Source organism: Citrobacter sp. wls706, from assembly GCF_005281305.1.
Classification (GTDB): Bacteria; Pseudomonadota; Gammaproteobacteria; order Enterobacterales; family Enterobacteriaceae; genus Citrobacter; species Citrobacter werkmanii.
This window is the reverse complement of sequence record NZ_SZXG01000006.1, coordinates 1-86,915: the sequence shown is the minus strand read 5'-3', so window position 1 is coordinate 86,915 and position 86,915 is coordinate 1. Positions and strand designations below refer to the sequence as shown.

Here is an 86,915-nt window from a genome sequence, read left to right as displayed (position 1 = left end):
CCGCAAATGCGGCCCGTTGGCTTTTGTAGGCCGGATAAGCGTAAGCGCCATCCGGTTACGAGATTAACGTTTGTAGATGAACTCAACGCCTTCTTCGTCGTCTTCGTCCCAATCGTCATCCCAGTCATCTTCCGCTTCGTCTTCGACTTCAGCGAGCTGCTGGCGGTGATAATCATCCCACATGAACTCAACTTTCTCTGGCTGTTTTGCTTCTTCAGCCTGAACAATCGGGTTCTCAATGATAAAGGTCATCACATCCCAGCACAGATCCTTCACGCCCAACTGGCTGGCGGCGGAGATCAGGTAATATTTACCTTCCCAGCCCAGCGCTTCAGCGATCGCTTTCGCTTTCTCTTCCGCTTCGGCCTTGTCCAGCAAATCAATTTTGTTGAACACTAACCAGCGAGGTTTAGACGCCAGATCCTGACTGTATTTTTCCAGTTCGCCAATAATGATACGGGCGTTTTCTACCGGATCGGAGCCATCAATTGGATCGATATCGATGAGGTGCAGCAGCACGCGGCAACGTTCCAGGTGTTTCAGGAAGCGAATACCGAGGCCCGCGCCTTCAGCCGCGCCTTCAATCAGCCCCGGAATGTCAGCCACGACGAAGCTCTTTTCGTTATCCATACGTACCACGCCCAGGCTTGGTACCAGGGTGGTGAACGGATAATCGGCAACTTTCGGCTTCGCCGCGGATACCGCACGGATAAACGTCGATTTACCGGCATTTGGCATACCCAGCATACCGACATCCGCCAGCAGCATCAGTTCCAGCAACAGATCGCGCTTATCACCCGGTGTCCCCATCGTTTTCTGACGCGGAGTACGGTTGACCGAGGATTTGAAACGGGTGTTACCCAGGCCGTGCCAGCCGCCTTTAGCGACCATCAGACGCTGACCATGTTTCGTCATGTCGCCCATGGTTTCGCCGGTGCCCTGATCGATAACGCGCGTACCGACAGGCACTTTAATCGTAACGTCTTTACCGCGTTTACCTGTGCAATCGCGGCTCGCGCCATTCTGACCACGTTCCGCACGGAAAGATTTTTCAAAACGGTAATCGATCAGCGTGTTCAGGTTTTCGTCGGCTTCCATCCATACGTCGCCGCCATCACCGCCATCACCGCCGTCCGGGCCGCCTTTTGGAATATATTTTTCACGGCGGAAGCTCACGCAACCATTACCGCCATCACCTGCAACGACCAGAATCGATGCTTCATCAACAAACTTCATTTTACTCTCCGTAAATCATTCGCCTGAGCGGGGTTGCGAAACCACCGTTTCATGCTTACGTAAACCGCCCCAAATTCGATGACCAATGGCGGAATACATCGCGCCCGCAACCACGATAAACGCACCGAGATAACCTAAAAGGTTTAGCATCGGTCTGGCGAAGAAATCGGGCCAGGCCAGTGATAATAAATCTGAAAATAACAACGTAAACAGCGGGGTAAGCGTAATAATGGCGCTTACCTGTGCAGCCTGCCAACGCGCCATCGCTTCCGCGAGAGCGCCGTATCCCACCAGCGTATTCAGGCCACAGAATACCAGGCAGGCCAGCTGCCAGTCGCTGAGCTGCGTGATGACGCCGGGCTTAGCCAGCGGCAACAACGCTATCGTACATAAAGTGTACAATAAAAACAGGATCTGCGGTGACGCCAGACGACGCAATAACACCTTTTGCGCGACCCCATAGCTCACCCAAACCATCGCCGCACCGACACCAAAGATAACGCCCCAGGTGTAATCGGTGAGTCGGGTAAAAATTTCGATCAGACTGGTATTAAAAAACAGAACCAGGCCGCTCAGAAGCATAATGGCGCCAATCACCTGCGTGCCGCGCATCTTTTCTTTCAGGATAAAGACGCTGGCGATCATCATACCAACCGGTGACAGTTGACCGATAACCTGCGAGGCCGTTGGGCTCAAGTATTGCAAAGATGAACTAAACAGAATGAAGTTACCGAACAGTCCACCGGTGGCTATTGCCAACAGCACCAACCAACGCGCTTTGCGAAAAATGCGCAAAGGGGGGAGCTTTTTTTTAACCGCAAGGATAGCGCCAAGGCCAATACTTGCCATTAAAAAACGGTAGAACACCACGGTAGGAGGCTCCATCACCTCCAGCACTTGCTTCATTGCTATTGGCAAAGCGCCCCAACATATTGCAGTCGTGAGTGCTAACAGAATACCAATGCCTGCCTGCTGCTTCATGCCGTATTCCCTGCAAGGGCTCGTTTCCGGTTTATCACGGCGCGACGAGCATATTTACCGGCCGTCGAATGTAAAAAGCCCCGCAACGTGTTGCGGGGCTTTTATCCGTTACCGGGACGCGAAAAACTTATTCAGCAACGATGCTGATGAATTTACGGTTTTTCGGGCCTTTCACTTCAAATTTCACTTTACCGTCTGCTTTAGCAAACAAAGTGTGGTCTTTGCCGCAACCAACGTTGGAGCCAGCGTGGAATTTAGTACCACGTTGACGAACGATGATGCTACCAGCCAGAACTGTTTCACCGCCGAAGCGTTTTACGCCCAGACGTTTAGCTTCTGAATCGCGACCGTTACGAGTCGAGCCGCCAGCCTTTTTATGTGCCATTTAATCTGCTCCCCTTAACTTAAGCGCTGATGCCAGTGATTTTCACATCAGTGAACCACTGACGATGGCCCTGCTGCTTACGGTAGTGTTTACGACGACGAAACTTAACGATTTTAACTTTCTCGCCACGACCGTGAGCAACAACTTCAGCTTTGATAACGCCGCCATCAACGAAAGGAACGCCGATTTTGACTTCTTCACCGTTTGCGATCATCAGAACTTCAGCGAATTCAACAGATTCGCCAGTTGCGATGTCCAGCTTTTCCAGGCGAACGGTCTGACCTTCGCTTACTCGGTGTTGTTTACCACCACTTTGGAAAACCGCGTACATAAAAAACTCCGCTTCCGCGCACACCTTTTTGATGATTCAGAGTGCGCTATAAATATTCACAATAGGGCGCGAATATTACGCAAAACGCGAGCCTTTGACAAGTGCTACCGTCAATACATGAAGAAAAAAAACACAACACGTACGGTAACGTTTATCTACGGCGTTTTTTCAGTACAATCAGCATATATTTATAACCCTGAACCCGACGTTACCTCGCCATACAGTGAGGTAATCGGGGCGAGAAGCCCGGCTTTTGCGATGAATTTAGAAAAAATCAATGAGTTAACCGCGCAAGATATGGCGGGGGTCAATGCGACAATCCTTGAACAGCTCAATTCCGACGTCCAGTTGATCAATCAGTTAGGGTACTACATCGTGAGCGGCGGCGGAAAACGCATTCGCCCAATGATCGCAGTACTTGCAGCACGTGCCGTTGGTTACCAGGAAAATGCGCACGTTACGATTGCGGCTCTCATCGAGTTTATCCACACCGCGACCCTGCTGCATGACGATGTTGTGGATGAGTCTGATATGCGACGCGGAAAAGCCACAGCAAATGCGGCGTTTGGTAATGCGGCCAGCGTGCTGGTCGGCGATTTTATCTATACCCGCGCATTTCAGATGATGACCAGCCTCGGCTCGCTGAAAGTACTGGAAGTTATGTCGAAAGCGGTCAACGTCATCGCAGAAGGTGAAGTTCTGCAGTTGATGAACGTCAACGACCCGGACATCACCGAAGAAAACTATATGCGCGTCATCTACAGCAAGACGGCGCGTTTGTTTGAAGCCGCAGCCCAATGCTCAGGTATTCTGGCTGGCTGCAGCGAAGAACAAGAGAAAGGGTTGCAGGATTATGGCCGTTATCTCGGGACTGCGTTTCAGTTAATTGACGATTTGCTGGATTACAGCGCAGATGGCGAGCAACTGGGTAAAAACGTCGGCGATGACCTTAACGAAGGTAAACCGACGCTACCGCTGCTGCATGCCATGCGCCACGGCACTCCAGAACAAGCGCAGATGATCCGCCAGGCCATTGAGCAAGGTAACGGTCGTCACCTTCTGGAGCCGGTTCTGGAAGCGATGAACGCCTGTGGCTCACTGGAGTGGACCCGACAGCGGGCGGAAGAAGAGGCCGATAAAGCCATCGCCGCGTTGCAGGTGTTGCCTGATACGCCATGGAGAGAAGCGCTGATTGGTCTGGCGCATATCGCCGTACAGCGCGACCGCTAATTCCCCTGCCCTCAATCCCCCATCATCCCGTGCCCCGCACGGGATGTTCTTATAAATTCTGATAAATCTTTTCCACTTCCCACTGTGTTACGCACAATCTTGGTATATTCCGAATATACACACACTTTACATGAACATTTTAGAACATTTGTTCTTTGGGAGTTATAGTGTCACCACAACCGATCGTGGAACCGTAAGTCATTAACCCAAGGAGAGATGAATTTATGGAAAGCAAGCTGATTGACTGGCATCCGGCCGACATCATCGCCGGGCTGCGCAAAAAAGGGACCTCAATGGCCGCTGAGTCACGTAAAAATGGATTGAGTTCATCAACGCTGGCAAATGCGTTAACACGACCATGGCCAAAAGGTGAGTTGATTATCGCCCAGGCACTGGGAACTGACCCTTGGGTGATTTGGCCGTCACGCTATCACGATGCGAAAACGCATGAATTCATCGACAGAACACGGATGATGAGGGGACCGAGAGGGAAAAAGAATCCTGAATGAACATTAAGCAGTAACCCCCGGCCCAAAGACCTGGGGGTTACAATAGGCGTTGATGATTACTCGCCTTTCACACGCTCAATGTTTGCGCCCAGCGCGCGCAGTTTATCTTCGATGCGCTCATAGCCGCGATCGATGTGATAAATACGGTCGACCACCGTCGTACCTTCAGCAATACAACCCGCCAACACCAGGCTTGCTGACGCACGCAGATCGGTCGCCATCACCTGTGCGCCAGAGAGCGTTTCCACGCCGTGGCAAATCACGGTGTTGCTTTCAATTTCCGCGTGAGCGCCCATACGGCTCAGCTCAGGCACGTGCATGAAGCGGTTCTCAAACACGGTTTCCGTGATGAAGCCCGTCCCTTCTGCCACCAGGTTCAGCAGCGTGAACTGGGCCTGCATATCGGTCGGGAACGCCGGGTGCGGCGCAGTGCGCACATTGACCGCCTTCGGACGCTTGCCGTGCATGTCGAGGCTTATCCAGTCGTCGCCGACTTCGATATCCGCACCCGCATCACGCAGCTTCGCCAGGACGGCATCCAGCGTGTCCGGCTGTGCATTGCGGCAGATAATTTTGCCGCGAGAAATCGCCGCCGCCACCAGGAAAGTACCGGTTTCAATACGGTCTGGCAGAACGCGATAAACACCACCGCCGAGACGTTCAACGCCTTCGATGGTAATACGATCGGTGCCCTGGCCAGTGATCTTCGCGCCCAGCGTAATCAGGAAGTTCGCGGTATCGACGATCTCTGGCTCGCGCGCAGCGTTTTCGATGATGGTGGTGCCTTCAGCAAGTGTTGCCGCACACATAATAGTGACCGTCGCACCGACGCTCACTTTATCCATGACGATGTGCGCGCCTTTCAGGCGACCATCAACGGACGCCTTCACATAGCCTTCTTCCAGCTTGATCGTCGCGCCTAACTGCTCCAGACCGGTAATGTGCAGGTCAACCGGACGCGCGCCAATGGTGCAACCACCCGGCAGTGAAACCTGACCCTGGCCAAAACGAGCAACCAACGGTCCGAGCGCCCAGATAGACGCACGCATGGTTTTTACCAGATCATACGGTGCACAGAAGACGTTAACGTCACGCGCATCAATGTGCACGGAACCATTACGCTCAACTTTCGCCCCCAACTGGCTCAGTAGCTTCATGGAGGTGTCAACGTCCTTCAGTTTCGGGACGTTTTGGATCTCTACAGGTTCTTCCGCCAGCAGCGCCGCAAAAAGGATCGGCAGTGCAGCGTTTTTAGCGCCTGAAATTGTGACTTCGCCCTGGAGCTTCGTTGGCCCCTGAACACGAAATTTATCCATTATTCTGTTCTCTGTTAAGAATTTATCTTCGCTACCGGCACATCACCCGTAGCTCAAAAACCGTTAAGTTTGCGATCACGCGCCCATTCCGCTGGGGTAAACGCTTTAATCGACAAAGCATGAATGCGATTGTCCGCAATGTATTCCATCAACGGGCCATAGACCGATTGCTGCTTCTTGACCCGGCTCATGCCTTCAAACATCTCACCCACGGCAATAACCTGAAAGTGACTGCCGTCGCCAGAAACGTGGACTTCCTGGAGGGAGAGTGCATTCATCAGCACGCTCTGAATTTCATTATTTTCCATGGGCTCTTCATTCGTCAGATAGTGAAAACAGCCCAACATCTTAGAGCAAAGTGGCGCTGTCATAAATAAGCAAAAAGCCTCGCTGATAAATCAGACAAGGCTTTGGTGGCAGATCCCCTGTGATGGGGGTGCTGAATGTAGGCACAAGGCCTTATCCAGCCTGAAAAAATTAACGCGGAAGGACGTCGTCGGGCAGATTGTAAAGCTGCGCCAGCGTGTAAACTTTATCGTTAACGCCAGCGAGCGAAACGCTGTTCCCCTGCTGCTTGCCCTGATCGATCAAGTGCAGCAGTAACGCCAGACCACCGGTATCCACCCGGGAAACCTGGTTCAGGTCGATGCAAGTTACCCCTTGCATCGCCTCAACTCGTGCATCCCATAATGGATTTAACACGTCCTGATCCAGCTCTCCCACCAGCACCAGCTTGTCAGCTTCACGCATCCAGGTGAGTGACTGCGTCATTATTTTTTCTCTTCCAGGGTAATTTTCTGCTGAGAAATAGATTTCAGCTGTGCCGTCAGGCCATCGATACCTTTGGTACGCAGCAGATCGCTCCACTCATTCTGTTTGGTGGTGATCATACTTACGCCTTCGGCGATCATGTCATACGCCTGCCAGTTACCGGTTTGCGAGTTTTTACGCCACTGGAAATCCAGACGAACCGGAGGACGGCCATTCGGATCGATAATAGTCACGCGGATAGGCACGATGGTCGCATCACCCAGCGGCTGCTCAGGGGCAATCTGGTAGGTCTGACCGTGGTACATTGCCAACGCCTGACCGTAAGCCTGCTTCAGGTATTCACGAAAGGCGGCGAAATAGGCGTCACGCTGTGCCGGGGTCGCTTCTTTGTAGTAGCGGCCCAGGACCAGCGCACCGGCGTATTTAACCTGTACGTATGGCAACAATTCCTGATCGACAACATCGCGCAGGTAATCCGGGTTTGCGCGGATTTTAGGTTGCTCGTTCTTCAGGCGGTCAAAGGTCTTCTGCGCCGCCTCATTCATCAACTTGTACGGGTTAGTCTGATCCGCCGCGGTTGCCGCGCTAAGGGGGGCAATGATCAGCATAGCCACCATCATCAATCGTTTAAACATACGTCGATTCTCCTGAGATTATTTCGTTGCGCCCGCAGGCGTAGTGGCTTCATTATTGCCTTCAGTTGCGGCTGGCGCATCGCCAGAATTCTTATTGTCATCACCTTTACTGTTGCTGTTGTAAAGGAACTGACCAATCATGTCTTCCAGCACCATCGCGGATTTCGTGTCCTGAATCGTACCGCCATCTTTGAGGATAGACGTTCCCAGCTCAGGATCTTCAAAACCGACGTTCAATGCCAGATACTGCTCTCCCAGCAGGCCGGAAGTACGGATGCTCAGGGAGCTGGTGTCAGGAATATGGTTAAAACGCGATTCGATTTCCAACGTCACGCGCGGCAGGTACGTTTTCGGATCCAGCGAGATATCCGATACGCGTCCAACTACCACCCCGCCAATCCGCACCGGAGAGCGTTCTTTCAGGCCGCCAATATTATCAAAGGTCGCATAAATCGTGTAAGTCGGCTCAGTACGCATTGAGGTAACATTCGCTGCTTTCAGGCAGACAAACAGCGCAGCCAGCAGCGCAATCAGCAGAAATAACCCGACCCAAATTTCATTTTTTTTCGTTTGCATGAACTCAATTCCCAAACATCAGTGCGGTGAGCACAAAATCCAGCCCCAGAACGGCGAGAGAGGCGTGCACAACGGTGCGTGTCGTTGCCCGGCTAATGCCGGCTGAGGTCGGGATCGCATCATAACCATTGAACAATGCAATCCAGGTGACCGTAATGGCGAACACCACGCTTTTAATCAGACAGTTGACCAGGTCCAGACGCCAGTCGACGGCATTTTGCATCGCCGACCAGAAAAAGCCTGCATCAATACCTTTCCAGCTTACGCCAACCAGCGAACCGCCCCAGATCCCTACCGCGACAAAAATAACTGTCAACAGCGGTAATGAAATGACACCAGCCCAAAAACGCGGAGAGATCACCCGACGCAGTGGATCGACGGCCATCATTTCCAGACTGGAGAGCTGTTCGGTTGCCCGCATCAGGCCAATCTCTGCGGTTAAGGCCGATCCGGCGCGCCCGGCAAACAGTAGCGCCGCAACAACCGGCCCCAGCTCACGTAACAATGACAGCGCCACCAGCATGCCAAGGCTGGTTTCCGCGCTGTAGGTTGTCAGAACCAGGTATCCCTGCAACCCCAGCACCATACCGATAAACACACCAGAAACAATAATGATCAGCATCGATAAGACACCGACATTATAGAGCTGGCGTATCAGCAACGGCGCATGTTTGCGAAACTCCGGCTTGCCGACAAGCGCATTGAACAACATTAATCCGGCTCGCCCGAACGTCCTGAGGGTTTTAATCCCTCGATGTCCGAGTGATGCCAGCGCATTTAACAACATGGGTGGCTTAACTCCCTGTTTTGAGTAAATCGATGTGGTAGTCGCCCGCCGGGTAACGGAACGGAACCGGCCCATCAGCAATACCGTCAAGGAACTGACGTACGCGCGGGTCGGCATTTTCTTGCAGAGCCTGAGCACTACCGTAGGCCACTATTTTTTTGTCCGCCATAATATAGGCGTAATCTGCAATACTCAGCACCTCAGGCACATCATGGGACACCACCACACAGGTGACGCCCAGCGCACTGTTCAGTTCCGAAATCAGTTTCACCAGCACGCCCATAGTAATGGGGTCCTGGCCGACGAACGGTTCGTCAAACATAATGAGGTCAGGTTCCAGCGCGATGGCGCGTGCTAACGCGGCGCGGCGTGCCATCCCACCGGATAATTCAGAAGGCATTAATTTTGCCGCGCCCCGCAGACCAACGGCCTCAAGCTTCATCATCACCGTGCTCTTCAGCAATGGCGCCGGCAACGTTGTATGCTCGCGTAGCGGATACGCGACGTTGTCAAACACGTTCATGTCGGTAAACAGCGCACCAGACTGAAACAGCATGCTCATGCGCTTACGTACGGTAAATAAACGCGAACGGGACATAGCCGGAACGTTTTCGCCGTCAAACAGGATCTCGCCCTTATCCGGAGGGATCTGTCCGCCAATCAGACGCAACAGCGTCGTTTTGCCGATGCCTGATGGCCCCATGATCGCCGTCACCTTACCGCGCGGTACCGTCAGGGAAATATTATCAAAGATGCAGCGGTCGCCTCGGGAAAAGCTGACATCGCGCATATCGACTAGATTCGCCACAGACTGCCCCATTGATTCATCCTTTACTATTGCCTCGTTGATCGAAGAGTTTGGCGCTCAATTTAGCCCTGAACCCAACATATTTACAGATTATTGCCTGTCCTGGTTAGCGAAAGCTGGCATTTGTTTTACTTTTTAGCCGCATAAAGTCAAAATTAAGACTTCGTTACGGCTTCCAGAAGATCCTTCAAGTGGACCGGCGAGTATACCTGAAGAAAGGACTTTAGATGCTTTTAGCGACGGCGCTGTTAATAATTGGTTTACTTCTGGTGGTCTACGGTGCCGACCGTCTGGTATTTGCCGCATCCATCTTATGTCGAAATTTCGGTATCCCCCCCATTATTATTGGGATGACCGTCGTCAGCGTAGGGACGTCGTTACCCGAGATCATTGTCTCTGTGGCTGCATCAATAAATGGGCAACTCGATCTGGCCGTGGGTACCGCTATCGGCTCTAACATTACCAACATTCTGCTTATTTTAGGTCTGTCGGCGCTGATTCATCCTTTTACCGTGCATTCTGATGTTCTGCGTCGTGAATTACCGCTAATGTTGCTGGTAAGTCTTTTAGCCGCATCCGTCCTGTATGACGGCCAGTTGAGTCGTAGTGACGGTTTCTTTCTCCTGCTTCTGGCCGTGCTATGGCTGCTATTCATTGTTAAAATCGCTCGTCTGGCTGAGCGACAAGGCAATGACACGCTGACCCGGGAGCAGATAGCGGAGCTTCCGCGCGAAGGCGGATTACCGGTCGCGTTTTTGTGGCTGGGCATTGCGCTGATTATTATGCCAATGGCAACACGGATGGTGGTGGACAATGCCACTGTACTGGCGAACTATTTCGCCATGAGCGAACTCACCATCGGGCTGACGGTAGTCGCTATTGGTACCAGCCTGCCAGAGCTGGCAACGGCCATTGCGGGTCTGCGTAAAGGCGAAAACGACATCGCCGTTGGCAACATCATCGGCGCGAACATTTTTAATATTGTTATCGTCCTCGGACTGCCGGCGCTGATTACGCCGGGTGAAGTCAACCCGATGGCCTTCATCCGTGACTATAGCGTCATGCTGCTGGTGAGCGTAATTTTTGCACTACTCTGCTGGCGACGTCCGCGCCAGATTGGTCGAGGCGCGGGTGCGCTGCTGACCGGCGGTTTTATCATATGGCTGGCGATGCTGTATTGGTTATCGCCACTTCTCGTTGGATAACTGGAAACGCATTATGTCGCACTTAGAGTTGCAACCGGGTTTTGACTTTCAGCAAGCAGGCAAGGAAGTCCTGGCAATTGAACGTGAAGGCCTGGCGGAGCTTGATCAGTACATTAATCAAAACTTTACCCTCGCTTGTGAAAAAATATTCAGCTGCCCGGGAAAAGTGGTGGTGATGGGGATGGGGAAATCCGGACATATCGGACGGAAGATGGCGGCCACATTTGCCAGCACCGGCACCCCCTCATTTTTCGTACACCCTGGCGAAGCCGCGCATGGCGATCTGGGTATGGTCTCGCCGCAGGATGTGGTTATTGCCATCTCTAACTCCGGTGAATCCAATGAGATAGCGGCGTTAATACCGGTATTAAAACGCCTTCATGTCCCGCTTATCTGCATGACCGGTCGTCCGGAAAGCAGCATGGCGCGTGCGGCAGATGTGCATCTGTGTGTTAAAGTGCCCAAGGAAGCTTGCCCATTAGGCCTGGCGCCGACCAGTAGCACCACTGCAACGCTGGTGATGGGTGATGCTCTTGCCGTGGCATTATTAAAAGCGCGTGGCTTCACCGCGGAAGATTTTGCGTTATCGCATCCGGGTGGCGCACTGGGCCGTAAGCTTTTGCTGCGCGTTAACGATATTATGCATACGGGTGATGAAATCCCGCATGTGAATAAAAGCGCCAGCCTGCGTGACGCCTTACTTGAGATCACACGTAAAAATCTCGGCATGACCGTCATTTGCGATGATGCAATGAAGATTGACGGTATTTTCACAGATGGCGATTTACGTCGCGTCTTTGATATGGGTGTAGATGTACGCCAGTTAGGCATTGCCGATGTGATGACCCCTGGAGGCATTCGCGTGCGTCCGGGCATTCTTGCCGTTGATGCTCTGAACTTAATGCAGTCCCGCCATATCACTTCGGTAATGGTTGCTGATGGCGACCAGTTACTCGGTGTGTTACATATGCATGATCTGCTGCGTGCAGGTGTAGTGTAAGAAACTCAAGGATAAAGAAAATGAGTAAAGCAGGTGCGTCGCTTGCGACCTGTTATGGACCCGTCAGCGCTGACGTTATCACCCGGGCAGAGAACATCCGTTTGCTGATCCTGGATGTGGATGGCGTACTGTCTGATGGTCTGATTTATATGGGCAACAACGGTGAAGAGCTGAAGGCTTTTAACGTCCGCGATGGCTACGGAATCCGCTGTGCGCTCACTTCCGGTATTGAGGTTGCTATTATTACCGGACGAAAGGCTAAACTTGTAGAAGATCGCTGTGCCACATTGGGGATCACGCATCTGTATCAGGGGCAGTCAGACAAACTGATCGCCTTTGACGATCTGCTTGGAAAACTGGCGATCGCGCCGGAAAATGTGGCCTATGTTGGCGATGACCTGATTGACTGGCCAGTGATGGCAAAAGTGGGATTAAGCGTAGCGGTGGCGGATGCCCATCCATTGCTGATTCCACGTGCCGACTACGTCACCCGTATCAACGGTGGACGCGGCGCTGTACGTGAAGTCTGCGATTTATTACTCCTGGCGCAGGGCAAACTGGACGAGGCCAAAGGGCAATCGATATGAGCAAAACCAGACGTTGGGTTATCATTCTACTGTCGCTGGCTGTCCTTGTGATGATTGGTATTAATCTGGCTGACAAAGACGACGCCACTCAGGTCGCCGTCAATAACAACGAGCCAACCTATAAAAGCGAACATACCGATACCGTCGTGTATAGTCCGGAAGGCGCGCTGAGCTATCACTTGATCGCCCAACACGTTGAATATTATTCAGAACAAGCGGTTTCGTGGTTTACTCAACCGGTATTAACCACGTTTGATAAGGATAAAGTACCGACCTGGTCAATCAAGGCCGATAAAGCCAAATTGACCAACGATCGGATGCTGTATCTGTACGGCCATGTTGAAGTTAACGCCCTGGTGCCTGACTCTCAACTACGCAGAATTACGACCGATAACGCACAGGTTAACCTGGTGACTCAAGACGTCACTTCTGATGATCTTGTCACGTTATATGGCACAACATTTAACTCCAGCGGACTGAAGATGCGCGGCAACTTACGCAACAAGAACGCCGAGCTGATTGAAAAGGTTAGAACCTCATATGAAATCCAAAACAAACAAACTCAGCCTTAATCTTGTGCTTGCCAGCTCACTTCTGGCCGCCAGCATTCCGGCATTTGCCGTCACCGGCGATACCGAGCAGCCGATTCACATTGAGTCGGACCAGCAGTCCCTGGATATGCAGGGCAACGTGGTGACGTTTACTGGCAACGTGATTGTGACCCAGGGCACCATCAAAATTAACGCCGATAAAGTCGTTGTGACCCGCCCGGGCGGTGAAGACGGTAAAGAAGTGATTGATGGTTACGGTGATCCGGCCACGTTTTACCAGATGCAGGACAACGGTAAGCCAGTGAAAGGCCGCGCCTCACACATGCACTATGAACTGGCGAAAGACTTCGTCGTTCTCACCGGTAAGGCTTACCTGGAACAGCTTGATAGCAACATCACAGGCGATAAGATCACCTATCTGGTAAAAGAGCAGAAAATGCAGGCCTTCAGCGATAAAGGCAAACGCGTCACCACCGTTCTGGTTCCATCGCAGTTGCAGGACAAAAACAAGGCTCCGGCAGAGAAAAAAGGTAACTGATTCGTTATGGCAACATTAACTGCAAAGAACCTTGCAAAGGCCTATAAGGGGCGCCGTGTGGTGGAAGATGTCAGTCTGACCGTCAACTCCGGGGAGATCGTCGGTCTGCTCGGTCCTAACGGTGCGGGTAAGACAACGACCTTTTACATGGTGGTCGGCATTGTCCCGCGCGATGCGGGCAACATTATCATTGATGACGAAGATATTAGTCTGCTGCCACTGCATGCGCGCGCGCGTCGCGGCATCGGCTACCTGCCGCAGGAAGCGTCGATTTTCCGTCGCCTGAGCGTGTTTGATAACCTGATGGCGGTACTGCAAATTCGTGACGATCTCACCAGTGAGCAGCGGGAAGATCGCGCCAATGAGCTGATGGAAGAATTCCATATCGAACATCTGCGTGACAGCATGGGCCAATCGCTCTCCGGTGGTGAACGACGCCGTGTGGAAATCGCCCGCGCGCTGGCCGCGAATCCGAAATTTATCCTGCTTGATGAACCGTTTGCCGGCGTTGACCCGATTTCCGTTATCGATATCAAACGGATCATCGAACACCTGCGCGACAGCGGGCTTGGGGTGTTGATTACCGACCATAACGTCCGCGAAACGCTGGCAGTGTGTGAGCGCGCCTATATCGTGAGCCAGGGACACCTGATCGCCCACGGCACGCCGACAGAAATACTGCAGGATGAGCACGTTAAGCGCGTATACCTTGGGGAAGACTTCAGACTCTGATAGGGTAGAAGACTTCACGTCACCGCAGGAGAAAACAACTCTGAACATGAAGCAAGGTTTGCAACTCAGGCTTAGCCAACAACTGGCGATGACGCCTCAGCTACAACAGGCGATCCGTCTGTTGCAGTTGTCCACGCTGGAACTTCAGCAAGAACTTCAGCAAGCGCTGGAAAGTAACCCACTGCTCGAGCAAACCGATCTTCACGACGAAATTGATACCCAGGAAAAACAGGACAGCGAATCCCTCGATACCGCAGATGCGCTCGAACAAAAAGAGATGCCAGAGGAATTGCCGCTTGACGCCAGTTGGGATGAAATTTACACCGCCGGTACGCCTTCAGGCACCAGCGGAGATTACATTGACGACGAACTGCCTGTTTATCAGGGTGAGACCACGCAATCGCTGCAGGATTACCTGATGTGGCAAGTGGAGCTGACCCCGTTCTCGGATACCGATCGCGCCATTGCGACATCGATTGTTGATGCGGTTGACGAAACCGGTTATCTCACCGTGACCCTGGACGATATTCTCGAAAGCATGGGCGATGATGACGTCGGTATGGATGAAATCGAAGCCGTGCTTAAACGCGTTCAGCGCTTTGATCCCGTTGGCGTGGCAGCCAAAGATCTGCGTGACTGCTTACTGATCCAACTTTCGCAATTTGATAAGTCCACGCCATGGCTGGAAGAAGCGCGTCTGATCATCAGCGATCACCTCGATTTGTTAGCCAACCATGACTTTCGCTCGCTGATGCGCGTAACCCGACTGAAAGAAGACGTGCTGAAAGAAGCCGTCAACCTCATCCAGTCGCTCGATCCCCGCCCAGGACAGTCGATCCAGACCGGCGAGCCGGAATACGTCATCCCGGATGTGCTGGTGCGTAAGCATAACGATCGCTGGGTGGTCGAACTCAACGGCGACAGCATTCCACGCCTGCAGATTAACCAGCACTACGCCGCGATGTGCAATAGCGCGCGCAACGATGCTGACAGCCAGTTTATTCGTAGTAATTTGCAGGATGCAAAGTGGCTGATTAAGAGTCTGGAAAGCCGCAATGATACGCTGCTGCGCGTCAGTCGCTGTATCGTTGAACAGCAGCAAGCCTTCTTTGAGCAAGGCGAAGAATTTATGAAACCGATGGTGCTGGCGGATATCGCCCAGGCCGTCGAGATGCACGAATCGACCATTTCCCGAGTGACCACGCAAAAGTATCTGCACAGTCCGCGCGGCATATTTGAACTGAAGTATTTCTTTTCCAGTCACGTTAACACTGAAGGCGGGGGCGAAGCCTCATCCACAGCTATCCGCGCACTGGTGAAGAAATTAATTGCTGCGGAGAACCCCGCGAAACCGCTGAGTGACAGCAAGTTAACCTCTATGCTGTCGGATCAGGGTATCATGGTGGCACGCCGCACCGTTGCGAAGTACCGAGAGTCTTTATCCATTCCGCCGTCTAACCAGCGCAAACAGCTGGTATGACCCAACCGATAAGGAAGACACTATGCAGCTCAACATCACTGGAAACAACGTCGAAATCACGGAAGCTCTGCGCGAGTTTGTTAATACCAAGTTCGCCAAGCTTGAACAATATTTCGATCGGATTAATCAGGTCTATATTGTGTTGAAAGTGGAGAAGGTTACACATATCTCGGATGCAACACTGCATGTAAACGGTGGCGAAATTCATGCCAGCGCGGAAGGTCAGGATATGTACGCCGCCATTGACGGTTTAATTGATAAACTGGCTCGGCAGTTAACAAAACATAAAGATAAACTGAAACAGCACTAACTTGTCCGGGCAGTTAGCGGGTGCAGGACGGCCTGTTGTGCAGCACAACGGGCCATTTGTACGGTTAGCGCTTAGGTGAAATTATGATAAATAACGATACGACTCTACAACTGAGCAATGTTCTTAACCAGGAATGTACGCGTGCGGCCGTTCACTGCCAAAGCAAGAAACGCGCACTGGAAATCATCAGTGAACTGGCGGCAAAACAGCTCAGCCTGCCCTCTCAGGTGGTATTTGAAGCCATTCTGACGCGTGAAAAAATGGGCAGTACCGGCATCGGTAACGGTATTGCCATCCCGCATGGCAAGCTGGAAGAAGACACGATGCGCGCGGTTGGTGTGTTTGTGCAACTCGAAACGCCCATCGCCTTCGACGCCATTGATAATCAACCCGTCGATCTGCTTTTCGCCCTGCTGGTCCCGGCAGACCAAACCAAGACACATTTGCATACATTGTCGCTGGTCGCCAAACGTCTGGCAGATAAAACCATCTGCCGTCGCCTGCGCGCCGCACAGAGTGACCAGGAGTTGTATCAAATCATCACGGACACCGAAGGTGGACAGGATGAAGCATAACAACCCAATGGCATCCTTTTTTGTCGTTGTGAGGAGAAACAGTACATGGTACTGATGATCGTCAGCGGTCGTTCAGGGTCAGGCAAATCCGTCGCCCTGCGTGCGCTGGAAGATATGGGTTTTTACTGCGTGGATAACCTTCCCGTAGTGCTGTTGCCCGATCTGGCTCGTACACTGGCCGATCGCCAGATTTCTGCGGCTGTCAGCATTGACGTGCGTAACATGCCGGAATCCCCGGAGATTTTTGAGCAGGCAATGAACAATCTGCCCGAAGGCTTCTCACCGCAGCTGCTATTCCTTGATGCTGACCGTAACACACTGATTCGCCGCTACAGCGACACACGTCGTTTGCACCCCCTCTCCAGCAAAAACTTATCGCTGGAAAGCGCTATCGATAAAGAAAGCGATTTGCTGGAGCCGCTGCGTTCCCGCGCAGACCTGATTGTTGATACCTCCGAAATGTCCGTACACGAACTGGCGGAAATGTTGCGTACCCGACTGCTGGGCAAACGCGAACGCGAATTGACGATGGTATTCGAATCCTTTGGTTTCAAACACGGTATCCCGATTGACGCGGACTACGTCTTTGACGTGCGCTTCCTGCCCAACCCACACTGGGATCCGAAGCTGCGCCCGATGACTGGTCTTGACCGTCCCGTCGCCGCCTTCCTCGACAGGCACACAGAAGTACACAATTTTATCTACCAGACCCGCAGCTATCTTGAGCTATGGTTACCCATGCTGGAGACCAACAACCGCAGCTACCTCACCGTAGCCATCGGCTGTACCGGCGGGAAACACCGTTCGGTGTATATTGCAGAGCAGCTGGCAGACTACTTCCGCTCACGCGGTAAAAACGTGCAGTCACGCCATCGTACGCTGGAAAAACGTAAATCATGACCGTGAAGCAAACCGTTGAAATCACCAATAAGCTGGGCATGCATGCCCGGCCAGCAATGAAACTTTTTGAATTGATGCAGGGTTTCGAAGCAGAAGTTTTGCTGCGTAATGATGAAGGAACGGAAGCCGAGGCGAACAGCGTTATCGCGCTGCTGATGCTGGATTCTGCGAAGGGGCGTCAGATAGAAGTTGAAGCTACAGGTCCACAGGAAGTTGAAGCCCTGGCAGCGGTGATCGCCCTGTTTAATTCAGGGTTCGATGAAGATTGATCGAGAGCATAGAACGTAGCCAGTAGGCCGGATAAGGCGTTTACGCCGCATCCGGCAATAACTCCGCTAATACAGCTTATTTTCCCGCATAAACGACTCACCGCCTAACTGGCGCATTTGCCGCATAATCCACGCTTGACGGCTGCGCACATAACCTGACGGCGCACTCGCCTTAAAGCGAATCGGGTTAGGCAGCACAGCCGCCAGCAAAGCCGCTTCAGACAGACTCAGGCGACTGGCAGGCTTATGAAAATACCGTTGCGCTGCCGCCTCCACACCGAAGACGCCATCGCCAAACTCCGCAACGTTCAGATAGACGGTCAGAATACGTTTCTTACTCCAGACCGTTTCCATCCCCAGCGTTAACCCGGCTTCAAGGCCCTTACGCACCCAGCTACGCCCATCCCACAGAAAGAGGTTTTTTGCCGTCTGTTGCGATAACGTTGACGCCCCACGAATACGGTTTTCATTACGTTCATTATGCGCCAGCGCTTTCTCGATGGCAGAGACATCGAATCCCCAATGGTCAGGGAACTTCTGGTCCTCGGCGGCAATCACCGCTAGTCCCATCCACGGTGAGATCTCATCCATACTCACCCAGTCCGAATGCGCCACATACCCGAAATCACCAGACAACCATGCGCCCAGTTGCCGTTCGACCATCACCGCCGAGAACGGTACCGGCATCACGCTGAAAAGGGCGATGCCCCCGCCCCAGAATACGGCGAGGACGATCACCGCCCGTAGAAAGATGCGCCGCAGAAAAGCGGTAACGCCTTTTCTCATTCCGCCAGCACCAGCACACGCGAGACCAGTTTATCGATGCCACTCGCGGCCTGAGCGATATCCTGCGCCAGCATATAGGCGGGCGTGGTGACGATTTTGTTGTCTTCATCAACGACAATGTCGTCAACCGGACAAGGCACATGTTCTGCGCCCATCTCTTCCAGTACCTCTGCCGTATCGATATCAGTGCCAATGGTCAGACGCAGCGGAAAATCAAAAATTTTGGGTAACATGGCGGGCGCAATGCACATAAATCCCAGCGGCTTACCCATCTGATGCATGGCAACTGCCAGCGCGGCTAAATCGCTGTCAACCCGGCATTCGCTGCCCTGGCTGGCAAAATTACTCAGGTTTTTGGCGGCGCCAAAACCACCCGGCACGATCAACGCATCCAGTTCCGTTGAGACCGCTTGAGCAAGCGGGCGAATCTCGCCGCGAGTGATGCGAGCGGCTTCAATCAGGACATTACGTGTTTCCGGCATCGGTTCGCCGGTCAGATGATTAATCACATCAGCTTGTTGTTTATCCGGTGCGAAGCAGACGGCCTGCGCGCCGTTGCGGGCAATGGCCAGCAGCGTGAGTACGGTTTCATGGATCTCTGCACCGTCATACACACCGCATCCGCTGAGCACGACTCCCACTTTTTTCATCGTGATACTCCTTTCTCAACTGGCTGAAACATATTAGTTATTATGATTTAAATGCTACGCTTCACACATTTAACTGATTCATGTAACAAATTATTTAAGATTTGCTATCTTAACTGCGTGCGGCCTGAAAAATAGGGCTGCGCCTTTGTACACAATGACAATAATTTACGGCGCAGCCACGATTTCCCTGGTGTTGGCGCAGTATTCGCGCACCCCGGTCAAGCCGGGGTCATTTTTTTTCCACGCTCGCCACCCAGGCTTTTAGTACCGCCACGTCGTGCTGCCACTCCTGCTTCATCTCTTCAATCCATTCAGCAACGTTATCTTCCCAGGCTGGAAGATCTGGCGACTGGATTTGCTGACCTAACTGTTGCAGATGACGCAGCCCCACCGAACCTGCCGCACCTTTAATTTTATGACCTTCCTCAACCACGCCTTTTTTATCACGTGCAGTCAGATTGGATTCCAGCACGCTCAAATATCCCGGCATCATTTTCTCAAACACCGCCAGCCCGTCGGTAATTAACTTCGGACCCACCAGCTCGAGGTATTGTTCCAACATAGGAATATCTAACAGCGCTTGCGATTTACTGCTCTCTTCAGATGTCACAGTGCTCTCCTCTTTGTTTCGGGTATCCCAGTATTTTTTGATCATGGCGGTTAAAGCCGGGACTGACAGAGGCTTACTCAGCACGTCGTCCATTCCCGCCTCCAGATACTCTTTTTTATCTTTCAGAACGTTGGCGGTAAGGGCCACCAGCGGCGGCAAGTCTTCACGCGAGTATTTTTGCGTCAACTCGCGGGAGATATCCAGCCCGGTCATATCCGGTAGCTGAATATCCAGTAATACCAGGTCATATTCACCCGGCGTGAACATTTCCAGCGCGGCTTTCCCGGTCATGGCGACATCCACGCTATTACCCAGTTTTTCCAGCACTGAGCGCGCGACAATGACATTCAGTTCAATGTCTTCCACCAGCAGTACATTCAGGGCGGGCAGCGGCATGTCATCATCTTCAAAAGCGTCTTCAATCTCTTCCGCTACCGCCGGCGCATGCACGGTCAGCGTAAAGACAGAGCCTTTACCAGCCTGGCTGGAGACCGTAATATCGCCACCCATATTTTTCGCCAGACGCTTTGATACGGCCAGGCCAATCCCGGTTCCCGTTGCCGGTTTGCCGCCGTTACTGTCCTTCACCTGATAATACATGGCGAAGATTTTATCCTGCTCATCCTGCGGAATACCGATCCCGGAATCTTCTACCTCGAAATGCAGCATATTCCCCTGGTCATAGCGCGCCCGCACGGTCACCTGCCCCTGCTGGGTGAACTTCACGGCGTTGCTGATCAGATTCCACAGAATCTGGCGCAAACGCGTGCCGTCGGTAATCACTTTATGCGGCAACGGTAGCGTTGGCTCAAGCACAAACCGCAACCCTTTTTGCTGTGCCTGCAGGCCAGAGAGGTTTTCCAGATCCGCCATAAAGCTGGTGAAATCGATCGGCTGGTTATCAAGTTGGACTTTACGCCGCTCCATCTTATCCATATCGATAATATCGTTGAAAATATTGCCCAACGTCACGGCAGAGACATGGATAGTTTTCAGGTATTTTTCCTGCTCGGCGGTCAAATCCGTATCCAGCAGGATCCGGCTTAAGCCAACAATGCCGTTCAGCGGGGTACGCAGCTCATGACTGATGGTGGAAATAAACGTGGTCTTATCGCGGCTGGCGCGTTCAAGCGCGTCCTGATAACGCTTACGTTCAGTAATATCGCGACCAAAGCCCATCAGACCATGTCGTTTACCGACGCGGTCGTAGTAAGGCACTTTACGAATTTCAAAGCAGGCTTTGCGTCCATCCGGGTAGTCCAGCCACTGTTCATAAGTGAGCGAGACGTTATGACGAAACACCTTCTCGTCGGTCTCAATAACTTTTTCCGCCGCCTCAGGGGAGTAAACGTCAGCCGGTTTTAAATTCACCAGTTGCTTTTCACTCTTGCCGGTCAGCAGCTCCATGGCGCGGTTACAGCCGGAAAATTCTTTATCTTCATTACGATAAAAGACCAGATCCGGCGAGGCATCAAGGAAAGAGCGTAAAAATGAAGACTGTTGCTCAAGCTGAATCTGCGCCTCTTCGCGCTCTTTGATTTCGACCTTCAGCTGTTCAAACGTTTCCTGGCGCTCCGCTTCGGCTTTTTCACGCTCAACAATTTCCTGATTGAGCTGGGCAATATTATCTTTCAACTGCACATTGAGCTTGAGATCGCGCTCGCGCATCTCTTCCAGCTTTTGCACCAGTCGTGACAGACGCTGCCGGGACTCCTCCAGTTGCTCCACCACCACTGACAAAAAATAGACGGCCCAGGGGGTAATTAACAGACCAAAAAAGATAGAGCGGATGACATCAATGCTTTCTACCTGGCCATGCAGCACCATGGTGACAGCCATTTGCACCACAATTGCCAACACCACCAAAGCCAGCGCTAATAGCAGCGAAAAGCGCACCAGACCCAACTTCATCATCAGGTCGACATAATATTGCGCCAGCATACGAATTTGCTTCATAGAGGGTTCCTTCACGACAACTTGGCACAATAATACTCAATTCTCAGCGTGACGTTGAAGATTGTGCAAGAAATGCGGAGGTTATCGGTGAAATGACTGGGTAGGCGGTAGGCCGGATAAGGCATAGCCGCCATCCGGCAATGTGCGCCGGGCCGCCTGATGGCGCGCAGCTTTCAGGCCTACATGACTACGGATGGTTAGCTCCCCGGCTGAATCCACGGCGTACCCAGCGCCGAGCCTTGCACGCCGTGCTCGTTAAGGTACTTATCCAGTTCGACCATCCCCGTCCAGCGATTTTCACACCATAGCGGCGCCAACAGCGTTGGGCGACGCGCGCTGGCGGAAATACGATGATAAATCACCTCCGGCGGCGTATGGCGGATCATCTCCCCTGCGGTAATCGTGTAGTCGTCCAGTTCAATCCCGTTCAGCCGCCCGGCTTCCCAGGCTTTCGCCATCGTACTGCCTTTCACAATATGCAGCGGATGCAGCTTAATACCGTCAACGCCCGTCTCCACCACACGTTCCAGGGTTTGCAGACATTCTGCCTGCCCTTCTCCCGGCAGACCGACGATCAGATGCGAGCACACTTTCAGCCCGCGCGTGCGCGCCAGCCGTGTGGTGTTTTGGTAGCAGGCGAAATCATGGCCGCGGTTAATTCGGTGTAGGGTTTTGTCATGCGCGGTTTGCAGGCCGAGCTCCAGCCACACTTCATAGCCCAGGTCTTTATACTCACAAAGCAGATCAAGCACCGCTTCCGGCACACAGTCGGGGCGCGTCCCAACGCATAACCCAACGATACTGGCCTGGCTGACCGCCTGTTGATACATCGAACGCAGCACCTGTACTTCAGCAAAGGTGCTGGTGTAAGCCTGGAAATAGGCCAGATAGCGTTTTGCGCGATTGACCAGGTGCGCCTGATGCTCAAGCTGCTCGGCAATGGAATGGTGCTGCTGCGCTTCATCGGCAAACGAGGCGACATTACAGAAAGTACATCCGCCGCGCCCGATGGTGCCATCGCGATTTGGACAGCTAAAACCGCCGTGCAGCGTGAGTTTATGAACCTTTTGTCCATAACGGCGAGAAAGATCCCCACCAAACATATTGACTAATTTCTGTAACTGCATAATCTGGTAGACCGCGCCTTGAAAAGAGGCCAAAGCCTGCCATTTTTTTCCCCAGTCGGCGATGACCTGGATCAATCGCCCTGGCGAGCCTTTATTCATTGCATAACAAATCAAAATAATCGAAATTTCATTCACTAAAAATGTAATTACTTTTCCTTATATTCGACTGTTTTTTTTATCTTCTTATACTCTTTGCATAAAAACAGTATCTTTAAGACGCCAAAACTTTAAAAACCAGCATAAAATGCCAGGCATCTCGATAAACAAAGGCAGGACGAGAGATATACAGCCGTTCTGACAGTGAGACAGATCACACTTCCCTGACCGTTCCCCCTACGTTAAACCGATGTAAAAAATCCTTTTATTTCAGCAATTTCATAAAGTTAATCGCCCTATAGCACATTTTTGCATAAATAAGATTGCCATTTGACCTGTGTGTGGATTCCCGATAACGTGGAAATCCGCTGGAAGCTTTCTGGATGAGCAGCCTGCTCATCATATTTATGCAGTAATTGAGATTCCCTCTGAAGCAAGTCCTCAAACTTGTTTGACCTGTGCGAAAAGGATAAAGAGGGCGAATGCGAGGTAAGCGTATGACACGCAAACCCCGTCGCCATGCTCTTGGTGTGCCCGTGCGCAACGGTTCAGATGGGAATCCCGCAGAGCCTGGGGAGGTTCACTCATATGTTGTACGATAAATCCCTTGAGAGGGATAACTGTGGTTTCGGCCTGATCGCCCACATAGAAGGCGAACCTAGCCACAAGGTAGTGCGTACCGCCATACACGCACTGGCCCGCATGCAGCACCGTGGCGCAATTCTTGCCGATGGAAAAACCGGCGATGGTTGCGGCCTGCTGTTACAAAAACCGGATCGCTTTTTCCGCATCGTGGCGCAAGAGCGCGGCTGGCGTTTAGCCAAAAACTACGCCGTCGGCATGATCTTTTTAAATAAAGACGCTGAACTGGCAGCAGCCTCTCGCCGCATAGTTGAAGAAGAATTACAGCAGGAGACCCTGTCAATTGTCGGCTGGCGCGACGTGCCGACCAACGAAGGTGTTCTCGGTGAAATCGCTCTATCCTCCCTGCCTCGTATTGAGCAAATTTTCGTTAACGCCCCTGCGGGTTGGCGTCCGCGTGATATGGAACGACGTCTGTTTATCGCCCGTCGTCGTATTGAAAAACGCCTTCTGCAAGATAAAGACTTCTACGTCTGTAGCCTGTCGAATCTGGTGAATATTTATAAAGGTCTGTGTATGCCGGCGGATCTGCCGCGCTTTTACCTGGACCTCGCGGACCTGCGTCTGGAGTCGGCCATCTGCCTGTTCCACCAACGCTTTTCCACCAACACCGTGCCGCGCTGGCCGCTGGCGCAGCCGTTCCGCTATCTGGCGCACAACGGCGAGATCAACACCATCACCGGCAACCGCCAGTGGGCGCGCGCCCGTACCTATAAATTCCAGACGCCGCTGATCCCTGACCTGCACGACGCCGCGCCGTTCGTGAACGAAACCGGATCCGACTCCAGCTCCATGGATAACATGCTTGAGCTGCTGCTGGCGGGCGGGATGGACATCATCCGCGCCATGCGTTTACTGGTGCCGCCAGCCTGGCAGAACAACCCGGATATGGATCCGGAGCTGCGCGCGTTCTTTGACTTCAACTCTATGCACATGGAACCGTGGGACGGCCCGGCGGGCATCGTCATGTCCGACGGTCGCTTTGCCGCCTGTAACCTCGATCGTAACGGCCTGCGCCCGGCGCGCTACGTCATCACCAAAGACAAGCTGATTACCTGCGCCTCTGAGGTCGGGATCTGGGATTACCAGCCGGATGAAGTGGTGGAAAAAGGCCGCGTCGGCCCTGGCGAGCTGATGGTTATCGACACCCGCAGCGGGCGCATTCTGCACTCAGCGGAAACCGACAATGACCTGAAAAGCCGCCACCCCTACAAAGAGTGGATGGAGAAAAACGTTCGTCGTCTGGTGCCGTTCGAAGAGCTGGCTGACGATCAGGTCGGCAGCCGCGAGCTGGACGATGATACCCTCGCCAGCTACCAGAAACAGTTTAACTACAGCGCCGAAGAGCTGGATTCCGTCATTCGCGTACTCGGTGAAAATGGTCAGGAAGCGGTTGGCTCAATGGGTGACGATACCCCGTTTGCCGTGCTGTCCAGCCAGCCGCGCATCATTTATGACTACTTCCGCCAGCAGTTCGCGCAGGTGACTAACCCGCCTATCGACCCGCTGCGTGAAGCGCACGTTATGTCGCTGGCCACCAGCATCGGTCGCGAGATGAATGTCTTCTGCGAAGCGGAAGGTCAGGCACACCGTCTGAGCTTTAAATCGCCGATCCTGCTGTACTCCGATTTCACCCAGCTCACCACCATGAAAGAGGAGCATTATCGCGCTGACCGTCTGGATATCACCTTCGACGTGACCGAAACCACGCTCGAAGAGACCGTCAAAGCCTTGTGCGATAAAGCGGAACAGATGGTACGTAACGGCACGGTACTGCTGGTGCTTTCTGACCGTAATATCGCAAAAAACCGTCTGCCGGTTCCGGCACCAATGGCCGTGGGCGCAGTGCAAACGCGTCTGGTAGAACAAAGCCTGCGTTGCGACGCCAACATCATCGTTGAAACGGCGAGCGCCCGTGACCCGCACCACTTCGCGGTACTGCTCGGCTTTGGCGCGACGGCCATTTATCCGTATCTGGCGTATGAAACGCTGGGGCGTCTGATCGACACTCAGGCGATTGCCAAAGATTACCGGACCGTGATGCTGAACTACCGTAACGGCATCAACAAAGGTCTGTACAAAATCATGTCCAAAATGGGCATCTCAACCATCGCCTCTTACCGCTGCTCGAAGCTGTTTGAAGCCGTTGGTCTGCATGATGATGTCGTGGCGCTGTGCTTCCAGGGCGTAGTCAGCCGCATCAGCGGCGCAGGGTTTGTCGACTTCCAGCAGGATCTGCTAAACCTCTCGAAACATGCCTGGCTGGCGCGGAAACCTATTAGCCAGGGCGGTTTGCTGAAGTACGTCCACGGCGGCGAATACCACGCTTACAACCCGGACGTGGTGCGCACACTGCAACAGGCAGTACAAAGCGGCGAATACAGCGACTATCAGGAATATGCCAAGCTGGTCAATGAGCGTCCGGCGGCCACGCTGCGCGATCTGCTGGCGATTACGCCCGGCGATGAAGCCGTGAGCATTGACGAGGTAGAACCCGCGAGCGAATTATTTAAACGCTTTGATACCGCAGCCATGTCTATCGGCGCATTAAGCCCGGAAGCACACGAGGCGTTGGCGGAAGCGATGAACAGCATCGGTGGTAACTCTAACTCTGGCGAAGGCGGCGAAGATCCTGCGCGTTATGGCACCAACAAGGTATCGCGTATTAAGCAGGTGGCTTCCGGTCGCTTTGGCGTAACCCCGGCGTACCTGGTCAACGCCGACGTCATTCAGATTAAAGTCGCTCAGGGCGCGAAACCGGGCGAAGGCGGTCAGTTGCCGGGTGATAAAGTTACCCCGTACATCGCTAAACTGCGCTATTCAGTGCCGGGCGTGACGCTGATCTCCCCGCCGCCGCACCACGATATCTACTCTATCGAGGACTTAGCGCAGCTGATTTTTGACCTCAAACAGGTCAACCCGAAAGCGATGATCTCGGTGAAGCTGGTTTCTGAACCAGGCGTCGGCACCATCGCCACCGGCGTGGCAAAAGCCTATGCAGACCTCATCACCATCGCTGGCTACGACGGCGGCACCGGCGCAAGCCCGCTCTCCTCGGTGAAATATGCGGGCTGCCCGTGGGAACTGGGTCTGGTGGAAACCCAGCAAGCGCTGGTGGCTAACGGCCTGCGTCACAAGATTCGTCTGCAGGTCGATGGCGGTCTGAAAACCGGCGTGGACATCATTAAAGCGGCGATTCTCGGCGCGGAAAGCTTCGGTTTCGGTACCGGGCCGATGGTCGCGCTGGGCTGTAAATATCTGCGTATTTGCCATCTGAACAACTGCGCAACCGGCGTGGCAACTCAGGACGACAAACTGCGTAAGAACCACTATCACGGTCTGCCGTTCAAAGTGACCAACTACTTTGAATTTATCGCCCGCGAAGTGCGCGAGCTGATGGCCGAGCTGGGCGTGAAACGTCTGGTGGATCTGATTGGTCGTACCGACCTGCTCAAAGAGCTGGAAGGGTTTACCGCCAAACAGCAGAAGCTGGAGCTGTCGCGTCTGCTGGAAACCGCCGAGCCGCATCCTGGTAAGGCGTTGTTCTGCACCGAGAACAACCCGCCGTTTGATAACGGCGTACTGAACGCACAGCTCCTGCAACAAGCAAAACCGTATGTCGACGAGCGCCAGAGCAAAACCTTCTGGTTCGATATCCGCAACACCGACCGTTCCGTGGGTGCGTCGCTGTCTGGCTATATTGCCCAGACCCACGGCGATCAGGGGCTGGCATCTGACCCGATTAAAGCGCACTTCAACGGTACTGCGGGCCAGAGCTTTGGCGTGTGGAACGCGGGCGGCGTGGAGCTGTATCTGACCGGCGATGCCAACGACTATGTCGGTAAAGGCATGGCGGGCGGCCTGCTGGCAGTGCGTCCTCCGGTTGGCTCGGCTTTCCGTAGCCATGAGGCGAGCATCATCGGTAACACCTGCCTGTACGGCGCCACCGGCGGTCGTCTGTTTGCAGCAGGCCGTGCGGGCGAGCGCTTTGCGGTGCGTAACTCCGGCGCTATCACCGTGGTGGAAGGTATCGGCGACAACGGCTGCGAGTATATGACCGGCGGCATCGTCTGTATTCTCGGTAAAACGGGCGTCAACTTCGGGGCGGGTATGACGGGCGGATTCGCCTACGTACTGGATGAAGACGGCGAGTTCCGCAAGCGCGTGAACCCGGAACTGGTGGAAGTGCTGGACGTTGATTCTCTGGCCATTCATGAGGAACACCTGCGCGGTCTGATTACCGAGCACGTGCAGCATACCGGCTCTTCACACGGCGAAGAGATCCTCGCTAACTGGCCAGCATTCTCAGCGAAATTCGCGCTGGTAAAACCAAAATCCAGTGATGTGAAAGCACTGTTGGGTCACCGTAGTCGTAGCGCAGCAGAGCTGCGTGTGCAGGCGCAGTAAGGGGTAGCAGCAATGAGTCAGAACGTATACCAATTTATCGACCTGCAGCGCGTTGATCCGCCGAAGAAACCGCTGAAGATCCGTAAGATCGAATTTATCGAGATCTACGAGCCGTTTTCCGAAGGTCAGGCCAAAGCGCAGGCAGATCGCTGCCTGTCCTGCGGCAACCCGTACTGCGAGTGGAAGTGCCCGGTGCATAACTACATCCCGAACTGGCTGAAGCTGGCCAACGAGGGGCGTATTTTTGAAGCGGCCGAGCTGTCACACCAGACTAACACCCTGCCGGAAGTTTGCGGGCGCGTCTGCCCGCAGGATCGTCTGTGTGAAGGATCCTGTACCCTGAACGACGAGTTCGGCGCGGTGACCATCGGTAACATCGAGCGCTATATCAACGATAAAGCGTTCGAAATGGGCTGGCGTCCGGATATGACCGGTGTACGCCAGACGGACAAACGCGTGGCGATTATCGGTGCGGGTCCGGCGGGCCTGGCCTGCGCTGATGTGCTAACCCGCAACGGCGTGAAGGCGGTGGTGTTTGATCGTCATCCGGAGATCGGTGGTCTGCTGACCTTCGGCATCCCGGCTTTCAAGCTGGAGAAAGAGGTCATGACCCGCCGCCGTGAAATCTTCACCGGCATGGGTATTGAGTTCAAACTCAATACCGAAGTGGGTCGCGACGTACAGCTCGACGACCTGCTGAAGGATTACGACGCGGTGTTCCTCGGCGTGGGTACTTACCAATCCATGCGCGGTGGGCTGGAAAACGAAGACGCTTCCGGCGTATTCGACGCCCTGCCGTTCCTAATCGCCAATACCAAACAGTTGATGGGCTTTGGCGAAAGCAGCGACGAGCCGTACATCAGCATGGAAGGCAAACGCGTCGTCGTTCTCGGTGGGGGCGATACCGCGATGGACTGTGTGCGCACCTCGGTTCGCCAGAACGCAGCGCACGTAATCTGCGCCTATCGCCGCGACGAAGAGAACATGCCGGGCTCCAAACGCGAGGTGAAAAACGCGCGTGAAGAAGGCGTGGAATTCCAGTTCAACGTACAGCCGTTAGGTGTGGAAGTGAATGCCAACGGTAAAGTATGCGGCGTGAAAATGGCGCGTACCGAAATGGGCGAACCGGATGCGAAAGGTCGTCGCCGCGCGGAGATCGTCGCCGGTTCCGAGCACGTTGTACCGGCGGATGCGGTGGTACTGGCGTTTGGTTTCCGTCCGCACAGTATGGAATGGTTGGCAAAACACAGCGTCGAACTGGATTCTCAGGGCCGGATTATCGCTCCGGAACGCAGTGACATCGCCTTCCAGACCAGCAACCCGAAAATCTTCGCCGGTGGCGACATCGTGCGCGGTTCGGATCTGGTGGTCACCGCGATTGCCGAAGGTCGTAAAGCGGCTGACGGGATTCTGAATTATCTGGAAGTGTAATTCAGCCTCTTCAGGCATCTCATCTGCCCTGGTAGATGAGATGCCAAACTCCTGCCGCAATACCGCCAAATCTGCCAATTAAGCCAGTCTGACAACACGTTTTGTAAACAGGGCAAAAAACCTTAACATCCGAAACACATCAGCACCATGAATAATAGCCATGTAAAAATCATACGGAAACGTTTGCTTTATTTTAAGAACTGTATATTATGCGGCGGATTTTTTGGGCAAAATTCATGGAGGCGTTGTGTCGCAGGACAACAATTATAGCCAGGGCCCCGTCCCTCTGGCGGCTCGGAAAGGCGTGATACCACTAACTTTTGTTATGTTGGGGCTCACATTTTTTTCCGCCAGTATGTGGACCGGTGGCACACTCGGTACTGGTCTTTCTTATAATGATTTCTTCCTGGCAGTTCTCTTCGGTAATCTTCTCCTCGGTATTTACACTGCATTTCTCGGTTTCATCGGCGCAAAAACAGGGCTCTCGACCCACCTTCTGGCGCGTTATTCATTTGGGGTGAAAGGCTCCTGGCTTCCTTCACTGCTATTAGGCGGTACCCAGGTGGGTTGGTTTGGCGTGGGTGTGGCCATGTTTGCCATTCCGGTTGGCAAAGCGACGGGAATTGACGTCAATATCCTGATTGCGGTTTCCGGTCTGCTGATGACGATGACCATCTTTTTTGGCATCTCGGCACTGACCATTTTATCTATCATCGCCGTACCCGCCATCGTCATTCTTGGCAGCTACTCCGTCTGGCTGGCGGTAAGCGATGTCGGCGGTTTAGACCATTTAAAAGCGATTGTGCCGCAAACGCCGCTTAATTTCTCCACCGCTCTGGCGCTGGTGGTAGGCTCGTTTGTCAGCGCCGGGACGTTAACCGCCGACTTCGTTCGCTTTGGCCGCAATGCCAAAGGCGCGGTGCTGATTGCCATGGTCGCTTTTTTCCTTGGCAACTCGCTGATGTTTATCTTCGGTGCGGCGGGTGCCGCTGCAGTCGGACAAGCGGATATTTCTGACGTGATGATAGCCCAGGGTCTGCTGCTGCCCGCAATTGTGGTACTCGGCTTGAATATCTGGACCACTAACGACAATGCGCTGTACGCATCGGGTCTGGGATTTGCCAATATTACCGGCCTTTCCAGCCGCACGCTGTCGGTGGCTAACGGCATTATTGGCACACTCTGCGCGCTGTGGCTTTACAATAACTTTGTTGGCTGGCTAACATTTCTGTCGGCAGCGATTCCGCCGATTGGCGGGGTGATTATCGCCGACTATCTGCTGAACCATCGCCGATATGCCGATTTCAGCAAAGCACGATTTATGACCGTCAACTGGATAGCTATTTTGTCCGTTGCACTGGGCATCGCCGCCGGTCACTATATTCCCGGTATTGTGCCAGTCAACGCCGTACTCGGCGGCGTATTCAGCTATATCCTGCTGAATCCACTTTTCAATCGCAGCCTTGCTAAATCACCAGAGGTCAGCCATGCAGAACAATAACATCATCATCCGTCAGGCGCGTTTACAGGGACGCGAAGGATTGTGGCAGCTCACGATTGAAAACGGGCGCTTCAGCCGGATTGAGCCTCAGGACGCAGCTGCATTGCCGCAAGGTGAAGTACTTGATGCCGAGGGCGGTCTGGCAATCCCACCGTTCGTTGAGCCACATATTCATCTGGATACCACGCAAACCGCGGGTGAGCCGAGCTGGAACCAGTCTGGTACGTTGTTTGAGGGTATTGAACGCTGGGCCGAGCGTAAGGCAATGCTGACTCACGAAGACGTCAAAGCGCGCGCGATGCAGACCCTGAAATGGCAGATGGCTAACGGTATCCAGTATGTCCGTACCCACGTTGACGTTTCCGATCCTACGCTAACGGCTTTGAAAGCCATGCTGGAAGTGAAGCAAGAGGCCGCGCCGTGGGTAGAGCTGCAAATTGTCGCATTCCCGCAAGAAGGTATTCTGTCTTATCCCAACGGTGAAGCGCTGTTAGAAGAGGCCGTGCGTTTGGGGGCCGATGTCATCGGCGCGATTCCCCACTTTGAATTTACGCGTGAATATGGCGTGGAGTCGCTGCACAAAATCTTCGCCCTGGCGCAAAAATACGACCGACTTATCGATGTGCACTGCGACGAAATTGACGATGAGCAATCACGCTTTGTTGAAACCGTCGCGGCGCTGGCGCATCGCTACAATATGGGCGAGCGCGTGACCGCCAGTCATACCACGGCAATGCACTCCTATAACGGCGCATATGCTTCCCGTCTTTTCCGCCTGTTAAAAATGTCCGGTATTAACTTCGTGGCGAATCCGCTGGTCAATATTCACCTGCAAGGACGCTTTGACACTTATCCTAAACGCCGCGGCGTCACGCGCGTCAAAGAGATGCTGGAAGCGGAGATCAACGTCTGCTTCGGTCATGATGACGTCTTCGATCCGTGGTATCCATTAGGTACGGCAAATATGTTACAAGTGCTGCATATGGGTTTACACGTGTGCCAACTAATGGGATACGGGCAGATAAATGATGGACTGAATCTGATCACTACCCACAGCGCGAAAACTTTGCACCTGCAGGACTATGGCCTGAGCGTGGGGAACTCTGCGAATCTGGTGATTTTACCGGCTGAAAATGGATTTGACGCGGTTCGTCGCCAGACGCCTGCACGATATTCTATTCGTCACGGGCGAGTCATTGCCGAGACGCTCCCCAGCCAAACCACGCTGCATTTGACGCAGCCGGAAGCAGTGACGTTTAAGCGCTAAATTTATATCCCGTGTCGGATGGCGCAAACCTTGTCATCCGACACCGTCTCTCTCATCGTCAGGCGTGTAATAAGCTGGCGCGCACCTTAATCACGACTTTTTTGATTTCCCCTGGCTCCTCCACCGCACAACCCGGTTTATGCGGCTCACCCGGCATAAAAATTGCGAATCTTCCCGGCTTTAAAGTGAGCGCCTGCTCATCGGTAATGTGATTGCACAGCTGATAATCGTCCTCAGCATGCATTTCTTCGCACTGGCGAGCAGAATCGGTCATCCCGAACAGAATGCGTTCTTCACCGGACAACAGCACCTGAATGTCAATGTACTGCTGATGCAGCTCCGCTTTCTTTTGCTCCGGGCTCTGCGTGGCGAACTGCATGACGTTCATAAAAATATTGTCGCCCTGCAGCTCATAGCGTCCTGGTGGTTTCTCCTGCGGTCTTGCCGCAACGGCCAGCGTTAGCGCTTCCTGTAATACCGGATGTAATCCGGATGAAGGCAGTGAACGCAATTCATCTGTGATCATCATTATTCTCCCCGGGCCAACAGCGCGGCCCCCAATAATCCAGCGTCATGACGGTAATGCGCCGCCAGTAACTCCACGTGATAGGCCGCAGGCTCTTGTGCCAGATAATGTTCCACCAGCGCCAGGTATCCTTCAGCCAACCCAACGCTGCCGCCAATGACCGCGCACTGGCAATCGGTCATGGCCTTCACATCGGCGACAAGCCTTGCCAATGTTCGCGCTGAGCGATGGATCAACCGGCTTGCCTGCTCATCCCCCTGCCCGGCACGGCTAAAAATAGTTTTGGCGTCGCATCCGGCAAGCGCGCCTTCGGCAGCCGCCGCGATCCCTCGACCGGATGCGATCGCCTCAACGCAGCCCACCCGCCCGCAGCCGCACACGGGGCCATGCGGATCGGCCAGCGTGTGTCCCAGATGCCCGGCCAGACCGCCGACTCCGGTCAGCAGTTTCCCTGCACTCACGACTCCGCCGCCCACGCCGGTGGAAACGGTAATAAACACCATATCGCGGTACTCGCCGCCAAGCGCATGATACTCAGCCCACGCCGCGGCCTGCGCGTCATTGACCGCCAGCGTCGGCAAACCAGTGAGATCTTTTAGCGTTTGCAGCAGCGGAAAATGCAGCAACCCGCCGAGGTTATGCGGATTCAGCGCCAGCAGAGAACCCTCACGGATAATCCCCGTCGAGGCGATCGCCACCCGCTTCACCTGCTCTTGTAGCGGCGCAATCAGTGCCTGTAACGCGGCGCGCAGCGCATCCGGCGTTTTGCTGGCAGGTGTTGGCAATTCGCGCCGTTCGCGGATTCGCAGGTTGCTGTCCACCAGCGCTGCAGCCAGTTTGGTGCCACCGATATCAATCGCCAGCGTAGTCATGACGCAGCCTTCTGCTTCGCGGTGATAATCTTTTTATCCCGTTGCTTAAATAACGACATCGTTCTTCCCTTTCGCTAGTTGCCCGGTTTAGCGCCGGGCAACCCGATTAACTTTTGGATTTCACCATGGTGCTTTTGTCACCGCCGAACGGCACGGCCCCGCTAAACGGTCGACCATCGATGGCGTCATGCGTACGTAACGCTTCAGGACGCAGCCAGCGCTGTACGCGGGACGGCATATCGAGACCAATCAGCAGGATCACCACAAATGTCAGGCCGAAGGAGAGCGATCCCAACGCGGTTCCCAGATCCAGACGTTGTGCAATCAGTGCGCCGATGATCGGTGCCAGTGCCCCGCCAAGCGCCCCAACGTTGTAGGTGAAGCCCAGACCCGCAGCTCGCTGGTCGGTATCGAAATAGCCACCAATTAATTTCGGTAAGATCCCGGAGATCCCCTGACCGAGCATTTGCTGGAAAAACAGCAGCAAACCCAGGACCCAGACGTTTGAACCACCGATCGCAAATACCGGAATAATCAGTAGCTGCGAGGCCAGGAGACTGCAGACATAGGCTTTACGGGTGCCCAGCCAGTCGCCAAGAAACCCACCGACGCAACAGCCGACCGCCGCGCCAAAGCCGCTGAAGAAGAGCACTCTGGCAACCGTTGAGGGGTCATACATGAGTTCGGTTTTCAGATATGTAGGCAGCAGCGCCTGAATCGGCCACGAGTAAAGGAAGGCGAACAGCACGACGACCATCAGCATGACGCCCGTGGGCCAACGCTTACCGCTGCTTTGCACCATAAAGCTAATGAAGATAAATGCGCATATCAGCCCGAGTATCGCCACGATAGCCGCATTTTGCAGATTGCCCGCAAAGCAGAACCACAGCGCGGTTGCAGCAGCGAGAGTCATCAGAATATTGATAACCCGATGTTCGCCCCGATAGAGAATGTCCACCATCGTACGCACCGGCGCTTTGCCTTCGTGTTTCTCTTTCCAGTCTTCCGCTTCCGGAATATTTTTACGCAGCCAGAGGGCGAAGATAATCGGCAGAATGCCGATGAAGAACAGCGCGCGCCATCCCCAGACCGGGACCACCAGGCTGTAAACCTGGGCGGCGACCACTGCGCCAACGGAGAAGCCGGAGATCAGGAAACCACTGGCTTTGTTACGCAGGTGTTTAGGCCAGCTTTCAATGACATAGGTGGCACTGGATCCGTACTCGCCAGCCATCCCCATCCCGATAACCAGGCGAGCGATAAACATGGTGGTGTAGCCTGGCGCGAAGCCGCAAGCCAGCGTCCCGACAGAGAACAGAATGATGCTGGTGACCATCGCCAGACGGCGTCCGTAACGGTCGCCCATGGCCCCCAACATTAACCCGCCAAACCAGCGGGAGATAAAGGCGGCTGAGATCAAACTGGCAGCCTGCACCGTCGTCAGACCGAATTCACCTTGAACTTCGGTCAGCACAAGGGCGATTAACACAAAATCAAAACCATCAAGTAAATATCCCAGCCAGGCGGCGGAAAATGCCCGCCATTGCGCCCGATTGAGATGGCGATACCACGGGATGCTCTGGGTAGAAGTACTCATTTTACTCTCCCGACGATTTTTGTTGTTGTGCCGGATAGCGGCTTTGCCTTATCCGGCCTACGGTCGAAAATCCAGGCCGGGCGAGCAAAGCTCCCCGGCGACCCGCGATTACGCCTTTTCCGCCAGCAGTTGGTTAGCCAGCGCTTTCAGTTCTGGCAGATAGCGTTCATCTACCGGGGCAAACGGCTTACGACACAGAGGAACAGAAACCACGTCCATATAGTGCAGTACCGTTTTCAGGCCGCGGAACACGCCAACCTTAATGAGCAGATCGATAACCTTATTGCACTCAGTTTGCAGCTTTTGTGCCGTCCGGATGTCGCCTTCTTTGAGTGCTTTCACAATTCCCTGATAACGCCATCCCATGATGTTGTAAGTGCTACCGATACCGCCATCTGCCCCCGCCAGCAAACCAGAAGCGAAGATCTCGTCATAACCGTTATAAAGCACCAGATCGGGATGAGCACGGCGGATCTGTTCCATCTGATAGAGATCGCCGGAAGTTTGCTTCAGCGCGCCAACGCCTGGTAGCGTCACCAGCGTGTTGATCTGATCCAGCGTCAGTTTTACGCCGCTCAGCGCCGGGATGTTATAGACCACCATCGGCAATCCATTCGCCGAATCAATGATTGCGCGGTAGTGATCGCAGTGCTCTTCAAAGCTGAAAGGATAGTAAAACGGCGTGACGGCTGAAACTGCATCAAAGCCGTAGCGATGCGCGGCGCTCGCCAGTTGCTGACTCTCTTCGGTACTCACTGTGCCAACATGGGCGATAAGCGTCACCTTGCCTTTCGCTTCTTCGGCAACAATTTCCAGCACCTGCTCTCTTTCAACGCGATTTTGGACAAAGGCCTCGCCCGTAGAGCCACCGACATAGAGCCCATCAATACCCTGGGCAATGTTGAAACGCACCAGCCGGCGCAGACTCTCAACATCCAGCCGCTGTTGGTTATCGAATGGGGTTAACAACGCTGGCATTACGCCTTTTAGATCTCTTGCCATAACTACCTCTGTCGATGATTAGTGTTATCTGATTGCATACCTTTATACCTGTTATACCAGATCAAATAAGCAGCAATACAATACAGAACGCTTATAGTGCGATCTGCTTCACTAAACGATCGTCAGGATCGCGATCACTTACGCAATTTTTTACTTTTGCTGAAGGCGTGCCAGGTCGCGGAAACGCTGTTGAGGTGTTCTTGCAGTGCGCGGTCAGCTTCCTCAGGATCGCGCTGACGAATAGCCTCTACAATGGCGATATGCTGCTGATAACTCACGTTGTTGTGCTCATACAACTCTTGATCGGCAACGGTCGGGCGGGCAGCAATCAGCCAGTCTAACAGCGCAACATGGATCGCCATAAAGATGGGATTGCCCGGGATCTCCGCCAGCACGCGGTGAAAATCAACGTCCGAGCGAATGAATAGCGTATTGTCATCCAGCGACTGGCTGTTGATTTCCAGTGCTTTCGCCAGTCTGGCGATTTGCTCGTCAGTAGCGTGTTCTGCGGCGTATCGTACCAGGCTGGATTCAAAGAACAGTCGCAACTGCTCGAAGTGGGCTATGCCGCCGGGATGCGCGAGGAAATCTTTGGCCATACCGGACAGCTCGCTGATAATGGTATCAGCCGAAGGACGCGAAACGCGGGCGCGCTCGCCGTTGTTGATTTGTACCAGGCCTTTGCGTTTTAACGCTGCCAGCGCTTCTCGTACAGAAGGACGACCCACGTTAAAGAAGGCCATCAGCTCCCGCTCAGACGGCAGTTGTTCTCCCTCGCCAAATTCCCGACGACGGATCATCTGCTCCAGTTCTTCTTCAACCATCTCAGACAGTTTTTTACGCGCCAGCGGGCGATTGCATAAGCTACGGCCAATGGTGGATGGAGAGTCTTCAGCTTGCGAATCAAATGCGTTCATAGGGCCTATTCAGCTAAGTCGTGGTGACAAACAACAGCGGGTTTATCCTAACACAGGATCGAAAGCAGGGTGAAATGATGGTCATCCAGACAGGCTGACTTATGAATAATATATTTATTATTCATATTATATTTAGCTTGAACATGCCGATTACCTTTAATTAAACAAGGCTATATCGGCTTCGTGAAATTTCCGAATATGAATGTGAGAATTTATCATAACCCACTATTTTATAACATAAAATAAATTAACCATTGCGTTAAAAATAAGATATCCACTCCATAAAAAGTGTCCAGAAAAATATAACATCCGTTTTGACAACAGCATTATTACCGGATTTATCATCTTCCCTGGCATGGAGTGAAACAATGTTCGGCATCATTATCTCTGTCATCGTTTTATTAACGATGGGTTACTTGATCCTCAAAAACTACAAACCCCAGGTCGTGCTGGCAGCAGCCGGGATCTTCCTGATGATCTGCGGCGTCTGGCTGGGTTACGGCGCGCTGGTCGCTGACGATAAAAGTAGCGGCTATCTACTGGTCGATATTTACAACGAAATTCTGCGTATGCTCTCAAATCGGGCGGCAGGGCTGGGTTTATCTATCATGGCGGTGGGTGGTTATGCCCGTTATATGGACAGGATGGGGGCCAGCAGAGCGATGGTTAGCCTGTTAAGCCGACCGCTTAAGCTGATCCGTTCCCCCTATGTCGTGCTGGCCGCCACCTATGTGATTGGTCAGATCATGGCGCAGTTCATTACCAGCGCTTCCGGGTTAGGCATGCTACTGATGGTGACGCTTTTCCCAACGCTGGTCAGTCTTGGCGTGAGTCGATTATCCGCGGTTGCGGTCATTGCCACCTCGATGTCGATTGAATGGGGCATTCTGGAAACCAACTCTATTTTTGCCGCGCAGGTCGCGGGCATGAAAATCGCCACCTACTTCTTCCATTACCAGCTCCCCGTCGCTTCATGCGTCATTATCGCTGTCGCCATTGCGCATTTTTTCGTACAGCGCCGATTTGATAAAAAAACGTTACCGGAAAACAACGGGTTCGCTGAACAAAAGACGCTGGAAGATGTACCCCCGCTGTATTACGCCATTTTACCGGTGATGCCGCTGATCCTGATGTTGGGTTCGCTGTTGCTGGCACATATGGGATTAATGCAGGCAGAACTGAATCTGGTAGTGGTGATGCTCATGAGCATGACGCTGACCATGTTTGTCGAATTCCTGCATAAACATAATCTGCGCGAAACAATGGATGATGTGCAGGCTTTTTTTGACGGCATGGGAACGCAGTTTGCCAACGTTGTCACGCTGGTGGTCGCCGGTGAGATCTTTGCCAAAGGGTTGACGACTATCGGGACAGTGGACGCAGTGATTAAAGGCGCGGAACACTCCGGCCTTGGCGGCATCGGCGTAATGATCATCATGGCCGTGGTCATTGCCGCCTGTGCGATCGTCATGGGCTCAGGCAACGCACCGTTTATGTCTTTTGCCAGCCTGATCCCGGATATTGCCGCCGGGCTGCATATTCCGGCAGTAGTGATGATTATGCCGATGCATTTTGCCACTACGCTGGCTCGCGCGGTATCACCTATTACCGCAGTGATCGTCGTGACTTCTGGGATTGCCGGCGTGTCGCCCTTTGAGGTGGTAAAGCGCACCGCTATTCCGATGGCAGTGGGGTTTGTGGTGAATATGATAGTCACCATCGCGCTGTTTTATTGATTGCAGAGCCAGAAAACAGAACAGGCCCGAAAGGGCCTGTTTTCTTATTTCACTCTTTATTTCACTACGCGCCGCGAGGCGGCGGAGGAGTGTCATCCGGATCGTTGTCGTCGCTGTTGTCAGGCTTATCGCCATCAATGACCGACATGACCGTTTCACTCTCAAAACCAGACGCTTCGTTGTCGTCATCATTTAAGCTGGCGACATCTTCGTCGTAGGCGGCTTCCGGTTCAAACATCGTACCGGCACCGTTTTCACGAGCATAAATAGCCAGAACTGCAGCCAGCGGGACGGAAACCTGACGCGGCACACCACCGAAGCGCGCGTTAAAGCGTACTTCGTCATTTGCCAGTTCCAGGTTCCCCACCGCGCGCGGTGCAATATTCAGAACTATTTGCCCGTCACGCGCATATTCCATCGGAACCTGCACGTCCTGGAGCGTCACATCCACCACCAGATGCGGCGTGAGCTGGTTGTCTAACAACCACTCATAGAATGCGCGCAGCAGATACGGACGGCGTGGTGTTAGCTGTGGCAAATCCATACAGGTTAACCCCGGCCCAGACGCATTTCACGTTCAGGCTCAGTCAGAGAAGCCAGGAAAGAATCACGTTCAAAGACGCGAGTCATATAACCTTTCAGTTCTTTCGAACCGGCACCGTTGAATTCAATACCCAACTGCGGTAAACGCCACAGCAGCGGCGCCAGGTAGCAGTCTACCAGGCTGAACTCATCGCTCAGGAAGTAAGGCTTCTGACCGAATACTGGCGCGATTGCCAGCAGCTCTTCGCGCAGACGCTTACGCGCGACCTCGGCTTCAGAAGCGGAACCGTTCACGATGACGTTCATCAGCGTGTACCAGTCTTTTTCGATACGCTGCATGTACAGGCGGCTTTCACCACGCGCAACCGGGTAAACCGGCATCAGCGGCGGATGCGGGAAGCGCTCATCCAGGTATTCCATAATGATGCGAGATTCCCACAGGGTCAGCTCACGATCCACCAGTGTCGGTACGCTCTGATTCGGGTTGAGGTCGATCAGATCCTGAGGTGGATTGTCCTTCTCCACGTGCTCAATCTCGAAACTAACACCTTTTTCAGCCAGCACGATGCGGACCTGATGGCTATAGATGTCAGTAGGACCAGAAAACAGCGTCATTACCGAACGTTTGTTGGCAGCGACAGCCATGAAAACCTCCAGGTATATTCAGAATTTTTACTGCTACCAGCCACTCAGTGGCCAGCCAGAAGTGATGTCACCCAGACTCAGGAAAGCCATTACTGTTCAAAATACAAACAAAAAATGAGCGATACCTGACATTTGGGCAGAAAATTGGATGATAGTTTACCAGATTTTGTGACCTTTGTGGTGAGTCGATTCTTGAAATGGGGAAAAAGAGGTGGCAATCAGCGGATTACCGTGCTTCCACGGGGAGCAATAGTGATAAAAAAACCCGCCGAAGCGGGTTTTTTCGCAAATTGTTGTCTGCCGAAGCAGAAAGCAATTAACGTTTGGAGAACTGCGGACGACGACGTGCTTTACGCAGACCGACTTTCTTACGTTCAACCTGACGAGCATCACGGGTAACGAAGCCAGCTTTACGCAGTTCGCCACGCAGGGATTCGTCGTACTCCATCAGAGCGCGGGTGATACCGTGACGGATCGCACCAGCCTGACCAGAGATACCACCACCTTTAACAGTGATGTACAGATCCAGTTTCTCAACCATGTCGACCAGTTCCAGCGGCTGACGAACTACCATGCGGGCAGTTTCACGACCGAAGTACTGTTCCAGAGAACGTTGGTTGATTACGATTTTACCACTACCCGGTTTGATGAAAACGCGAGCTGCGGAACTTTTGCGGCGACCAGTGCCGTAGTATTGATTTTCAGCCATTGCCTATAATCCCGATTAGATGTCAAGAACTTGCGGTTGCTGTGCCGCGTGGTTGTGCTCGTTGCCAGCGTAAACTTTCAGTTTACGGAACATAGCACGACCCAGCGGGCCTTTTGGCAGCATGCCTTTAACCGCGATTTCAAGCACACGCTCAGGACGGCGAGCAATCATCTCTTCAAAGGTCGCTTGTTTGATACCACCGATGTGACCGGTGTGGTGATAGTACACTTTGTCAGTACGCTTGTTGCCGGTTACAGCAACTTTGTCAGCGTTCAGAACGATGATGTAATCACCAGTATCTACGTGCGGAGTATATTCCGCTTTGTGCTTACCGCGCAGGCGCAGAGCCAGTTCGGAAGCCAGACGGCCCAGAGTTTTACCGGTCGCGTCAACAACATACCAGTCGCGTTTTACGGTTTCTGGTTTAGCTGTAAAAGTTTTCATTAAAAGCTTACCCAAATAAATAAGTTACACGTTGGTGAACACCCAAACGTTTTGTCAGTTGAGGTTCACACGACATTGTCCAGCAAACCTACCCCTTCGAATAGCCTATGCCGGCGCATAGAAAGTTTTGGGAAAAAAACTCTCTCGTAACGTGGGGTCGCAAGATTATAGAGAAGTCAGGGTCAAAGATCGACCCCTTTATGTGATTTGCGGCAGGTTTAACCGGCTAAATGTTCCCGCTTCAAATACTCCTCGCTTTGCATCTCCTGCAGACGCGACAAACAACGCTGGAATTCAAACTTCAGACGCTCGCCCTGGTAGATCTCATATAAGGGAGAGGCCGCACTCACCACCAACTTGACGTGGCGTTCGTAGAATTCATCCACCAGCGCGATAAAGCGTCGCGCCTCGCTTTCCATCAGCGGGGTCATGACCGGCACATCAAACAACAGCACCGTGTGGAACAGACGCGACAGCGCAATATAGTCATGCTGACTACGGGCATCGACGCAGAGCGTGGTGAACGACACCGCCAGCGTTTGGTTTTCGACGGCCAGCGTCGGCAACGGACGATGGTTAATCTCCAGCGTCGGCGCATGCTCACTTTTGGTTCCCGCTAGTGCCAGCCACAGCTTATCCATCTGCTGGCGGGTTTCCTCATTCAGAGGCGACAACCACAAATGCGCCTGCGTTAAGGTGCGCAGACGATAATCGACGCCGGCATCAACATTCATGATGTCGCAATGCTGCTTGATGGCATCAATGGCAGGAAGAAAACGCGTGCGTTGCAAACCGTTGCGATACAGGTCGTCCGGAGGAATATTGGAGGTCGCCACCAGCGTAATGCCTCGGGCAAATAGCGCCTTCATTAAGCCGCCAAGCAGCATGGCGTCGGTGATATCAGAAACAAAAAATTCATCGAAGCACAGCACGTCCGTTTCGGCCTTAAAGCGGTCGGCAATGATTTCCAGCGGATCGCTCTGCCCCTGCAGGGCGGTAAGCTCTTCATGGACGCGCAACATAAAGCGGTGAAAGTGCAAACGCTGTTTACGCCCGCCCGGCAGACTATGGTAGAACAGATCCATCAGCCAGGTCTTCCCGCGTCCGACCCCGCCCCACATATACAAACCACGCACCGGCGGGTTGGTCGGCGACTCACGCTTGCCCAGCAATTTGCCAAAACGCGCCATCAGACCATTCTCCTGCGGGGCAGGACGAGCTGGCGTCGTTAACGCCTGGAAAATGGTTTCCAGTCGATTCACGGCTTCTTGTTGTACGCTGTCGGGCTGATGAGTGCCGTCTGTAAGGGCTTGTTGGTAACGCGATGTCGGGGAAAGGCTTTGCATGATGTTATTGTTATTCCTTGAGAATCGATGTGCCGTCGCTCACGGTTGACGAAAAAAAGGCCGTTCTACATTACGTGATATAAACACGGGATTCCACTTCTACGGGATTAGCGGTTATAGTGGCATAATCAGGCGCAGGCATGGAGCCTACAGCCAACACCCTACGGAAACACAAGACAACGGGAGATGTTCATGACCTGGGAATATGCGCTAATTGGGTTAGTCGTCGGTATCATTATTGGTGCTGTAGCCATGCGTTTTGGTAATCGTAAATTACGCCAACAGCAGGCATTGCAGTACGAACTGGAAAAAAATAAAGCTGAGCTGGAAGAGTACCGCGAAGAGCTGGTAAGCCACTTTGCCCGCAGCGCTGAATTGCTGGATAACATGGCGGACGATTATCGTCAGATCTACCAGCATATGGCGAAAAGCTCGAGCAACCTGCTGCCGGGTATGTCGCCGGAAAACAACCCGTTCCGTAATCGTCTGGCAGAGTCCGAAGCTGGCAACGATCAGGCGCCGGTTCAGATGCCGCGTGACTATTCTGAAGGAGCCTCCGGCCTGCTGCGTAGTGGCGCAAAGCGCGACTAAACGCACATCGTTAAGAAATTTATTGGGCGCAGTAATTGCGCCCTCCGCTTCTCTTCCCGTCCCAGCTATTATTTAGTCGTTAGCCTCATTGTGACCAAACCGAAAATTCAATAACATCAAACTGTTTTGAATCATCTTCCGTTTACTCAAGGTACGAGAGCAGGATCCATGAAAAAACAAACCCAGCTGTTGAGTGCATTAGCGTTAAGTGTCGGGTTAACTCTCTCGGCGCCATTCCCGGCCGTTGCGTCGATTCCCGGCCAGGTTCCCGGTCAGGCTGCGCTTCCCAGCCTTGCCCCGATGCTGGAGAAAGTGTTACCTGCCGTGGTGAGCGTTAGGGTCGAAGGCACCGCTGTTCAAGGACAAAAAGTCCCGGAAGAGTTTAAAAAATTTTTTGGTGATGAGCTTCCCGACCAACCTTCACAACCTTTTGAAGGGCTGGGCTCAGGGGTCATTATTGATGCCGCAAAAGGCTACGTCCTGACCAATAACCACGTCATTAATCAGGCGCAAAAAATCAGCGTTCAGCTTAATGATGGCCGAGAGTTCGACGCGAAGCTGATCGGCAGTGACGATCAGAGCGATATCGCCCTGCTGCAAATTCAACACCCCAGTAACCTGACGCAAATCGCCATTGCCGACTCCGACAAACTCCGCGTGGGTGATTTCGCGGTGGCCGTGGGTAACCCGTTCGGTCTCGGGCAAACCGCCACTTCCGGCATTGTATCGGCATTGGGGCGCAGCGGGCTGAACCTGGAGGGTCTGGAAAACTTTATTCAGACCGATGCGTCCATCAACCGGGGCAACTCCGGCGGCGCGCTGCTTAACCTCAACGGTGAGTTGATTGGCATTAACACCGCGATTCTGGCCCCCGGCGGCGGCAGCATCGGGATTGGCTTTGCGATCCCAAGCAACATGGCGCGCACGCTGGCCCAACAGTTGATGCAGTTTGGCGAAATCAAACGCGGTCTGTTAGGGATTAAAGGTACCGAAATGACCGCCGACATCGCCAAAGCGTTCAATCTGAATGTGCAGCGCGGGGCGTTTGTCAGCGAGGTTCTGCCCAACTCAGGTTCTGCCAAGGCGGGGGTGAAATCCGGTGACGTCATTACCAGTCTCAACGGTAAACCACTCAGCAGCTTTGCCGAACTGCGTTCACGCATTGCGACAACTGAACCAGGAACCAAGGTCAAACTGGGGCTGCTGCGTAACGGTAAACCGCTGGAGGTTGAAGTCACCCTGGATACCAGCACATCATCGTCCGCCAGTGCGGAAATGATCGCCCCTGCGTTGCAAGGCGCTACGCTCAGCGATGGTCAGTTAAAAGATGGCACCAAAGGCATCAAAATAGATAACGTTGAAAAAAGTAGTCCAGCCGCACAGGCTGGTCTGCATAAAGATGACGTTATCATTGGCGTTAACCGCGATCGCGTAAACTCGATTGCCGAAATGCGTAAGGTGCTGGAAGCGAAACCGGCGATTATCGCTCTGCAGGTGGTTCGCGGTAACGACAGTATTTACCTGCTCCTGCGGTAATGCATTAAACCGGACATCAGCCCCCCGTGTGATGTCCGGTTAACTCGTGATATGCTGCTGCCGTTCCCTTTTTTAATGACGCCGCCATCATGTTTGTGAAGCTTTTACGTTCGGTCGCGATTGGTTTAATCGTCGGCGCCATTCTGCTGGCGGCGATGCCCTCTCTGCGCAAAATTAATACCCTTACTACACCGCAGTTCGACAGTGCAGATGAAACGCCCGCCAGCTATAACTCGGCGGTTCGCCGTGCTGCTCCTGCCGTCGTTAACGTTTATAACCGCAGTATGAACAGCACAGCACATAACCAGCTTGAGATCCGTACGCTCGGCTCAGGCGTTATCATGGATCAGCGCGGCTATATCATTACCAATAAGCACGTCATTAATGATGCCGACCAAATCATCGTCGCACTGCAGGATGGACGTGTATTTGAAGCGCTGCTCGTGGGTTCTGATACGTTAACCGACCTTGCGGTGCTGAAAATCAACGCAACTGGCGGCCTGCCGACCATCCCCATTAATAACAAGCGTGTGCCGCACATCGGCGATGTGGTTCTCGCCATTGGTAACCCGTACAACCTTGGGCAAACCATTACCCAGGGGATTATCAGCGCCACCGGCCGTATTGGCCTGAACCCGACAGGTCGGCAAAACTTCCTGCAAACGGATGCCTCCATCAACCACGGTAACTCCGGCGGTGCGCTGGTCAACTCACTGGGGGAACTGATGGGCATTAATACGCTGTCATTTGATAAGAGCAACGACGGCGAAACCCCCGAAGGTATTGGCTTCGCCATTCCGTTTCAGTTGGCGACCAAAATCATGGATAAGCTGATTCGTGACGGGCGCGTGATTCGCGGCTACATCGGCATCAGCGGTCGTGAAATTGCGCCACTGCACGCGCAGGGCGGCGGAATGGATCAAATTCAGGGGATCGTGGTTAACGAAGTGGCTCCGGACGGTCCGGCAGCGCAGGCCGGCATTCAGGTCAACGACTTGATCATTTCAGTCAATAATAAACCGGCGGTATCCGCGCTTGAGACCATGGACCAGGTTGCCGAAATTCGCCCAGGTTCGGTCATCTCCGTCGTCGTGATGCGCGATGACAAACAGCTGACGCTGCAGGTGACGATTCAGGAATACCCTGCGACAAACTGACGTTAGCACCGGATAACGTACTTTATCCGGCTATAAAAGTGTGGTGCATAAAAAAACCGGAGCCAGGCTCCGGTTTTTTATTTTCTGGCAGTTCTTACTTAACGAACTCTTCGCCCAGAGTGATATCTTTCTTCAACGTGTCCAGCATGCCTTCCAGCGCGCTTTGCTCAAACGCACTCAGCTTACCGATAGACTGACGTTCTTCTACGCCGTTTTTACCCAGCAGCAGCGGCTGAGAGAAGAAACGAGCATACTGGCCGTCGCCTTCAACGTAAGCACATTCAACCACGCCTTTTTCGCCGCTCAGTGCGCGAACCAGTGACAGGCCGAAACGTGCTGCGGCCTGACCCATAGACAGGGTAGCAGATCCGCCACCGGCTTTAGCTTCCACAACTTCAGTACCCGCGTTCTGGATACGTTTGGTCAGGTCAGCCGCTTCTTGCTCGGTGAAGCTCACGCCAGGAATTTGTGACAGCAATGGCAGAATGGTCACGCCAGAGTGGCCGCCAATAACCGGGACTTCAACGTCGCCAGGCTGTTTGCCTTTCAGTTCCGCAACAAAGGTATTGGAGCGGATAATGTCCAGCGTGGTCACGCCAAACAGTTTGTTCTTATCGTATACGCCTGCTTTTTTCAGCACTTCTGCAGCGATAGCAACGGTCGTGTTCACCGGGTTGGTGATGATACCGATACATGCTTTCGGACAGGTTTTAGCAACCTGCTGCACCAGGTTCTTCACGATACCGGCGTTGACGTTGAACAGGTCGGAACGATCCATACCCGGTTTACGCGCGACACCCGCAGAGATCAGTACTACATCAGCACCTTCCAGTGCAGGGGTAGCGTCTTCACCGCTGAAGCCTTTGATTTTCACAGCAGTAGGGATATGGCTCAAATCAACGGCCACACCAGGTGTTACTGGAGCGATGTCGTACAGGGAGAGTTCTGAACCTGAAGGCAGTTGGGTTTTTAACAGTAATGCTAGCGCCTGACCGATACCACCAGCAGCGCCGAGGACTGCAACTTTCATCCTAAACTCCTTATTATATTGATAAGCAAAGTGTCTATTGCTCCGCGGCGGCGACCTTAATCCACAAATCCAACGAATACAACAACCACGCGTCAAGAATGCGTAGTCACGCAAATTTGGCTTTTATGCATTTAACTTACGTAAAATAAAACCTAAGTTACGTAATTCAAAAGCACCCGCACAGTAGAGCAACTTTCCAACAGGTGCTGACAATATACCCTACCCGCCTCTCAAAACAACATCAATTTGATAACAATTAATTTACTTTTAACCTTATTTGCGCGCCGTGACACAGGCATGTTTCTTGATAACGAAATTTGATAAAATTCCGCTCTTTCATAACATTATTTCAGCCTTTACCAGGGCAGACCGTTTGCATAAAAATTCATCTGTATGCACAATAATGTTGTTTCTACCGCCATATTACGGGTGACTTATGCGAAGCTCGGCAAAACAAGAAGAATTAGTGAAGGCGTTTAAAGCGCTACTTAAAGAAGAAAAGTTCAGCTCTCAGGGCGAAATCGTCCTCGCATTGCAGGATCAGGGCTTTGATAATATCAATCAGTCCAAGGTTTCACGCATGCTGACCAAGTTTGGCGCGGTGCGTACCCGCAATGCGAAAATGGAAATGGTGTACTGCCTGCCGGCAGAGTTGGGGGTGCCTACAACCTCCAGCCCGCTGAAGAATTTGGTACTGGATATCGACTATAACGATGCGGTCGTGGTTATTCACACCAGCCCCGGCGCTGCTCAGTTGATTGCCCGTCTGCTGGATTCGTTGGGTAAAGCGGAAGGTATTTTGGGAACGATTGCCGGTGACGATACCATCTTCACCACACCAGCTAAGGGTTTTACGGTAAAAGATCTGTACGAAGCCATTCTGGAGCTGTTCGAACAAGAACTGTAATGCCTCCTCCCCGTCGTCTCCCGGCGGGGAAAAACCTCTACTTTCCCCTCTTTGTTCTATTTTCCACTGCCATTCATTTAACAAATGGTGCGTTTAACCACTAAAACTCATTCACACAGTGAATATGAAGGCTGAAAAACGCACATTTTGCAAAATCCAATATCCCATTGATTTTACTTAATTTATTTCTATATAGTAGTTAAAAAGGCTGATTTTAATTCCTTTTAGTTATAAAAAATAATCTTTTTAAAACTTAATAACCACAGAAACAATTAGCGTGGTATTAATTTATCGCGTTATTAGTGTATACTTGATTTTGTGATGAGGGTCACGAAACAAGACCCACAATAAAAGAATTCGACGAGGTAAATATCATGAAAATCAAAACTACTGTTGCAGCTTTAAGCCTTCTTTCTGTTCTCTCTTTCGGTGCAAGCGCCGCGGTTACTCAGGTGAACTCACAAGAAGCACAGAACCTGCAATCCATGGGTAGCATCTCCGTATCTCAAATCGGTAGCTCACCAATGGATATGCGTCAGGCTATCGCCGCTAAAGCTGAAAAAGCGGGTGCCAGCAGCTATCGCGTCACTGAACTCCGTGAAGGTGCTCACTGGCACGCGACTGCAGAACTGTACAAATAAACCCTCGTCGTCTAAACCGACGACTTGCCCCCGCCTGCCGGGGGCTTTTTTATGCCTTACGTTGAGTGACGAACATTAAAACGCAACTGCCCTTCCAGCTCTTCTTCCGCTTCATCGAACAGTAATATTAATGCGCCGTATCGCCTGCGTAGTTTGTCCGGCAAATGGACAAATTCAATCTCCACCGGCAGCGGCAAGGCTTCTCCGGTAACGACCTCCCACAGAGAATCTAAATCGACCACTTTTTCCCGGGCCAGACCAAATGCGCGCGTGAACTCGCGGTAGAAATCACCCTGGTCTTCAATCTCGTCAAAATCAAACGTATAGATGTTCATCTATAGCCACCATCCCGACGCCAGTCACTCTACGGACCACCAATATGCAGGGCCTCCCGCATTTCAGGTAAGTATAGTCATAAAAAAACCGACGCTTCTGGCATCGGTTTCTTGTGCTTAATTGCTGGTGAGCGCGTGCTGGTATTTGTGTAGCATCCCGCTGAGTCGTTTTACCGGTTCCGTCACCTGTGGAGGGGCTTGCCAGATGATTAACTTCTCCTGATAGATCTCAAGCTCTTCCAGCAACTGGCTAAAGTAGCGTCGGCGTTTATCGTCATTTCCTGCTGAAATCACATGATCGGCGGTGCGACGCAGCTGGCGATGGAACGCAGATAAATCCTCATTTACCGGTATCGGCGCATCGCGCAGACGCTGATGCGCGATAATCATTGTCAGCGCCAGACGAAACTTCGCCAGGTCGCCGGGGAATTTGTTCATCAGTAAAAACAGCTGCTGATAAAGCGCCGGAAGGTGGTTTTCTTTACGACGAACCACGTTGGTGGTCATTGCCGCAACCGCCGCGGAGACAAACTGGTTGAGCAACACGCGACCGGTTCTGTCACGCGAGTTATCACGCACCAGCAGAATGACGAGAAACGCCAGCACACAACCAACAATCTGTCCCAACGCACTGTCAAGAAACTGGCTAAAGTGGAAGGTCATAGGATTATCCAGCACGATGATATTAATGGTACTGGCCAGCGCCCCCATCGATCCCAATCGCCGTTTCTGCACCTCGATTCCAAGAAAGAACCCCAGCACCGCCAGGCTCAAACACAACAACAGCATACTTTGCTGCGTGTTGGGGATAATTACCAGAAAATAGAGCGCGCCGAGCGGTAATGCCGCCAGCGTACCGTAGATAAAGTCTATCGCCACCATCCGGGGGTTGGGTAAGCGCATTGCCAACGAGGTGACGACCGCAATCATAACCATCGCGCCGCTGCCGGATGTCCAGCCGGTCCACAGCCAGAACAAGGTTCCCAGCACACAGGAAAGGGTGGTGCGCCAGAAGTTGACCATCGCATGGTGACGTTCGGCTGATTCAACTTTAACCACCGGCTCGCCCTGCAGGATCTCTTCTTCCGTCGCGCTAATTTTTGTATTACTCACCACACCGCGCTTCAGTAACAGGTAGCGCGTCGCCGCACCTGCCCAGCTATAAATCGTTACCGGTGTTTCACGTTCGCCGGTCCAGACAATTACCCGACGCATCCGCTTCAACTGTTTATGGACATCCTGCACCGTTTCAACCGGTGTGTCGAACAACTCGCGGAAGGTGTCAGTGATCAGTTCCGGGCGGGTATTTTGAATAAGGTAAGTTTCACAGGACTGAGTAATAAGCGTGAGCGACAGCGTGTTTAATGCTTTGAGCCTGCGATTAGCACGCACCCAACGTGAAGACTCCATATTGAGGTTGCTGCGCATCCCCTCCAGCGCCGCCGTGCGACGGACTAAATCGCCCCAGGCTTTGTCCACTTCTTCACTGTCGCCATGCTTTATACACAACTGCATAAGCTGATACTGCGCCACCAGCAGGCTGTCCAGTTCGACATCAATTTCCTGTTTCACCGAGCGGGGCGAAAAGAGCAGATCGGCAACAATGGCGCAAACAATCCCCATCACAATCTCGCTGCAACGTTCGAGCGCAAATTGCGGCGTCAACAGCGGTTCTGCCTGGATAGTAATGACGATGATCAGCGCCGTATAGCCCGAAAGCCCCCAGGCATAGGAATTCTCGATCTTCACTAGCGACGAGATCCAGGTACAAAAACCGGCCCAGATACAACACACCAGGATCATCAATAACGGGGCGCGGATCATGCTGATAATAATGATCAGTGCGGCAATACAGCCAATAAATGTCCCGACGATACGCAGCATCCCGCGATAGCGGATAGCGCCTGAATAGGGTTCCCCACCGGCGGCAAAAGCCGGGCCAGCGGCCACAATTGCCGCGGTCAACACCGCCCAGCGCGGGGTCTCAAGCTGAAAGTGAAAACCAACGAACAGCGCCAGGACAATCGCGCACGCCAGTTTTACCGCGAAGCGGATATGCTGGTTGGCAATGGAAAAAATACCCATCGCAATTAACCGAACTCGCGCAGGCGGTGCGCCATTTTACGGAAGAAGGATTCCTGACTGGCATCGCGATCCTGCTTACCGGTGATAACAACGGTAGCCGTCGTCCCGGCTGGCCACAGGGTTCCCTGCTGCTCATCAAGACGAATGCGCACCGGCACACGCTGTGCCAGACGAACCCATTCAAGATTGGAATCAATGGTCGCCATACCTTTTGCGTCCCGCGTGCTGCTGGCATTCGTTACGCCAGCCGCCACGCTATCAACGGTACCCTTCAACACATTATTGCTACCAAGCGGGGTAATTTCAGCGCGATATCCAGGGCGTACGCCTTCCAGCTTGGTTTCTTCCATATACGCCAGGACATAGAACGAATGCTGTTTTACCAACGCCACCGCCGTGGAGCCACGGGTAATAAATTCGCCGCTGTAGACATTCAGGTTAGTCACCCAACCATCCGCTGGAGCACGAATAACGGTACGTTCAAGATCCAATTTTGCCAGATCGCGGGTCGCTTGTGCCTTCGCCAACTGGTGTAATACGGTTTGCAGTACGTTGTTAGACTGATCAATCTCTTCACGAGACATGGCCTGCACGCCCAGACGGTTACGACGACCGGCTTCCTGACGTTTTTCCTGCGCCAGAACCTGGTAATAAGAGACGTCGGCTTCGGCCTGTTCGAGGGCTTTTTGATAGCGCGGCTGGTCGATGGTAAACAGGACCTGATCCTTTTTCACCAGTTGGTTATCATGGACGTTAACGTTGGAAATAAGACCCGCAACGTCCGGCGCAATGGCGACGACATCTGCGCTGAAACGCGCGTCACGCGTCCACGGCGACTCGGTGTAGAACACCCATGCGCGGAAAATAGCGATGAAGGCCAGAATGACCAGTACGAGAGTCATGGCCGTACGGGAGAGTTTTTTTGTTAGTGTTTTCACTTCAACCTCAAACGAACAGGCGCGTTATTAAATAGAACAGGCAGCAATACAGCGCGGTGTTAAACAGAGCCGGATGCCAGACAAAATCATAGATGCCAGTGGGAACCAGCACCCGGCGCACCAGCCAGAAAATCGCCAGTGACAAAAGCAATTCGAAAAAAATCGGTGGGAAGGACAAACCAAACACCACGATAACGGGAAACAGACTCATGTTGACCTTGGTAGCTTAAGAGAGTGCAGGTGATAGATTTTCTAGCGTATGTCACCGCAGAGAAGGGCAAGGATGAGCCAGGCGAGAGCGACATAGCCGTTATTTGAATAATAATATATTAACGTAACTGTTATGCTGTTATCTATATTATGTGATCTAAATCACTTTTAAGCCAGAGTGAATAATGGAACGATTAAAACGTATGTCGGTGTTCGCCAAAGTTGTCGAACTGGGCTCCTTCACCGCCGCCGCAAGACAGCTGCAAATGAGCGTTTCATCGATAAGCCAGACGGTCTCTAAACTGGAAGATGAACTACAGGTCAAGCTGCTAAACCGCAGTACGCGCAGCATTGGGCTAACCGAAGCCGGTAAAATTTATTATCAGGGCTGCCGTCGAATGCTGCACGAAGCGCAGGATGTGCATGAGCAGCTGTATGCCTTTAATAACACTCCTATCGGCACGTTGCGTATTGGCTGTTCTTCAACCATGGCACAAAATGTCCTCGCCGGGCTGACGGCGAAAATGCTGAAAGAGTACCCCGGCCTGACGGTAAATCTGGTCACCGGCATCCCGGCACCGGATTTAATTGCTGATGGCCTGGATGTGGTTATCCGCGTCGGCGCGTTACAAGACTCCAGCCTGTTTTCACGTCGTCTGGGAGCCATGCCGATGGTGGTCTGCGCCGCTAAAAGTTATCTCGCCCAGTTTGGCGTCCCGGAAAAACCTGCCGATCTCAGCAATCACTCATGGCTGGAATACAGCGTTCGCCCGGATAATGAATTCGAGCTTATCGCCCCGGAGGGGATCTCCACCCGCCTGATTCCAGAGGGGCGCTTCGTCACTAACGATCCGATGACGCTGGTGCGCTGGCTGGCCGCAGGCGCGGGCATTGCTTATGTACCATTGATGTGGGTGATCAATGAGATCAATCGCGGCGAAGTGGAGATCCTGCTTCCCCGCTACCAGTCGGATCCGCGTCCGGTCTATGCGCTGTATACCGAAAAAGACAAACTGCCGCTTAAGGTTCAGGTAGTAATTAACTATCTGACGGATTATTTTGTCGATGTGGCGCAGCTGTTCCAGGGAATGTATGGTCGAGGGAAAGAGAAATAAGAAGAGTCCTGGCCGGATAAGGCGTTAACGCCGCATCCGGCAAGATGCCCGATGGCACTGACGCTTATCGGGCCTGGATCATGATGTTATGCGGTGCCGCCGACCGTCAAATTATCGACCTTCAGCGTCGGCTGACCCACGCCAACCGGCAGGCTCTGGCCTTCTTTCCCACAAACGCCTACGCCGTTATCCAGTTTCAGATCGTTACCCACCATCGAAATTTGCTGCATCGCTTCGATACCGGAGCCAATCAGCGTCGCGCCTTTCACCGGTTTGGTCACTTTACCGTTTTCAATCAGATACGCTTCGGACGTCGAAAACACAAATTTCCCGGAGGTGATATCCACCTGGCCGCCGCCAAAGTTAGGCGCATAAATACCGTATTCGACAGATTCGATAATTTCCTTCGGCGTAGACTTCCCTGGCAACATATAGGTGTTGGTCATACGAGGCATCGGCAGATGCGCGTAAGATTCACGGCGTCCGTTCCCCGTAGGTGCCACGCCCATCAGGCGCGCATTCAGTTTGTCCTGCATGTAGCCTTTCAGAATACCGTTTTCGATCAGCACGTTATACTGGCCCGGCGTACCTTCGTCATCAATAGCCACGGAACCACGACGGTCCGCCATGGTGCCATCATCCACAACGGTACACAGTTCTGACGCGACCAGTTCACCCATATGGCCGCTAAATACGGAGGTGCCACGGCGGTTAAAGTCGCCTTCCAGACCATGACCGACCGCTTCGTGCAGCAGAACGCCAGGCCAGCCAGCGCCGAGTACCACCGGTAACGTACCGGCCGGCGCAGCTACCGCCGAGAGATTGACCAGCGCCATGCGTACAGCCTCTTTCGCCCACGCGTCGGCACGAACGTCACCATCAAGATCGCCAAGGAAATAGTCATAGCCAAAGCGACCGCCGCCACCGCTCGCGCCGCGCTCACGTTTACCGTCTTCTTCGACCTGTACGCTGACCGACAAACGCACCAGTGGACGGACATCCGCGGCCAACGTACCGTCGGTCGCCGCCACCAGAATCAGCTCATAAACACCGGTCAGGCTGGCGGTTACTTCCTGAACGCGCTTGTCGGCAGCACGCGCAACGCTGTCAACGCGACGCAGAATATCCAGCTTCTCTTCGCGGCTCATGCTCTGTAATGGATCGACCGAAGTGTAAAGCGCCTGATGCTCTACCGCACCCAGCGTTTTTACTTTGCCATCGCCGCTGTCGCGCACAATAGTCCGGGCAGCATGCGCACTTTGCTCCAGCGCCAGCAGGCTAATCTGGTCTGCATAGGCAAACCCCGTTTTTTCGCCGCTGATGGCACGCACGCCAACACCCTGATCGATATTGTAAGAACCATCTTTAATGATGCGGTCTTCTAAAACCCAGGATTCGTGATAGCTCGACTGAAAATAGAGATCGCCGTAATCAAGACGGCGTTCGGCCAGTTGGCCCAGGATGGCAAACAGATCCTGATGTTTCAGGCCATTCGCCGCTAGCAATTGTTCACTTACCAGGTTCAGACTCATCGTTTTGGTTACTCATTTAATTCTGCCGGATGGCGGCAAAAACGCCTTATCCGGCCTACGTTGTTAGGCTACTGTAGGCCGGATAAGCGCTGCTCCATCCGGCAATACTATGTACTGAGATTGGGGCAATTACTTGCCCCCGTCAAATCATTGCTGGCTTTCTTTGCGCGGCTGACGCAGAACTTCGTTAATCTGCGGCTTATCAACCGGACCGGTGATACGGTAACGCAGAATCGAAACTTTACTCCACAGCGGTCCCAGAACCTTACTGGCGGCAAACACCGCCGCGCCGACAATCGGGTTAACGGCGAACGCGGCGGCAACCCCAACGGTGGCAGAAATTTCAGGTGCGACAACCGCTTCCATATCCAGTTCACGGCGTACCAGATTCACCGAGCCTTTCATCGCGATGTCGGCTTCCAGACCGTCCACCAGCGTGTCGTCGGTATGCATCACGCCATCTTTAATCCACGCCGTGCTGCGAATAGAGTCGAAATAGAAGCCTTCACTGAAGGTATCGCTAAAATCAAAGCGCAGTTTACGTAGCAACGCGTCAAAGCTTAACAAGCGTAACAGCTGCCCCGCATGTCCGGTACTAAGTTCGGTAAGTTCACCTTTGCCCAACCGGGTGCGCAAAATCCCATTCAGCGACGCTTCATCCGGATCCCACGGTGGATTACGCCAGTGCAGGTCGTACTCCACATTGAATGAAGAGTTACGAATCGGCGTCGATACGCCAAAGAAACCGGCGGCAGAGTCAATTTTTTTGCCGTTCAGTTTTCCCTTCAGTGACGTACGCTCTTTACCCGGCACATTCACCCATTCGCCGTCGGCTGTCAGTCTGGCAAAGCCGGTATCCAACAGACCGTTGCTCAACGTGAGCGTATCGCCTTTGATCGCCACATCGGCATCAATACGTCCATATTTCTGTCCCCACAGCCAACACTCTGCACAGCGGAGCTGAACATCCGGCCAGCCACGAAAGCTGACGTTATTGATGGTAGAGAAAGGCGACGCTGGCGCTGTACCGGGAGACGGCTTTGCGGCGCTCGGGTTGTAATAAAGATATTTAATGTTCGCCAGCCACGGGGCGTTATTGCGCATAGCCAGCGTGGCGTTAATCTCACGCCCCTGCGCCTGCACGCTGGAACCGCTGCCCGAAGGCTCAGACACAATACTCAAATTATTCCACTGCTGCCCCCCCAGAGACAACGATGGCGTACGTACCGTGATACGCTGTGGGAAGTTGGCGTTCGAGCCAACGTTATCCGCAGCGCCTTTCTGGAACAATGCCAGCCATTGCGCGCCATCCATAGGGGGAAGATTGAGTTCAATGCCTTGCTGATCGGGTAATGCGGGCACGGTGCGGCTTTCCGACGTCCAGATAGCGCGGTCAAGGGTCAGCTTCTGATTCAGCAGCCAGTGACTGTTAAAGTGATTCTTGCTCCCTGCGTTGCCGATGAGATCAAAGCTACGCAGATTGCCGTTGGCTTTCACGTTTACCGGCAGAGCCTCGCCGGCCGCCTTATTCAGTGGAGCGGGTAAGTGACTACTTACATTCTTCAGGTCACTCTTTAACGCAATGTCGTAGGTCGCCCCGGCATGGTACGGAAGATTGATGCCCACCTTGCCATTCCACGCCATACTGCCGCTTAACGCATCGTTCACCTGCGGCGGCAAAATCCCCATACGGTTTGGCTGCCAGTCGCCTTGCAGATTCACCGCCACCTGATAGGCTTTAGCCCCTTCGGTAGTGGAAAAGTCGACGTTCAGCGGCTGATTAAACCAGTTTGCCGTCATCGGCTCGCTCTGCAGATCGCCGTTCACAAAGCTGAATTTACCGGTCAAATTCTTCAACGTGCTGTCGAGCGGTTTAATAAACAGACTGTTATTACGCAGATTGACGTCACCTTTGGCCGTAACCAGCGAGCCATCCAACGGGATATCGAGATGTAAGCGAGCATTCACATCTCCATCAATCTGCAACTGTTCAAGCGTGGCGCCAAGAGAATCTTTTAGCGGCGTATCATCAAAATAAGGTCCAACCGCTTTGCCCGGCCCGTTGATGTCGGCATCAATCAGCAGCTTTTCTTTTGCATAGTCGGGAATATTGGCCGTCAGGTTACTGGCTTTTACGCCGCCTAAATTAACGCCATCCGTTTTCATCCACAGACCGTCGTTAATGAAGTTCAGTTCAATATTGAGGTCAGTCAACGCAGGCCAGTCGGGCTGGAAGGCGAATTTAGCATTGCGTAGCGGCACCAGGACCTGAAACTGCCCTTCATTGTGCAGATACGGGAACAAATGCGGGTTGCCGCCATACACCAGCGTGGCATTATCCGCTTCGCCACCCTGAATCGCGCCGCTGAGGTAGTCAACCAGCTCTTTGCCCATCAGATTTTCCGGGAAGTAGCGCCAGGCCTGAGAGCCGTCATCAGTACTGATCCCCGCCAGAATGCCTAACCATGGCTCGTCACCGGTCGGTTGCAGATAGCGAAAACCTCCGCGCGCATGTACCGCTTTCGCTTTGACATCAATGTTGCGCCCATCTAACTGAAAACCTTTATCATTCTTCAGCCAGCTTAGCGTCGCCACGCCGTTTTCTATTTCCAATGGTGCGCGGAAGACAGTCTCATACGGCATGCGGGCTTGCTTGATGGAGGCAGTAAGCGCACCATTTTCCACGCTGCCCGCCAGCGTACCAGAGAAATGCTCAGCCCCCGGTAACAACTTCCACTGTTTCCAGGCCAAATTGGTCCATGCAGACTGAAAGCGGGTTTTTTCTGTCGCCTGTAACGGGATATCCAGCGCCAGCACATCTATTTTGCCGCTCGGCTGCGTGGCGCGCCAAATATCACCCAGCGCAGGCGATAACCTTGAGGCCATCGGGCGCAACCCTTCTAATCCAGCCAGTTCCAGATTACTGGCACGAATACGAAGCTCGTCGCTGCGCTTGTTATTCTCACCACCGACTTCCCGCTCCGGGATCCAGGCCAGCGTTAACGCACCGCTCGGCCAGGGTTTATCATCCATGGTGATACGGGTATCGGGAATAGAGAATTGCCAGCCCGGTTGTTCCCGGCTGATGTGCGCCGTCAGGTTATCAACAGAGAGCGTATGCGTGCGGTTTTCACCCAGCCAGCTGGCACCGCCTTTTTTCAGCCAGACATCCCCCCCGGAGACGACGCCTTTATTGATCGTCATCCATGCTTCCAGGCTAAAACGCGCGGTTTGCAGCGCGACATTATCCTGCATCCATTTGCCCAGCCACGGTTTGACGTCAATGTCGTCGGCCTGCAACCAGACCCGACCATTATTCAATAGCCCATTATCGTCGCGCAGATCCATGCGCACCTGCATAACGCCATGCTGCCCAGTCAGACTGGAAAGACTGACCTGACCCTCAGCACGATGCCGGTTTTTACCGTTCAGCCAGGTAAGCTGAGGAATCGCCAGTTCCGCGCGCTGGCCTGAGAGGGTTAAAAAGCTAATTTGACTGTCGCGGAGATCGAAATGATCAAACTGACGCAGGAAGAGATCGCTGAGGTGACCCGCTTCAATTCCATCTCCGCTTTCACTACTCTGGATGGGGGTATTGGTGCGCAACTGCAGTTGCCAGAAGGTGAGATCGCGAAACTGCCAGCGCATGTGCAACAAACTTTGCCAGACATCCAGCGCTAACGTGACGCGTTTTACCGAAAACTCACCGCCGTCTTTGAGCTGCGCGTGGATATCACGCGCCTCAAGCGTAGGGCCGAAATTTTGCCAGTTGGCGGAAAGTTGGCTGGCAGAAACGGGCAGACCGGTCGCGGATTCAATCTTACTGAGAATGGCCGGACGCCAGCTATCAAGATGAGGTAGCGCAAGGCGTAGTCCACTGACCAGCAGCGCTGCAATGACAACGAATGCGGCTCCAGTGAGCAGTAATATCCCCGGCAATCGCCTCACGCGCCTCTCCTTGTCTGCAAAAAAATGTGACTCACACCCCTTGAGTGTATATTGCCGGATGGCTGCGCTTGCGCCTTATCCGGCCTACATGCGCTGGTGCTACTACTCAATTACATCATTACGACGTCGAACTGCTCCTGGTTATAGAGCGGTTCAACCTGGACTTTGACCTGTTTACCCACAAAGATTTCGACTTCTGCCAGCGCATGCGACTCTTCGCCTTTCAGGGTTTCCGCCACTGCCGGAGATGCATAAACCAGGAAGCGATCGGAGTCGTATGCATGGTGTACGCGGACAATTTCGCGCATGATTTCATAGCATACTGTTTCCACCGTTTTCACGGTACCGCGTCCATGGCAGGTAGGGCACTCATTGCACAGCACATGCTCCACGCTTTCACGCGTACGCTTGCGCGTCATCTCTACCAGGCCCAGCTGTGAAAAACCGTTAATACTGGTTTTTACGCGGTCCTTGCTCAGAGCCTGCTCCAGAGAGTGCAACACCCGGCGCCGATGGTCTTCATTATTCATGTCGATAAAATCGATAATGATAATGCCGCCCAGATTACGCAAACGCAGCTGACGCGCAATGGCCTGCGTTGCTTCAATATTAGTATTAAAAATAGTGTCGTCGAGATTACGATGTCCAACAAACGCGCCGGTATTGATATCCACGGTGGTCATCGCTTCGGTTTGATCGATGATCAAATAGCCGCCGGATTTCAGCTCAACTTTGCGTTCAAGCGCGCGCTGGATTTCATTCTCAACGTCAAAGAGATCGAAAATGGGCTGACGTCCGCTGTAATGCTCCAGCTTGCTGGTCATCTCGGGAATGTACTCCGCCGTAAATTCCAGCAACGCCTCATAGGTCAGGCGAGAGTCGACGCGGATCCGATCAAGCTGGGCATCGGCAAAATCACGCAAAACGCGCTGCGCCAGCGCCAGTTCGCCATACATCTGATAGCGCGTTTGCGGGCGTTTTTTGCGCTCCATGACTTTCGTCCAGACGCGCTTCAGGTAGGCAGCATCCGAGGCCAGATCCTCTTCGCATACGCCTTCCGCCGCCGTACGAATGATAAATCCGCCCTGCTCATCACAGTAATCGGCAACCACTTTTTTCAGGCGTTCGCGTTCGGTTTCGCTTTCGATACGTTGGGAAACGCCAACGTGCGATGCACCCGGCATAAATACAAGATAACGGGAAGGCAGCGTAATGTCCGTCGTCAGGCGGGCGCCCTTAGTTCCCAGTGGATCTTTTACCACCTGCACCATCAAATCCTGGCCCTGGCGAACCAGTTCAGAAATGTCGCGTACGGTGAACTGTTTTTGTTCTTCACCGGCCACGCATTCGGTATGCGGCATGATGTCTGAAGCGTGAAGAAATGCGGCTTTATCCAGTCCAATATCTACAAAAGCCGCCTGCATACCCGGAAGCACACGACTTACACGACCTTTGTAGATATTGCCTACGATTCCACGTCGCGCCTCACGTTCAATATGAATTTCCTGCAGAATACCGCCATCAATGTAAGCCACCCGTGTTTCCGATGGCGTTACGTTTACCAACAATTCAGCCGTCATGTTTATCCCTTTGCTCACGCAGTGCGTTAAAATTGGTCAGCAACTCATACGTTTCTACCAGCGGTAAGCCGACTACGGCGTGATAGCTGCCATTTATCTTCCTGACAAAACAGCCACCCAACCCTTGAATACCGTATGCACCTGCTTTATCCATTGGTTCACCGCTGGCAACATAACCCGCGATGTCCTCATCGGTGAGTGCTCTGAACGTCACTTCCGTCACTACCAGACAGTCCAGACTGTGCTGGCGATCGGCTAATGCCACGGCGGTCATGACCTGATGCGTGTTGCCCGACAGTTTACGCAGCATTGCGGCGGCATGGGCGGCGTCGTGCGGTTTTTCCAACACTTCGCCGTTAAGAATAACAATGGTATCCGCACCCAATACCGGCAAATCGCGCTGCGCCAGCGCAACGCCAGCCTGCGCTTTTTCGCGCGCCAGACGAGAAACGTACTGCTGCGCGCTTTCCTGCGGGTGCCGCTGTTCTTCAATCCCAGGAATCAGCCGTTCAAACGTAACACCAAGTTGAGCGAGCAGTTCCTGACGACGTGGAGAACCTGAAGCAAGATACAGAGTATTCATATCAACCTTATTGCACCGCAAACTGCTGACGGATTTTACGCATCAGTAAGAATAGCCATGGCCAGAGCACACCATTCACTACACTACTCCAGAACACTTCGGGTCTGAAAGAGACATTGATCACTAAAAACTCGGCCCAGAAAACAATAATATCCACGACCAGTGATAACAACACGACCACCAGCGCCTGTTGCCAGAGCGCGAGGTTGCGGAATAGCTGGAATTTCAGTGCAACCAGATAGGCAATGATACTCATCGACAAGGCCCGCACGCCAAGCGTGGAACCGCTAATGAGATCCAGTATGGCACCCACCACGAACCCTGTGCCCACATTGACGCGATGCGGCAGCGCCAGAATCCAATACAACAAGATGAGCAGCACCCAGTTTGGCCGGAAAACAAGAATGTCATCCGGCCAGGGCATAACTTGCAGCAACAGTGCAATAAGGAACGAAAGCCAAATAACCCAACGCCCCTGGCTACGATAGCTTGCCACTTACTGTCCTCCCGGCTTACGCGGAGCAGGTTGTGGCGGCGTGGTGTCCGTAGGCGCTGTAGTGACGCCTGTCGCAGGTGCCGGTACTGGCGCTGGCGGCCCCATAGCATCTGGCGCAGGCAGAACTTGCGGCATCATTTGCATCAAACGTTCATTGGCAACACGGTGTACTTCTTCCGGCGTCATCGGATTGGCGCCGTTACGATCGGCTCCCCACAACAGCAGCAGATAGCGCAAACGCTGCAAACCCGCGGTCGGACGTGCCTGAATGACGGTATAAGCACGCTGAGTGTCCAGCTTAACGGAAGAAACAACAGCAACCGGATAACCTTCCGGGAAGCGTCCACCCAAACCGGAAGTCACCAGCACATCGCCAACGCGAATATCGGTGTTCGCCGGCAGATGTTCGAGCTGAAGATCGTCCGTACAACCGTTGCCCGCAGCAATGACGCGAATATCGTTACGCAGAACCTGGATTGGCAGAGCATGTGTCGCATCGCAAATCAGCAGCACGCGGCTGGTCAGTTTTGCTACCGCAACGACCTGACCCACTACACCTTTGTCGCTAATAACTGGCTGACCTTCGTAGACGCCGTTAACGCTCCCTTTGTCGATCACGACCTGATCGCTGTAAGGGTCATTAACCGTTGAGATGACCTGCGTCACCATCTTTTGTTCGTCCTGACGCAATGGCGATCCCAGCAGCTCGCGCAAACGCGCGTTCTCCTGTTTATATTGCCCCAGCATCAGCAGCTCGCTATTTTTCAGCAGCAGTTCCTGACGCAGCGCCCGGTTTTCAAGTTCGAGTTGGTCACGCGAAGCCAGCGTTTGCGACACGCCGTCGAGTAATTCACGAGGACCATTAGAGATAAAGTAGAAAGGACTGACGGCGGTATCCATGTACGTTCGGATTTGACTAAACGTACCCAGGCGGCTGTCGGCAATAATAACGCCGAGCGCCACCAGCACCGCCAGAATAAGGCGAATCTGTAGCGACGGGCCACGGCTAAAAATTGGCTTCATAGTCTATGCGTATTCTCGTATCAGAGCGGAAGGGCAACCCGCAGGTCACCCTACCTGCGTCCGATTACTCTTCGCTGAACAGGTCGCCGCCGTGCATATCGATCATTTCCAGTGCTTTGCCGCCACCGCGCGCCACGCAGGTCAGCGGATCTTCAGCAACAACAACTGGAATACCGGTTTCTTCCATTAACAGACGGTCAAGGTTACGCAGCAGCGCACCGCCACCGGTCAGCACCATACCGCGCTCGGAGATGTCTGAAGCCAGCTCTGGCGGGCACTGTTCCAGTGCAACCATTACCGCGCTCACGATACCGGTCAGCGGTTCCTGCAGCGCTTCCAGAATCTCGTTGGAGTTCAGGGTAAAGCCGCGTGGAACCCCCTCAGCCAGGTTACGGCCGCGAACTTCGATCTCGCGGACTTCGTCGCCCGGATAAGCAGAACCGATTTCGTGTTTAATACGTTCTGCGGTGGCTTCACCGATCAGAGAACCGTAGTTACGACGAACGTAATTAATGATGGCTTCGTCGAAGCGGTCACCACCAATACGTACGGAAGAAGAGTAAACCACACCGTTCAGGGAGATAACGGCAACTTCAGTGGTACCACCACCGATATCCACAACCATTGAACCGGTTGCTTCAGAAACTGGCAAACCCGCACCGATCGCGGCCGCCATCGGCTCTTCGATCAAAAAGACTTCACGGGCACCTGCACCCTGGGCGGATTCACGGATCGCACGGCGTTCAACCTGGGTTGCGCCAACCGGTACACACACCAGTACGCGCGGGCTTGGGCGCATGAAGCTATTGCTGTGCACTTGTTTGATAAAGTGCTGGAGCATTTTTTCAGTCACGAAGAAGTCAGCGATAACGCCGTCTTTCATTGGGCGAATTGCAGCGATATTGCCCGGTGTACGACCCAGCATCTGCTTCGCATCATGACCTACTGCAGCCACGCTTTTCGGCGAACCGGCACGATCCTGACGAATGGCCACAACAGAAGGCTCATTCAATACGATGCCTTGTCCTTTTACATAAATAAGGGTATTCGCGGTACCCAGGTCAATGGACAGGTCATTGGAAAACATGCCACGAAATTTTTTCAACATACTAAGGGATAATCCTGAAAGCTGGGGCGGAAAACAAAATCCGCTTACTTTACCAACCACACGCAGCAGCGACAAGGCGCAAAAATCATCTGCTACGGTGAAAATTAGTGCAGTTCGTTTCCTTTGTTACAAAACCGGCCTGAGTCCATCAGGGCTGAAAAAATCAGCAGCATTCCTCGCTTTTGTTTGCAACCTGTCAAAGGTCATTCACCTGCATGTTTGCTGTTACAACCTGGCGAGCAGACAAGCACACCCCCAGAAGGCACAGCGCGCGTTATTCTACGTGAAAACGAATTAAACGGCAGGTTAAACCGAATATCTTTGCGAATATTTTTTCACGTTAGTGTCAAGTGGCTGTGATGCGGCAAAAAAATCCCCTTGCCCACCAGCAACTCCGCGTTCCGTGAGCGTATGCCACTCGCTACGCGAACGAACGCCCGTGGCGTAAACCTGCGTTGGCGTGCCTGAACAGGCCTCCGCCAGGCTTTGAACCAACAGTTGGTTTTCGGTTCGCTTATCAATATTCCTCACCAGGCTTGGATGCAGCTTCAATAACTCAACGTTAAGCTCTTTAATCCAACTGGTGCTCACCAGCGTTAAACCGGCCTGCGTAACGGCGATTCGTACCCCTAGCGCATCCATCAATCGGATGACGGGCTGTAATCGGCAGATATGTTGACAGACATCTGCCTCAGCAAGTTCAATAATTATGCGTTTGCGTAGTGATTTTTCGCACTGCATCAACGTATCACGCAACCAGCGCTGAAAACGTGGGCGAATTAGCGATTCAACCGTTATCTGCATCGCCAGGCTTTCCTGCGGCCAGTAGCCCAAAAGCAGGATCAGACGGCTTAACTGCAAACGGTCATACTCTTCAGCCAGGCCAAATTGCAGCACCATCGGCATATATTCCGCTGAGATAACCTCTTCGCTGCCATCAAAAATACGACACATCAGTTCCCGGTGGTGTACCCGTCCTTCACGCGTTACCGCAGGTTTTTGATATATTCTCGGCCCGCCCCGGCTGAGCATCTGTTCAATCAGTGTTCGCCAACGCACGTTGCCCCGGCCTTTTTCCGGCAGGGAGTCATCATAGACCGACCAGCTGTTCCCGCCCTGCAGGACCGAATTCCGGGTGGCGGCCTCAGCATGATCCATCACCTGTTCCGTCGACTGCCCACTGCGGCAAACGCAAATGCCAATATGAACCATATCGGCACGATCGATCATTTTATTAGTCGGAAGCGCATCGACCGCTTTTAATAATTGCCCGGCGATGCTTTCGGCTTCTTTCAGCGTGCGATGTGGCAGCAGGATGGCAAAATCGCTACGGTGGTAGCGCGCCAGCAATGTCCCCGGATAACGCGTCATAAACGTCGACAACAAATTGATTAGCGTTGAAATTTGCTCTTCCGCCTGGGTGATTCCCCAGCTATCTCGCAGCAGAGTAAAGTCCGGCAGACGCACCATCATCACGACGCCATGCGATCCCACCTTTTCTTGATCTTCCAGCAGCGTGGCCAATTGGTTATCAAAAAACAGACGGTTACTCAGCCCTGTTTTTGTATCCTGCGCAACATAGGAACGAATCAGGGTGTCCAGTCGACTACGTTGCTCGCGGGCATTTTGAATTTCAGTCAGCAACATATCGAGCGCACTGCTGGTGCGCGCTGGCCATTCATAGACCGTTCCTCGAACATTCGGCCCGCGTTCACCGTTCAGAATACGCGTGGAACGAATCTCCAGTAGCTCCTGGCCTGAAAGCTGACGCTGAAGCCAGCGTACCGACAAAAAGAGCATCAGAATAATAAATGCAATGGCCAGCGTGAGCGGCGCGGTAGTCAGGAGCGAGTGGAAATAGTTGCCCATCGGATCCTGATAAACCAGTCGCACTGACATTCCCGGATGCTTGACCAACGGTACGGTGATGTCGCGGTAGAGGTTGTTCGTTCCTGCCGGGCGGTAGCTGCTGGTTCGGGAGTGGTCATACACTGTATGCTCCCCTTGCAGCAACTCGATACGCACGATATCAACAGAAACCATCAGTTCATCGATTTGCGGTGTCAGCGAAACGAAATCGTGGGAGACAAGATGTGTATCAATCGCCGTCGCCACCGCCTGCACTCGCGTAGTGAACTTATATTGAATAGCGTTGTAGAAACTCAGCGAGCAGCCAATCAGAGTCACAAAGATCGTTAACCCAGTAAGCAGCGTGACAAAAGCTGAGAATTTCGTCGTTAATCGCATCCTTGTGTTAACTCCGACAGTTATGAAACAGGTGTAAAAGAGATAAAGCGACTCGAAAATGCAAAACTGAACGCAAAATCCGCCAATTTATGCAAACTGTGGGGGCATACTACCAAATCAGGTATATCTGGCAATTTATTGCGCAGAATCGGCATCATGTTTTGATTAGCGAGTATAGTCTTCATTAACAATTTTCCAATCCACTATATGAATTGAGGACAGGTTATGCAGGCTTTGATCTTAGAACAGCAGGACGGAAAAACCCTCGCATCCGTTCAACCCCTCGACGAAAACCAGCTCCCGGAAGGCGATGTAACGGTGGATGTCCACTGGTCGAGCCTGAACTATAAAGACGCCCTTGCTATCACCGGCAAGGGTAAAATCATTCGCAACTTTCCGATGATTCCTGGCATTGATTTCGCCGGAACCGTTCGCGCCAGCGAAGATCCCCGTTTTCATACAGGTCAGGAAGTTTTACTGACCGGCTGGGGTGTAGGTGAAAACCATTGGGGCGGGCTGGCGGAACGTGCGCGCGTCAAAGGCGACTGGCTGGTAGCGCTGCCGCAAGGGCTGGACGGGCGTAAAGCGATGGTCATCGGCACCGCCGGCTTTACCGCTATGCTGTGCGTCATGGCGCTTGAAGATGCAGGTATTCGCCCACAAGACGGTGAGATTGTCGTCACTGGCGCCAGCGGCGGCGTGGGCAGCACTGCCGTTGCATTACTGCATAAGCTGGGCTATCAGGTTGCGGCAGTATCAGGCCGCGAAAGCACCCACGACTACCTGAAGAGCCTGGGCGCTAACCGTATTCTTGGCCGCGATGAGTTTGCTGAATCTCGCCCGTTGGAAAAACAACTGTGGGCCGGTGCAATTGATACCGTTGGCGATAAAGTGCTGGCGAAAGTCCTGGCACAGATGAACTACGGTGGCTGCGTAGCTGCCTGCGGCCTGGCAGGCGGTTTCGCGCTGCCGACCACCGTTATGCCATTCATTCTGCGTAACGTTCGTCTGCAAGGGGTGGACTCGGTGATGACCCCGCCGGCACGCCGCGCGGAAGCCTGGGCGCGTTTAGTTAAAGATCTGCCGGAATCGTTCTATGCTCAGGCCGCCACGGAGATTACGCTGGCGGATGCGCCGAAGTTCGCCGATGCCATCATCAATAACCAGGTGCAAGGCCGTACCCTGGTGAAGGTGAAATAACAGGCACCAGCGCAGAAATTTACACTTAACTAACGAAATTTCGCGGCATATATAGAGACTCCCTGCCATATTAACTACGCATCCCCTGTCTGTCATGATGCGTAAGCCGGGAGTCTGTTATGAAGAAATTACGTCCATTTACAGAAGCCGACGTCACCGCCGAGTCGGCTTTTTTTATGCAGCGCCGTCAGGTACTGCAAGCATTAGGGATCAGCGCAGCCGCGTTGTCTTTGCCCCTCTCTGCGCAGGCCGACCTTCTTAGCTGGTTTAAGGGTAATGACCGCCCTCCGGCGCCTGCGGGTAAGCCGCTTAATTTCAGCAAGCCCACCGCCTGGCAAAATTCGCTTCCTTTAACGCCAGCGGATAAGGTTTCTGGCTACAACAACTTCTATGAGTTTGGTCTCGACAAAGCGGATCCAGCGGCCAACGCCGGCAGTCTGAAAACCGATCCGTGGACCTTGAAAATCACTGGCGAAGTCGCAAAACCACTCACTCTCGATCATGATGCGCTGACCACCCGTTTCCCATTGGAGGAGCGGATTTATCGGATGCGCTGCGTGGAAGCCTGGTCAATGGTGGTGCCGTGGATTGGCTTTCCATTACATAAACTGCTGGCGCAGGTTGAACCCACCAGCAACGCAAAATATGTCGCTTTCGAAACGCGCTACGCGCCGGATGAAATGCCAGGACAGAAAGATCGTTTTATTGGCGGCGGGCTGAAGTATCCCTATGTTGAAGGGTTACGCCTGGATGAAGCGATGCATCCACTCACTCTGCTTACCGTAGGGGTTTATGGTAAGGCCCTTCCGCCGCAAAATGGCGCCCCCATCCGCTTAATTGTGCCGTGGAAATACGGATTTAAGGGCATAAAGTCGATCGTGAGTATCAAATTAACCCGCGAACGCCCGCCGACAACCTGGAACCTGGCCGCGCCCAATGAATATGGGTTTTATGCCAACGTGAATCCGCATGTCGATCACCCCCGCTGGTCCCAGGCCACCGAACGCTTTATTGGCGCTGGCGGTATTCTGGATGTACAGCGTCAACCCACACAGCTGTTTAACGGTTACGCCGAAGAAGTAGCTTCCCTGTATCGTGGCCTTAATCTGCAGGAGAATTTTTAAGTGCGTCTGACTGCAAAGCACATTACCGGGCTGAAAGTTTGCCTGCATCTTGCCGGCTTTTTGCCGTTCATCTGGCTCTTTTGGGCGGTAAATCATGGCGGTTTGAGCGCCGATCCGGTCAAAGATATCCAGCACTTTACCGGTAGGACAGCTCTGAAATTCTTACTGGCGACCTTGCTGGTCTCTCCCCTCGCGCGCTACGCTAAACAGCCATTATTGATACGCATTCGTCGCCTGTTAGGGCTATGGTGTTTCGCCTGGGCGACGCTGCATTTAACCAGCTACGCGTTACTGGAATTGGGTATTCATAATCTGGCGTTGTTGGGGCGGGAATTAATCTCGCGACCGTATTTGATGTTGGGCATTGTCAGTTGGGTCATATTATTTGCTCTCACCTTAACGTCCACGCAATCTGCACAGCGAAAGCTGGGTAAGAATTGGCAATTTCTGCACAACTTCGTCTATCTTGTGGCGATCCTGGCACCCATACATTATCTGTGGTCGGTTAAAATTATCTCCCCTCAACCGATTATTTATGCCGCACTTGCTGCGCTGCTGTTAGCCTGCCGCTACAGGAAGTTTCGCCAGTGGTGGCGGTAGTTTCACGATATGTGCAGTACGTTGCAAAACACAGACGATCCGATTTTCTTTACATGTTAACGGTTGATTATCTTCCCTGATAAGACCAGTATTTAGCTGCCAATTGCTACGAAATAGTTATAATGTGCGCCTTTGCTATCCCCAGTAGCGTTTTTACGGCGCGGAAAGGGTGACAATCGCACATTGAAGGTATATTTTGTCTTTTACCCGAAAATGACAGAAGATAGCCGCACAATGACTAACAAGTCTGGCAATCTCATGTAATGGCATCAGCACCCAGTGCAACGCCTGAGATGCGTGGCATCTTGTCACTCACTGTTATAAAAATGCTATACAGACGGCGGTAAAACGCCTGTCACAATCTCACTAAACAAAGAGTACGGAACCCACTCATGGATATTCGTAAGATTAAAAAACTGATCGAGCTGGTTGAAGAATCAGGCATCTCCGAACTGGAAATTTCTGAAGGCGAAGAGTCTGTACGCATCAGCCGTGCGGCGCCAGCTGCAAGTTTTCCAATGATGCAACAGGCTTATGCTGCACCAGTGATGCAGCAGCCAGCTCTGTCTAACGCTGTCGCACAAACTGCCTCTCCAAGTATGGAAGCTCCGGCAGCAGCGGAAATCAGTGGTCACATCGTACGCTCCCCAATGGTTGGTACGTTCTACCGCACCCCGAGCCCGGATGCGAAAGCGTTCATCGAAATCGGCCAGAAAGTGAATGCGGGCGATACCCTGTGCATCGTTGAAGCCATGAAAATGATGAACCAGATCGAAGCCGACAAATCCGGCGTCGTTAAAGCGATTCTGGTAGAAAGTGGTCAACCGGTAGAATTTGACGAGCCGCTGGTCGTCATCGAATAACGAGGCGAACATGTTGGATAAAATTGTCATCGCTAACCGCGGCGAGATTGCCTTGCGTATTCTTCGAGCCTGTAAAGAACTGGGCATCAAGACTGTCGCTGTGCATTCAAGCGCGGATCGCGATTTAAAACACGTATTGCTGGCGGATGAGACGGTCTGTATTGGCCCGGCTCCGTCCGTAAAAAGCTATCTGAACATCCCGGCTATCATTAGCGCCGCTGAAATCACCGGCGCGGTGGCAATTCATCCGGGTTATGGCTTCCTCTCTGAGAACGCCAACTTTGCTGAGCAGGTAGAACGTTCTGGCTTTATCTTCATCGGCCCGAAAGCCGACACCATCCGCCTGATGGGCGACAAAGTGTCCGCGATTACCGCGATGAAGAAAGCTGGCGTACCGACTGTTCCTGGCTCTGACGGTCCGTTGGGCGATGACATGGACGCTAACCGCGCTCATGCTAAACGCATCGGCTACCCGGTTATCATCAAAGCCTCCGGCGGCGGCGGCGGTCGCGGTATGCGCGTCGTGCGCAGCGATGCCGAACTGGCGCAATCCATCTCCATGACCAAAGCGGAAGCGAAAGCGGCTTTCAATAACGACATGGTCTACATGGAGAAATACCTGGAAAACCCACGCCACATCGAAATTCAGGTGCTGGCAGACGGTCAGGGTAACGCGATTTATCTGGCAGAGCGTGACTGCTCCATGCAGCGTCGTCACCAGAAAGTTGTCGAAGAAGCACCAGCGCCGGGCATTACTCCGGAACTGCGTCGCTACATCGGCGAGCGTTGCGCCAAAGCGTGCGTTGATATCGGCTATCGTGGCGCGGGTACTTTCGAGTTCCTGTTCGAAAACGGTGAGTTCTACTTCATTGAAATGAACACCCGTATTCAGGTTGAACACCCGGTAACCGAAATGATCACCGGTGTTGACCTGATCAAAGAACAGCTGCGCATCGCTGCGGGTCAACCGCTGTCCATCAAGCAGGACGAAGTTGTGGTTAAAGGTCATGCGGTAGAGTGCCGTATCAACGCCGAAGACCCGAACACCTTCCTGCCGAGCCCGGGTAAAATCACGCGTTTCCACGCGCCTGGTGGCTTTGGTGTGCGCTGGGAGTCTCATATTTACGCAGGTTACACAGTACCTCCGTACTATGACTCAATGATCGGTAAGCTGATTTGCTATGGCGAAAACCGCGACGTCGCTATCGCACGCATGAAAAACGCCTTGCAGGAACTGATCATCGACGGCATCAAAACCAACGTTGATCTGCAGATCCGTATCATGAATGACGAGCACTTCCAGCATGGTGGAACCAATATCCACTACCTGGAGAAAAAACTCGGACTTCAGGAAAAGTAAGCAAGCGTTAACCGAAAAGGCCGGAAATTCCGGCCTTTTGTTTTTCTCCCCTCCCATACGTGCCATAAGGTACAATCCCCGCTTTCTTTATCCACAAGGGACAAAAAATGGACGCTCGTTTTGTTCAGGCCCATAAAGAGGCGCGCTGGGCGCTGTGGCTGACCCTTTTATATCTTGCCGCATGGTTAGTGGCCGCTTACTTACCAGACTCCACTCTGGGTTTTACTGGCCTCCCGCACTGGTTTGAAATGGCCTGTCTGCTGACGCCATTGGTTTTCATCGTACTGTGCTGGGCGATGGTGAAGTTTATCTATCGCGACATTCCTCTGGAGGATGATGATGCAGCTTGAAGTTATTTTGCCGCTGGTCGCCTATCTTCTGGTGGTTTTCGGCCTCTCTGTTTACGCCATGCGCAAAAGGTCGACTGGCACCTTCCTGAATGAATATTTCCTCGGCAGCCGCTCTATGGGTGGGGTCGTGTTAGCCATGACGCTAACGGCAACCTACATTAGCGCCAGCTCGTTTATCGGCGGCCCAGGTGCCGCTTACAAATACGGACTGGGATGGGTTTTGTTAGCGATGATCCAACTGCCCGCCGTCTGGTTGTCGTTGGGTATTCTCGGCAAAAAATTCGCCATTCTTGCACGCCGTTATAATGCGGTTACCCTCAACGATATGCTGTTTGCCCGCTACCAAAGCCGCCTGCTGGTATGGCTGGCGAGCCTCAGCCTGCTGGTCGCGTTTGTCGGTGCAATGACCGTACAGTTTATTGGCGGCGCGCGTTTGCTGGAAACGGCAGCGGGTATACCTTACGAAACCGGCCTGCTGATTTTTGGCGTCAGTATCGCGTTATACACGGCGTTTGGCGGATTTCGCGCCAGCGTGTTGAACGACACGATGCAGGGCATGGTGATGCTGATTGGGACTATCGTACTGCTGGTCGGTGTCGTCCATGCCGCCGGTGGTCTCAGCAATGCGGTGGTCACCCTGCAAACCATCGATCCTAAACTGGTCTCGCCGCAGGGCGCTGATGACATTCTGTCCCCCACGTTTATGACCTCGTTCTGGGTACTGGTATGCTTTGGCGTGATTGGCCTGCCGCATACGGCGGTGCGCTGCATCTCCTATAAGGACAGCAAAGCGGTACACCGTGGAATTATCATTGGCACTATCGTAGTGGCTGTCCTGATGTTTGGTATGCATCTGGCCGGCGCGTTGGGCCGGGCGGTGATCCCTAACCTGACGGTACCGGATCTGGTTATTCCCACGCTAATGGTAAAAGTCTTGCCGCCGGTAGCAGCCGGGATCTTCCTCGCCGCGCCCATGGCCGCGATCATGTCGACGATCAATGCCCAATTGCTGCAAAGTTCCGCTACGATCATTAAAGATCTCTATCTGAACCTTCGCCCGGAACAACTGCAAAATGAAACACGGTTGAAACGCATGTCGGCAGTGATCACTCTGCTGCTGGGCGCGTTACTGTTGCTGGCCGCGTGGAAGCCGCCAGAAATGATTATCTGGCTTAACCTGCTGGCGTTTGGCGGGTTGGAAGCCGTCTTCCTGTGGCCGTTGGTGCTGGGCCTTTACTGGGAGCGGGCAAACGCGGCTGGCGCACTGAGCGCAATGATTGTCGGCGGCGTACTTTATGCCGTACTCGCTACCTTTAACATTCAGTACCTGGGCTTTCATCCGATTGTGCCCTCGTTACTGATAAGTTTGCTGGCTTTCCTGATCGGCAACCGTTTCGGTTCCGCCGTTCCGCAAGCCGCCATATTGACTACTGATAAATAAAGAGTTTTGCCATGCCATGGATTCAACTGAAACTGAACACGACCGGTGCAAACGCTGAAGAGTTGAGCGACGCACTGATGGAAGCGGGCTCCGTTTCCATTACCTTCCAGGATACGCATGATACGCCGGTATTTGAACCACTGCCGGGCGAGACTCGCCTGTGGGGCGATACCGACGTTATCGGCTTGTTCGATGCAGAAACCGACATGAAAGAGGTCGTTGCTATTCTGGAGCGGCATCCGCTGCTGGGTGCTGGCTTCGCGCATAAAATCGAACAGCTTGAAGACAAAGACTGGGAACGCGAATGGATGGATAACTTCCACCCAATGCGCTTTGGTGAACGTCTGTGGATTTGCCCAAGCTGGCGCGATGTCCCGGATGAGAACGCCGTCAACGTGATGCTCGACCCGGGACTGGCGTTTGGTACTGGCACTCACCCAACCACCTCTCTGTGCCTGCAATGGCTGGATGGTCTCGATCTTAACGGTAAAACGGTTATCGACTTTGGCTGCGGCTCCGGCATTCTTGCCATTGCGGCACTGAAGCTGGGTGCGGCGAAAGCGATTGGTGTGGATATCGATCCGCAAGCGATTCAGGCCAGCCGTGATAACGCCCAGCGTAATGGCGTTTCTGAGCGTCTGGAACTTTATCTGCCTAAAGACCAGCCAGAGGCGATGAAAGCCGATGTGGTGGTCGCCAACATCCTTGCAGGCCCATTACGTGAACTGGCGCCGTTAATCAGCGTGCTGCCCGTTGAGGGCGGTTTACTGGGGCTTTCTGGTATTCTTGCCAGCCAGGCGGAAAGCGTCTGTGAAGCCTATGCCGATCTCTTTACGCTCGATCCGGTTATCGAGAAAGAAGAGTGGTGTCGCATTACCGGACAGAAAAAATAATCCCTTCTCGTTACCGTTGGTAACGCAAAAATCGCTCTTTTTTTCGCAAAAGGATTTGCGGAAATGAGAGCGAGATCGCATTACAAAGTCACTATTTGCTCACAAAAACAGCTTTTTATCCTGATAACCTAAGGCTGGCCATAATAAAAAAAGAGAAGTTTTCGGAATTTATAAACGGATGACAAATTAACACAACCACGTATCCAAATGATTATTAAAGATTTTAATTTGAAACTGTGTACTTAACCAGCAATTCATTGATCCACCTCAGTGGATTGGTCAAAGTTTGGCCTTTCATCTCGTGCGAAAAATGCGTAATATACGCCGCCTTGCAGTCACAGTATGGTCATTTCTTAACTCATGCGCATCGGACAATACCAGCTCAGAAATCGCCTGATCGCAGCACCTATGGCTGGCATCACTGACAGACCATTCAGGACGCTGTGCTATGAGATGGGAGCCGGATTGACGGTATCCGAGATGATGTCTTCTAACCCGCAGGTTTGGGAAAGCGACAAGTCTCGTTTACGGATGGTGCACGTTGATGAGCCAGGAATTCGCACGGTGCAAATTGCCGGTAACGATCCTGTTGAGATGGCCGATGCCGCACGTATTAACGTGGAAAGCGGCGCCCAGATTATTGATATCAATATGGGGTGTCCGGCTAAAAAAGTGAATCGCAAGCTCGCAGGTTCAGCCCTCTTGCAGTACCCGGATTTAGTGAAATCAATACTAACCGAGGTCGTCAATGCAGTGGACGTTCCTGTCACACTCAAGATTCGCACCGGCTGGGCTCCGGAACACCGTAACTGCGTAGAGATTGCCCAACTGGCTGAAGACTGTGGCATTCAGGCTCTGACCATTCATGGACGCACCCGCGCCTGTTTGTTCAATGGAGATGCTGAGTACGACAGTATTCGGGCAGTTAAGCAGAAAGTTTCCATTCCGATTATCGCGAATGGCGACATTACTGACCCGCTTAAAGCCAGAGCTGTACTCGACTATACGGGGGCGGATGCCCTGATGATAGGCCGTGCAGCTCAGGGAAGACCCTGGATCTTTCGGGAAATCCAGCATTATCTGGACACTGGGGAGCTGCTGCCCCCGCTGCCACTGGCAGAGGTGAAGCGCTTGCTTTGTGCGCATGTTCGGGAACTGCACGACTTCTATGGTCAGGCAAAAGGGTACCGAATTGCGCGTAAACACGTATCCTGGTATCTCCAGGAACACGCTCCGGATGACCAGTTTCGGCGCACATTCAACGCCATTGAAGATTCCAGCGAACAGCTGGCGGCGTTGGAGGCATACTTCGAAAATTTTGCGTAAACAGAAATAAAGAGCTGACAGAACTATGTTCGAACAACGCGTAAATTCTGACGTACTGACCGTTTCTACCGTTAACTCCCAGGACCAGGTGACTCAAAAGCCCCTGCGTGACTCGGTTAAACAGGCACTGAAGAACTATTTTGCTCAATTGAATGGTCAAGACGTTAATGATCTCTATGAGCTGGTACTGGCTGAAGTAGAACAGCCCCTGTTGGACATGGTGATGCAATACACCCGCGGTAACCAGACCCGTGCTGCCCTGATGATGGGCATCAACCGTGGTACGCTGCGTAAAAAACTGAAAAAATACGGCATGAACTGATACTAATCAGTTAAATGTTTGTTTTAAAAGGCGCTACTCGGCATGGGGAAGCGCCTTTTTTATTAACGTCACATGGGAGGCTTTGGCGATGAACGCAAGATGTGAACCTGTCTATTTTGGCGATGAATCTAAAAAGATAATCCTGGGTGATGCGCTAACCGAGCTAAAAAAGCTACCCGCTGAAAGCATCGATCTCATTTTTGCCGACCCACCTTATAACATCGGCAAAGACTTTGACGGGATGGTGGAATCCTGGGACGAAGAGACCTTTCTGGCGTGGCTGTTTGAATGCATTGACGAGTGCCATCGCATTCTCAAACCACACGGTAGCATGTACATCATGAACAGTACGGAGAACATGCCGTACATCGACCTCAAATGCCGCCAGCTTTTTACCATCAAAAGCCGTATCGTGTGGTCATATGATAGCTCAGGGGTACAGGCTAAAAACTACTTTGGTTCGATGTATGAACCGATCCTGATGATGGTCAAAGATCAGAAAAACTACACGTTTAATCGTAATGATGTTCTGGTTGAAGCCAAAACGGGCGCTAAACGTGCGCTAATAGACTACAGAAAGAATCCGCCCCAGCCTTACAATCAGAAAAAAGTACCTGGCAATGTCTGGGATTTTCCCCGCGTTCGCTATCTGATGGACGAATACGAAAATCACCCCACTCAAAAACCCAAAGCCCTCCTGGAACGCATCATTCTGGCTTCCTCCAACCCGGATGACAAAGTGCTGGATCCGTTTGCCGGCAGCTTTACAACCGGCGCCACAGCTGTGGAATTAGGTCGTAAATTTGTCGGTATTGAAATCAATGCTGAGTACGTAAAAATGGGGCTCAGAAGACTGAGTATCGGTTCTCATTTTTCAGAGACTGAACTTGCAAAAGTGAAAAAACGTAAGACAAAAAACCTGTCCAAAAAGAGCCGATTAACGGCAAACAGTGGCGCTCTTTCGGCAAAGTAAAGGCATTGTAAGTCTGCTTTTCAGCTTACTGATTTCGTGTATATTCCCTGCAAGCTTGGGCATGAATACACAGGATTTAGCAATGATTCGCAAGTATTGGTGGCTGGTTGTTTTTGCGGTCTTCGTTTTTCTTTTTGATGCGCTGCTCATCCAGTGGATAGAACTGATGACAACAGAGCACGACAAGTGTCGGAATATGAACTCAGTGAATCCCCTAAAGCTGGTCAACTGCGCCGATCTCGACTAGCACCGTCGACAGCCGTCAGGCCCTGGCGGCTACACTACCCAACCTGGTTTTCACTCTGTATTAATTGCATTACACAGCCGTCCGGGCTTAGCATTTTTAATACATTGTCAACTAATGCTGGCGCTTGCCCATAAAGATCATAACTCTCTGGATTCATTAGCCAGTTTTTTATTATTCCGCTAAAGCTACCATGCAAAATAATGATGATGACGTCTAAATCCAGACTGGTGGCAATCAAATTTTCATCTACGCACCGTTGGAGAGAATCGCGAATACTTTGGTGGCTGAGACCTATTTTATCGCGAATTGCCTGCTCTGATATCATATCTTTATGGAATTCGCATTTATGATATAAAATCTGCATTAATGCCTGCTGGCGAGGGTTCTCCGCAATATATTGTAATCCCACCACAAATTTTTCACGCAACCGCTGTAAAGGGTTATCCCCCCAACGACCAATAAGCTTGTCCTGAATAAGATCGCGTAAGGGTGGTTGTTGTAACCATATCTCATTAAACAATTGAGTTTTATTTTCGAAATGCCAATAAAGTGCACCCCGCGTCACATTGGCGGCATCCGCTATGTCGTTTAGCGTCGTATTACCTACGCCACGTGCGGCAAACTGTACAATCGCCGTTTCCATCAGGTGCTGTCGCGTTTTGAGGGCATCCGCTTTTGTTTTTCTGGCCATGATTCCGACTATCTGGATTGGAGTAGAGAATGATTAACTTTCTTATCTAATATTTGCTATCCGGAACAAATGTATCACTTAGTGTTTATTTAGACGAGGGCTAAAGTATTTAATTGCGGACATTACACACGAATAGATAAAACAAATAACAAAAACCAATATATTCACCATTCAGATGATCATTTCGAAATGTATTTATCAGCATCATAGTGTTGCTATAAATATCACAATGAAACGGTAGCTGATTAATCTTTTTTTGCTTTTATGTGCCGTGAACCCCGCCCATAAATAAGTATTGCTTACATCGCAAGCTAATAATTTGTAGGATAGCCAACTATTATTTTTCTTGTGCGCGTTATCACCTCTGCTGTTACCCGGTTAATAACGAGCGTTCGGTTTTTTAAGGAATAGAAATGACGAAAAATGCCAGGTTATCACTCCTGCCCTCATTCATCATCATCTCCGCTGCATTACTCGCCGGTTGTAACGATCAGGGAGAAACACAAGCACATCCCGCAGAGCCGCAGGTGACTGTCCATGTCGTCGAAAAGGCCCCTTTAGCCGTGACGACCGAATTACCCGGACGCACCACAGCGTTTCGTATTGCAGAAGTCCGTCCTCAGGTGAGCGGAATTGTACTTAAACGGAATTTCACCGAGGGGAGCGATGTTGAAGCCGGTCAATCGCTTTATCAGATCGATCCAGCGACTTACCAGGCTGACTATGACAGCGCCAAAGGCGAACTGGCAAAGAGTGAAGCGGCGGCCGCTATCGCGCATTTAACGGTAAAACGTTATGTGCCGCTGGTTGGCACCAAGTACATCAGCCAGCAAGAGTACGATCAGGCAATTGCTGATGCCCGCCAGGCCGATGCCTCCGTAATTGCGGCCAAAGCGGCGGTCGAAAGCGCACGTATCAACCTGGCCTACACCAAAGTGACATCGCCCATTAGCGGACGTATCGGTAAATCTAACGTCACCGAAGGCGCATTAGTCACGAATGGTCAGGCAACTGAGCTTGCTACTGTGCAACAGCTCGATCCCATCTATGTTGACGTGACGCAGTCCAGTAACGACTTTATGCGCCTCAAGCAGTCTATTGAACAAGGCAGTCTGCATAAAGACAGCGCCAGCAGTACCGTCGAGCTGGTGATGGAAAATGGTCAGGCATACCCACTCAAGGGTTCATTGCAATTTTCTGATGTGACGGTTGATGAAAGCACCGGATCAATCACTCTCAGAGCCGTATTCCCTAACCCACAGCACACGCTGCTGCCAGGCATGTTTGTGCGTGCTCGCATTGATGAAGGCGTCCAGCCGAATGCCATTCTCGTTCCGCAGCAGGGGGTGACACGTACACCTCGTGGCGATGCCACCGTGATGGTCGTTAACGACAAGAGCCAGGTTGAAGCGCGGGCAGTTGTCGCCGCTCAAGCGATTGGCGACAAATGGCTCATCAGCGAAGGTCTGCAACCCGGTGACAAAGTTATCGTGAGCGGCTTACAAAAAGCACGCCCTGGCGTTCAGGTTAAAGCAACCGCCGATAACGAACCCCCTGCGACGAAAGCCCAATAAGGTAACCGGACATGGCTAACTTTTTTATCAGGCGTCCTATCTTTGCCTGGGTACTGGCCATCATTCTGATGATGGCGGGTGCTCTGGCAATTATGCAACTGCCCGTGGCGCAGTACCCGACCATCGCGCCTCCTGCCGTATCGGTTTCCGCCACCTACCCAGGTGCGGATGCGCAAACGGTACAGGATACCGTCACGCAGGTTATCGAACAGAATATGAACGGTATCGATAACCTGATGTATATGTCCTCCACCAGCGATTCAGCCGGGAGTGTGACCATCACGCTGACCTTCCAGTCCGGTACCGACCCCGATATCGCGCAGGTTCAGGTACAAAACAAGCTGCAGCTCGCCACTCCCTTACTGCCGCAAGAAGTTCAGCAGCAGGGGATCAGCGTCGAGAAATCCAGTAGCAGCTTTTTGATGGTCGCGGGTTTTGTTTCTGACAACCCACAAACCACTCAGGATGACATTTCCGACTACGTCGCCTCGAACGTTAAAGACTCAATCAGCCGTCTGAATGGCGTGGGTGACGTGCAGCTGTTTGGTGCGCAGTACGCTATGCGTATCTGGCTGGATGCAAACTTGTTGAATAAGTACCAGCTCACGCCGGTTGATGTGATCAATCAGTTGAAGGTGCAGAACGATCAGATTGCTGCCGGTCAGTTAGGCGGTACGCCTGCGTTGCCTAATCAGCAGCTTAATGCCTCTATCATTGCGCAAACGCGACTGAAAGACCCTGAAGAGTTCGGCAAAGTAACTTTACGCGTGAATAGCGATGGTTCGGTCGTTCACCTGAAAGACGTTGCACGCATCGAGTTGGGTGGTGAGAACTACAACGTAGTCGCGCGTATTAACGGGAAACCAGCATCCGGTCTCGGGATCAAACTGGCAACCGGGGCAAACGCGCTGGATACCGCAAACGCTATCAAAGCCAAGCTGGTTGAACTGCAACCGTTCTTCCCGCAGGGAATGAAGGTGGTCTATCCGTACGACACCACCCCGTTTGTAACCATCTCCATTCATGAAGTGGTAAAAACGCTGTTTGAAGCGATCGTGCTGGTGTTCCTGGTCATGTATTTGTTCCTGCAAAACATCCGGGCTACGCTCATTCCAACCATTGCCGTACCTGTTGTATTGTTGGGCACATTTGCCGTACTTGCCGCGTTTGGCTACTCAATAAACACCCTGACGATGTTCGGCATGGTACTCGCCATCGGCCTATTGGTTGATGATGCGATAGTGGTGGTGGAAAACGTGGAACGTGTGATGATGGAAGATAATCTGCCGCCCAAAGAGGCGACAGAAAAATCCATGTCACAAATTCAGGGCGCGCTGGTCGGTATCGCCATGGTGCTGTCTGCGGTATTTATCCCGATGGCCTTCTTCGGCGGCTCAACCGGGGCTATCTATCGGCAGTTCTCTATCACCATCGTTTCTGCAATGGCGCTTTCAGTGCTGGTAGCGCTGATCCTGACTCCCGCGCTTTGTGCAACGCTGTTGAAGCCGGTATCGGCTGAACATCACGAGAATAAAAGCGGTTTCTTTGGCTGGTTTAATGCCAAATTCGATCACAGCGTCAATCATTACACCAATAGCGTCAGCGGTATTGTGCGTAAAACCGGGCGTTACCTGGTCGTCTACCTGATTATCGTGATTGGGATGGCGGTGTTGTTTATGCGCCTTCCAACCTCCTTCTTGCCAGAAGAAGATCAGGGCGTATTCCTGACAATGATTCAGCTTCCGGCCGGTGCAACGCAAGAGCGAACCCAGAAAGTGCTGGATCAGGTTACGCATTACTACCTGAACAACGAGAAAGCCAACGTCGAAAGCGTCTTTACGGTTAACGGCTTTAGCTTCAGCGGGCAAGGGCAAAACTCAGGGATGGCGTTTGTCAGCCTCAAGCCCTGGGAAGAACGCAGTGGCGACGAGAATAACGTTGAATCGATTATCGCCAGAGCAACCCGTGCGTTTAGCCAGATTCGTGACGGCTTAGTGTTCCCTTTCAACATGCCAGCCATTGTTGAACTGGGTACCGCAACCGGCTTCGACTTCGAGCTGATTGACCAGGGCGGGCTGGGGCATACTGCGTTAACACAAGCGCGTAACCAACTGCTGGGTATGGTTGCTAAACACCCTGACCTGCTGGTTCGCGTGCGTCCAAACGGTCTCGAGGATACCGCCCAGTTCAAGCTGGATGTCGACCAGGAAAAAGCTCAGGCCCTTGGTGTCTCGCTGTCCGATATTAATGAAACCATCTCCGCTGCGCTGGGTGGCTATTACGTCAATGACTTCATTGACCGTGGCCGCGTGAAAAAAGTGTACGTACAGGCCGATGCCAAATTCCGTATGTTGCCGGAAGACATCAATAATCTGTATGTTCGTAGCGCCAATGGCGAAATGGTACCGTTCTCCACGTTCAGTTCCGCACATTGGATCTACGGTTCACCACGTCTGGAACGTTACAACGGTATGCCTTCTATGGAACTGTTAGGAGAAGCGGCGCCAGGCCGAAGCACCGGTGAAGCGATGGCGCTGATGGAAAGCCTGGCAGAGAAACTGCCTAACGGTATCGGTCATGACTGGACTGGTATGTCCTATCAGGAACGACTCTCAGGGAACCAAGCGCCTGCGCTGTATGCCATCTCGCTCATCGTTGTCTTCCTTTGCCTTGCCGCATTGTATGAGAGCTGGTCGATCCCGTTCTCGGTGATGCTGGTTGTACCGCTTGGCGTGGTTGGCGCACTGCTAGCAGCATCGCTACGTGGGATGAATAACGACGTGTACTTCCAGGTTGGGTTGCTAACCACTATCGGCCTCTCGGCTAAAAACGCCATTCTGATCGTCGAGTTTGCCAAAGACCTGATGGATAAAGAGGGTAAAGGGCTGATCGAAGCGACGTTGGAGGCATCCCGCATGCGTCTTCGCCCTATCCTGATGACATCCCTGGCATTTATTCTGGGGGTTATGCCTCTGGTTATCAGCCACGGAGCGGGTAGCGGTGCACAGAATGCGGTCGGCACAGGTGTAATGGGGGGAATGCTAACCGCAACATTGTTGGCGATCTTCTTCGTTCCCGTCTTCTTCGTTGTCGTCAGACGGCGTTTTAGTCGGCACACTGATTAATTTGTAAAATAAAGGCGTCTACGGACGCCTTTTTCATCGGTACACTCTCTCTTTGTTTATTAATAAGATAGCCATTTATTTCATTTAAGTCGGTCATTAAAACCCGCCCGCAACCTTTCTTTTTATCCATTATTTTTACAATCCACATGAATTGAGATTATTCCTTCTGTCAGTCTTTTTTTAAGAGGTGGTAAAATAATGACCGAGTTCGCAGATGGCTTAGCGCTTGTCTTTGCTCAATTAGCGAAACGCTTATTTTTGAGGTAACACCATGAAAAGATTAATATCCGTTGCATTGCTTACCGCGTTTCTTGCCGGTTGTGCACACGATTCTCCTTGCGTACCTGTATACGACGATCAGGGACGCCTGGTCCATACCAATACCTGTATGAAAGGCACCACGCAGGATAACTGGGAAACAGCCGGTGCCATCGCCGGTGGCGCAGCCGCCGTTGCCGGATTGACGCTTGGGATAGTTGCCCTGACCAAATAACTCTTCTTAAAAGCGCGGTAGCTACCGCGCTTTTAGCAATAAAAATGAAATTCACATATAAGACAAAACGTTGGTTTATCGCCCTTTCTAAATAATAAAATTGTTATAGATATCCCTCACATATCCACGATTTGAAATTAGCATTTTTCCTGTTCTTGGTTACACCACGTTTTCTTTTCATTATTCTCACGCGATCAATATTAACGTCCGAAATCGTTATCACGCGTCCTGTCTAATTTTAAAATTTTGCGCTGAAATGTGGCTTACGTTTCAATTTTGCACCACTTCAGGGCGCTGCATTTATTTTTTCCTGTCTACACTCTGCATATTGCGTCGAATAATCGTGCGCAAAAACCTGGCACTACCTTTGCTTAAAAGAGTATGGCCAAAGCCACAGACCGGTAAAAGACGTTTTCAGAACGTTTTCATAACAATAATTCCTCCACACAGGATGCTCTATGAAAAAGATGATAATAGCCAGCCTGGCTGCGGCCGGCGTGCTCCTTGCGATAGCAAATCAGGCGCATGCCGGCGCAACACTTGATGCCGTAAAGAAAAAAGGGTTTGTGCAATGCGGGATCAGTGACGGGTTGCCTGGCTTCTCTTACGCCGATGCGAGCGGTAAGTTTTCAGGTATTGATGTCGACGTATGCCGAGGCGTTGCCTCCGCCGTATTTGGCGATGATACCAAAGTAAAATATACCCCGCTCACCGCCAAGGAACGTTTCACCGCGTTACAGTCTGGCGAAGTCGACATGCTCTCGCGTAATACCACATGGACCTCCTCTCGTGATGCAGGTATGGGCATGTCTTTCACTGGCGTAACCTATTACGATGGCATTGGTTTTCTTACCCACAATAAAGCCGGCCTGAAGAGCGCGAAAGAACTGGATGGCGCAACGGTGTGTATTCAGGCAGGAACCGATACCGAACTGAACGTGGCTGACTACTTTAAAGCCAATAATATGAAGTACACCCCTGTCACGTTTGACCGCTCGGATGAATCAGCCAAGGCTCTGGAATCAGGACGTTGTGATACGCTGGCCTCCGACCAGTCTCAGCTGTATGCCCTGCGCATCAAGCTGAGCAATCCTGCAGAATGGATTGTCCTGCCAGAAGTTATTTCTAAAGAACCGTTAGGTCCGGTTGTACGTCGTGGCGACGATGAATGGTTCTCCATTGTTCGCTGGACGCTGTTCGCCATGCTGAACGCGGAAGAGATGGGGGTTAACTCGAAAAACGTTGATGAAAAAGCAGCTAATCCTGCAACGCCGGATATGGCGCATCTGCTAGGTAAAGAAGGGGATTATGGCAAGGATCTGAAGCTTGATAACAAATGGGCTTATAACATTATTAAGCAGGTAGGTAACTACTCGGAGATCTTTGAACGTAACGTTGGATCGGAAAGTCCGTTGAAGATCAAACGTGGACAGAACAACCTCTGGAACAACGGTGGCATTCAATATGCGCCACCGGTGCGCTAATGCAAAGTGATGTAACGGGCGCCGCAGCTGCGGCGCTCAGCCCAGAGCCATTGTTACCGAGGTTTTCTTATGCTTCATCGCCGCTCAACCGTAAAAGGATCGCTATCCTTTTCTAACCCTGCGGTCCGCGCCTGGTTATTCCAAATACTCGCCGTCATTGCGGTCATTAGCATTGCGGTCTATCTCATTCATAACACGATTAATAACCTGAGCAGTCGCGGTATTACCTCGGGATTTTCTTTTCTCGACCGCAGCGCCGGATTTGGTATCGTCCAGCATCTGATTGATTACGAGCAAGGCGATACCTATGGCCGCGTGTTCCTGGTCGGCCTGCTTAATACGCTGTTAGTTTCCGCACTATGTATCGTCTTCGCTTCATTTCTCGGTTTCTTTCTCGGACTGGCACGCCTGTCAGATAACTGGTTATTGCGAAAGCTCTCCACGGTCTATATCGAAACGTTCCGCAATATCCCGCCGCTATTGCAGATCTTCTTTTGGTATTTTGCCGTATTACGTAACCTACCCGGCCCACGTCAGGCCGTAAACGCGCTGGATTTGATGTTTCTGAGCAACCGGGGGCTGTATATTCCGGCACCGCAAATGGGAGAAGGTCTTTTTGCCTTTTGTACTGCGGTCCTTATTGCCATCGCTGTCACCTTCGGGCTACTTCGCTTCAACAGAATGCACCAGATCAAAACCGGTCAGTTACGCCGTACCTGGCCCACAGCTCTGGCATTATTCGTGTTTTTACCGATGATTTCACAATGGTTTTTTGGCGCGGCCCTTCACTGGGATATCCCCGAGCTACGTGGTTTTAACTTCCGTGGCGGGATGGTGCTTATACCTGAACTAGCGGCTCTGACGCTGGCGCTTTCAGTGTATACCTCAGCGTTTATTGCAGAAATTATTCGGGCAGGAATTCAGGCTGTTCCTTATGGCCAACATGAGGCAGCACGCTCTCTGGGTTTGCCAAATCCGGTGACGTTCCGCCAGGTCATCATCCCGCAGGCGCTGCGCGTCATCATTCCTCCACTAACCAGTCAGTACCTGAATATCGTTAAAAATTCATCGCTCGCTGCCGCCATTGGCTACCCGGATATGGTTTCCCTGTTTGCTGGCACGGTACTCAATCAAACGGGACAAGCCATTGAAACTATTGCCATCACGATGTCGGTATACCTGATCATCAGCCTGAGCATTTCTCTACTGATGAATATTTATAACCGTCGTATCGCACTGATCGAGCGCTAAGGAGCCATGATGACAAAAGCACTACTGTCTCACCCCTCGCGCCAGAGCAGTAACCCGGCAAGCAGCTGTCTGTTCTGGGTTCGCAAAAACCTGTTCTCCACTTGGTCAAATAGCCTGCTCACGCTGCTATGCGTGTGGCTAATTTGGTCCTTCCTTCCACCGCTGTTGAACTGGGTATTTTTTCAGGCCAACTGGATAGGCTCTACCAGAGCTGACTGTACCAAAGCGGGGGCCTGCTGGGTGTTCATTCATGAACGCTTCGGACAATTCATGTATGGACTTTACCCACACGATCAGCGCTGGCGCATAAATCTGGCCCTGCTGATTGGCCTTGTTTCAATCGTTCCCATGTTCTGGAAAATCATTCCCCACCGTGGTCGTTATATCGCCGTTTGGGCAGTTGTTTATCCTTTGGTGGTCTGGTGGTTGATGTACGGTGGTTTTCTCGAACTTGAGCGGGTAGAAACCCGGCAGTGGGGCGGGTTAACGCTGACGCTTATCATCGCATCCGTCGGTATTGCGGGTGCGCTCCCGTGGGGGATTCTACTGGCATTGGGACGTCGTTCTCATATGCCAATCGTTCGGATTTTATCCGTCATTTTTATTGAGTTCTGGCGCGGCGTACCGTTGATCACCGTCCTGTTTATGTCCTCTGTCATGCTCCCTCTGTTTATGTCGGAGGGGACCAGTATCGACAAGCTTATCCGGGCCCTGGTCGGTGTCATTCTTTTCCAGTCAGCCTATGTTGCAGAGGTAGTTCGTGGGGGATTACAGGCCTTGCCAAAAGGTCAGTATGAAGCGGCTGAATCACTGGCCCTGGGGTACTGGAAAACCCAAGGGTTGGTCATTCTTCCACAAGCTCTCAAGCTGGTTATTCCTGGTTTGGTTAATACGATTATTGCCCTGTTCAAGGATACCAGTTTGGTCATCATCATCGGCCTGTTTGATCTCTTCAGCAGCGTGCAGCAAGCAACCGTGGATCCTGCATGGCTGGGTATGTCGACTGAAGGATATGTTTTTGCCGCACTGATTTACTGGATCTTTTGTTTCAGTATGTCGCGTTACAGCCAACATCTGGAAAAACGTTTTAATACCGGGCGTACACCGCACTGAGGAATTTATGAACCAATTATTAATGCAGTCTACCGACGCGATGATTACGCTGGAAAACGTCAATAAATGGTACGGACAGTTCCACGTTTTGAAAAACATCAATCTGCAGGTAAAACAAGGAGAGCGTATCGTCTTATGCGGTCCTTCTGGCTCGGGTAAATCGACAACTATCCGTTGTATTAACCATCTGGAAGAACATCAGCAAGGACGTATTGTGGTAGATGGGATTGAACTCAATGAAGACATTCGCAATATTGAGCGCGTCAGGCAGGAAGTTGGCATGGTCTTTCAACACTTCAACCTCTTTCCTCATTTGACGGTCCTGCAAAACTGTACGCTGGCACCAGTCTGGGTGCAAAAAATGCCGAAAAAAGAGGCTGAAGTGTTGGCAATGCACTACCTTGAACGGGTTCGCATTGCCGAACATGCGCATAAATATCCAGGGCAAATCTCTGGCGGGCAACAGCAGCGTGTGGCCATTGCACGTTCGTTATGTATGAAACCTAAAATTATGTTGTTTGATGAACCCACATCAGCGCTGGATCCAGAAATGGTGAAAGAGGTGCTTGATACCATGATCGGTCTGGCGCAATCGGGTATGACTATGCTGTGCGTTACCCATGAAATGGGATTTGCCCGCACGGTGGCCGACCGCGTGATCTTCATGGATCTTGGCGAGATTGTGGAGCAGGCGCCGCCAGATGAGTTTTTTGCCAATCCCAGATCAGAACGTACCCGGGCATTCCTGTCGCAGGTGATTCATTAATCTTCTGTTTTGCCCGATGGCGTTGCGCATACCGGGCTTACAGGTTAGCAAGAAGCATAACGCAAAAAGGCCATCCTTTCGGATGGCCTTTTCACTTGTTTGATGTCTGGCAGTTCCCTACTCTCGCATGGGGAG

General features: G+C 52.5%; 83 protein-coding genes. 44 read left to right on the top strand and 39 right to left on the bottom strand.

What is annotated here, in order from left to right; all coding sequences use genetic code 11:
* Nucleotides 1–63: 63 nt before the first annotated feature.
* The 4 genes from cgtA to rplU form a co-directional block, all read right to left on the bottom strand.
* Nucleotides 64–1,236 (bottom strand): Obg family GTPase CgtA, encoded by a 1,173-nt coding sequence (cgtA, locus tag FDW92_RS02215; RefSeq protein WP_038634240.1) that lies wholly within the window; start codon nt 1,234–1,236, stop codon nt 64–66.
* A 15-nt stretch (nt 1,237–1,251) separates the two neighbouring features.
* Nucleotides 1,252–2,217 (bottom strand): DMT family transporter, encoded by a 966-nt coding sequence (locus tag FDW92_RS02210; RefSeq protein ID WP_006687874.1) that lies wholly within the window; start codon nt 2,215–2,217, stop codon nt 1,252–1,254.
* A 127-nt stretch (nt 2,218–2,344) separates the two neighbouring features.
* A complete protein-coding gene (rpmA, locus tag FDW92_RS02205; RefSeq protein WP_003025030.1) occupies nt 2,345–2,602 on the bottom strand; it encodes a 50S ribosomal protein L27 in 258 nt (85 codons plus the stop codon).
* A 19-nt stretch (nt 2,603–2,621) separates the two neighbouring features.
* Nucleotides 2,622–2,933, bottom strand: coding sequence for a 50S ribosomal protein L21 (gene rplU / locus FDW92_RS02200; protein WP_003025032.1), 312 nt, complete (start codon nt 2,931–2,933; stop codon nt 2,622–2,624).
* A gap of 258 nt (nt 2,934–3,191) precedes the next feature.
* Between rplU and ispB the strand changes: the two genes are divergently transcribed.
* Nucleotides 3,192–4,163, top strand: a complete 972-nt coding sequence (gene ispB / locus FDW92_RS02195; protein WP_003025033.1) for an octaprenyl diphosphate synthase — start codon at nt 3,192–3,194, stop codon at nt 4,161–4,163.
* A gap of 224 nt (nt 4,164–4,387) precedes the next feature.
* Nucleotides 4,388–4,672 (top strand): DNA-binding transcriptional regulator SfsB, encoded by a 285-nt coding sequence (gene sfsB, locus FDW92_RS02190; protein ID WP_042311284.1) that lies wholly within the window; start codon nt 4,388–4,390, stop codon nt 4,670–4,672.
* Between the two features lie 56 nt (nt 4,673–4,728).
* On the opposite strand, the gene murA is transcribed toward sfsB, so the two are convergent.
* The 7 genes from murA to mlaF form a co-directional block, all read right to left on the bottom strand.
* On the bottom strand, nt 4,729–5,988 hold the full coding sequence (murA, locus tag FDW92_RS02185; RefSeq protein WP_006687871.1) for a UDP-N-acetylglucosamine 1-carboxyvinyltransferase: 1,260 nt from the start codon (nt 5,986–5,988) through the stop codon (nt 4,729–4,731).
* A gap of 53 nt (nt 5,989–6,041) precedes the next feature.
* Nucleotides 6,042–6,296: a BolA family iron metabolism protein IbaG gene (gene ibaG / locus FDW92_RS02180; RefSeq protein ID WP_032940719.1), complete on the bottom strand. Its 255-nt coding sequence runs from the start codon at nt 6,294–6,296 to the stop codon at nt 6,042–6,044.
* Between the two features lie 169 nt (nt 6,297–6,465).
* On the bottom strand, nt 6,466–6,759 hold the full coding sequence (gene mlaB / locus FDW92_RS02175) for a lipid asymmetry maintenance protein MlaB (RefSeq protein ID WP_042311286.1): 294 nt from the start codon (nt 6,757–6,759) through the stop codon (nt 6,466–6,468).
* Complete coding sequence (mlaC, locus tag FDW92_RS02170) at nt 6,759–7,394, bottom strand: phospholipid-binding protein MlaC (RefSeq protein WP_038634253.1); 636 nt, start codon at nt 7,392–7,394, stop codon at nt 6,759–6,761. The genes mlaB and mlaC overlap by 1 nt, the downstream gene beginning before the upstream one ends.
* 18 nt (nt 7,395–7,412) lie before the next feature.
* On the bottom strand, nt 7,413–7,970 hold the full coding sequence (mlaD, locus tag FDW92_RS02165; protein WP_038642894.1) for an outer membrane lipid asymmetry maintenance protein MlaD: 558 nt from the start codon (nt 7,968–7,970) through the stop codon (nt 7,413–7,415).
* A 4-nt stretch (nt 7,971–7,974) separates the two neighbouring features.
* Complete coding sequence (mlaE, locus tag FDW92_RS02160; RefSeq protein ID WP_042311287.1) at nt 7,975–8,757, bottom strand: lipid asymmetry maintenance ABC transporter permease subunit MlaE; 783 nt, start codon at nt 8,755–8,757, stop codon at nt 7,975–7,977.
* Nucleotides 8,758–8,764: 7 nt separating this feature from the next.
* Nucleotides 8,765–9,577 carry a phospholipid ABC transporter ATP-binding protein MlaF gene (gene mlaF, locus FDW92_RS02155; protein ID WP_003828749.1) on the bottom strand — a complete coding sequence of 271 codons (813 nt, stop codon included), beginning with the start codon at nt 9,575–9,577 and terminating at the stop codon, nt 8,765–8,767.
* A gap of 215 nt (nt 9,578–9,792) precedes the next feature.
* Between mlaF and FDW92_RS02150 the strand changes: the two genes are divergently transcribed.
* The 11 genes from FDW92_RS02150 (at nt 9,793) to npr (ending at nt 17,712) form a co-directional block, all read left to right on the top strand.
* Nucleotides 9,793–10,770, top strand: a complete 978-nt coding sequence (locus tag FDW92_RS02150; protein WP_042311289.1) for a calcium/sodium antiporter — start codon at nt 9,793–9,795, stop codon at nt 10,768–10,770.
* Nucleotides 10,771–10,783: 13 nt separating this feature from the next.
* Nucleotides 10,784–11,770 (top strand): arabinose-5-phosphate isomerase KdsD, encoded by a 987-nt coding sequence (gene kdsD / locus FDW92_RS02145; protein WP_038634261.1) that lies wholly within the window; start codon nt 10,784–10,786, stop codon nt 11,768–11,770.
* 20 nt (nt 11,771–11,790) lie between these two features.
* Nucleotides 11,791–12,357: a 3-deoxy-manno-octulosonate-8-phosphatase KdsC gene (gene kdsC / locus FDW92_RS02140; RefSeq protein ID WP_042311291.1), complete on the top strand. Its 567-nt coding sequence runs from the start codon at nt 11,791–11,793 to the stop codon at nt 12,355–12,357.
* Nucleotides 12,354–12,929 (top strand): LPS export ABC transporter periplasmic protein LptC, encoded by a 576-nt coding sequence (lptC, locus tag FDW92_RS02135; RefSeq protein WP_042311293.1) that lies wholly within the window; start codon nt 12,354–12,356, stop codon nt 12,927–12,929. Before kdsC ends, lptC begins: the two co-directional genes overlap by 4 nt.
* The gene (gene lptA / locus FDW92_RS02130; RefSeq protein ID WP_042311295.1) at nt 12,898–13,446 is read left to right on the top strand and encodes a lipopolysaccharide ABC transporter substrate-binding protein LptA; all 549 of its coding nucleotides are present in this window, start codon (nt 12,898–12,900) and stop codon (nt 13,444–13,446) included. The genes lptC and lptA overlap by 32 nt, the downstream gene beginning before the upstream one ends.
* 6 nt (nt 13,447–13,452) lie before the next feature.
* Nucleotides 13,453–14,178, top strand: a complete 726-nt coding sequence (gene lptB, locus FDW92_RS02125) for an LPS export ABC transporter ATP-binding protein (protein WP_003025073.1) — start codon at nt 13,453–13,455, stop codon at nt 14,176–14,178.
* 46 nt (nt 14,179–14,224) lie between these two features.
* Nucleotides 14,225–15,658, top strand: coding sequence for an RNA polymerase factor sigma-54 (gene rpoN, locus FDW92_RS02120; RefSeq protein ID WP_038634272.1), 1,434 nt, complete (start codon nt 14,225–14,227; stop codon nt 15,656–15,658).
* 22 nt (nt 15,659–15,680) lie between these two features.
* The gene (gene hpf, locus FDW92_RS02115) at nt 15,681–15,968 is read left to right on the top strand and encodes a ribosome hibernation promoting factor (RefSeq protein ID WP_038634275.1); all 288 of its coding nucleotides are present in this window, start codon (nt 15,681–15,683) and stop codon (nt 15,966–15,968) included.
* 83 nt (nt 15,969–16,051) lie between these two features.
* Complete coding sequence (gene ptsN, locus FDW92_RS02110) at nt 16,052–16,543, top strand: PTS IIA-like nitrogen regulatory protein PtsN (protein ID WP_042311297.1); 492 nt, start codon at nt 16,052–16,054, stop codon at nt 16,541–16,543.
* 45 nt (nt 16,544–16,588) lie between these two features.
* Nucleotides 16,589–17,443, top strand: coding sequence for an RNase adapter RapZ (rapZ, locus tag FDW92_RS02105; RefSeq protein ID WP_003025085.1), 855 nt, complete (start codon nt 16,589–16,591; stop codon nt 17,441–17,443).
* Nucleotides 17,440–17,712 carry a PTS phosphocarrier protein NPr gene (gene npr / locus FDW92_RS02100; protein ID WP_003828770.1) on the top strand — a complete coding sequence of 91 codons (273 nt, stop codon included), beginning with the start codon at nt 17,440–17,442 and terminating at the stop codon, nt 17,710–17,712. The genes rapZ and npr overlap by 4 nt, the downstream gene beginning before the upstream one ends.
* A gap of 66 nt (nt 17,713–17,778) precedes the next feature.
* Here npr and mtgA read toward each other — a convergent pair whose 3' ends face one another.
* From mtgA to FDW92_RS02080, 4 genes are all read right to left on the bottom strand, one after another.
* Entirely contained in the window at nt 17,779–18,498 is a 720-nt protein-coding gene (gene mtgA / locus FDW92_RS02095) for a monofunctional biosynthetic peptidoglycan transglycosylase (RefSeq protein WP_042311299.1), read from the bottom strand.
* On the bottom strand, nt 18,495–19,148 hold the full coding sequence (gene elbB / locus FDW92_RS02090; protein ID WP_042311302.1) for an isoprenoid biosynthesis glyoxalase ElbB: 654 nt from the start codon (nt 19,146–19,148) through the stop codon (nt 18,495–18,497). The genes mtgA and elbB overlap by 4 nt, the downstream gene beginning before the upstream one ends.
* 229 nt (nt 19,149–19,377) lie before the next feature.
* Nucleotides 19,378–21,714: an aerobic respiration two-component sensor histidine kinase ArcB gene (gene arcB / locus FDW92_RS02085; RefSeq protein WP_042311303.1), complete on the bottom strand. Its 2,337-nt coding sequence runs from the start codon at nt 21,712–21,714 to the stop codon at nt 19,378–19,380.
* Between the two features lie 197 nt (nt 21,715–21,911).
* Nucleotides 21,912–22,841: a TIGR01212 family radical SAM protein gene (locus tag FDW92_RS02080; protein ID WP_137365393.1), complete on the bottom strand. Its 930-nt coding sequence runs from the start codon at nt 22,839–22,841 to the stop codon at nt 21,912–21,914.
* Nucleotides 22,842–23,525: 684 nt separating this feature from the next.
* On the opposite strand from FDW92_RS02080, the gene gltB reads away from it, so the two are divergent.
* The 4 genes from gltB to FDW92_RS02060 all read left to right on the top strand — a co-directional run bounded on the left by gltB (nt 23,526) and on the right by FDW92_RS02060 (nt 32,185).
* The gene (gene gltB / locus FDW92_RS02075; protein ID WP_137400536.1) at nt 23,526–27,986 is read left to right on the top strand and encodes a glutamate synthase large subunit; all 4,461 of its coding nucleotides are present in this window, start codon (nt 23,526–23,528) and stop codon (nt 27,984–27,986) included.
* A gap of 12 nt (nt 27,987–27,998) precedes the next feature.
* Nucleotides 27,999–29,417: a glutamate synthase small subunit gene (locus tag FDW92_RS02070; RefSeq protein ID WP_042311309.1), complete on the top strand. Its 1,419-nt coding sequence runs from the start codon at nt 27,999–28,001 to the stop codon at nt 29,415–29,417.
* A 247-nt stretch (nt 29,418–29,664) separates the two neighbouring features.
* Entirely contained in the window at nt 29,665–30,918 is a 1,254-nt protein-coding gene (gene codB, locus FDW92_RS02065) for a cytosine permease (RefSeq protein ID WP_042311311.1), read from the top strand.
* Complete coding sequence (locus FDW92_RS02060; RefSeq protein ID WP_042311313.1) at nt 30,905–32,185, top strand: cytosine deaminase; 1,281 nt, start codon at nt 30,905–30,907, stop codon at nt 32,183–32,185. The genes codB and FDW92_RS02060 overlap by 14 nt, the downstream gene beginning before the upstream one ends.
* Nucleotides 32,186–32,243: 58 nt before the next feature.
* Here FDW92_RS02060 and nanQ read toward each other — a convergent pair whose 3' ends face one another.
* From nanQ to nanR, 5 genes are all read right to left on the bottom strand, one after another.
* Nucleotides 32,244–32,711: an N-acetylneuraminate anomerase gene (gene nanQ, locus FDW92_RS02055; protein WP_042311371.1), complete on the bottom strand. Its 468-nt coding sequence runs from the start codon at nt 32,709–32,711 to the stop codon at nt 32,244–32,246.
* A gap of 2 nt (nt 32,712–32,713) precedes the next feature.
* Nucleotides 32,714–33,583: an N-acetylmannosamine kinase gene (gene nanK / locus FDW92_RS02050; RefSeq protein ID WP_042311315.1), complete on the bottom strand. Its 870-nt coding sequence runs from the start codon at nt 33,581–33,583 to the stop codon at nt 32,714–32,716.
* A gap of 106 nt (nt 33,584–33,689) precedes the next feature.
* Nucleotides 33,690–35,180, bottom strand: coding sequence for a sialic acid transporter NanT (gene nanT / locus FDW92_RS02045; protein ID WP_038634306.1), 1,491 nt, complete (start codon nt 35,178–35,180; stop codon nt 33,690–33,692).
* Nucleotides 35,181–35,288: 108 nt separating this feature from the next.
* Nucleotides 35,289–36,182 carry an N-acetylneuraminate lyase gene (gene nanA / locus FDW92_RS02040; RefSeq protein WP_042311317.1) on the bottom strand — a complete coding sequence of 298 codons (894 nt, stop codon included), beginning with the start codon at nt 36,180–36,182 and terminating at the stop codon, nt 35,289–35,291.
* A 134-nt stretch (nt 36,183–36,316) separates the two neighbouring features.
* On the bottom strand, nt 36,317–37,108 hold the full coding sequence (nanR, locus tag FDW92_RS02035) for a transcriptional regulator NanR (protein WP_137400535.1): 792 nt from the start codon (nt 37,106–37,108) through the stop codon (nt 36,317–36,319).
* A 359-nt stretch (nt 37,109–37,467) separates the two neighbouring features.
* Here nanR and dcuC point away from each other — a divergent pair, with 359 nt between their 5' ends.
* On the top strand, nt 37,468–38,835 hold the full coding sequence (gene dcuC / locus FDW92_RS02030) for an anaerobic C4-dicarboxylate transporter DcuC (protein WP_042311319.1): 1,368 nt from the start codon (nt 37,468–37,470) through the stop codon (nt 38,833–38,835).
* 64 nt (nt 38,836–38,899) lie between these two features.
* On the opposite strand, the gene sspB is transcribed toward dcuC, so the two are convergent.
* The 5 genes from sspB to zapE form a co-directional block, all read right to left on the bottom strand.
* On the bottom strand, nt 38,900–39,379 hold the full coding sequence (gene sspB / locus FDW92_RS02025; protein ID WP_137400534.1) for a ClpXP protease specificity-enhancing factor: 480 nt from the start codon (nt 39,377–39,379) through the stop codon (nt 38,900–38,902).
* A 5-nt stretch (nt 39,380–39,384) separates the two neighbouring features.
* Nucleotides 39,385–40,023, bottom strand: a complete 639-nt coding sequence (sspA, locus tag FDW92_RS02020) for a stringent starvation protein SspA (protein ID WP_003025132.1) — start codon at nt 40,021–40,023, stop codon at nt 39,385–39,387.
* A 316-nt stretch (nt 40,024–40,339) separates the two neighbouring features.
* Nucleotides 40,340–40,732, bottom strand: a complete 393-nt coding sequence (gene rpsI / locus FDW92_RS02015) for a 30S ribosomal protein S9 (protein ID WP_003025138.1) — start codon at nt 40,730–40,732, stop codon at nt 40,340–40,342.
* A 15-nt stretch (nt 40,733–40,747) separates the two neighbouring features.
* Nucleotides 40,748–41,176 carry a 50S ribosomal protein L13 gene (rplM, locus tag FDW92_RS02010; RefSeq protein ID WP_003025141.1) on the bottom strand — a complete coding sequence of 143 codons (429 nt, stop codon included), beginning with the start codon at nt 41,174–41,176 and terminating at the stop codon, nt 40,748–40,750.
* A 218-nt stretch (nt 41,177–41,394) separates the two neighbouring features.
* A complete protein-coding gene (gene zapE / locus FDW92_RS02005) occupies nt 41,395–42,522 on the bottom strand; it encodes a cell division protein ZapE (RefSeq protein WP_042311321.1) in 1,128 nt (375 codons plus the stop codon).
* A gap of 192 nt (nt 42,523–42,714) precedes the next feature.
* Here zapE and zapG point away from each other — a divergent pair, with 192 nt between their 5' ends.
* The 3 genes from zapG to degS all read left to right on the top strand — a co-directional run bounded on the left by zapG (nt 42,715) and on the right by degS (nt 45,806).
* Nucleotides 42,715–43,113, top strand: a complete 399-nt coding sequence (gene zapG / locus FDW92_RS02000; protein WP_003025147.1) for a Z-ring associated protein ZapG — start codon at nt 42,715–42,717, stop codon at nt 43,111–43,113.
* A 168-nt stretch (nt 43,114–43,281) separates the two neighbouring features.
* Entirely contained in the window at nt 43,282–44,649 is a 1,368-nt protein-coding gene (gene degQ, locus FDW92_RS01995; RefSeq protein ID WP_042311323.1) for a serine endoprotease DegQ, read from the top strand.
* A gap of 89 nt (nt 44,650–44,738) precedes the next feature.
* Nucleotides 44,739–45,806: an outer membrane-stress sensor serine endopeptidase DegS gene (gene degS / locus FDW92_RS01990; RefSeq protein WP_042311325.1), complete on the top strand. Its 1,068-nt coding sequence runs from the start codon at nt 44,739–44,741 to the stop codon at nt 45,804–45,806.
* 94 nt (nt 45,807–45,900) lie between these two features.
* Here the strand turns inward: degS and mdh are convergent, their stop codons facing one another.
* Nucleotides 45,901–46,836: a malate dehydrogenase gene (mdh, locus tag FDW92_RS01985; protein ID WP_038634337.1), complete on the bottom strand. Its 936-nt coding sequence runs from the start codon at nt 46,834–46,836 to the stop codon at nt 45,901–45,903.
* Between the two features lie 436 nt (nt 46,837–47,272).
* Between mdh and argR the strand changes: the two genes are divergently transcribed.
* Together argR and yhcN are read left to right on the top strand one after the other, a co-directional pair.
* Complete coding sequence (gene argR / locus FDW92_RS01975) at nt 47,273–47,743, top strand: transcriptional regulator ArgR (protein WP_003025162.1); 471 nt, start codon at nt 47,273–47,275, stop codon at nt 47,741–47,743.
* Nucleotides 47,744–48,117: 374 nt separating this feature from the next.
* Nucleotides 48,118–48,384, top strand: coding sequence for a peroxide/acid stress response protein YhcN (gene yhcN, locus FDW92_RS01970; RefSeq protein ID WP_042311328.1), 267 nt, complete (start codon nt 48,118–48,120; stop codon nt 48,382–48,384).
* Nucleotides 48,385–48,440: 56 nt separating this feature from the next.
* On the opposite strand, the gene FDW92_RS01965 is transcribed toward yhcN, so the two are convergent.
* The 4 genes from FDW92_RS01965 to aaeX all read right to left on the bottom strand — a co-directional run bounded on the left by FDW92_RS01965 (nt 48,441) and on the right by aaeX (nt 51,953).
* Complete coding sequence (locus FDW92_RS01965) at nt 48,441–48,719, bottom strand: hypothetical protein (RefSeq protein WP_042311330.1); 279 nt, start codon at nt 48,717–48,719, stop codon at nt 48,441–48,443.
* Nucleotides 48,720–48,836: 117 nt separating this feature from the next.
* Nucleotides 48,837–50,804, bottom strand: a complete 1,968-nt coding sequence (gene aaeB, locus FDW92_RS01960) for a p-hydroxybenzoic acid efflux pump subunit AaeB (RefSeq protein ID WP_042311332.1) — start codon at nt 50,802–50,804, stop codon at nt 48,837–48,839.
* A gap of 5 nt (nt 50,805–50,809) precedes the next feature.
* Nucleotides 50,810–51,742 carry a p-hydroxybenzoic acid efflux pump subunit AaeA gene (gene aaeA, locus FDW92_RS01955; RefSeq protein WP_042311334.1) on the bottom strand — a complete coding sequence of 311 codons (933 nt, stop codon included), beginning with the start codon at nt 51,740–51,742 and terminating at the stop codon, nt 50,810–50,812.
* A gap of 7 nt (nt 51,743–51,749) precedes the next feature.
* Complete coding sequence (aaeX, locus tag FDW92_RS01950) at nt 51,750–51,953, bottom strand: p-hydroxybenzoic acid efflux pump operon protein AaeX (RefSeq protein WP_003025177.1); 204 nt, start codon at nt 51,951–51,953, stop codon at nt 51,750–51,752.
* A gap of 184 nt (nt 51,954–52,137) precedes the next feature.
* On the opposite strand from aaeX, the gene aaeR reads away from it, so the two are divergent.
* On the top strand, nt 52,138–53,067 hold the full coding sequence (gene aaeR / locus FDW92_RS01945; RefSeq protein WP_038634351.1) for an HTH-type transcriptional activator AaeR: 930 nt from the start codon (nt 52,138–52,140) through the stop codon (nt 53,065–53,067).
* An 86-nt stretch (nt 53,068–53,153) separates the two neighbouring features.
* Here the strand turns inward: aaeR and tldD are convergent, their stop codons facing one another.
* The 7 genes from tldD to mreB form a co-directional block, all read right to left on the bottom strand.
* Nucleotides 53,154–54,599 carry a metalloprotease TldD gene (tldD, locus tag FDW92_RS01940; RefSeq protein WP_042311337.1) on the bottom strand — a complete coding sequence of 482 codons (1,446 nt, stop codon included), beginning with the start codon at nt 54,597–54,599 and terminating at the stop codon, nt 53,154–53,156.
* 147 nt (nt 54,600–54,746) lie between these two features.
* A complete protein-coding gene (yhdP, locus tag FDW92_RS01935) occupies nt 54,747–58,547 on the bottom strand; it encodes an AsmA2 domain-containing protein YhdP (RefSeq protein ID WP_042311340.1) in 3,801 nt (1,266 codons plus the stop codon).
* Between the two features lie 110 nt (nt 58,548–58,657).
* Nucleotides 58,658–60,127: a ribonuclease G gene (gene rng / locus FDW92_RS01930; RefSeq protein ID WP_003828822.1), complete on the bottom strand. Its 1,470-nt coding sequence runs from the start codon at nt 60,125–60,127 to the stop codon at nt 58,658–58,660.
* Nucleotides 60,117–60,710, bottom strand: a complete 594-nt coding sequence (locus FDW92_RS01925) for a Maf family protein (RefSeq protein WP_042311341.1) — start codon at nt 60,708–60,710, stop codon at nt 60,117–60,119. Before FDW92_RS01925 ends, rng begins: the two co-directional genes overlap by 11 nt.
* A gap of 7 nt (nt 60,711–60,717) precedes the next feature.
* The gene (gene mreD / locus FDW92_RS01920; RefSeq protein WP_038634362.1) at nt 60,718–61,206 is read right to left on the bottom strand and encodes a rod shape-determining protein MreD; all 489 of its coding nucleotides are present in this window, start codon (nt 61,204–61,206) and stop codon (nt 60,718–60,720) included.
* Nucleotides 61,207–62,229, bottom strand: coding sequence for a rod shape-determining protein MreC (mreC, locus tag FDW92_RS01915; protein WP_042311343.1), 1,023 nt, complete (start codon nt 62,227–62,229; stop codon nt 61,207–61,209). It abuts the gene before it with no gap.
* Nucleotides 62,230–62,293: 64 nt separating this feature from the next.
* Complete coding sequence (gene mreB / locus FDW92_RS01910; RefSeq protein WP_000913396.1) at nt 62,294–63,337, bottom strand: rod shape-determining protein MreB; 1,044 nt, start codon at nt 63,335–63,337, stop codon at nt 62,294–62,296.
* On the opposite strand from mreB, the gene FDW92_RS23010 reads away from it, so the two are divergent.
* A complete protein-coding gene (locus tag FDW92_RS23010; RefSeq protein WP_154050627.1) occupies nt 63,315–63,635 on the top strand; it encodes a hypothetical protein in 321 nt (106 codons plus the stop codon). The genes mreB and FDW92_RS23010 overlap by 23 nt on opposite strands.
* A gap of 8 nt (nt 63,636–63,643) precedes the next feature.
* Here the strand turns inward: FDW92_RS23010 and csrD are convergent, their stop codons facing one another.
* Nucleotides 63,644–65,584 (bottom strand): RNase E specificity factor CsrD, encoded by a 1,941-nt coding sequence (csrD, locus tag FDW92_RS01905; RefSeq protein WP_042311345.1) that lies wholly within the window; start codon nt 65,582–65,584, stop codon nt 63,644–63,646.
* 225 nt (nt 65,585–65,809) lie between these two features.
* Here csrD and FDW92_RS01900 point away from each other — a divergent pair, with 225 nt between their 5' ends.
* The 12 genes from FDW92_RS01900 to FDW92_RS01845 all read left to right on the top strand — a co-directional run bounded on the left by FDW92_RS01900 (nt 65,810) and on the right by FDW92_RS01845 (nt 76,283).
* On the top strand, nt 65,810–66,784 hold the full coding sequence (locus FDW92_RS01900) for an MDR family oxidoreductase (RefSeq protein WP_042311346.1): 975 nt from the start codon (nt 65,810–65,812) through the stop codon (nt 66,782–66,784).
* Nucleotides 66,785–66,903: 119 nt separating this feature from the next.
* Nucleotides 66,904–67,908 carry a protein-methionine-sulfoxide reductase catalytic subunit MsrP gene (msrP, locus tag FDW92_RS01895; RefSeq protein WP_042311348.1) on the top strand — a complete coding sequence of 335 codons (1,005 nt, stop codon included), beginning with the start codon at nt 66,904–66,906 and terminating at the stop codon, nt 67,906–67,908.
* Nucleotides 67,909–68,508 (top strand): protein-methionine-sulfoxide reductase heme-binding subunit MsrQ, encoded by a 600-nt coding sequence (msrQ, locus tag FDW92_RS01890; RefSeq protein ID WP_042311350.1) that lies wholly within the window; start codon nt 67,909–67,911, stop codon nt 68,506–68,508.
* Between the two features lie 392 nt (nt 68,509–68,900).
* Nucleotides 68,901–69,371, top strand: a complete 471-nt coding sequence (gene accB / locus FDW92_RS01885) for an acetyl-CoA carboxylase biotin carboxyl carrier protein (protein ID WP_003025210.1) — start codon at nt 68,901–68,903, stop codon at nt 69,369–69,371.
* 10 nt (nt 69,372–69,381) lie between these two features.
* A complete protein-coding gene (gene accC, locus FDW92_RS01880; protein ID WP_003828838.1) occupies nt 69,382–70,731 on the top strand; it encodes an acetyl-CoA carboxylase biotin carboxylase subunit in 1,350 nt (449 codons plus the stop codon).
* A 107-nt stretch (nt 70,732–70,838) separates the two neighbouring features.
* Entirely contained in the window at nt 70,839–71,081 is a 243-nt protein-coding gene (locus FDW92_RS01875) for a YhdT family protein (RefSeq protein ID WP_006687800.1), read from the top strand.
* Nucleotides 71,071–72,522: a sodium/pantothenate symporter gene (gene panF / locus FDW92_RS01870; RefSeq protein WP_042311352.1), complete on the top strand. Its 1,452-nt coding sequence runs from the start codon at nt 71,071–71,073 to the stop codon at nt 72,520–72,522. Before FDW92_RS01875 ends, panF begins: the two co-directional genes overlap by 11 nt.
* Before the next feature lie 11 nt (nt 72,523–72,533).
* The gene (gene prmA, locus FDW92_RS01865; protein ID WP_042311354.1) at nt 72,534–73,415 is read left to right on the top strand and encodes a 50S ribosomal protein L11 methyltransferase; all 882 of its coding nucleotides are present in this window, start codon (nt 72,534–72,536) and stop codon (nt 73,413–73,415) included.
* Nucleotides 73,416–73,775: 360 nt separating this feature from the next.
* Nucleotides 73,776–74,741, top strand: a complete 966-nt coding sequence (dusB, locus tag FDW92_RS01860) for a tRNA dihydrouridine synthase DusB (protein ID WP_042311356.1) — start codon at nt 73,776–73,778, stop codon at nt 74,739–74,741.
* Nucleotides 74,742–74,766: 25 nt separating this feature from the next.
* Complete coding sequence (gene fis / locus FDW92_RS01855; RefSeq protein ID WP_000462905.1) at nt 74,767–75,063, top strand: DNA-binding transcriptional regulator Fis; 297 nt, start codon at nt 74,767–74,769, stop codon at nt 75,061–75,063.
* Between the two features lie 88 nt (nt 75,064–75,151).
* Nucleotides 75,152–76,036, top strand: a complete 885-nt coding sequence (gene yhdJ / locus FDW92_RS01850) for an adenine-specific DNA-methyltransferase (protein ID WP_042311358.1) — start codon at nt 75,152–75,154, stop codon at nt 76,034–76,036.
* Between the two features lie 82 nt (nt 76,037–76,118).
* Complete coding sequence (locus FDW92_RS01845; protein ID WP_032940702.1) at nt 76,119–76,283, top strand: DUF2556 family protein; 165 nt, start codon at nt 76,119–76,121, stop codon at nt 76,281–76,283.
* Nucleotides 76,284–76,317: 34 nt separating this feature from the next.
* Here FDW92_RS01845 and envR read toward each other — a convergent pair whose 3' ends face one another.
* Complete coding sequence (envR, locus tag FDW92_RS01840; protein ID WP_042311360.1) at nt 76,318–76,974, bottom strand: acrEF/envCD operon transcriptional regulator; 657 nt, start codon at nt 76,972–76,974, stop codon at nt 76,318–76,320.
* Nucleotides 76,975–77,387: 413 nt separating this feature from the next.
* Between envR and FDW92_RS01835 the strand changes: the two genes are divergently transcribed.
* The 7 genes from FDW92_RS01835 (at nt 77,388) to FDW92_RS01805 (ending at nt 86,780) form a co-directional block, all read left to right on the top strand.
* Nucleotides 77,388–78,548 (top strand): efflux RND transporter periplasmic adaptor subunit, encoded by a 1,161-nt coding sequence (locus FDW92_RS01835; protein ID WP_042311362.1) that lies wholly within the window; start codon nt 77,388–77,390, stop codon nt 78,546–78,548.
* Nucleotides 78,549–78,559: 11 nt separating this feature from the next.
* The gene (locus tag FDW92_RS01830) at nt 78,560–81,673 is read left to right on the top strand and encodes an efflux RND transporter permease subunit (protein ID WP_042311363.1); all 3,114 of its coding nucleotides are present in this window, start codon (nt 78,560–78,562) and stop codon (nt 81,671–81,673) included.
* A gap of 271 nt (nt 81,674–81,944) precedes the next feature.
* Entirely contained in the window at nt 81,945–82,166 is a 222-nt protein-coding gene (locus FDW92_RS01825) for a lipoprotein (RefSeq protein WP_003025292.1), read from the top strand.
* A 458-nt stretch (nt 82,167–82,624) separates the two neighbouring features.
* Nucleotides 82,625–83,650, top strand: a complete 1,026-nt coding sequence (locus FDW92_RS01820) for an amino acid ABC transporter substrate-binding protein (protein ID WP_038634415.1) — start codon at nt 82,625–82,627, stop codon at nt 83,648–83,650.
* 69 nt (nt 83,651–83,719) lie between these two features.
* On the top strand, nt 83,720–84,901 hold the full coding sequence (locus FDW92_RS01815; protein ID WP_137400533.1) for an amino acid ABC transporter permease: 1,182 nt from the start codon (nt 83,720–83,722) through the stop codon (nt 84,899–84,901).
* 9 nt (nt 84,902–84,910) lie between these two features.
* The gene (locus FDW92_RS01810) at nt 84,911–86,014 is read left to right on the top strand and encodes an amino acid ABC transporter permease (RefSeq protein WP_042311365.1); all 1,104 of its coding nucleotides are present in this window, start codon (nt 84,911–84,913) and stop codon (nt 86,012–86,014) included.
* A gap of 7 nt (nt 86,015–86,021) precedes the next feature.
* Entirely contained in the window at nt 86,022–86,780 is a 759-nt protein-coding gene (locus tag FDW92_RS01805; protein ID WP_042311366.1) for an amino acid ABC transporter ATP-binding protein, read from the top strand.
* The last annotated feature ends 135 nt before the right edge of the window (nt 86,781–86,915 follow it).

Excerpts from the sequence above, each read along its gene's own strand:
- cgtA (WP_038634240.1), bottom strand. The coding sequence starts at position 1,236 with ATGAAGTTTGTTGATGAAGCATCGATTCTGGTCGTTGCAGGTGATGGC.
- FDW92_RS02210 (WP_006687874.1), bottom strand. The coding sequence starts at position 2,217 with ATGAAGCAGCAGGCAGGCATTGGTATTCTGTTAGCACTCACGACTGCA.
- rpmA (WP_003025030.1), bottom strand. The coding sequence starts at position 2,602 with ATGGCACATAAAAAGGCTGGCGGCTCGACTCGTAACGGTCGCGATTCA.
- rplU (WP_003025032.1), bottom strand. The coding sequence starts at position 2,933 with ATGTACGCGGTTTTCCAAAGTGGTGGTAAACAACACCGAGTAAGCGAA.
- ispB (WP_003025033.1), top strand. The coding sequence starts at position 3,192 with ATGAATTTAGAAAAAATCAATGAGTTAACCGCGCAAGATATGGCGGGG.
- sfsB (WP_042311284.1), top strand. The coding sequence starts at position 4,388 with ATGGAAAGCAAGCTGATTGACTGGCATCCGGCCGACATCATCGCCGGG.
- murA (WP_006687871.1), bottom strand. The coding sequence starts at position 5,988 with ATGGATAAATTTCGTGTTCAGGGGCCAACGAAGCTCCAGGGCGAAGTC.
- ibaG (WP_032940719.1), bottom strand. The coding sequence starts at position 6,296 with ATGGAAAATAATGAAATTCAGAGCGTGCTGATGAATGCACTCTCCCTC.
- mlaB (WP_042311286.1), bottom strand. The coding sequence starts at position 6,759 with ATGACGCAGTCACTCACCTGGATGCGTGAAGCTGACAAGCTGGTGCTG.
- mlaC (WP_038634253.1), bottom strand. The coding sequence starts at position 7,394 with ATGTTTAAACGATTGATGATGGTGGCTATGCTGATCATTGCCCCCCTT.
- mlaD (WP_038642894.1), bottom strand. The coding sequence starts at position 7,970 with ATGCAAACGAAAAAAAATGAAATTTGGGTCGGGTTATTTCTGCTGATT.
- mlaE (WP_042311287.1), bottom strand. The coding sequence starts at position 8,757 with ATGTTGTTAAATGCGCTGGCATCACTCGGACATCGAGGGATTAAAACC.
- mlaF (WP_003828749.1), bottom strand. The coding sequence starts at position 9,577 with ATGGGGCAGTCTGTGGCGAATCTAGTCGATATGCGCGATGTCAGCTTT.
- FDW92_RS02150 (WP_042311289.1), top strand. The coding sequence starts at position 9,793 with ATGCTTTTAGCGACGGCGCTGTTAATAATTGGTTTACTTCTGGTGGTC.
- kdsD (WP_038634261.1), top strand. The coding sequence starts at position 10,784 with ATGTCGCACTTAGAGTTGCAACCGGGTTTTGACTTTCAGCAAGCAGGC.
- kdsC (WP_042311291.1), top strand. The coding sequence starts at position 11,791 with ATGAGTAAAGCAGGTGCGTCGCTTGCGACCTGTTATGGACCCGTCAGC.
- lptC (WP_042311293.1), top strand. The coding sequence starts at position 12,354 with ATGAGCAAAACCAGACGTTGGGTTATCATTCTACTGTCGCTGGCTGTC.
- lptA (WP_042311295.1), top strand. The coding sequence starts at position 12,898 with ATGAAATCCAAAACAAACAAACTCAGCCTTAATCTTGTGCTTGCCAGC.
- lptB (WP_003025073.1), top strand. The coding sequence starts at position 13,453 with ATGGCAACATTAACTGCAAAGAACCTTGCAAAGGCCTATAAGGGGCGC.
- rpoN (WP_038634272.1), top strand. The coding sequence starts at position 14,225 with ATGAAGCAAGGTTTGCAACTCAGGCTTAGCCAACAACTGGCGATGACG.
- hpf (WP_038634275.1), top strand. The coding sequence starts at position 15,681 with ATGCAGCTCAACATCACTGGAAACAACGTCGAAATCACGGAAGCTCTG.
- ptsN (WP_042311297.1), top strand. The coding sequence starts at position 16,052 with ATGATAAATAACGATACGACTCTACAACTGAGCAATGTTCTTAACCAG.
- rapZ (WP_003025085.1), top strand. The coding sequence starts at position 16,589 with ATGGTACTGATGATCGTCAGCGGTCGTTCAGGGTCAGGCAAATCCGTC.
- npr (WP_003828770.1), top strand. The coding sequence starts at position 17,440 with ATGACCGTGAAGCAAACCGTTGAAATCACCAATAAGCTGGGCATGCAT.
- mtgA (WP_042311299.1), bottom strand. The coding sequence starts at position 18,498 with ATGAGAAAAGGCGTTACCGCTTTTCTGCGGCGCATCTTTCTACGGGCG.
- elbB (WP_042311302.1), bottom strand. The coding sequence starts at position 19,148 with ATGAAAAAAGTGGGAGTCGTGCTCAGCGGATGCGGTGTGTATGACGGT.
- arcB (WP_042311303.1), bottom strand. The coding sequence starts at position 21,714 with ATGAAGCAAATTCGTATGCTGGCGCAATATTATGTCGACCTGATGATG.
- FDW92_RS02080 (WP_137365393.1), bottom strand. The coding sequence starts at position 22,841 with ATGCAGTTACAGAAATTAGTCAATATGTTTGGTGGGGATCTTTCTCGC.
- gltB (WP_137400536.1), top strand. The coding sequence starts at position 23,526 with ATGTTGTACGATAAATCCCTTGAGAGGGATAACTGTGGTTTCGGCCTG.
- FDW92_RS02070 (WP_042311309.1), top strand. The coding sequence starts at position 27,999 with ATGAGTCAGAACGTATACCAATTTATCGACCTGCAGCGCGTTGATCCG.
- FDW92_RS02060 (WP_042311313.1), top strand. The coding sequence starts at position 30,905 with ATGCAGAACAATAACATCATCATCCGTCAGGCGCGTTTACAGGGACGC.
- nanQ (WP_042311371.1), bottom strand. The coding sequence starts at position 32,711 with ATGATCACAGATGAATTGCGTTCACTGCCTTCATCCGGATTACATCCG.
- nanK (WP_042311315.1), bottom strand. The coding sequence starts at position 33,583 with ATGACTACGCTGGCGATTGATATCGGTGGCACCAAACTGGCTGCAGCG.
- nanT (WP_038634306.1), bottom strand. The coding sequence starts at position 35,180 with ATGAGTACTTCTACCCAGAGCATCCCGTGGTATCGCCATCTCAATCGG.
- nanA (WP_042311317.1), bottom strand. The coding sequence starts at position 36,182 with ATGGCAAGAGATCTAAAAGGCGTAATGCCAGCGTTGTTAACCCCATTC.
- dcuC (WP_042311319.1), top strand. The coding sequence starts at position 37,468 with ATGTTCGGCATCATTATCTCTGTCATCGTTTTATTAACGATGGGTTAC.
- sspB (WP_137400534.1), bottom strand. The coding sequence starts at position 39,379 with ATGGATTTGCCACAGCTAACACCACGCCGTCCGTATCTGCTGCGCGCA.
- sspA (WP_003025132.1), bottom strand. The coding sequence starts at position 40,023 with ATGGCTGTCGCTGCCAACAAACGTTCGGTAATGACGCTGTTTTCTGGT.
- rpsI (WP_003025138.1), bottom strand. The coding sequence starts at position 40,732 with ATGGCTGAAAATCAATACTACGGCACTGGTCGCCGCAAAAGTTCCGCA.
- rplM (WP_003025141.1), bottom strand. The coding sequence starts at position 41,176 with ATGAAAACTTTTACAGCTAAACCAGAAACCGTAAAACGCGACTGGTAT.
- zapE (WP_042311321.1), bottom strand. The coding sequence starts at position 42,522 with ATGCAAAGCCTTTCCCCGACATCGCGTTACCAACAAGCCCTTACAGAC.
- zapG (WP_003025147.1), top strand. The coding sequence starts at position 42,715 with ATGACCTGGGAATATGCGCTAATTGGGTTAGTCGTCGGTATCATTATT.
- degQ (WP_042311323.1), top strand. The coding sequence starts at position 43,282 with ATGAAAAAACAAACCCAGCTGTTGAGTGCATTAGCGTTAAGTGTCGGG.
- degS (WP_042311325.1), top strand. The coding sequence starts at position 44,739 with ATGTTTGTGAAGCTTTTACGTTCGGTCGCGATTGGTTTAATCGTCGGC.
- mdh (WP_038634337.1), bottom strand. The coding sequence starts at position 46,836 with ATGAAAGTTGCAGTCCTCGGCGCTGCTGGTGGTATCGGTCAGGCGCTA.
- argR (WP_003025162.1), top strand. The coding sequence starts at position 47,273 with ATGCGAAGCTCGGCAAAACAAGAAGAATTAGTGAAGGCGTTTAAAGCG.
- yhcN (WP_042311328.1), top strand. The coding sequence starts at position 48,118 with ATGAAAATCAAAACTACTGTTGCAGCTTTAAGCCTTCTTTCTGTTCTC.
- FDW92_RS01965 (WP_042311330.1), bottom strand. The coding sequence starts at position 48,719 with ATGAACATCTATACGTTTGATTTTGACGAGATTGAAGACCAGGGTGAT.
- aaeB (WP_042311332.1), bottom strand. The coding sequence starts at position 50,804 with ATGGGTATTTTTTCCATTGCCAACCAGCATATCCGCTTCGCGGTAAAA.
- aaeX (WP_003025177.1), bottom strand. The coding sequence starts at position 51,953 with ATGAGTCTGTTTCCCGTTATCGTGGTGTTTGGTTTGTCCTTCCCACCG.
- aaeR (WP_038634351.1), top strand. The coding sequence starts at position 52,138 with ATGGAACGATTAAAACGTATGTCGGTGTTCGCCAAAGTTGTCGAACTG.
- tldD (WP_042311337.1), bottom strand. The coding sequence starts at position 54,599 with ATGAGTCTGAACCTGGTAAGTGAACAATTGCTAGCGGCGAATGGCCTG.
- rng (WP_003828822.1), bottom strand. The coding sequence starts at position 60,127 with ATGACGGCTGAATTGTTGGTAAACGTAACGCCATCGGAAACACGGGTG.
- FDW92_RS01925 (WP_042311341.1), bottom strand. The coding sequence starts at position 60,710 with ATGAATACTCTGTATCTTGCTTCAGGTTCTCCACGTCGTCAGGAACTG.
- mreC (WP_042311343.1), bottom strand. The coding sequence starts at position 62,229 with ATGAAGCCAATTTTTAGCCGTGGCCCGTCGCTACAGATTCGCCTTATT.
- FDW92_RS23010 (WP_154050627.1), top strand. The coding sequence starts at position 63,315 with ATGCCACGAAATTTTTTCAACATACTAAGGGATAATCCTGAAAGCTGG.
- mreB (WP_000913396.1), bottom strand. The coding sequence starts at position 63,337 with ATGTTGAAAAAATTTCGTGGCATGTTTTCCAATGACCTGTCCATTGAC.
- csrD (WP_042311345.1), bottom strand. The coding sequence starts at position 65,584 with ATGCGATTAACGACGAAATTCTCAGCTTTTGTCACGCTGCTTACTGGG.
- FDW92_RS01900 (WP_042311346.1), top strand. The coding sequence starts at position 65,810 with ATGCAGGCTTTGATCTTAGAACAGCAGGACGGAAAAACCCTCGCATCC.
- msrP (WP_042311348.1), top strand. The coding sequence starts at position 66,904 with ATGAAGAAATTACGTCCATTTACAGAAGCCGACGTCACCGCCGAGTCG.
- accB (WP_003025210.1), top strand. The coding sequence starts at position 68,901 with ATGGATATTCGTAAGATTAAAAAACTGATCGAGCTGGTTGAAGAATCA.
- accC (WP_003828838.1), top strand. The coding sequence starts at position 69,382 with ATGTTGGATAAAATTGTCATCGCTAACCGCGGCGAGATTGCCTTGCGT.
- FDW92_RS01875 (WP_006687800.1), top strand. The coding sequence starts at position 70,839 with ATGGACGCTCGTTTTGTTCAGGCCCATAAAGAGGCGCGCTGGGCGCTG.
- panF (WP_042311352.1), top strand. The coding sequence starts at position 71,071 with ATGCAGCTTGAAGTTATTTTGCCGCTGGTCGCCTATCTTCTGGTGGTT.
- prmA (WP_042311354.1), top strand. The coding sequence starts at position 72,534 with ATGCCATGGATTCAACTGAAACTGAACACGACCGGTGCAAACGCTGAA.
- dusB (WP_042311356.1), top strand. The coding sequence starts at position 73,776 with ATGCGCATCGGACAATACCAGCTCAGAAATCGCCTGATCGCAGCACCT.
- fis (WP_000462905.1), top strand. The coding sequence starts at position 74,767 with ATGTTCGAACAACGCGTAAATTCTGACGTACTGACCGTTTCTACCGTT.
- yhdJ (WP_042311358.1), top strand. The coding sequence starts at position 75,152 with ATGAACGCAAGATGTGAACCTGTCTATTTTGGCGATGAATCTAAAAAG.
- FDW92_RS01845 (WP_032940702.1), top strand. The coding sequence starts at position 76,119 with ATGATTCGCAAGTATTGGTGGCTGGTTGTTTTTGCGGTCTTCGTTTTT.
- envR (WP_042311360.1), bottom strand. The coding sequence starts at position 76,974 with ATGGCCAGAAAAACAAAAGCGGATGCCCTCAAAACGCGACAGCACCTG.
- FDW92_RS01835 (WP_042311362.1), top strand. The coding sequence starts at position 77,388 with ATGACGAAAAATGCCAGGTTATCACTCCTGCCCTCATTCATCATCATC.
- FDW92_RS01830 (WP_042311363.1), top strand. The coding sequence starts at position 78,560 with ATGGCTAACTTTTTTATCAGGCGTCCTATCTTTGCCTGGGTACTGGCC.
- FDW92_RS01825 (WP_003025292.1), top strand. The coding sequence starts at position 81,945 with ATGAAAAGATTAATATCCGTTGCATTGCTTACCGCGTTTCTTGCCGGT.
- FDW92_RS01820 (WP_038634415.1), top strand. The coding sequence starts at position 82,625 with ATGAAAAAGATGATAATAGCCAGCCTGGCTGCGGCCGGCGTGCTCCTT.
- FDW92_RS01815 (WP_137400533.1), top strand. The coding sequence starts at position 83,720 with ATGCTTCATCGCCGCTCAACCGTAAAAGGATCGCTATCCTTTTCTAAC.
- FDW92_RS01810 (WP_042311365.1), top strand. The coding sequence starts at position 84,911 with ATGACAAAAGCACTACTGTCTCACCCCTCGCGCCAGAGCAGTAACCCG.
- FDW92_RS01805 (WP_042311366.1), top strand. The coding sequence starts at position 86,022 with ATGAACCAATTATTAATGCAGTCTACCGACGCGATGATTACGCTGGAA.